The sequence below is a fragment of the Serratia liquefaciens genome (assembly GCF_027594825.1).
Taxonomy (GTDB): Bacteria; Pseudomonadota; Gammaproteobacteria; order Enterobacterales; family Enterobacteriaceae; genus Serratia; species Serratia liquefaciens_A.
On record NZ_CP088930.1, the window covers coordinates 1,383,622 to 1,498,111 of the forward strand.

General features: G+C 56.4%; 105 protein-coding genes and 7 tRNA genes (2 of these 112 running past the window's edge). 50 read left to right on the plus strand and 62 right to left on the minus strand.

Annotated features, from left to right (window positions below):
* From LQ945_RS06280 to ccmA, 6 genes are all read right to left on the minus strand, one after another.
* On the minus strand, window positions 1–1,554 hold the 5' portion of the coding sequence (locus tag LQ945_RS06280) for a heme lyase CcmF/NrfE family subunit (RefSeq protein ID WP_270102527.1). Its footprint begins 417 nt before the window's first position; only the first 1,554 of its 1,971 coding nucleotides appear in the window; the start codon lies at window positions 1,552–1,554; its stop codon lies beyond the left edge, outside the window.
* Complete coding sequence (gene ccmE / locus LQ945_RS06285; RefSeq protein ID WP_012146100.1) at window positions 1,551–2,045, minus strand: cytochrome c maturation protein CcmE; 495 nt, start codon at window positions 2,043–2,045, stop codon at window positions 1,551–1,553. The genes LQ945_RS06280 and ccmE overlap by 4 nt, the downstream gene beginning before the upstream one ends.
* Window positions 2,042–2,278: a heme exporter protein CcmD gene (gene ccmD, locus LQ945_RS06290; RefSeq protein ID WP_020827923.1), complete on the minus strand. Its 237-nt coding sequence runs from the start codon at window positions 2,276–2,278 to the stop codon at window positions 2,042–2,044. Before ccmD ends, ccmE begins: the two co-directional genes overlap by 4 nt.
* Complete coding sequence (locus LQ945_RS06295; RefSeq protein ID WP_044552717.1) at window positions 2,275–3,012, minus strand: heme ABC transporter permease; 738 nt, start codon at window positions 3,010–3,012, stop codon at window positions 2,275–2,277. Before LQ945_RS06295 ends, ccmD begins: the two co-directional genes overlap by 4 nt.
* Before the next feature lie 118 nt (window positions 3,013–3,130).
* Window positions 3,131–3,790: a heme exporter protein CcmB gene (gene ccmB, locus LQ945_RS06300; protein WP_044552718.1), complete on the minus strand. Its 660-nt coding sequence runs from the start codon at window positions 3,788–3,790 to the stop codon at window positions 3,131–3,133.
* A complete protein-coding gene (ccmA, locus tag LQ945_RS06305; RefSeq protein WP_044552719.1) occupies window positions 3,790–4,422 on the minus strand; it encodes a cytochrome c biogenesis heme-transporting ATPase CcmA in 633 nt (210 codons plus the stop codon). The genes ccmB and ccmA overlap by 1 nt, the downstream gene beginning before the upstream one ends.
* Before the next feature lie 251 nt (window positions 4,423–4,673).
* On the opposite strand from ccmA, the gene LQ945_RS06310 reads away from it, so the two are divergent.
* From LQ945_RS06310 to dsdC, 4 genes are all read left to right on the plus strand, one after another.
* Window positions 4,674–5,603 (plus strand): formate/nitrite transporter family protein, encoded by a 930-nt coding sequence (locus LQ945_RS06310; RefSeq protein WP_270102528.1) that lies wholly within the window; start codon window positions 4,674–4,676, stop codon window positions 5,601–5,603.
* A gap of 129 nt (window positions 5,604–5,732) precedes the next feature.
* A tRNA-Arg gene (locus tag LQ945_RS06315) sits at window positions 5,733–5,807 on the plus strand.
* Window positions 5,808–6,007: 200 nt separating this feature from the next.
* Window positions 6,008–6,547, plus strand: a complete 540-nt coding sequence (locus LQ945_RS06320) for a DUF2058 domain-containing protein (protein WP_270102529.1) — start codon at window positions 6,008–6,010, stop codon at window positions 6,545–6,547.
* Between the two features lie 246 nt (window positions 6,548–6,793).
* Window positions 6,794–7,723: a DNA-binding transcriptional regulator DsdC gene (dsdC, locus tag LQ945_RS06325; protein ID WP_270102530.1), complete on the plus strand. Its 930-nt coding sequence runs from the start codon at window positions 6,794–6,796 to the stop codon at window positions 7,721–7,723.
* Window positions 7,724–7,750: 27 nt separating this feature from the next.
* On the opposite strand, the gene LQ945_RS06330 is transcribed toward dsdC, so the two are convergent.
* The 3 genes from LQ945_RS06330 to LQ945_RS06340 form a co-directional block, all read right to left on the minus strand.
* Window positions 7,751–8,050, minus strand: a complete 300-nt coding sequence (locus LQ945_RS06330; RefSeq protein WP_044552723.1) for a hypothetical protein — start codon at window positions 8,048–8,050, stop codon at window positions 7,751–7,753.
* Between the two features lie 3 nt (window positions 8,051–8,053).
* Window positions 8,054–8,977: a DMT family transporter gene (locus LQ945_RS06335; protein WP_270102531.1), complete on the minus strand. Its 924-nt coding sequence runs from the start codon at window positions 8,975–8,977 to the stop codon at window positions 8,054–8,056.
* 93 nt (window positions 8,978–9,070) lie between these two features.
* Window positions 9,071–9,361 (minus strand): hypothetical protein, encoded by a 291-nt coding sequence (locus LQ945_RS06340; RefSeq protein ID WP_270102532.1) that lies wholly within the window; start codon window positions 9,359–9,361, stop codon window positions 9,071–9,073.
* Between the two features lie 421 nt (window positions 9,362–9,782).
* Between LQ945_RS06340 and LQ945_RS06345 the strand changes: the two genes are divergently transcribed.
* Complete coding sequence (locus LQ945_RS06345) at window positions 9,783–10,934, plus strand: porin (RefSeq protein WP_269935913.1); 1,152 nt, start codon at window positions 9,783–9,785, stop codon at window positions 10,932–10,934.
* A gap of 203 nt (window positions 10,935–11,137) precedes the next feature.
* On the opposite strand, the gene mltB is transcribed toward LQ945_RS06345, so the two are convergent.
* Entirely contained in the window at window positions 11,138–12,223 is a 1,086-nt protein-coding gene (gene mltB / locus LQ945_RS06350; protein WP_270102533.1) for a lytic murein transglycosylase B, read from the minus strand.
* Window positions 12,224–12,517: 294 nt separating this feature from the next.
* Between mltB and LQ945_RS06355 the strand changes: the two genes are divergently transcribed.
* The 3 genes from LQ945_RS06355 to ypdK all read left to right on the plus strand — a co-directional run bounded on the left by LQ945_RS06355 (window position 12,518) and on the right by ypdK (window position 14,107).
* Window positions 12,518–12,958, plus strand: a complete 441-nt coding sequence (locus tag LQ945_RS06355) for a hypothetical protein (protein ID WP_269935915.1) — start codon at window positions 12,518–12,520, stop codon at window positions 12,956–12,958.
* Window positions 12,959–13,032: 74 nt separating this feature from the next.
* Window positions 13,033–13,473 (plus strand): hypothetical protein, encoded by a 441-nt coding sequence (locus tag LQ945_RS06360; RefSeq protein ID WP_269935916.1) that lies wholly within the window; start codon window positions 13,033–13,035, stop codon window positions 13,471–13,473.
* A 559-nt stretch (window positions 13,474–14,032) separates the two neighbouring features.
* The gene (gene ypdK, locus LQ945_RS06365; RefSeq protein ID WP_104410986.1) at window positions 14,033–14,107 is read left to right on the plus strand and encodes a membrane protein YpdK; all 75 of its coding nucleotides are present in this window, start codon (window positions 14,033–14,035) and stop codon (window positions 14,105–14,107) included.
* 220 nt (window positions 14,108–14,327) lie between these two features.
* On the opposite strand, the gene LQ945_RS06370 is transcribed toward ypdK, so the two are convergent.
* The 3 genes from LQ945_RS06370 to LQ945_RS06380 all read right to left on the minus strand — a co-directional run bounded on the left by LQ945_RS06370 (window position 14,328) and on the right by LQ945_RS06380 (window position 16,863).
* A complete protein-coding gene (locus tag LQ945_RS06370; RefSeq protein WP_044552730.1) occupies window positions 14,328–14,852 on the minus strand; it encodes a cytochrome b in 525 nt (174 codons plus the stop codon).
* Between the two features lie 111 nt (window positions 14,853–14,963).
* Entirely contained in the window at window positions 14,964–16,202 is a 1,239-nt protein-coding gene (gene alaC / locus LQ945_RS06375; protein WP_182824326.1) for an alanine transaminase, read from the minus strand.
* A gap of 121 nt (window positions 16,203–16,323) precedes the next feature.
* Complete coding sequence (locus LQ945_RS06380; RefSeq protein ID WP_270102534.1) at window positions 16,324–16,863, minus strand: GNAT family N-acetyltransferase; 540 nt, start codon at window positions 16,861–16,863, stop codon at window positions 16,324–16,326.
* Window positions 16,864–17,032: 169 nt separating this feature from the next.
* Here LQ945_RS06380 and LQ945_RS06385 point away from each other — a divergent pair, with 169 nt between their 5' ends.
* The 3 genes from LQ945_RS06385 to LQ945_RS06395 all read left to right on the plus strand — a co-directional run bounded on the left by LQ945_RS06385 (window position 17,033) and on the right by LQ945_RS06395 (window position 20,808).
* Window positions 17,033–18,277: a DUF1479 domain-containing protein gene (locus LQ945_RS06385; protein ID WP_270102535.1), complete on the plus strand. Its 1,245-nt coding sequence runs from the start codon at window positions 17,033–17,035 to the stop codon at window positions 18,275–18,277.
* Between the two features lie 108 nt (window positions 18,278–18,385).
* Entirely contained in the window at window positions 18,386–20,077 is a 1,692-nt protein-coding gene (locus LQ945_RS06390) for a sensor histidine kinase (protein ID WP_220496896.1), read from the plus strand.
* Window positions 20,074–20,808 carry a LytR/AlgR family response regulator transcription factor gene (locus tag LQ945_RS06395; protein WP_044552734.1) on the plus strand — a complete coding sequence of 245 codons (735 nt, stop codon included), beginning with the start codon at window positions 20,074–20,076 and terminating at the stop codon, window positions 20,806–20,808. Before LQ945_RS06390 ends, LQ945_RS06395 begins: the two co-directional genes overlap by 4 nt.
* Before the next feature lie 10 nt (window positions 20,809–20,818).
* Here LQ945_RS06395 and LQ945_RS06400 read toward each other — a convergent pair whose 3' ends face one another.
* Window positions 20,819–21,151: a DUF2502 domain-containing protein gene (locus tag LQ945_RS06400; RefSeq protein ID WP_044552735.1), complete on the minus strand. Its 333-nt coding sequence runs from the start codon at window positions 21,149–21,151 to the stop codon at window positions 20,819–20,821.
* A 397-nt stretch (window positions 21,152–21,548) separates the two neighbouring features.
* Between LQ945_RS06400 and LQ945_RS06405 the strand changes: the two genes are divergently transcribed.
* A complete protein-coding gene (locus tag LQ945_RS06405) occupies window positions 21,549–22,775 on the plus strand; it encodes an OFA family MFS transporter (protein ID WP_269936196.1) in 1,227 nt (408 codons plus the stop codon).
* A gap of 67 nt (window positions 22,776–22,842) precedes the next feature.
* Here the strand turns inward: LQ945_RS06405 and glk are convergent, their stop codons facing one another.
* Window positions 22,843–23,808: a glucokinase gene (glk, locus tag LQ945_RS06410; protein WP_270102964.1), complete on the minus strand. Its 966-nt coding sequence runs from the start codon at window positions 23,806–23,808 to the stop codon at window positions 22,843–22,845.
* A 342-nt stretch (window positions 23,809–24,150) separates the two neighbouring features.
* Here glk and LQ945_RS06415 point away from each other — a divergent pair, with 342 nt between their 5' ends.
* Window positions 24,151–25,404: an ion channel protein gene (locus LQ945_RS06415; RefSeq protein WP_270102536.1), complete on the plus strand. Its 1,254-nt coding sequence runs from the start codon at window positions 24,151–24,153 to the stop codon at window positions 25,402–25,404.
* Here LQ945_RS06415 and LQ945_RS06420 read toward each other — a convergent pair.
* Entirely contained in the window at window positions 25,401–26,093 is a 693-nt protein-coding gene (locus LQ945_RS06420; protein ID WP_182824487.1) for an aspartate/glutamate racemase family protein, read from the minus strand. The genes LQ945_RS06415 and LQ945_RS06420 overlap by 4 nt on opposite strands.
* 67 nt (window positions 26,094–26,160) lie before the next feature.
* Window positions 26,161–26,613: a multidrug/biocide efflux PACE transporter gene (locus tag LQ945_RS06425; protein WP_044552740.1), complete on the minus strand. Its 453-nt coding sequence runs from the start codon at window positions 26,611–26,613 to the stop codon at window positions 26,161–26,163.
* A 157-nt stretch (window positions 26,614–26,770) separates the two neighbouring features.
* On the opposite strand from LQ945_RS06425, the gene LQ945_RS06430 reads away from it, so the two are divergent.
* Complete coding sequence (locus LQ945_RS06430) at window positions 26,771–27,631, plus strand: LysR family transcriptional regulator (protein WP_270102537.1); 861 nt, start codon at window positions 26,771–26,773, stop codon at window positions 27,629–27,631.
* Window positions 27,632–27,636: 5 nt separating this feature from the next.
* Here LQ945_RS06430 and LQ945_RS06435 read toward each other — a convergent pair whose 3' ends face one another.
* Window positions 27,637–29,298: an alpha-keto acid decarboxylase family protein gene (locus LQ945_RS06435; protein ID WP_270102538.1), complete on the minus strand. Its 1,662-nt coding sequence runs from the start codon at window positions 29,296–29,298 to the stop codon at window positions 27,637–27,639.
* Window positions 29,299–29,543: 245 nt separating this feature from the next.
* Between LQ945_RS06435 and mgrA the strand changes: the two genes are divergently transcribed.
* Together mgrA and LQ945_RS06445 are read left to right on the plus strand one after the other, a co-directional pair.
* Window positions 29,544–30,533, plus strand: coding sequence for an L-glyceraldehyde 3-phosphate reductase (mgrA, locus tag LQ945_RS06440; RefSeq protein ID WP_269936192.1), 990 nt, complete (start codon window positions 29,544–29,546; stop codon window positions 30,531–30,533).
* 230 nt (window positions 30,534–30,763) lie between these two features.
* Complete coding sequence (locus LQ945_RS06445; RefSeq protein ID WP_262241421.1) at window positions 30,764–31,165, plus strand: DUF2502 domain-containing protein; 402 nt, start codon at window positions 30,764–30,766, stop codon at window positions 31,163–31,165.
* 135 nt (window positions 31,166–31,300) lie between these two features.
* On the opposite strand, the gene LQ945_RS06450 is transcribed toward LQ945_RS06445, so the two are convergent.
* A complete protein-coding gene (locus LQ945_RS06450) occupies window positions 31,301–32,533 on the minus strand; it encodes an Nramp family divalent metal transporter (RefSeq protein ID WP_262241420.1) in 1,233 nt (410 codons plus the stop codon).
* A 378-nt stretch (window positions 32,534–32,911) separates the two neighbouring features.
* On the opposite strand from LQ945_RS06450, the gene LQ945_RS06455 reads away from it, so the two are divergent.
* Window positions 32,912–34,099 (plus strand): NupC/NupG family nucleoside CNT transporter, encoded by a 1,188-nt coding sequence (locus LQ945_RS06455; protein ID WP_020827959.1) that lies wholly within the window; start codon window positions 32,912–32,914, stop codon window positions 34,097–34,099.
* A 118-nt stretch (window positions 34,100–34,217) separates the two neighbouring features.
* Here the strand turns inward: LQ945_RS06455 and LQ945_RS06460 are convergent.
* Together LQ945_RS06460 and LQ945_RS06465 are read right to left on the minus strand one after the other, a co-directional pair.
* A tRNA-Ala gene (locus LQ945_RS06460) sits at window positions 34,218–34,293 on the minus strand.
* A gap of 60 nt (window positions 34,294–34,353) precedes the next feature.
* Window positions 34,354–34,429: transfer RNA gene (locus LQ945_RS06465), tRNA-Ala, on the minus strand.
* 307 nt (window positions 34,430–34,736) lie between these two features.
* Here LQ945_RS06465 and LQ945_RS06470 point away from each other — a divergent pair.
* Window positions 34,737–35,522, plus strand: a complete 786-nt coding sequence (locus LQ945_RS06470; protein ID WP_262240817.1) for a formate/nitrite transporter family protein — start codon at window positions 34,737–34,739, stop codon at window positions 35,520–35,522.
* 66 nt (window positions 35,523–35,588) lie between these two features.
* Here LQ945_RS06470 and gltX read toward each other — a convergent pair whose 3' ends face one another.
* The gene (gene gltX / locus LQ945_RS06475) at window positions 35,589–37,004 is read right to left on the minus strand and encodes a glutamate--tRNA ligase (RefSeq protein ID WP_020827961.1); all 1,416 of its coding nucleotides are present in this window, start codon (window positions 37,002–37,004) and stop codon (window positions 35,589–35,591) included.
* A 292-nt stretch (window positions 37,005–37,296) separates the two neighbouring features.
* Here gltX and LQ945_RS06480 point away from each other — a divergent pair.
* The 4 genes from LQ945_RS06480 (at window position 37,297) to LQ945_RS06495 (ending at window position 37,686) form a co-directional block, all read left to right on the plus strand.
* Window positions 37,297–37,372 (plus strand) — tRNA-Val (locus LQ945_RS06480).
* Between the two features lie 40 nt (window positions 37,373–37,412).
* Window positions 37,413–37,488 (plus strand) — tRNA-Val (locus LQ945_RS06485).
* Between the two features lie 39 nt (window positions 37,489–37,527).
* A tRNA-Val gene (locus LQ945_RS06490) sits at window positions 37,528–37,603 on the plus strand.
* A 7-nt stretch (window positions 37,604–37,610) separates the two neighbouring features.
* Window positions 37,611–37,686: transfer RNA gene (locus tag LQ945_RS06495), tRNA-Lys, on the plus strand.
* A 170-nt stretch (window positions 37,687–37,856) separates the two neighbouring features.
* Here the strand turns inward: LQ945_RS06495 and dhbA are convergent.
* Genes dhbA through LQ945_RS06515 form a run of 4 tightly spaced genes read right to left on the minus strand, consistent with a single transcriptional unit; the run spans window position 37,857 to window position 42,318 of the window.
* Entirely contained in the window at window positions 37,857–38,615 is a 759-nt protein-coding gene (gene dhbA / locus LQ945_RS06500; protein WP_020827962.1) for a 2,3-dihydro-2,3-dihydroxybenzoate dehydrogenase, read from the minus strand.
* On the minus strand, window positions 38,615–39,469 hold the full coding sequence (locus LQ945_RS06505; RefSeq protein WP_020827963.1) for an isochorismatase: 855 nt from the start codon (window positions 39,467–39,469) through the stop codon (window positions 38,615–38,617). The genes dhbA and LQ945_RS06505 overlap by 1 nt, the downstream gene beginning before the upstream one ends.
* Before the next feature lie 3 nt (window positions 39,470–39,472).
* On the minus strand, window positions 39,473–41,101 hold the full coding sequence (locus tag LQ945_RS06510; RefSeq protein WP_270102539.1) for a (2,3-dihydroxybenzoyl)adenylate synthase: 1,629 nt from the start codon (window positions 41,099–41,101) through the stop codon (window positions 39,473–39,475).
* A gap of 8 nt (window positions 41,102–41,109) precedes the next feature.
* On the minus strand, window positions 41,110–42,318 hold the full coding sequence (locus LQ945_RS06515; RefSeq protein WP_182824477.1) for an isochorismate synthase: 1,209 nt from the start codon (window positions 42,316–42,318) through the stop codon (window positions 41,110–41,112).
* A 198-nt stretch (window positions 42,319–42,516) separates the two neighbouring features.
* Here LQ945_RS06515 and fepB point away from each other — a divergent pair, with 198 nt between their 5' ends.
* On the plus strand, window positions 42,517–43,476 hold the full coding sequence (gene fepB, locus LQ945_RS06520; protein WP_262240820.1) for a Fe2+-enterobactin ABC transporter substrate-binding protein: 960 nt from the start codon (window positions 42,517–42,519) through the stop codon (window positions 43,474–43,476).
* Here the strand turns inward: fepB and entS are convergent.
* On the minus strand, window positions 43,463–44,731 hold the full coding sequence (gene entS, locus LQ945_RS06525) for an enterobactin transporter EntS (protein WP_270102540.1): 1,269 nt from the start codon (window positions 44,729–44,731) through the stop codon (window positions 43,463–43,465). The two genes, fepB and entS, sit on opposite strands and share 14 nt — an antisense overlap.
* Before the next feature lie 134 nt (window positions 44,732–44,865).
* Here entS and fepD point away from each other — a divergent pair, with 134 nt between their 5' ends.
* The 3 genes from fepD to LQ945_RS06540 are packed head-to-tail and all read left to right on the plus strand — an operon-like array spanning window position 44,866 to window position 47,761.
* Window positions 44,866–45,939 carry a Fe(3+)-siderophore ABC transporter permease gene (gene fepD / locus LQ945_RS06530; RefSeq protein ID WP_182824472.1) on the plus strand — a complete coding sequence of 358 codons (1,074 nt, stop codon included), beginning with the start codon at window positions 44,866–44,868 and terminating at the stop codon, window positions 45,937–45,939.
* Entirely contained in the window at window positions 45,939–46,964 is a 1,026-nt protein-coding gene (fepG, locus tag LQ945_RS06535) for an iron-enterobactin ABC transporter permease (protein ID WP_270102541.1), read from the plus strand. The genes fepD and fepG overlap by 1 nt, the downstream gene beginning before the upstream one ends.
* Window positions 46,961–47,761 (plus strand): ATP-binding cassette domain-containing protein, encoded by an 801-nt coding sequence (locus tag LQ945_RS06540; protein ID WP_044552754.1) that lies wholly within the window; start codon window positions 46,961–46,963, stop codon window positions 47,759–47,761. Before fepG ends, LQ945_RS06540 begins: the two co-directional genes overlap by 4 nt.
* A 160-nt stretch (window positions 47,762–47,921) precedes the next feature.
* Here the strand turns inward: LQ945_RS06540 and LQ945_RS06545 are convergent, their stop codons facing one another.
* From LQ945_RS06545 to fes, 3 genes are read right to left on the minus strand one after another with little or no spacing between them, the layout of a single operon-like run.
* Complete coding sequence (locus LQ945_RS06545) at window positions 47,922–51,866, minus strand: enterobactin synthase subunit F (protein WP_270102542.1); 3,945 nt, start codon at window positions 51,864–51,866, stop codon at window positions 47,922–47,924.
* Window positions 51,867–51,898: 32 nt separating this feature from the next.
* The gene (locus LQ945_RS06550) at window positions 51,899–52,105 is read right to left on the minus strand and encodes an MbtH family protein (protein WP_044552757.1); all 207 of its coding nucleotides are present in this window, start codon (window positions 52,103–52,105) and stop codon (window positions 51,899–51,901) included.
* Window positions 52,080–53,450: an enterochelin esterase gene (gene fes, locus LQ945_RS06555; protein WP_270102543.1), complete on the minus strand. Its 1,371-nt coding sequence runs from the start codon at window positions 53,448–53,450 to the stop codon at window positions 52,080–52,082. Before fes ends, LQ945_RS06550 begins: the two co-directional genes overlap by 26 nt.
* A 320-nt stretch (window positions 53,451–53,770) precedes the next feature.
* Here fes and LQ945_RS06560 point away from each other — a divergent pair, with 320 nt between their 5' ends.
* Window positions 53,771–56,050, plus strand: a complete 2,280-nt coding sequence (locus tag LQ945_RS06560; protein ID WP_270102544.1) for a TonB-dependent siderophore receptor — start codon at window positions 53,771–53,773, stop codon at window positions 56,048–56,050.
* A gap of 181 nt (window positions 56,051–56,231) precedes the next feature.
* Here the strand turns inward: LQ945_RS06560 and LQ945_RS06565 are convergent, their stop codons facing one another.
* From LQ945_RS06565 to budA, 3 genes are all read right to left on the minus strand, one after another.
* Entirely contained in the window at window positions 56,232–57,827 is a 1,596-nt protein-coding gene (locus LQ945_RS06565; RefSeq protein WP_044552759.1) for an ABC transporter substrate-binding protein, read from the minus strand.
* A gap of 139 nt (window positions 57,828–57,966) precedes the next feature.
* A complete protein-coding gene (gene alsS / locus LQ945_RS06570) occupies window positions 57,967–59,652 on the minus strand; it encodes an acetolactate synthase AlsS (protein ID WP_020827976.1) in 1,686 nt (561 codons plus the stop codon).
* Window positions 59,653–59,691: 39 nt separating this feature from the next.
* Complete coding sequence (gene budA, locus LQ945_RS06575; protein WP_270102545.1) at window positions 59,692–60,471, minus strand: acetolactate decarboxylase; 780 nt, start codon at window positions 60,469–60,471, stop codon at window positions 59,692–59,694.
* Window positions 60,472–60,908: 437 nt separating this feature from the next.
* Here budA and LQ945_RS06580 point away from each other — a divergent pair, with 437 nt between their 5' ends.
* Entirely contained in the window at window positions 60,909–61,811 is a 903-nt protein-coding gene (locus LQ945_RS06580) for a LysR family transcriptional regulator (protein ID WP_269936183.1), read from the plus strand.
* Here LQ945_RS06580 and eutC read toward each other — a convergent pair.
* On the minus strand, window positions 61,790–62,581 hold the full coding sequence (gene eutC / locus LQ945_RS06585) for an ethanolamine ammonia-lyase subunit EutC (RefSeq protein ID WP_270102546.1): 792 nt from the start codon (window positions 62,579–62,581) through the stop codon (window positions 61,790–61,792). The genes LQ945_RS06580 and eutC overlap by 22 nt on opposite strands.
* Window positions 62,578–63,963, minus strand: coding sequence for an ethanolamine ammonia-lyase subunit EutB (locus tag LQ945_RS06590; protein WP_270102547.1), 1,386 nt, complete (start codon window positions 63,961–63,963; stop codon window positions 62,578–62,580). Before LQ945_RS06590 ends, eutC begins: the two co-directional genes overlap by 4 nt.
* Before the next feature lie 211 nt (window positions 63,964–64,174).
* Between LQ945_RS06590 and LQ945_RS06595 the strand changes: the two genes are divergently transcribed.
* Both LQ945_RS06595 and LQ945_RS06600 read left to right on the plus strand, forming a co-directional pair.
* On the plus strand, window positions 64,175–64,723 hold the full coding sequence (locus LQ945_RS06595) for a nucleotidyltransferase family protein (RefSeq protein ID WP_270102965.1): 549 nt from the start codon (window positions 64,175–64,177) through the stop codon (window positions 64,721–64,723).
* A gap of 59 nt (window positions 64,724–64,782) precedes the next feature.
* Complete coding sequence (locus LQ945_RS06600; RefSeq protein ID WP_044552765.1) at window positions 64,783–65,259, plus strand: FlxA-like family protein; 477 nt, start codon at window positions 64,783–64,785, stop codon at window positions 65,257–65,259.
* Between the two features lies 1 nt (window position 65,260).
* On the opposite strand, the gene LQ945_RS06605 is transcribed toward LQ945_RS06600, so the two are convergent.
* Entirely contained in the window at window positions 65,261–66,181 is a 921-nt protein-coding gene (locus tag LQ945_RS06605; RefSeq protein WP_270102548.1) for a LysR family transcriptional regulator, read from the minus strand.
* A gap of 96 nt (window positions 66,182–66,277) precedes the next feature.
* Here LQ945_RS06605 and LQ945_RS06610 point away from each other — a divergent pair, with 96 nt between their 5' ends.
* The gene (locus LQ945_RS06610; protein ID WP_044552767.1) at window positions 66,278–67,270 is read left to right on the plus strand and encodes a bile acid:sodium symporter family protein; all 993 of its coding nucleotides are present in this window, start codon (window positions 66,278–66,280) and stop codon (window positions 67,268–67,270) included.
* A gap of 34 nt (window positions 67,271–67,304) precedes the next feature.
* On the opposite strand, the gene LQ945_RS06615 is transcribed toward LQ945_RS06610, so the two are convergent.
* From LQ945_RS06615 to zipA, 3 genes are all read right to left on the minus strand, one after another.
* Window positions 67,305–67,520 (minus strand): DUF3820 family protein, encoded by a 216-nt coding sequence (locus LQ945_RS06615; protein ID WP_020827985.1) that lies wholly within the window; start codon window positions 67,518–67,520, stop codon window positions 67,305–67,307.
* Complete coding sequence (gene ligA / locus LQ945_RS06620) at window positions 67,520–69,541, minus strand: NAD-dependent DNA ligase LigA (RefSeq protein WP_270102549.1); 2,022 nt, start codon at window positions 69,539–69,541, stop codon at window positions 67,520–67,522. The genes LQ945_RS06615 and ligA overlap by 1 nt, the downstream gene beginning before the upstream one ends.
* A 78-nt stretch (window positions 69,542–69,619) precedes the next feature.
* Window positions 69,620–70,618 carry a cell division protein ZipA gene (zipA, locus tag LQ945_RS06625; RefSeq protein ID WP_044552770.1) on the minus strand — a complete coding sequence of 333 codons (999 nt, stop codon included), beginning with the start codon at window positions 70,616–70,618 and terminating at the stop codon, window positions 69,620–69,622.
* 221 nt (window positions 70,619–70,839) lie between these two features.
* Here zipA and cysZ point away from each other — a divergent pair, with 221 nt between their 5' ends.
* Window positions 70,840–71,601, plus strand: a complete 762-nt coding sequence (gene cysZ, locus LQ945_RS06630) for a sulfate transporter CysZ (RefSeq protein WP_044552771.1) — start codon at window positions 70,840–70,842, stop codon at window positions 71,599–71,601.
* Between the two features lie 184 nt (window positions 71,602–71,785).
* Window positions 71,786–72,754 (plus strand): cysteine synthase A, encoded by a 969-nt coding sequence (gene cysK / locus LQ945_RS06635; protein WP_044552772.1) that lies wholly within the window; start codon window positions 71,786–71,788, stop codon window positions 72,752–72,754.
* Between the two features lie 138 nt (window positions 72,755–72,892).
* Here the strand turns inward: cysK and LQ945_RS06640 are convergent, their stop codons facing one another.
* Window positions 72,893–73,042: a hypothetical protein gene (locus LQ945_RS06640; RefSeq protein ID WP_020827990.1), complete on the minus strand. Its 150-nt coding sequence runs from the start codon at window positions 73,040–73,042 to the stop codon at window positions 72,893–72,895.
* Between the two features lie 107 nt (window positions 73,043–73,149).
* Between LQ945_RS06640 and ptsH the strand changes: the two genes are divergently transcribed.
* From ptsH to crr, 3 genes are read left to right on the plus strand one after another with little or no spacing between them, the layout of a single operon-like run.
* Window positions 73,150–73,407 (plus strand): phosphocarrier protein Hpr, encoded by a 258-nt coding sequence (gene ptsH, locus LQ945_RS06645; RefSeq protein ID WP_004936458.1) that lies wholly within the window; start codon window positions 73,150–73,152, stop codon window positions 73,405–73,407.
* Between the two features lie 46 nt (window positions 73,408–73,453).
* On the plus strand, window positions 73,454–75,181 hold the full coding sequence (gene ptsI, locus LQ945_RS06650) for a phosphoenolpyruvate-protein phosphotransferase PtsI (protein WP_020827991.1): 1,728 nt from the start codon (window positions 73,454–73,456) through the stop codon (window positions 75,179–75,181).
* A gap of 49 nt (window positions 75,182–75,230) precedes the next feature.
* Window positions 75,231–75,740: a PTS glucose transporter subunit IIA gene (gene crr, locus LQ945_RS06655; protein WP_037424016.1), complete on the plus strand. Its 510-nt coding sequence runs from the start codon at window positions 75,231–75,233 to the stop codon at window positions 75,738–75,740.
* 84 nt (window positions 75,741–75,824) lie between these two features.
* On the opposite strand, the gene LQ945_RS06660 is transcribed toward crr, so the two are convergent.
* Both LQ945_RS06660 and LQ945_RS06665 read right to left on the minus strand, forming a co-directional pair.
* Window positions 75,825–77,141, minus strand: coding sequence for an ATP-binding protein (locus LQ945_RS06660; RefSeq protein ID WP_270102550.1), 1,317 nt, complete (start codon window positions 77,139–77,141; stop codon window positions 75,825–75,827).
* 5 nt (window positions 77,142–77,146) lie between these two features.
* The gene (locus tag LQ945_RS06665; protein WP_020827993.1) at window positions 77,147–77,827 is read right to left on the minus strand and encodes a response regulator transcription factor; all 681 of its coding nucleotides are present in this window, start codon (window positions 77,825–77,827) and stop codon (window positions 77,147–77,149) included.
* Window positions 77,828–78,001: 174 nt separating this feature from the next.
* Between LQ945_RS06665 and LQ945_RS06670 the strand changes: the two genes are divergently transcribed.
* Window positions 78,002–79,195, plus strand: a complete 1,194-nt coding sequence (locus tag LQ945_RS06670; RefSeq protein ID WP_270102551.1) for an efflux RND transporter periplasmic adaptor subunit — start codon at window positions 78,002–78,004, stop codon at window positions 79,193–79,195.
* Between the two features lie 2 nt (window positions 79,196–79,197).
* Window positions 79,198–81,147, plus strand: a complete 1,950-nt coding sequence (locus tag LQ945_RS06675; protein ID WP_270102966.1) for a MacB family efflux pump subunit — start codon at window positions 79,198–79,200, stop codon at window positions 81,145–81,147.
* A 3-nt stretch (window positions 81,148–81,150) separates the two neighbouring features.
* Here the strand turns inward: LQ945_RS06675 and cysM are convergent, their stop codons facing one another.
* From cysM to LQ945_RS06715, 8 genes are all read right to left on the minus strand, one after another.
* Window positions 81,151–82,032: a cysteine synthase CysM gene (gene cysM / locus LQ945_RS06680; protein WP_182824438.1), complete on the minus strand. Its 882-nt coding sequence runs from the start codon at window positions 82,030–82,032 to the stop codon at window positions 81,151–81,153.
* Between the two features lie 84 nt (window positions 82,033–82,116).
* Window positions 82,117–83,205 carry a sulfate/thiosulfate ABC transporter ATP-binding protein CysA gene (gene cysA / locus LQ945_RS06685; RefSeq protein ID WP_044552777.1) on the minus strand — a complete coding sequence of 363 codons (1,089 nt, stop codon included), beginning with the start codon at window positions 83,203–83,205 and terminating at the stop codon, window positions 82,117–82,119.
* The gene (gene cysW, locus LQ945_RS06690; RefSeq protein WP_044552778.1) at window positions 83,195–84,070 is read right to left on the minus strand and encodes a sulfate/thiosulfate ABC transporter permease CysW; all 876 of its coding nucleotides are present in this window, start codon (window positions 84,068–84,070) and stop codon (window positions 83,195–83,197) included. Before cysW ends, cysA begins: the two co-directional genes overlap by 11 nt.
* Complete coding sequence (gene cysT, locus LQ945_RS06695) at window positions 84,070–84,900, minus strand: sulfate/thiosulfate ABC transporter permease CysT (RefSeq protein WP_020827999.1); 831 nt, start codon at window positions 84,898–84,900, stop codon at window positions 84,070–84,072. The genes cysW and cysT overlap by 1 nt, the downstream gene beginning before the upstream one ends.
* On the minus strand, window positions 84,900–85,922 hold the full coding sequence (locus LQ945_RS06700; protein WP_044552780.1) for a sulfate ABC transporter substrate-binding protein: 1,023 nt from the start codon (window positions 85,920–85,922) through the stop codon (window positions 84,900–84,902). The genes cysT and LQ945_RS06700 overlap by 1 nt, the downstream gene beginning before the upstream one ends.
* 200 nt (window positions 85,923–86,122) lie before the next feature.
* Window positions 86,123–87,022: a Dyp-type peroxidase gene (locus tag LQ945_RS06705; RefSeq protein WP_270102552.1), complete on the minus strand. Its 900-nt coding sequence runs from the start codon at window positions 87,020–87,022 to the stop codon at window positions 86,123–86,125.
* 237 nt (window positions 87,023–87,259) lie between these two features.
* Entirely contained in the window at window positions 87,260–87,844 is a 585-nt protein-coding gene (locus LQ945_RS06710) for an RpoE-regulated lipoprotein (protein ID WP_044552783.1), read from the minus strand.
* Window positions 87,845–88,000: 156 nt separating this feature from the next.
* On the minus strand, window positions 88,001–88,465 hold the full coding sequence (locus LQ945_RS06715) for a DUF2919 domain-containing protein (protein ID WP_262240886.1): 465 nt from the start codon (window positions 88,463–88,465) through the stop codon (window positions 88,001–88,003).
* A 171-nt stretch (window positions 88,466–88,636) separates the two neighbouring features.
* On the opposite strand from LQ945_RS06715, the gene LQ945_RS06720 reads away from it, so the two are divergent.
* Window positions 88,637–89,035 (plus strand): YgiW/YdeI family stress tolerance OB fold protein, encoded by a 399-nt coding sequence (locus tag LQ945_RS06720; protein ID WP_044552785.1) that lies wholly within the window; start codon window positions 88,637–88,639, stop codon window positions 89,033–89,035.
* Between the two features lie 42 nt (window positions 89,036–89,077).
* On the opposite strand, the gene LQ945_RS06725 is transcribed toward LQ945_RS06720, so the two are convergent.
* Window positions 89,078–89,503, minus strand: coding sequence for a GNAT family acetyltransferase (locus LQ945_RS06725; RefSeq protein WP_020828005.1), 426 nt, complete (start codon window positions 89,501–89,503; stop codon window positions 89,078–89,080).
* A 205-nt stretch (window positions 89,504–89,708) separates the two neighbouring features.
* Between LQ945_RS06725 and amiA the strand changes: the two genes are divergently transcribed.
* The 3 genes from amiA (at window position 89,709) to LQ945_RS06740 (ending at window position 92,041) form a co-directional block, all read left to right on the plus strand.
* Window positions 89,709–90,596 (plus strand): N-acetylmuramoyl-L-alanine amidase AmiA, encoded by an 888-nt coding sequence (amiA, locus tag LQ945_RS06730; RefSeq protein ID WP_044552786.1) that lies wholly within the window; start codon window positions 89,709–89,711, stop codon window positions 90,594–90,596.
* A gap of 69 nt (window positions 90,597–90,665) precedes the next feature.
* The gene (gene hemF, locus LQ945_RS06735) at window positions 90,666–91,586 is read left to right on the plus strand and encodes an oxygen-dependent coproporphyrinogen oxidase (protein ID WP_269936172.1); all 921 of its coding nucleotides are present in this window, start codon (window positions 90,666–90,668) and stop codon (window positions 91,584–91,586) included.
* Window positions 91,586–92,041: a YaiI/YqxD family protein gene (locus LQ945_RS06740; protein WP_270102553.1), complete on the plus strand. Its 456-nt coding sequence runs from the start codon at window positions 91,586–91,588 to the stop codon at window positions 92,039–92,041. The genes hemF and LQ945_RS06740 overlap by 1 nt, the downstream gene beginning before the upstream one ends.
* 170 nt (window positions 92,042–92,211) lie before the next feature.
* Here LQ945_RS06740 and LQ945_RS06745 read toward each other — a convergent pair whose 3' ends face one another.
* From LQ945_RS06745 to LQ945_RS06760, 4 genes are all read right to left on the minus strand, one after another.
* Window positions 92,212–94,452 (minus strand): TonB-dependent receptor domain-containing protein, encoded by a 2,241-nt coding sequence (locus LQ945_RS06745; RefSeq protein ID WP_270102554.1) that lies wholly within the window; start codon window positions 94,450–94,452, stop codon window positions 92,212–92,214.
* Between the two features lie 256 nt (window positions 94,453–94,708).
* On the minus strand, window positions 94,709–96,841 hold the full coding sequence (locus LQ945_RS06750) for a S9 family peptidase (protein ID WP_270102555.1): 2,133 nt from the start codon (window positions 96,839–96,841) through the stop codon (window positions 94,709–94,711).
* Window positions 96,842–96,918: 77 nt separating this feature from the next.
* Complete coding sequence (locus tag LQ945_RS06755) at window positions 96,919–97,719, minus strand: TonB family protein (RefSeq protein ID WP_270102556.1); 801 nt, start codon at window positions 97,717–97,719, stop codon at window positions 96,919–96,921.
* A 102-nt stretch (window positions 97,720–97,821) separates the two neighbouring features.
* Window positions 97,822–98,661 (minus strand): ChaN family lipoprotein, encoded by an 840-nt coding sequence (locus tag LQ945_RS06760; RefSeq protein WP_044552790.1) that lies wholly within the window; start codon window positions 98,659–98,661, stop codon window positions 97,822–97,824.
* Window positions 98,662–98,855: 194 nt separating this feature from the next.
* Between LQ945_RS06760 and mmuP the strand changes: the two genes are divergently transcribed.
* Together mmuP and mmuM are read left to right on the plus strand one after the other, a co-directional pair.
* Entirely contained in the window at window positions 98,856–100,265 is a 1,410-nt protein-coding gene (gene mmuP, locus LQ945_RS06765) for an S-methylmethionine permease (protein ID WP_270102557.1), read from the plus strand.
* Window positions 100,255–101,193, plus strand: a complete 939-nt coding sequence (gene mmuM / locus LQ945_RS06770; RefSeq protein ID WP_270102558.1) for a homocysteine S-methyltransferase — start codon at window positions 100,255–100,257, stop codon at window positions 101,191–101,193. Before mmuP ends, mmuM begins: the two co-directional genes overlap by 11 nt.
* Before the next feature lie 48 nt (window positions 101,194–101,241).
* Here the strand turns inward: mmuM and maeB are convergent, their stop codons facing one another.
* The 5 genes from maeB to LQ945_RS06795 all read right to left on the minus strand — a co-directional run bounded on the left by maeB (window position 101,242) and on the right by LQ945_RS06795 (window position 105,217).
* Window positions 101,242–103,521, minus strand: a complete 2,280-nt coding sequence (gene maeB, locus LQ945_RS06775) for an NADP-dependent oxaloacetate-decarboxylating malate dehydrogenase (RefSeq protein ID WP_262240847.1) — start codon at window positions 103,519–103,521, stop codon at window positions 101,242–101,244.
* 444 nt (window positions 103,522–103,965) lie between these two features.
* The gene (gene lysC / locus LQ945_RS06780; protein WP_182824496.1) at window positions 103,966–104,136 is read right to left on the minus strand and encodes a hypothetical protein; all 171 of its coding nucleotides are present in this window, start codon (window positions 104,134–104,136) and stop codon (window positions 103,966–103,968) included.
* Window positions 104,120–104,503 (minus strand): DUF2570 family protein, encoded by a 384-nt coding sequence (locus tag LQ945_RS06785; RefSeq protein ID WP_044552803.1) that lies wholly within the window; start codon window positions 104,501–104,503, stop codon window positions 104,120–104,122. The genes lysC and LQ945_RS06785 overlap by 17 nt, the downstream gene beginning before the upstream one ends.
* Window positions 104,500–104,901 (minus strand): M15 family metallopeptidase, encoded by a 402-nt coding sequence (locus LQ945_RS06790; RefSeq protein WP_269936165.1) that lies wholly within the window; start codon window positions 104,899–104,901, stop codon window positions 104,500–104,502. The genes LQ945_RS06785 and LQ945_RS06790 overlap by 4 nt, the downstream gene beginning before the upstream one ends.
* Window positions 104,891–105,217, minus strand: a complete 327-nt coding sequence (locus LQ945_RS06795) for a phage holin, lambda family (RefSeq protein ID WP_044552806.1) — start codon at window positions 105,215–105,217, stop codon at window positions 104,891–104,893. The genes LQ945_RS06790 and LQ945_RS06795 overlap by 11 nt, the downstream gene beginning before the upstream one ends.
* Before the next feature lie 296 nt (window positions 105,218–105,513).
* Here LQ945_RS06795 and LQ945_RS06800 point away from each other — a divergent pair, with 296 nt between their 5' ends.
* Entirely contained in the window at window positions 105,514–107,013 is a 1,500-nt protein-coding gene (locus tag LQ945_RS06800; protein ID WP_270102559.1) for a glycosyl hydrolase family 18 protein, read from the plus strand.
* A 96-nt stretch (window positions 107,014–107,109) separates the two neighbouring features.
* Here LQ945_RS06800 and LQ945_RS06805 read toward each other — a convergent pair whose 3' ends face one another.
* The gene (locus tag LQ945_RS06805) at window positions 107,110–108,051 is read right to left on the minus strand and encodes a LysR family transcriptional regulator (RefSeq protein ID WP_182824414.1); all 942 of its coding nucleotides are present in this window, start codon (window positions 108,049–108,051) and stop codon (window positions 107,110–107,112) included.
* Between the two features lie 405 nt (window positions 108,052–108,456).
* On the opposite strand from LQ945_RS06805, the gene LQ945_RS06810 reads away from it, so the two are divergent.
* From LQ945_RS06810 to LQ945_RS06830, 5 genes are all read left to right on the plus strand, one after another.
* Window positions 108,457–109,050, plus strand: a complete 594-nt coding sequence (locus LQ945_RS06810; protein WP_262240850.1) for a lytic polysaccharide monooxygenase — start codon at window positions 108,457–108,459, stop codon at window positions 109,048–109,050.
* Window positions 109,051–109,345: 295 nt separating this feature from the next.
* The gene (gene tal / locus LQ945_RS06815) at window positions 109,346–110,296 is read left to right on the plus strand and encodes a transaldolase (protein WP_044552812.1); all 951 of its coding nucleotides are present in this window, start codon (window positions 109,346–109,348) and stop codon (window positions 110,294–110,296) included.
* A gap of 17 nt (window positions 110,297–110,313) precedes the next feature.
* The gene (tkt, locus tag LQ945_RS06820) at window positions 110,314–112,308 is read left to right on the plus strand and encodes a transketolase (RefSeq protein WP_270102560.1); all 1,995 of its coding nucleotides are present in this window, start codon (window positions 110,314–110,316) and stop codon (window positions 112,306–112,308) included.
* Between the two features lie 623 nt (window positions 112,309–112,931).
* Window positions 112,932–113,480 (plus strand): urease accessory protein UreE, encoded by a 549-nt coding sequence (gene ureE / locus LQ945_RS06825; protein ID WP_269935480.1) that lies wholly within the window; start codon window positions 112,932–112,934, stop codon window positions 113,478–113,480.
* A 112-nt stretch (window positions 113,481–113,592) separates the two neighbouring features.
* The gene (locus LQ945_RS06830; protein ID WP_044554683.1) at window positions 113,593–114,015 is read left to right on the plus strand and encodes a helix-turn-helix domain-containing protein; all 423 of its coding nucleotides are present in this window, start codon (window positions 113,593–113,595) and stop codon (window positions 114,013–114,015) included.
* A 48-nt stretch (window positions 114,016–114,063) separates the two neighbouring features.
* On the opposite strand, the gene nudK is transcribed toward LQ945_RS06830, so the two are convergent.
* Window positions 114,064–114,490: the 3' portion of a GDP-mannose pyrophosphatase NudK gene (gene nudK, locus LQ945_RS06835; protein WP_044554682.1), read on the minus strand. 149 nt of this gene lie beyond the right edge of the window; 427 of the gene's 576 nt are visible here — the last part of the coding sequence; its start codon lies off the right edge, out of view; it ends in the stop codon at window positions 114,064–114,066.

Consider the following 114,490-nt stretch of genomic DNA (forward strand, 5'->3'; position numbering starts at 1 on the left):
ACGTTCCACACTGTAGTTTTGGCTGAAGGCAATGCCGATGACCGTTACCGCCACGCCAAGGTGACCCAGCACCATCCCCCAGTGGCTACGGGAAAGATGGCTCAGGCCGCGCCAGAAACCGTGGCGATGCGTTGCGCGTTCGTGCAGCTCCATCAGCGTCAGGATAATCACCCAAACCGCCATGATCAGCCCCACCACCGTCATGCCGGCGATGCTGTCTTGCAACAGCCACGGCAGCAGGATCGACAGCACCAGCGTAATCACCAGCGCCACGCTCAGGCGGCGCCACAGCTTGGTCGGTTCGTCGCGGCGCCAGCGCACCAGCGGGCCAATGCCCATCAGCAGCGCCATCGGCGCCATCAGCCAGGTGAACATGGTGTTGAAGAACGGTTCGCCGATAGAAATGCTGCCCAGGCCCAACTGCTTGTGCACCAACGGCAGCAGCGTCCCCAACAGCACCACCAGCATGGCGGCGATCAGCAGTACGTTATTGCCCAGCAAGAAGGTTTCACGCGAGAAGGTTTCGTGCTGCACCCGGCTACGCACCTGCCCGCCCTTGACCGCATACAGCAGCAAAGAACCGCCGATCACGATCACCAGATAGGCGAGGATAAACATGCCGCGCGCCGGATCGGAAGCAAAGGAGTGCACCGAAACCAGCACCCCGGAGCGCACCAGGAAGGTGCCCAGCAGGCATAATGAGAAGGCGGTAATCGCCAGTAATACCGTCCAGGCCTTGAAGGTGCCGCGTTTCTCGGTCACCGCCAACGAGTGCATCAGTGCGGTACCGGCCAGCCACGGCATAAATGAAGCGTTCTCGACCGGATCCCAGAACCACCAGCCGCCCCAGCCCAGTTCGTAATAGGCCCAGGCGGACCCCAGCACGATGCCCATGGTGAGGAACACCCAGGCAGCCGTGGTCCACGGACGCGACCAGCGTGCCCAGGCCGTATCCAGACGACCGGCCATCAGTGAAGCGATGGCGAAAGCAAAGGCCACCGAGAAACCGACATACCCCATGTACAGCAGCGGCGGATGGAAAATCAGGCCGATATCCTGCAACAGCGGGTTAAGGTCGCTGCCGTCGATCGGGAAATTCGGCAGCGTACGGGTGAAGGGGTTGGAGGTCATGATGATAAACAGCAGGAAACCTGCCGTGATCATGCCCATCACCGACAACACGCGTGCCACGGCATCTTGCGGCATCGAACGGCTGCACAGGGCCACCGCCAGCGACCAACAGCTCAGCAACAGCACCCACAGCAGCAGCGATCCCTCATGGGCGCCCCAGGTGGCGGCAATGCGGTAATACACCGGCAGTTGGGTGTTGGAGTTGGCGGCCACATAAGCCACGGTAAAGTCATTGACGACAAAGGCGTGCACCAGACAGATGAACGCCAGGGCGATAGCGGCAAACATGCCGTAGGTCAGTGGGCGCGCCACCGCCATCATACGACGGTCCTGGCGCGCCGCGCCCCATTGCGGGTAAATGCTCAGCAGCAGCGAAATCGCCAGCGCCAGACACAGCAGAAAACTTCCCGTTTCCGGCATCATGATTTAGCGCCCTCGTTCTGCGGGGTGGCGTAGGCCGAAGCCGGTCCCTTATGGTTTTCTTTCATCGCGTCGGCCACTTCCGGCGGCGTGTATTTCTCATCGTGTTTCGCCAGCACTTCACGCGCATTCACCACGTTGCCTTCGCCCAGCACGCCCTGCGCCACCACGCCCTGCCCCTCACGGAACAGATCCGGCAGAATACCGGTGTAAGTGACATCAATGGCACCACGTGCATCATAAACTTTGAAGCTGACCTGCAGCGTTTTCTGATCGCGTTTTACCGAACCGGGCATCACCATGCCGCCGATGCGCAGGCGTTGGCCTACCTCCGGTTTCTCATGATTCTCACCCTTGCCCTGCAGAATTTCGCTCGGGGTATAAAACAGATCGATGTTGGAGCGCAGCGCGTACAGCATCAGGGTCGCGGTCAGCGCAACGCCGATCAGCACTACAATTGCCAAATACAGGCGACTTTTACGACGTGGATTCACAATGATTTCTCCCGCGGGTTAGCGGTTTTTTGTTTCGACTGCTGCGAATGACGAATACGTCGTTCGCGTGCCTGACGGCGACCAATCTCATCCAGCAGTTGGCGGCGCTGCCAGAAAGTGTGGGCCACCAGGCCCAGCAACGAGAGCAGGGTTACGGCTACCGCCAACCAGACGTAGAAGGCGTAGCCTCCCATGGCGAAAAACGCCTGCCAGGAAGTGAATGCTGCGTTCATGGTTGGCGCTCCTTATTGACCAGCCCAGCCACCCAGGGACGCTGGCGTTCCTGAGACAAAATCAGATTGCGCAAGCGCAGCAAGGTGAGAGTGATAAAGAACAGCAGGTAGCCGAGGATCGCCCAACGCAGCGGGGTGCGCATGCTTGGCGCGATGCTCTGTTGCATATTGGTGGAACCCTGATGCAGCGTGTTCCACCATTCGACCGAGAAGTGAATGATCGGGATGTTCACCACCCCGACCAGCACCAGAATGCCGGCGGCGCGGCCCGCCAGGCGACGGTCCTCAAAGGCGTTGTACAACGCAATGATGCCAATATAAAGAAACAGCAACACCAGTTCAGACGTCAGGCGGGCGTCCCACACCCACCAGGTGCCCCACATCGGCTTACCCCAGGCGGAGCCGGTGACCAGCGCAATAAAGGTAAACACCGCGCCGACCGGTGCCATCGCCGCCACCAGGGTATCGGACATTTTCATCTGCCACACCAGGCCGATAAACGCCGCTACCGCCATTGAGCCATAGATCCCCATCGACCACATCGCCGCCGGCACATGGATATACATGATGCGGAAGCTATCGCCCTGCTGGTAATCCTTGGGTGCGAAACCGAATCCCCAGACCCAGCCCAGCAATAGGCAAGCCGCTCCGGCCAGTCCCAGCCAGGGGATAAAGCGGCCACAGACGTGATACAGCCGTTCAGGCTGGGCAAACTGATGTAACCATTTCCACATTGTCGTCATTGCTCACGGTAAATTTATACGGTGGCCGCCCCGTTGACCGAGGCGACGAAAATTGCTTGTGCGGTGGAACACGCTCTTGGTGGCGTTAACCCGCGTTTCAATAAGTTAGCTAGTGCACGCTCACTCGCAGCGCCGCTGCAGTGGCGAAAGGTGCCAGAGTTATACTTCCCGCCAGCATCGCGCCCAGTATCGCCAGGTAACCGTCTATCGGCATGCCCATAGAGGCGGCGTCGATGGCGGCGGTGGAAAATATCAGCACCGGGATATACAGCGGCAGCACCAGCAGGCTCAGCAGCACGCCCCCCTTGCGCAACCCGACGGTCAGCGCCACGCCGATAGCGCCAATCAGGCTCAGCGTCGGCGTACCCAGCAACAGCGTAAACGCCACCGCCAGCCAGGTATGGGTGTCCAACGACAGCAGTAGCGCCACCAGCGGCGACAGGATCAACAGGGGTAAGCCTGTTACCACCCAGTGAGCACACACTTTGCCTAACACCGTCATCGGCAGCGGCGTCGGCAATAACAACAGCTGTTCCAGCGAGCCATCGAGGAAATCATCACGGAACAGACGCTCCAGCGACAGCAGCGCCGCCAGCAGCGCCGCCACCCAGATAATCCCCGGCGAAATGCGCGCCAGCAGTTGCGGCTCTGGCCCAATCCCTAACGGAAACAGCGTGATAACGATCAGAAAGAACCACAGCGGATTAACGATTTCCGACCCTTTGCGAAAGGCAATCTTCAGCTCGCGCCGCAATACAGTCAAAAACATTAAAGAGTCTCCGCGCGGTTTTCCGTCAGGCTGATTTTGCCTACCGCCTGCGTTGCGCCGGCCAAATCCTGATGCGTGGTCAACAATACCATGCCGCCCTGCTGAGCATGTTGCTCAAAAAGGCTAATTAATTCAGCCACACCCTGCTTGTCTATTGCCGTCAGCGGCTCATCCAGGATCCACAGCGGGCTGTCGCTGAGCCACAACCGCGCCAACGCCACACGCCGCTGTTGACCGGCGGAAAGCTGCGCCACCGGTAAATCCTCATAACCCACCAGACCGACCTGCTCCAGCGCCTGCCAAATGGCCTGGCGATCGGGCGCACCGCGCACCGCCTGGTAAAACTGCAGGTTCTCAAAGGGCGTCAGCATGGTTTTAATCCCCGGCTGATGCCCGAGGAATAACAAGTCCTGATAATAACGTTCGCGGTGGCGCAACGTATTTTGACCGTGCCAGCAAACTTCTCCGCCTTCCGGTCGCGCCAAGCCCGCCAGAATGCGTAGCAGGCTGGTTTTTCCCGCGCCGTTCGGCCCTTCCACCTGAATAATATCGCCCGGTTTTACCGTAAAGCTCAACGCGCTAAACAGGGTGCGTTCATCACGGACGCAACTCAGATTTTTAGCTTCCAGCATCGGGAGAACTCATATTTTTCTTTGGGATAGCGATCATAGCATAAGCCATCTGTGGCTCGTAGCCCGCAGCCGGTCACTCAACTACTCCAATAGGGGTAATATTGCGCCCCAGATCAAAAATGCGTAGAAAAACCCGGCAACGTTAAACTCTTGTTACTTTTTTCTGCAATTTGCCACATCGCTTTCACAGCTTCCCTGAGCCAACTACGCTTAATCGTGACCCTGAAAGTCTTTGATGGAGATAACGGATAATGAGCGATCGGCAGCGACACCCGGATGCAGAGCAGGAAAATAGCCTGCAGGTAGAAAGCAAAGAGCATGAACAGGGCAAAAGCGAAATTGAAGTAAAGGAAGAGAATCTGCCCTCGCGCGCAGCAGCAGTGCATGAGCTGATCCGCATGGAGGGAGAAAAAGAGCTGGAGCGCGACTGGCTGGCACTGCTGTGGTCAGCGGTGGCCGCCGGGCTGTCGATGGGGGCCTCACTGATGGCAAAAGGCATTTTCCACGCCCGTTTGCCGGACGATCCCAGCCGCTTCTTTATCGAGAACATCGGCTACACCTTTGGCTTTATTATCGTGATCATGGCGCGCCAACAGCTGTTTACCGAAAATACCGTCACCGCCGTACTACCGATCATGCAAAAACCGACACCGAGCAACTTCTTGCTTCTGTTTCGCCTGTGGGGCGTGGTGCTGCTGGGGAACCTGGTGGGGACCGGGCTGGCGTCACTGGCGTTTATTCACATGCCGATTTTCGACGAGAACACCCGCAGCGCCTTCGTCAGCCTGTCGGAAGAGGTGATGAAAAACTCGCCGTCGGAGATGTTTGCCAACGGCATTCTGGCGGGCTGGATCATCGCCACCATGGTGTGGATGTTCCCTTCCGCCGGCGCCGCCAAGATTTGGGTGATTGTCTTGATGACCTACCTGGTGGCGATCTGCGATCTGACCCATATCGTCGTGGGATCGGTAGAGATCCTTTATCTGGTGTTTAACGGCGTCATTCCCTGGCAAGAGTTTATCTACCCGTTCGCCATTCCTACGCTGGCCGGCAACATTATTGGCGGCACCTTTATCTTTGCCTTGATCAGCCATGCGCAGATCCGCAACGACATGAGCGACAAAAACAAGGCAGAGCGGCTGGCGGCGGAAAAACAAACCGGCAAGGTGAAAAAACCGTGATCGCGATCAGCGCAGCAGGCGAAAATCAGCACATATTGGCGAGGGAATGAGCAAACGCACCGCTAAGCGCTTATTCTGCGGGTAAAAAAAGGTATACTGCCCCGGCAGCCTAGGTTGCCGGCCCGCAGCGTCCCCGTAGTTAAACGGATATAACAAGCCCCTCCTAAGGGCTAGTTACTGGTTCGATTCCAGTCGGGGACACCATAAATTTATATACCCGCCTCTGCCGCCCCCACTAACCCGCGCCGTACGAAGCCTCAAATCCTGAGTGATTTATCGAACTTCAAAATTGATCAAAAAAGTCCGTTTTATCAGAATGATACCCTCTAACGCCCAAATCTGGCACAACGTCGAATATTAAAGGTATAATCTCAGATACTATTTGATCGATTTTAGAAACGAACATGACAAAGCTGACATTACAAGAGCAGATGCTCAAAGCGGGATTGGTAAGCAGTAAAAAGCTGGAAAAAGTACAAAGAACCACGAAAAAGTCACGCGTTCAGGCTCGCGAGGCAAGAGAAGCCGTTGAAATCAACAAAAAGGCGCAAATAGAGCGCGATAAGCAGCTAAGTGAACAGCAAAAGCAGGCCGCTTTATCTAAAGAATATAAAGCTCAGGTAAAACAGCTGATTGAAATGAACAGGATCGTCATTTCAAATGGTGACATTAGCTATAATTTCACGGACAACAATTTAATTAAAAATGTACGTGTAGATAAACTGACTCAAACTCAGTTAATTAATGGGCGTCTCGCCATTGCGCGCCTGGTTAGTGATAATAACCCTGATGGCGAATATGCCATTATCCCTGCGGTCGTGGCCAATAAAATTGCACAACGAGATGCGAGCTATATTGTACTGAGCGCTGAACTCAGCCAGGAAGCCAAAGACGAGGAAGATCCCTACGCCGACTTTGTCGTCCCTGATGATTTGATGTGGTAATCAGAACTTTAGGGCAACGGACTCTCCCCCTTGCCCTAACCTCAGAAATCCGTATTCCTGTCACACCACGTAAAAATCGCTTACTGCAAATCAGTGATAAGTACCCAGAGGTTAAAATATATTTTTATAACGCTTAAATCTGACAAATTAAACGGTCACGCCGCAGCATTAAAAAACTTAAAATCGTATTTTAGTTCCCTTCGTTAAAATGCTAATATTGGCAAATGATACGGATGGAGTAATAGTATGTTCCCCAACAAAAAATATTCACGACGAGCAAACCCGCTGACCAGCTATCAATTCTCTCGTCTGCATACTTTTGAATGCGTCGCCCGTCATTTATCTTTTTCACTGGCGGCGGAAGAACTGTCCATTACTCCTAGCGCCGTAAGCCACAGAATTAACCTGCTGGAAAAAGAACTGGGGTTTCTTTTATTCCAACGATTCCACCGCAGAATTACGCTAACGCCGGATGGCGAGAGAATGCAATGGGCGTTAAATCATTCCTTCGATGCCCTGACGCAGGAAATCCTGGATATCAAAAACCGCGAGCTGACGGGCACCCTGACCCTTTATTCGCACCCCTCTCTGGTTCAGTGTTTGCTGATACCCCGCATCGGCGATTTTATTGCCCTGCATCCGACCATTCATCTAAACATTCTCACCGGGCAGGAAAATATCAACTTGGCCAATCGGGGCGTTGATTTAGCCATGTATTTTGGCCGTCCACCGTCGGATAAACAGCTGGACGAAATTTTTATGCGGGAGTCCATGGTCCCGATCTGCACGGAGAAATACGCCAAAACGCACAACCTCTACAACGCACCTGAAAACCTGATGCACTGTACCCTGCTGCACGATCGCTACAACTCCGGTGAAGACGAGTGGCAGATCTGGTCACAACATTTTGATTTGGGCCTGGATACCGACGCCAAAAGCATGGAGTTTGACCGCTCTGACCTGGCCGTGTTGGCGGCAACTCAGCATCTTGGCGTGGCAATGGGGCGTCTCAATCTGGTGCAGGACTGGATCAAAAGCGGTGAACTGATTATCCCGTTTACCGACATGGTCCTGCCCTGCGAACACAGCTATTTTATGTCGACGCTCTCTGGGCGTCAGTGGCCAAAGATTATCGCCTTCAAAGAATGGATGATGAAAATAACGCCTCTGGTCTGACGGGCCAGGGGCAAAAAACCGGGGTGATTACCATTTCTTCGGCGTGTACGAAAACTCCAGCGCGCAGCTGTACAATCGTCCGGATTTTGAATAATAAATATGCTTGCGGCTATTATCCCACACCACAGCATAGTTATTAGCAAAATTTATTATTTCGACCGGAGTTTGGTTAGCTAAGCGTCCCCGTTTGGTATTTTTCATCACAAAGAAATCACCATTATCGCTTAAGGTGATCAAAGGGTAACCCCAGGCATACTTTGACACTTGTACGGTAATAATGAATTGGCTTTCACAGTTTATCTGATAGGTATGAATATCAACGTCCATAGTTTATATTTTTGGTGCAATCCTTCTGGTAAAATAAAACAAATATGAGCAGCTCACGACAATAAGCCCCAAAACGATCAGCACTGAACCCAATACGAATTCGATCTGCAGGGGTTCTCCCAAAATCACCACGCCGGCCAGGATGCCAAAAATAGGCGTCATAAAAGTCAGGATACCCAGCGAAGACGCCTGGTAATGACGCAGCAGGGAGAACCAAATCAAGTAACTGATAAATGAGACGATAACCGTTTGGAATACCAAACTGCTCCAGGCCACGGAACTCAGCGTGAAATGCACGTTCGGCATCGTCATCGCCAACAGGGATAGCACAATGCAGGCGCCCGTCAGCTGGAACAGCAGGGTCTGCTTTGACGAGCAATTCGCCAGACCGGTAGTTCGAATGAGAATAGTAGAGCCGCCCCAGGATAACCCCGCCAGCAGGCCATAAATATCGCCGCGCAGCTGATTCCTCCCCCCTGAACTCTCGCCCATGCCGGAGATAGCAAGTACAACGCCGCCGAAAGCGATGGCAATACCTGCCCATTGCACAGCCGACAAGCGCTCATGCCTGATGAGAAAATGCAGCCCTATGGCAGAAAAAAGGGGGGCCGTGTACAGAAAGACCGCCATGTGCGAAGCGCTGGTATAGCGCAAGCCTTCAGAGACGAAAAAGAACTCCAGCGCGAACGACAACCCAACGCCGAAACCGGCTAACAGCGTGCGGGGATCTAATAAAAACTTCTCGCCTTTAAAACGCGCCAGGAGATAGACCGCCAAAGCGGCAATCCCTGATCTGATGGCGATCTGCAGTACGGCGGAAATATCCGGTTCGGCTGCCTTGATCGCCACCTGCTGCAGCCCCCATATAGCACATATCATCACCATGGCGGCGCCGGCTTTGCCGTCTATATTATTTCTGGCACTCATCGAGCCTCCCGCAAACCACTGAGTTATAAATACACCCCGCCCTCACCGAAAATAATGAGGTGATAAAAATAATATCGAGGGGAAGAGGAAAAACTATTCTTTATAAATCAATATTTCCTGGTACATTTTAATCACCTCACTGTCGCTGTCAGTATCCCCGGTATATTCAGTTTGTTGCGCCACATGAATGACTTTCCACCCTCGCTTAGCTAAATCCGGAATAGTCATACGGCCGATACCGCGACAGTTAAACAAGGTGTCATCACTCAGTCGCATCTCACCGATACTGGCATAATCATAAGATTTTGACTGACAAACATGCGATTCAGCCGCCATTACCGGCATTGAAAAAAGCCCGATTAACAGCATGAAATATCCTTTCATAATAACCTCCACAACCCTTATCAATTTCATCTGACTTGTAAATCATCCGTGTTAAATCACGAGACAGAAAATCCATTTAAATATATTTCGTTACCATGAAATTACACGGCATATGCCATTCTCTGACAAGTGATAAATATAGAGCTTTGTGTTAGATGAATTCATCTGAAGGTTGACGTCGCCCTCCCCCTCTCAAGTGGGCACTTTTCGCACGATCCGCCACTCCTGTCGCAACGAGTCGATTAAAAACAAACCAAATAATTAGCAAGAAAAGTAACTTTTTGTGACGCACATTGTGTTACATATGCGTTCCGCTTTACTCACGCCAAAAAACAATGAAAACGCTCAGAAATCATCCTGAGCAATTCACTGATGCCAAAGGGTTTCGGTGAGATTGGCAATCCACAAACAGGGATAAAAAATGACACACAAATTGCGCGCATTAACTCAGGCTGTTGCTCTGGGACTGGTCGTTGGCAGTGCTTCTTTCGCTGCCCAGGCTGAAATCACTTTGTTGAAGCAGGATCCGCAGGCCGGCGATCCGTTGAGCCGTCTTAACTTTACCGTTGGTGGCAGCATCCGCCCACAGTTCAACAACATGACCGGCGATGGCGATAAAGGATCTTACAAACGTAACGGTTTCGACGGCGGCACCCGCTTCCGCTTTGCCGCCGATTACTACCTGTTCGATGACATTAGCTGGATCAGCTATTACGAGCTGGGGGTCAATATTCCCGCGCTGTTCAACTGGGATAACCACTACGCCGACGGCGCCAACGACACCAGCCGCCGTATGCTGTACACCGGCCTGAAAAGCAAAACCTGGGGGCAACTGACCTTCGGCCAGCAAAACAGCATTTACTACGACGTGGTCGGTGCCAAAACCGATATCTGGGACTACGACATGTTGGCCCAGGCACCCGGCAACGGCATCAACGGCGACTACGACGGCTCTTACCGTTCGCGCAAGATGCTGAAGTACAAAAACAGCTTCGGCGATGCCGATGTGTATGCCTCTTACCTGTTCAGCGATGGCGAATATTTGCCGGGCAACGGTCTGCGCTACAAGCGTCAGGGTGGCGGCTCACTGGGCGTGGACTACCACCTGACACCGGACCTGACCTGGGGTACCGCGTGGAACTATACCCGCGCCGAGATGCGTAATCCTTCCACCAGCGGCTCGAAAAATTACGATCAGAACATCGTCGGTACGGCGATCAGCTGGAAGCCGGACAACTGGACCCTGACCTTTGGCGGTGGCTGGTACAACAACTTCCTGACCACCAAAAAAGCCAACGTTAACGACTACTTCGCCGGCGATGCCTGGGGGATTGAATATCTGGCGGGTTATACCGTACCGGTAGGCCAATATGCGGTGAAATCCGTGATGCCGTACTTTATGGGCGACCGTCTTGAGTACGTAACCGGCCGCAACTATCAGCGTATCGATAACGGTCTTGGCGTGACGGTACAGTTTGATTACGGTTTCCGTGTGGACGTGGAACACGTACTGACGTCCAGCACCGACAACCTCGGCGATATGACGCTGGTGCGTTTGCGCTACGATTTCTGATTGTCACCGACGTAAAAAAGGCCGCATACGCGGCCTCTGACTGCTGACAAAATCCTCTGCTCTTAAACGTTATGTTTTGTGCGCTCATAGAAACAAAGGATTCGGTCTTCAGGGTTTCCCCAAACACCCGAAAACCACGCTTTTCGGGTGTTTGTCATCTAACTAAGGCCGCATACGCGGCCTTTTTCATTGCTAATCCGGTATCAGAATCCACCGCGTGCCGACCGGCCCACCGCTTCACCCAACTGCCAAACCGCCATCGCATAATGGGTGCTGTGGTTGTAGCGAGTGATGGTGTAGAAGTTTGGCAGACCGTACCAATACTGGTAACCGGTGCCAACATCCAGACGCAGCAGGCTGGCTTCCTGATTGTCGCCCAGCGACCCTTGCGGGCTCAACCCGGCCTCCGCCAGACTGGCAACGGAATAACGGGTTTTAAATCCATTTTCCAGCCCTGGTGCCTGGCCATTTGCCTGTATCGCCACGGGTTCGCCCTTGGCCCAACCGTGTGCCTTAAAGTAGTTGGCAACGCTGCCGATGGCATCCACCGGATCCCACAGGTTGATGTGGCCGTCGCCGTTGAAGTCAACCGCATAGCTCTTGAATGAAGACGGCATAAACTGACCGTAGCCCATAGCCCCGGCGAAGGAACCGCGCAGCTCCAGCGGGTCATCCCCTTCGGTGCGCGACATCAGCAAGAAGGTTTCCAGCTCGCCGGCAAAGTAGTCGGCGCGACGCGGATAGTCGAAGGCCAGCGTCGCCAGCGCATCGATAATGCGGGTTTTACCCATCACGCGGCCCCAACGGGTTTCAACGCCGATAATGCCGACAATGATCTCCGGCGGCACGCCGTAGACCTGATAGGCGCGCTGCAACGCGTCCTGATATTGATTCCAGAACTGCACGCCGTTTTGCACGTTGTCCGGGGTGATGAATTTATTACGATAACGCAACCAGGAGCCGTTTGGCCCGGTCGGTCCCTGGGTGCTTGGCGTCGGCGCCTGGCGATCCATCAGCCGCAGCACGGAATCCAGCCGACGGGCCTGCGCCAGTACATCATGCAATTGCTGACGATCGAAACCGTGCTCCCGCACCATTTTATCGATAAAGCGGGCGGTGTTCGGGTTATTGGCAAAATCGCCGCCCAACGGCTGGCCGGAATGCGCCGGCGTCAACAGGAATCCCCCTTTCACGGCGTTGTCCTGAGGCGCAGCCGGGGTCGACTTCGGCCCGCTGCTACAGGCAGTCAGTAAGGTAAGCAGGGGGAGAAGAACAACTAAATGACGCATCGGATATCCATATAAGCCAGGCCAGTGATAAGTGTGGGTTATGTTAATCCATTGTCGGGTGCGAACAAACTGGATTATGTCGCTCATCAGCGGGCCGCGAGACAAAGCGTTTTAAAATGTGATGAACAGCACAGAAACAAAGCACCACTTAGGGTAGGCCAGCGGCACCGGCAAAAACCTAAACCTTGATTAAATGAGATAGACTCTCATCTTGACTCGACGCAAAGCCTCCCTACACTGCCCTTTTTTAGCGGCTCACCCCGTCGGCAATCACTGATACAACGGAATGCAATTTTGGACTCTCTCGGACAGATCGCTAAAAACACCTTTCAAAGACGCATTGCTCGCCGAACTTATGCATTCTCCGTGCTTATTTTCGCCGCCGGCCTGACCCTGTTGTCCTGTCTGTCCCCCTATCTGGATGAAAACCGGTTTCGTGTTTACGCACACAGCGATATCGGCGAGTTTTTTGCGGTATTTGTCTACCTGCTGTGCATTATGCTGTGGTCGCTGTGGTGGATAGGGTTAACCCTTTGGTTTGTCGCCCGTACCGCTTTTCGGTTCAACGACATCGGCACGCTCGGTTGGCCGCTGGCTCTGGTGCTGTATGGGCTCAGCGTGGTGAATAACTACCATCCCGGCCCTGTCGAACGCTGGCTTATCCTGATCAGCCTGTTAGGACTGCTGTGCGCACTGCTGCTGCCCTCAGGGTTCCGGACACCTAAGGCCGGTTAGGCGCGTCGCCGCTGGCTATCTGCGGGGCAAGCGGTCACAATGCCGCATCTCTCCCGGCCCAAACAGGAAATGCCATGTCTTGTCACTACCCCGCCCATTACGCCTTCGATAACGAAAGCGACGCCTGGCAGATTCACTTTCGCGATTTTCCTGAACAGCAGGCCGCCTGCTATAAACGTGAAGATATCGAGCTGGAAGCGCAGGAAAGCCTGCTGCTTGCCATCGCCATGGAAATGGAAGAAGGCCGCCCGGTGCCCGCCCCTTCCCCGGCTCTGCCGGATGAATTGGCTATCCACCTGCCGGTGCTGGTGAAGCTAAAACTCGAACTGCATAACATTATGCTGGCCGGTGCCACCTCCAAAGCCGATCTGGCACGCAAACTGGGCTTTAACGCCGGCCAAATGGATCGCCTGCTGGATGTGGCCTATGCCTCAAAGGTGGAAGCACTGGAACAGGCGCTTTACCTGTTGGGCTATGAAGTCCGGACCTCGGTAGCAGAAGTTCGTCAGAGTTAAGAAAAATATTTTTGTCGGGGGCTAAATATTCTCCACTTTTCGCCGATGTGTTCGTTACCGAATCACCAAAAGCAAAAAAGTGAAGGCTAAAAATGGAGTGGAGTCGCCGCAATATCTGGACCGTTATTCTGCTGTCGTGCCTTGTCTTCTGGGTCATCCTGCTGACCGGCGCCAACGCCGTCGCCTGATCCCTTTTCATAACATCACAGCAAGCATAATTATAAAGCCCGCTTCAGCGGGCTAATCCTTTTTTGCCGGATAAAAAAGGTAAATAAAAATCGTTTAAAAACAGTCAGCACTGGTTAAGAAATCGCCAAAAAATGTGATCAAAAACACAGTATTGTAATCAGGCTGGCAATGGGAGTACATTAGCGCCGATCCTGTCGTGGTTCATGTTTTACCTCAAGGACTATGAAGCGCGACAACCGGGTAATCCATGGCCAAGGACGTTGTTCTTCCTCTTGAAGGATCCGCCTGATAGCCTTGAGTTACCCACAAAACACTCAGCACAACAATCGGGATCATTGGCTTGCGAGGGACTCCAAACGGGAGTTGTTCAGTGAAATATTTTGTTATGGGCGTTTCATTCATGTTGGTTACATGGATTGGCACCTTTATGCTGATGGTTGCATAACCAAGGCATGACCGGGAATCTAGATAAAGGGGCGCACCAGCGCCCCTTAGTTTGATGACAAACACCCGAAAAATGGGATTTTCGGATGTTTGGGGTAAATCTGAAGACATCATCCTTTGTTTTTATTAGCACACTGAACATAACGTTTAAGTACAAAGGACTTTGTCAGCCATCTTAGGGGCGCACCAGCGCCCCTTTGTTGTTTCTGCTCCCCCGGCGGCTATTTCCCCGGCATCATGCGGCGCAGGGTATCGTCCTTGCGCAGATAGTGGTGGTACAGCGCCGCCAACGCGTGCGCACCAATAATAAAGTAACCGGTGTTGGCCAGAGTCTCATGCGTGCTTTTGATTATCCGACGCAGCAACGGATCCGGCGTGACGAACTGAGGAACTTGCCACCCCAGCAATACCCACTCTTTTCCCCCATACGCCAGCGTCAATACACCCAATATCGGCAAGATGAGAAACAGCAGATAGAGCAGCGCGTGAAAGATTCTGGCGCCCCATTCCTGCCACTCCTCCAGCGGCGGCGTGGTTGCCGGTGCAGCATAACGCCGACGCAACCCCAGCCGAATGAACATCAGCAGAAAGACCGTCAGGCCGAAGTTAAAATGCAGGTTTTTTACCAGCGACGCCAAATCATCCGGTACCGAATTTTTCAGCAGCATTGCCGCATAGGTGAGGATCACCATCAGCAGCGTCAGCCAGTGCAAAACAATTTGCGATCTTGCGTAGCGATTACCCATACCGGCTTCCAAATAAATAAAGAAAATCTTATTGGAGCATAGTGGGTAAATAATGAAGAAAACCTTAGCGGAGAGAAAAAAGGCCGGCGCGAATGCACCGGCCTGAAGGCATTACCTGGTCGCGGTCGGGGGGCTGCTCTTGGCCGGCTTGATCAGCCCGTCGGCGCGGAACATCGCTTTGATGCCGCGAACCGCCTGGCGGATACGATCCTGATTTTCAATCAGCGCAAAACGCACGTGGGTGTCGCCGTAATCACCAAAGCCGATGCCCGGCGATACGCAAACCTTGGCCTCCGCTAACAGGCGTTTGGCAAACTCCAGCGAACCGAGGTGCGCATAAGGCTCAGGGATCTTGGCCCAAACGTACATCGACGCTTTCGGATTCTCCACCATCCAGCCTGCCTCATGCAGCCCTTTGACCAGCACGTTACGGCGCTGGCGATACTGTTCTGCAATATCCAGCACGCACTGCTGATCGCCTTCCAGCGCCGCAATCGCGGCAACCTGCAGCGGGGTAAAGGTCCCGTAGTCGTGATAGCTCTTAATGCGTGACAGTGCGTTGACCAGCTCCGGGTTGCCGACCATAAAGCCGATACGCCACCCCGCCATGTTGTAGCTTTTCGACAGGGTGAAAAATTCTACCGCGATATCTTTGGCACCGGGCACCTGCATGATCGACGGTGCTTTCCAGCCGTCATAAACGATGTCGGCATAAGCCAGATCGTGGATCACCAGCACGTCGTATTGCTTGGCCAGCGCCACCACGCGTTCGAAGAAGTCCAATTCAACGCACTGGGCTGTCGGGTTTGACGGGAAACCAAGGATCATCATTTTCGGACGCGGAATGGTTTCTCGAATGGCGCGCTCCAGCTCACCAAAGAAATCCACGCCGTCCACCAGCGGCACAGAACGTACCTGCGCGCCGGCGATTACCGCACCGTATATGTGGATCGGGTAACTCGGGTTCGGCACCAGCACGGTATCGCCATGATCGAGCGTCGCCAGCATCAGGTGCGCCAGGCCTTCTTTCGAACCAATGGTGACAATGGCTTCGGTTTCGGGATCGATCTCCACCTGGTAGCGGTCGGCATACCAACGTGAAATCGCACGGCGCAAACGCGGGATACCACGCGAGGTGGAATAGCCGTGGGTGTCGTCACGCTGCGCAACGGTGCAGAGTTTTTCCACAATGTGCGGCGGCGTCGGCCCATCGGGGTTGCCCATGCTGAAATCGATAATATCCTCGCCGCGACGGCGTGCAGCCATCTTAAGTTCGGCGGTGATGTTGAATACGTAAGGGGGGAGACGTTCAATACGCGTGAAACGGCGTTGCGGACTATTATCAGCCATAGGGACCTCAAAGTGACGTTAGCGCCCGGACCATCCGAGCGACGCTGGTCAATCTGTCGATTGACCGGATATTGAACATATCGCAGCCCCGGCAGGCTTGTCGATACCCCGTGCAATATTTTTATTTCTCGGCCCTGAACTCCCTCGCCAGCAGCCCGAACTGCCAGTCATCGCGCCATTGCCCCGCCAGCCGGTAGTTATCGCGCAGCGTCCCCTCCAGCAAGAAACCGCATGACTCCAGCAGTCGGCGCGAGGCGATATTGCCTTCGGTCACGGTGGCCGTCAGCTTATGGAAATCGCAGGCGTTAAAAGCGAAATCCAGCACCGCCCGCAACGACTCCTTGCCGTAGCCCTTGCCCTGCCCGGACGGCAAGCTGCCATACCCCACTTCCGCCTGTTGGTAAGGTAACCACTGCGGACGAAAACCGGTCATCCCTACCACTTCTCCACTGGCCTTTTCGCGCATCACCAGGCACAACCACTGCTCCCCATATTTGTCCCAGGCGGGGAGTCTCGCCTCAAAACGCGTGCGGATTTCTGCTTCACTGAGCGGATCGGCAATATAGCGAATTACCTCGGGATCCTGATACAAGCGCAGAAACAGCGGCCAATCGTCGGCCGTTATCGACTGCAGGGTCAAACGTTCAGTGACCAGTTTCATTTAAAATCTCCGAAAAACGAAAATGAGGAAGTTACGAATGAAAGATATCCCTTTATTTTCCTCTATTAAATCCAGATAATCATTAACGTTAAAACAACAAAACCATAACGCCTTACCCGGTCCCCTACAACCGTCCGTCGTTGCCTGTCGGCAGCGCGAGGAGAACACCATGGCTTCCTTACTCATTGACGATATTCCAAGCGCCATTACCACCGTCAAACGGCAATTGCGACAGGCTTTGCCAAATTATCGCGAAACCTTCCGGGCGCTGGAAGACAACATCCGTCAGCAGGTCGAGCAGATTCGTCAGGAACTGGCCGCCGGTCAGAACCCGGTCCCGCAAATCGATGCCGAAGATATTCTGCAGCAACGCGTCAGCGAGCAGCAAAAAGCCTTGATCAAACAGCGTGGCGCCTGCGCCATCCGCGGCGTATTCCCGCGCGATAAAGCCGAAGCCTGGAACCGGGAAGTCGGCAATTACCTCGAGCGCAACAACTTCGTAGAACGCCTGAAAGGGGCTGCCGAAGATAACTACTTCGGTAAACTGGCCGCCAGCAAACCGCAAATCTACGGCATTTACTGGTCAAAACCGCAGGTGGAAGCACGCCAGGACGCGCGCATGCACGCGGTGCAAGTGTTCCTCAACAGCCTGTGGGAAACCGAGAGTAACGGCAAACAGCACTTTGACCCCACGCGCGTCACCACCTATGCCGATCGCACCCGCCGCCGACCACCAAACTCCTCTTCGCTCGGGCTGTCGCCGCACGTAGACAGCGGCACCATCGAACGCTGGCTGGATGAAAATTTCCGTTACGTCTATCGTCACGTGTTCTCCGGCAACTGGCAGGCTTACGATCCCTTTGCCGCCGACGGTCGCACTGATGTGCGTGAAATCGCGTCACCGGCGGTATGCTCGATGTTCCGTACCTTCCAGGGCTGGACGGCATTAACGCCACAGCGGACTCACGCCGGCACGCTGAATCTGGTGCCGATCGCCAACGCCATGGCCTACGTACTGTTGCGTGCGCTGCAGGATGACGTCGCTGACGACGATCTGTGCGATGCCGCCCCAGGCCGTGCGCTGTCGATCTCCGAAAAATGGCATCCCCTTTTATTAAGTGGGATTTCCCCTATTCCCGATTTGGAGCCGGGCGACACGGTATTCTGGCACTGCGACGTGATCCATGCGGTGGAAAACGAGCATAACGGCGAGTTCGACAGCAACGTGATGTACATCGCCGCCGCGCCCGGCTGCGAGAAAAACGACGCCTACCTGCAACGCCAGTTGCCCAGTTTTATGAGCGGTAAAACACCGCCGGACTTCGCCCCTGATGATTTCGAAGTGGATTTCGAAGGGCGCGCCACGGTCGACCTGTTGACCCCGCTCGGCAAAGAACAGTTAGGCATCAAATAACCCCGCCCCCGTGGTGCGCCGCCGGCCGCCACGGGGCCAATTCGCTGTGATATACTCCGCCCTATCTTTCCGCCGCAGCGAGAGCCCGTCGTGCACCCTTTTTTTGAAATGCTGTTAGCGGTATTCGATCGCGCAGCGCTGATGCTGATCTGCCTGTTTTTCCTCACCCGCACCCGGTTGTTCCGCCAGTTGCTGCAAAAAGAGGACCATACGCCGCTTGAACTGGGCATGGTCACCGCCATTTTCTCGCTGTTTGCGCTGTTCAGCACCTATTCAGGCGTCAACGTGGAAGGCTCGCTGGTCAACGTGCGGGTGATCGCCATCATGGCCGGCGGCATCCTGTTCGGCCCCTGGGTAGGGATAATCACGGGCATTATCGCCGGGGTGCACCGCTACCTGATTGACATCGACGGTATCACCTCGGTTCCCTGTCTGATCACCAGTATCATTGCCGGTATCAGCGCCGGCTATATCAACCTGAAGGTGAAGAAAGAGCAGCGCTGGCGCGCCGGGATCGTCGGCGGCATGCTGTGCGAATGCCTGACCATGCTGTTGATCGTGCTGTGGGCCAAGCCGACCGAGCTGGGGCTGGATATCGTCTCCAAAATTGCCCTGCCGATGATCCTCGGCACGGTGTGCATCGGCCTGATCGTGCTGCTGGTGCAGAGCGTAGAAGACGAAAAAGAAGTGATCGCCGCGCGACAAGCCAAGCTGGCGCTGGATATTGCCCGCAAAACGCTGCCCTATTTCCGTAATATCAACAGCGAAACGCTGGCCACCATTTGCGACATCATTCGTCATGACATTCAGGCCGATGCGGTGGCCATCACGGATACCCATCAGGTGCTGGCCTATGTCGGCGTGGGTGAAGAGGCCTACCCCATTGGGCGTGAAGGGCTGAGCCGTGTCACCCGCGAAAGCATCCGGCACGGCAAGATCATCATCAAAAATAACCTGGAAAACCCGGCCACGCCGCAGATCCACTCGCAGTTGGTGATCCCACTGTGGGAAAAGGGAGAAGTGACCGGCGCGCTGAAAATTTACTACTGCCACGCCCACCAGATCACCAATACGCTGAAGGTGATGGCGGTCGGTCTGTCGCAGATCATCTCCACCCAAATGGAGGTCTCGCGTATTGAGCATCTGCGTCAAATGGCGGACAAGGCGGAAATGCGCGCCCTGCAGAGCAAGATTAATCCCCATTTCCTGTTCAACGCCTTAAACGCCATTTCGTCCTCGATCCGCATCAATCCGGACACAGCCCGCCAGCTGATTATCAACCTGTCGCGCTACCTGCGTTATAATTTGGAGCTGAACGACGAGCTGATCGACATCCGCAAGGAGCTGCACCAGATTCAGGATTACATCGCCATCGAACAGGCGCGTTTCGGCGCCAAGCTGACGGTGATCTATGATATCGATGACGACATCTCGGTGCGTATTCCCAGCCTGCTGATCCAGCCGCTGGTCGAGAACGCCATTGTGCACGGCATTCAACCGTGCAAGGGCAAAGGGGTAGTGGTGATTGCGGTGAAAGATCAGGGCGATCGGGTCAGGATTTCGGTCAAGGATACCGGTCACGGTATCGACCCGCAGGTGATAGAACGCGTCGCCCGCAATGAGATGCCTGGGCACAATATCGGTCTGCTGAACGTGCATCATCGCGTCTCCCTGCTGTACGGCGAAGGGTTGCGAATTCGCCGTCTGGAACCCGGCACCGAGATTGCCTTTTACATCAGTAAAAACGGCGGCAAACTGCCGGTGGATAACAGCGCGCTGCCCGCCGGAGAGCCTTCATGAAAGCCATTATTGTCGAAGACGAGTTTCTCGCTCAGGAGGAGCTCAGCTATCTGATCAAGAAACACAGCAATATCGTCATCGAAGCCACTTTCGATGACGGGCTGGACGTGCTGAAATACCTGCAAAACCATCAGGTCGATGCCATTTTCCTCGACATCAATATTCCGTCGCTGGACGGCGTACTGCTGGCGCAAAACATCAGCAAATTTGCGCACCGGCCTTCGATAGTGTTTATCACCGCCTATAAAGAACATGCGGTGGAAGCGTTCGAAATCGAAGCGTTTGACTACATCCTCAAGCCTTATCACGAAGCGCGCATCGTCACCATGCTGCAAAAGCTGGAGGCGCTGCATAGCCGCCCGGCCCCCCTGCCGGAACAGGCCAGCGCGCCGAACCGCAGCAGCCACAGCATTAACCTGATCAAAGACGAACGGATTATCGTTACCGACATCAACGACATTTACTATGCCGCCGCCGATGAGAAAGTGACGCGGGTTTACACCCGACGCGAAGAGTTTGTGATGCCGATGAACATCACCGAATTTTACGGCCGCCTACCCGAGGAACATTTCTTCCGCTGCCACCGTTCCTACTGCGTCAACCTGTCAAAAATTCGCGAGATCGTCCCCTGGTTCAACAACACCTATATTCTGCGGCTGAGCGACCTCGATTTTGAAGTGCCGGTCAGCCGCAGCAAGGTTAAAGAGTTTCGCCAGCTGATGCGCCTTTAATCGTCAGAGGCTACCAGCGCGGGCCCGGCCCGTAGTAATAGCCTGGCGGCGGCGGAGGTGGCATGCGGTAATGCGGGCGATCGCGCCATTCACGCCGTGGCGGACCGTAATAGATCACCCGTGGTGGCGGGCCATAGTAATAACCGCGTGGACGCTCATAGCCCCGGTGTTCAGCCCACCAGCGCGGATCGCGCCAACGGCCGCCGTCCCAATAGTGACCGCGATTATCGCGATCGCCGATATGCAACGAAAGCCCCGGCACATTCACACCGATGGACACGTCCGCATGGCTCACTAACGGCAGCGATAGCAGTGCGGCCAGTAACAACAGTATTTTTTTCATCTTAACGACTCCTGCAGAGCGGAACCCGTCCGTTCACCGCTAACATAGGCCTGTGCCAGCCGCCGCTCTATAGGAACAGTGCCCATTTACGCCTTTCGCACATATCCTTCACAATTCACCCACAATCTTGCACCGATGATTTACAATAAATCGCTGATATTCTTGATGTAGATCACGTGGCATCAGCTGCATTTCATCCCCTTTTACCCCCTAAAACGGCAACTCATGCGCTTGCTGATGCATTTCATTCCTTCCCCTGTGCAACTCATTCCCGATCCGCCGCCGAGTGGTAGTACCAGCCTTATAATAAGCCCATACCGCGGGGCTACAGACGCTACCGCAAATTCTCGCCAACGGCTGACCGCCCGGCAATACACACACAGGAAGGAGACCGGCCATGAACACCAAACCGGTAAATCGCAGCTTAATCGTTCTGGGCACCATCATCTGCCAGATGGGTCTCGGCACTATCTATACCTGGAGCCTGTTCAACCAGCCGCTGGTCGACAAGTTCCACTGGGGCCTCGGTGACGTCGCCACCACCTTCTCCATCACCAGCTTCTTCCTGGCCTTCGCCACCCTGTTTGCCGGCAAACTGCAAGAGCGCTTCGGCATCCGTAATCTGACGCTGTTCTCCGGTATCCTGGTAGGTCTGGGACTGATTGCCAGCGCCTACGTCAGCTCGCTGGACATGATTTACCTGCTGGCCGGCGTAGTGGTCGGTTTCGCGGTAGGTATCGCCTATATCTCTACCCTGTCCAACCTGATCAAATGGTTCCCGGCCAACAAAGGCTTGATCTCTGGTATCTCGGTCGGGGCTTTCGGTAGCGGCAGCCTGTTGTTCAAATACGTCAACGCCGCGCTGATTGCCGACGTCGGCGTCTCCAGCGCCTTCTTCTACTGGGGTGCCATTGTCATGGCGCTGATTGTTCTGGGCTCCCTGCTGCTGAAAGAACCCGTGCTGGCAAGCCAATCTGCACAACATAGTGCCGGCAACCTGGGCAACGACTTCAGCGTGCGCCAGATGCTGGCCACCAAAGAAGCTTACCTGCTGTTCATGATTTTCTTCGCTGCCTGCATGAGCGGTCTGTACCTGATTGGTATCGTGAAAGACATGGGCGTACAGCTGGCCGGGATGGATTTGGCTACCGCCGCCAATACCGTGTCCGCCGTCGCTATCTTCAACACCGCAGGCCGTATCATCCTGGGGACGCTGTCTGACAAAGTGGGCCGTATGCGCGTCATCAGCTTCACCATGCTGGTTACCGTGCTGGCGATTGTGGCTCTGAGCTTCCTCACGCTGAACCACACCCTGTTCTTTATCTGCGTCGGCGCAGTCGCCTTCTGCTTCGGTGGCAACATCACCGTGTTCCCAGCGATTGTCGGTGACTTCTTCGGCCTGAAAAACCACAGCAAAAACTACGGCATCATCTATCAGGGCTTCGGTTTGGGCGCGCTGGCGGGGTCATTTGTCGCCAAATACTTCGGCGGCTTCCACGCGACCTTTATGGTGATTGGCGTGCTGTCCATCGCTTCCCTGATTATCACCTTGTTCATCAAGGCGCCGAAAGCGGTGGCGCAGGAAGAAGAAACATTCGAGCCGGCGCATCTGGCTAAAGCCTGATAGCCCAGGCGGCAAAAAGGGGCGCAACCCGCTGGGTTGCGCCCCTTTTTTTTATCGCTGCCTCAGGTTACAGATGCATCCCCAGCGTTTGGCGCAGGTGAGCACCGGCCCCCAGCAGGCCCGGCTGCCCATGGGTGATCATGAATACCGGGATCTCGCGTACGTAATCTTTGAAACGCCCTTTATCCTCGAACGCCGCACGGAAACCGGAAGCTTTAAAGAATTCCATAAAGCGCGGCACAATCCCCCCGGCGATGTAAACGCCGCCAAAGGTGCCCAGGTTCAACGCCAGATTGCCGCCGAAACGGCCCAGAATGACGCAGAACAACGACAGGGCACGGCGGCAATCGATGCAGATGTCGGCCAACGCGCGTTCGGTAATGTCCTTCGGCTCCAGCTTTTCCGGCAGGCGGTTATCCGACTTGACGATTGCGCGGTAAAGATTGACCAGGCCCGGACCGGACAGGACGCGTTCGGCGGAGACATGACCCACTTCGGCGCGCAACACCTCCAGAATGATGTCCTCTTCTTCGCTGTTCGGCGCGAAGTCCACATGGCCGCCCTCTCCCGGCAGGCTTACCCAGCGGCGGTTAACGTGCACCAGATGCGCCACCCCCAGACCGGTTCCGGCACCGTATACCGCAATAGGTTTGTCTTTTTGCGCGTTGCCGCCGCCGAACTGCAATACGTCGTCTTGCGACAGCATCGGGATCGCCATCGACACGGCGGTGAAATCGTTAATCACTTCCAGATGGCTCAGCCCCAGATTGGCCTTCATCTCTTTAATCGAAAACGCCCAGGTGTGATTGGTCATGGCAACCCAGTCTTCGGTGACCGGGCAGGCAATCGCGATACAGGCGTCCTGCACCTGAATATCATGCTCCTGCAAATATTGGCGGATCACCGCCTCCAGACTGTCAAACTCCAGGCCGGAATAGGTTTTAGCCTGGGTAATTTCACCCGTCGCCACAGTGCACAACGCCAGGCGGGCATTGGTGCCGCCTACATCACCTACGAGGGCATAGGTCATCAGTATCTTCTCCGCAAAATGAATAATAGAAAGCTGCTCACACTGTAAAATCCCGCCGCAAAAACAACAATCACCATCCTCCGCGCGGCCGTCCATTAGCGATCCAGATCACAAAAAACGTTTCAGCCCGATCCGTTCAGGGCGATTTGAAACAAATTGCGGCAAAAAACGTGGCGCAATGGCTGTTAACCGTCATAACTGAAAGGCACTATTACTCCGCACTGAACCTGGCCCGGCCGGAAATTTCTTTGCGTGCCCTCTTGCCGATTGTCTGGCAAGCTGGCGCGACAACCCAATCACCCATTCGCCCTGCCAGCCAGGGGGCAATTGACAAGGGATCCCCGCATGTTGCACCCGCGCGCCAATGCCATGTTGGCCTTCGCTCTGCCTGCTCTCGTTATCGGTTCTGCCTCAAGCCTGGTGCTCATTCTGGTGATGAAGTTCGCCGAGGCGCTGCAACGGCTGCTTTGGAACAAGGTTCCCGCGGCGTTGAATATCGATACGCATTCCCCCTGGTGGTTAATCGGCATGTTGACACTGACCGGCGTCGCCGTCGGGCTGATTATCCGCTACCTGCCTGGCCACGCAGGGCCGGATCCGGCGACCGAGTCGTTGATCGGCATGCCGCTGCCACTTTCTGCCGTCCCCGGACTGGGGCTGGCGTTGATTATTGGCCTGGCGGGCGGCGTCAGTCTGGGACCGGAAAATCCGATCACCGCCATCAATATTGCGCTGGTGGTGGCGGCGGGTTCGCGTTTGCTGCCGAAGGTGCCGCGCATGGACTGGATTATTCTCGCGGCGGCCGGCACCATCGGCGCGCTGTTTGGCACCCCAGTCGCCGCGGCGCTGATCTTTTCGCAAACCCTGGCGGGCAATAATGACGTTCCCTTGTGGGACAGGCTATTTGCCCCGTTGATGGCGGCAGCGGCGGGGGCGGTCACCACCCAGCTATTTTTCACCCCGAATTTCTCACTGCAAATTGATGCCTATGCCGCAACCCGGCTGGCAGATATTTTCAGCGGCTCGATCGTCGCCCTGATCGCCATCGCGCTGGGCATGGTAGCCGTGTGGAGCTTTCCGCACGTCCATCGCCTGTTCCACTCGATGAAAAATCCGGTGCTGATGCTGGGCTTAGGCGGCTTCGCGCTCGGCCTACTGGCGCTGATCGGCGGCGAAATCACGCTGTTTAAAGGGCTGGATGAAATGAAGCAGCTGGCAATCGGAGAAAATTTCTCTGTCACGGAGCTGATGCTGATTACGCTGACTAAACTGGCGGCGCTGGTGATCGCGGCCGCCAGCGGCTTTCGCGGCGGTCGCATCTTCCCGGCGGTGTTTGTCGGCGTAGCCTTGGGGCTGATGCTGCATCAGCACGTTCCGGCCGTGCCGGCGGCCATTACCGTTTCCTGCGCCATTATGGGGTTGGTGCTGGTGGTCACGCGTGACGGCTGGCTCAGCCTGTTTATGGCCGTTGCGGTGGTACCGGAGCTGCACCTGCTGCCGGTGCTGTGCATCGTGATGCTGCCCGCCTGGCTGGTGCTGGCGGGCAAACCGCTGATGCTGGTGGGCAAGGGCAAACAGCTCCCCCCGCGCGAAGATTAAGCCAGCGCGAATTCCGCTGCGGCGCGCGCATGGATTTCGGTGGTGTCGAATACCGGCACTGACGCATCTTGCGCGCTGACCAGCAGGCCAATTTCGGTACAGCCGAAAATAATGCCCTGAGCCCCCTGCTGCTCCAGATCACCGATAATGCGGCGATATTCGTCGCGCGACGCATCGCGGATTTTACCCAGGCACAGTTCTTCATAAATAATGCGGTGCACAATGTCACGATCGGCGGCTACCGGAGTGACCACCTCGATACCGTGCTTTTCCTGCAGTCGCCCACGGTAGAACTCTTGCTCCATGGTAAAGCGCGTACCGAGCAGCCCAACGCGACGAATATTCTGTTGGCGCACCTGCAGCGCGGTAGCGTCAGCGATGTGGATCAGCGGTAAACCGCTGGCCTGTTCGACCGCATCCGCCACCTTGTGCATGGTGTTGGTGCAAATGACGATGGCCTGCGCACCGGCGGCCCGTAACGAGGTCGCCGCGTCGGCCAACAAGCGCCCTGCGCCGTCCCAGTCGCCCTGATGCTGCAGGCGTTCCACCTCGTGAAAGTCGACGCTGTAGAGCACGATTTTAGCCGAATGCAGACCGCCCAGCCGTTGCTTAACCTGTTCATTGATCGTGCGGTAATAAGGAATGGTCGATTCCCAGCTCATGCCGCCCAGCAGCCCCAACACTTTCATCATTGCTCCTCGTTTTCATCGCCGTAATTCTTCGACATTACCTGAGAATCACGGCGAAGACGACGGCTTATTTAGCACCTGAACTCACCGGCTGGCGCGCTTCGAACCAGCGCTGGCGCAGCGTGTCGTACACCCAGTTATAGAGCATGGTGTACGGCAGGAAGAACAGGAAGAAACCAATCTCCAGCATAAAGGCCTGAACGAAAGAAATGCTCAGCATCCAGGCGGCAATCGGTACGCCGATCAGCACAAAACCTGCCTCAAAGCCCAGCGCGTGAAACACCCGCACTTTAAGGTTACGCGCCACACGGCTCACCGGCCACAGGCGGTCAAATACCGTGTTATAAATCATGTTCCAAACCATGGCGACGGTGGATAACATCACCGCCAACGCACCAATCTGCACCATCGAACGGTTGAGCAGCCAGGCGCCCAGCGGGGCGCAAATCATCACGGCGATAGCCTCAAAACCAACGGCGTGGACGATACGTTCAATGAAAGACTTGTTTTGCAGTTGCATACATCACCTGTTTTTTACCTTATAAATTTGTAGGGGCGCTGCAAGCCGCGCCCGCGTTACCAGGAGCAAATTTATTCGCCCCCTTCGAAAACCAGGTGATTATCATCGAGTTTTTGGGTAGATTAAAGATAGGTTCCATCTACAAAGTAGATACATCATGCGCTACTCCCCCGAAGCTTTGCTGGCCTTCGTTGAAGCCGCCGCCCTGGGTTCTTTTTCTGCCGCGGCGCGTAAGCTGCGCAAAAGCCAGTCAACCATCAGCACCGCCATCGCCAATCTGGAAGCCGACCTCGGCTTAACCCTGTTCGATCGCCAGGCCCGCCAGCCGGTGTTGACCGCTGCCGGCCACAAAGTGTTGGGCCATGTGCAGGCGATCCTTGCGGCCAGCGAACGGCTGGATGCCCTGAGCATTCGGCTGGCGGACAATATAGAGCCGCGCTTAAGCATAGTGTTCTCCGATACCTATCAGCCGAAACACCATGACCGGCTGATGCACCTGTTCGAACAGCGCTATCAGGATATCGAGCTGGAATGGATGATCGCCGAAGACGGCGACGTACTGGACCTGTTGCAAAGCGGCCGCGCGCATCTCGGTATGGTTGAGGTCCAGGCCAGCTATCCCCCGGACATCGGCGTTGCACGGCTACCGGAACAAACGGAAATGGGACTGTTCGTCGCACATACGCACCCGTTGGCGCAAGCCGCCTCGCCAACGCCGGAACAACTGTCCAGCACGCGGCAACTTATCCTGAACACTTACACCGGTGCCGAAACCGCCCGCTCTGGTGGCCTGGTGTGGTCAGCCCCCAGCTATCTGCTGTTGCTGGAAATGGCGGAACAAGGGTTTGGCTGGGCGGTACTGCCCCGCTGGCTGGTGCAGCAATACGGTCACAACAGGCTCACTGAACTGCGCCCGCGCGGCTGGCCCAAGCTGATATCGGTGGATGCGGTTTGGTCCAAGTTGACCCCGCCGGGACCGGCGGGGTACTGGATGCTGGAGCGGCTTTTGGAAAGCTGACAGGATCAGGCCGCCGCGTTACGTGACTGAAGGGCATTTGAGATAGTTTGCAGCAGTTCGGGAATGTCCATCTTCGGCAGCACCACTTCGACAAAGGCCAGCAGTGGGCTGTCGGCCACTTCGCTCAGCGCCTGGCGCAGCTGTTCCGGTTCGGTAACGCGTAACGCTTTCACTTGACGCTCGGCACCTAACGCCTGCGGCAGTTGAGTCCAGTTCCACTGGGCGATGTCGTTATAACGCTGGTTCGGGCCGTGGATCGCCCGTTCAATGGTGTATCCGTCATTATTCAGCAGGAAAATCACCGGCTTCAGCTCATCACGCAACATCGATCCCAATTCCTGCACCGTCAGCTGTGCTGACCCGTCGCCGATCAGCAGCACCACTCGCCGCTCCGGCTCCGCCGTCTGTGCACCGAACGCCGCGGGCAGTGTATAACCGATAGATCCCCACAGTGACTGAACGATGAAGTGACAGCCCTGCGGCAGGTTCAGCGCTGTCGCGCCAAAACAGGCGGATCCCTGCTCGGCGAGCAGGATATCGCCCGGCCGCAAAAAGCCCTGTATCTGCTGCCAAAAACCGTGCTGATCCAGCCCACTGCCGTTCGGATCCGGCAACGGCGAACGTTTAATCTCCGGCCGTTGCCATTGGTTTGCCAGCGACAAAGTTAACTGGTGTAACGCGATAACCGCGTCACGCATCGGGATTTGGCTGAATACCTGCTGCCCCACACGCGCTTCAAAGGGCTGCAGATCAATACACTTCTCTGCAGGAAGGTGATGGCTGAATCCGGCGCTAATGGTATCGGTAAAACGTACGCCAACATTGATGATCACGTCGGCGTTCTCAATCAGCTGTTTCACCTGTGGCTCGCTGGCCGCACCGACGTAGGTCCCGGTGAAGCAGGCATGAGTTTCGTCCAACACGCTCTTGCCAAGCAGCAAGGTGGAATGCGGCATATCCACCTCATTCATCCACTGCTCCAGCACCTTTTCGGCACCAAAGCGTTCGGCCAGAAAATCGGCCAGCAGAGAAACCCGCCGGGCCGGTAACAGCAATTCTCGCGCGGCGGCGATAAAGGCTTGCAGTGATGCCTGAGAAAGATTGGCCTGTCGTAGCATTAACGGGGCAGGTTTTGACACCAGCGGCGCTTCAGCCACGTCGCTCGGCAACAGCAGATAGACCGGTCGACGCTCGAACAGCGCGGTGGTCAACAGGCGATCTATTTCCCCCTCGGCGTTATCGGCGGTGAGGCTGGCCTGAGCCACGGTCACCTCTTTCGCCATGCGGGCAAAGTGACCAAAATCCCCGTCGCCCAGAGAGTGATGCAACAATTCTCCAGCCCGTTGCGCACGCAGAGCCGGGGCGCCCACCACGTGGATCACCGGCAGGTATTCGGCATAGCTGCCAGCAATACCGTTGACCGCGCTCAGTTCACCTACGCCAAAAGTCGTCAACAAGGCAGCGGCTGGTTTACAGCGTGCGTAACCATCTGCGGCGTAGGCGGCATTAAGTTCATTGGCGCATCCTACCCAGGTGATTTGCGGGTGATCGATCACGTGATCAAGAAACTGCAGGTTATAGTCCCCAGGCACGCCAAAGAAGTGCCGGATGCCGATCTGAGCTAAACGATCGAGTAGGTAATCAGCCACCGTATAGTTCTTATTCATGATCATCACCTGCCAAGGGTTAGGATTTTCAGTATTAAGTATCGAAGATATCGTATAAATTTCGAACTTTATGTCTGAAAGGTAACTGGAAACCCTGCGTTACATCCCTGCCCCATTGGCTGGCATTGGGCCGCTGTGATAAGCCATGTTGATATACAGGCTGTTTAGCGTGATCGCAGCCTCTGACAAATGCGGTGAAAGCGCATACACTAAAATTCATTTCACCTCCGCTGAAAAGGGTTCGTATGCTCTACCAGGCTGATTCTTCACGCTATCAAAGTATGGAATACCGTCGCTGCGGCCGCAGCGGGCTAAAGCTCCCGGCCATTTCACTTGGCTTATGGCATAACTTTGGTGACGTCACGCTGTATGACAACGCTCGCAAGCTGATCCACTGCGCGTTTGATCTCGGCATTACCCATTTCGATCTGGCCAACAATTATGGCCCGCCGCCCGGCTCCGCCGAGGAAAACTTTGGCCGTATTCTCGCGGCGGATTTGCAGCCCTGGCGCGATGAACTGATCATCTCGTCAAAGGCCGGTTACACCATGTGGCCCGGGCCTTATGGCGATTGGGGTTCGAAAAAGTACCTGGTCGCCAGTCTGAATCAAAGCCTGCAGCGTATGGGGTTGGAGTATGTAGACATCTTCTATCACCATCGTCCGGATCCGGATACGCCGCTGGAAGAAACCATGGCCGCGCTGGATTTGCTGGTGCGACAGGGCAAGGCGCTGTACGTCGGGCTGTCCAACTACCCTGCCGACCGTGCGCGTCAGGCGTTCAGCATTCTGCAGCAGCTCGGCACGCCCTGCGTGATCCATCAGCCGAAATACTCCATGTTCGAACGTTGGGTGGAGCCAGAATTGCTGGATACGCTGGAAGAAAACGGCGTGGGTTCTATCGCCTTCTCACCGCTGGCCGGCGGCCTGTTGACCGATCGTTATCTGCAGGGCATCCCCCAGGACTCACGCGCTGCCAGCGGCAGCCAGTTCCTGCAACCCGATCAGCTCACCGAGGATAAACTGGGAAAAATTCGCCGGCTGAATGCACTGGCGCAACAGCGCGGACAGAAGCTGTCGCAAATGGCGCTAGCCTGGGTATTGCGTGGCGATCGCGTCACTTCGGCCCTGATTGGTGCCAGCAAGACCAGCCAAATTGAAGACGCCGTCGGCATGTTGGCTAACCGCACCTTTAGCGATGATGAAATTAAGCAGATCGAGCAGATATTAATGTAATCGCTTACAACTATCGCCGGTTTACCGCCGGCGATAACGCCTGCCGCGCCAGACAAATCTTAAATCACTCTTCCCGCCCCATTTTTAAGAATGCCGCTAAGATTCAACCCTATCCACAAAGGCTAATATGCCGATATTGCAGGTAAAACTATAAGGCTGTTTTATAAACTGATGAACGCGCTTCATTAATTGTAAAACCGGCCAAGCCGCTACGGCGGAAAGGAGCATTCATGTTTAAACCTCTGTTATTGGCCGCCTTATTGGTGGTGTCAACGTTGCCTGCCATGCAGCCTGCGCAGGCGGAAGGGCTGAGCATCGATCTGATGCCGGGCGTCTCATTACGTATCGGCGAGCAAGACAATCGCGGCCGTTACTGGGACGGTTATGACTGGCGCGACCGCGACTGGTGGCAGGGCCATCAGGGTCGGTACCTGGGTGAACGCAATCGTCGGGGCTACAATTGGGATGGTTATCGCTGGCGCGACAACAATTACTGGCGCAAGAATTATTACTATCATGAAGGGCGCTATCGTAAATACGATAAGCACTATTATAAACACCATGAGAAGCATCACGGGAAAGGCCGACGTCATGACGATCGCGATCATCGCCACCATGACCACGATGATTGACGGCCAAAGGCCGTCAGCCCGCCTGATCCCCATCATTTAAGAGATCGAGATACCCGGGGCGACCCGGGTTTCCGCTGATATCGAGCTTTAGTGAACCGCATTAAACTTAATGTCGGCCTTTCGTTGGGTGCCCGATCAGAAAAGGCTGCTGACCAGCAGGTAGCCGTTCAACCCAACCACCACCAGCACGATAACTTTCCCTATCGCCTGTATGCTGCGGCTATTGACCATCTCCCCCATCAGTTCCCGGTTACCGGTGAACGACAGCAGCGGCACCAGCGCCAACGCTATACCAAAACTCAACAGCACCTGGCTCAGCACCAGAATGCGCGTAGCGTCCATTCCCATCATGATGACGATAAACGACGGCAGCATAGTGACCACCCGGCGCACCCACAGCGGGATATAAAAGTGCACAAATCCCTGCATCACGACCTGCCCTGCCAGCGTCCCCACCACGGTGGAAGATAATCCGGCAGCGACCAGGCTCAGTCCGAAGATGGTCGCTGCCGCCTGACCCAATAGCGGCTGCAGCGTCAGATAAGCCTGATCGAGATCGGCAATGCCGCTATGGCCGTTAAAATGGAAGGCCGCAGCGGCGGTAGCCATCATCGCCAGGTTAACAAAGCCGGCAATGGTCATGGCAATGGCGACGTCAAACTTGGTGGCCGCGTAGCGATCGGCTTTGGAATGCTCACCGCCGGTCTGGGTTAATGACGAATGCAGATAAATCACGTGCGGCATGATGGTCGCGCCCAGCACCCCGGCAGCCAAAAATACCGCGTCGCCGTTCGGCAGATCCGGTATTGCCATGCCTTTCAACAAAGGCTCCAACTGCGGTTGCGAAAATACCAGTTCCACCATATAAGCCGCGGCAACAAACAGCAGTAAACCGCCGATCACCATTTCCAGCGGTTTCTGCCCACGTTTTTGCAGCATCAGGATCAAGAAGGTCGCAATACCGGTCAGGATAGCCCCTTCCAGCAGCGTGACGCCCAGCAGCAGTTTAAAACCTATCGCAGCGCCGATAAATTCGGCCAAATCTGTGGCCATGGCGATAATTTCAGCCTGAACCCAATAGGCCCAAACTGCCGGGCGCGGGAAACGATCGCGAATGTGCTCTGCCAGGTTTTTACCGGTGGCAATACCGAGTTTTGCGGACAACAGCTGGATCAACATCGCCATGACGTTGGCCCACACCACGACCCACAACAGGGTGTAACCAAAAGAAGCGCCGGCCTGGATGTTGGTAGCAAAATTACCGGGATCGATATAGCCGATAGCCGCTATGAATGCGGGGCCCATCAAGGAAAGTTTGATCTTCCTCGCGGGGCGACGGGTGGTCTCAACCACATCACTGTTCAGCATGTTCTGAACCCTTACTTCTATTAAGCCTGTGGTTATCTTATGTAAATGATAATAATTATCAAGCGCATTTAGAGCGATAATGCTTATCTCTGCGATAGGAAATTACGACGGGTTTAACGAAAGGTTTGACGGGTAAGTGAACATTTACCGTACTGAACGGCGTTCTCTCCAGGAAAAAATCCTTTGGGTAATCCATTTAGCGCAAGAATATGAATTTCATATGGATTGATTAACCTCTTGATTTTTTATGCTTTAGCGTACAAGTTTAAGATGTTTCCCCCTATGATTTTCCATATTTGCAATAGAGCTCTCGTTTTTAAACGTGGCGTTACATAAAATGACATCCGAAATTCAGCCTGCCTCAAGTTTGGAGCAAACATGTCCCATATTGCGCACTTTGCGTTGGCGTTAGTGGTCGTCGCGATCCTGGCACTTTTAGTGTGTCGCGATCGTAAAAGCATCCGCATTCGCTATGTTATTCAACTGTTGGTTATTGAAGTACTGCTGGCCTATTTTTTCCTGCATTCGGAAGCGGGTTTAGGCTTTGTAAAAGGATTTGCCGCGCTGTTTGACAAGCTGCTCGGGTTTGCTGGGCAAGGGACTGATTTTGTATTCGGCGGTATGGGCGACAAAGGTCTGGCCTTCTTCTTCCTGAAGGTACTGTGCCCAATCGTCTTTATCTCTGCGCTGATCGGTATTCTGCAATACATTAAAGTACTGCCGTTTATCATCCGCATTATTGGTACCGTGCTGTCAAAAGTAAACGGTATGGGCAAGCTGGAGTCCTTCAACGCCGTCAGCTCGCTGATCCTGGGCCAGTCTGAAAACTTCATCGCCTATAAAGATATTCTGGGCAAGATGTCAGAAAAGCGCATGTACACCATGGCGGCAACCGCGATGTCCACGGTTTCCATGTCCATCGTCGGCGCTTACATGACCATGCTGGACGCCAAGTTTGTGGTGGCGGCGCTGGTACTGAACATGTTCAGCACCTTTATCGTGCTGTCATTGGTCAACCCTTACGACACCAGTAAAGAAGAAGAACTGCATCTGGGCAACCTGCACGAAGGCCAGAGCTTCTTCGAAATGCTGGGCGAATATATCCTGGCGGGTTTCAAAGTCGCGATTATCGTTGCTGCGATGCTGATCGGCTTTATTGCGCTGATCGCCGCGCTTAACGGCCTGTTCAGCGCCATCTTCGGCCTGAGCTTCCAGGAAATCCTGGGCTACTTCTTCTATCCATTCGCCTGGATTATGGGTATTCCTAAGCACGAAGCGTTGCAGGTTGGCAGCATCATGGCGACCAAGCTGGTTTCCAACGAATTCGTGGCGATGATGGAGCTGCAGAAGGTTTCTGCTGAACTCTCTCCACGCAGCCTGGGTATCCTGTCGGTGTTCCTGGTTTCCTTCGCCAACTTCTCTTCCATCGGCATCGTAGCCGGTGCGATTAAAGGGCTGAACGAGCACCAGGGCAACGTGGTTTCCCGCTTTGGTCTGAAGCTGGTTTACGGTTCTACGCTGGTCAGCATCCTGTCTGCGTCGATCGCAGGCCTGGTTCTGGGCTAAGCTTAAAAACCAGTCATGCAAAGGTCGCTTCGGCGACCTTTTTTATTGCCTGCAATTCAGAAACGGAAAGGAATGACAGAAAGCAAAAAGCCGACCCTGAGGTCGGCTTTTTAAATGGTGGTGGAGCTAGACGGGATCGAACCGTCGACCTCTTGCATGCCATGCAAGCGCTCTCCCAGCTGAGCTATAGCCCCACAAAAGTGGTACGCTTTAACCTGCGTTACGGTGTTCCCCAACCCTTCTGAGATAAAGGTTGGTGGAGCTAGACGGGATCGAACCGTCGACCTCTTGCATGCCATGCAAGCGCTCTCCCAGCTGAGCTATAGCCCCAATCCACAATCACTAAATCCTGTGAACGGGGCGCATGATATGAAACCCCTGAAAAACTGTCAACGGCTAAATTGAATTAGTCGATCAAGCGCTGAAAAAGCCGCCAAATCAGCGCGTTTCACGCTAAAAAATCGCCATGGCGAACAAAAATCAGCCATTGACGCCTCGCTTCACAAAAAACAAAAAACCTTATCCATTGTGTTGATTTTTAATTAACAGAATGTTAGCGAAATACCCTTGAGTCATCTCGCCCACAGGCATAGACTTCCCCGCGTCGTAAATCCCACAACAATAAACCGAGTCAGTTATGTCGTTGCATTCACCAAAAGAAATCGCTGCGTTAGCCATTCAGGCCGGCGTAAACAAAAGCCGGGCATCGCTCGCCAACCTGCTCATTCTGGGCTTTCTCGCCGGCGCCTTCATCGCGACCGGCTTCCTGCTGGATATCCACGTGATCGGCACCCTGCCGCCCGAATGGGGCTCCTTCGGCGCATTGCTGGGGGCTGCCGTCTTCCCTATAGGGCTTATCCTGACGATTCTGGCCGGCGGCGAGCTGCTGACCGGCAATATGATGACCTTGCCGATAGCCTGGTTTGCTCGCCAAATCTCGCTGTTTGCCATCGTGCGCAACTGGTTCTGGGTCACCCTGGCCAACTTCGCCGGCAGCCTGGCGGTCGCCTATTTCTTTGGCCACCTGCTTGGCCTGACCGAAGGCGCATTCCTGCACAAAACCCTGTCTATTGCGCAAGCCAAGGTAGATGCCGACTTCCTGCACGCCTTTATATCCGGCGTCGGTTGCAATTGGTTGGTGTGCCTGGCGGTGTGGCTGGCCTTTGCCAGCAAGGACGTGCCGGGCAAAGTGATTGGCATGTGGTTCCCGGTAATGGCGTTTGTCGCCATCGGCTTCCAGCACGTGGTGGCGAACATGTTTATTATCCCGGCCGCCATTTTTGCCGGCGGCTTAAGCTGGGGTCAGTTCCTGCCCAACTTCACGGCGGTGTTTCTCGGTAACGCGCTGGGCGGCGCCGGCTTCGTCGGCCTGATGTACTTCCTCGCCTATCGCCCCACCGTGCCGGCCGCTGAACAGGCCTGATCGACAGCGACAAAAAAAGCCCCGGGATTGCTCCACGGGGCTTTTTCATTATGGGCTCAGAAACTATCAGGCCTGAGCTTCACGCCCGGCGATATAAGCCAATGCCAGATCGATACGCTGTAAAGAACGAGCCTGACCGATGGCATGCACGGTCACGTCCATACCCGGTGACTGGCCGGCACCGGTAACCGCTACGCGCAGCGGCATGCCTACCTTACCCATACCGACGCCCAGCTCATCTGCCGTGCCTTGAATGGCATCATGCACGTTTTCCGGCGTCCAGGCAGTGATGGCGGCCAATTTGGCCCGTACCGCTTCCAGCGGCTGACGAGCAACCGGGCGCAGGTGTTTTTTCGCAGCGTCAGCGTCGAACTCGCTGAAGTCTTCATAGAAGTAACGGCAAGACTCCGCCATTTCCTTCAACGTTTTGCAGCGCTCGCCCAACAGCTTGACGATATCTTTCAGCTCTGGACCATTGCGGGTTTCAATTCCCAGTTGCTCCACGTGCCACGCCAGATACACGGCAACTTCTTCGGCCGGCATATGGTTAATGTAATGATGGTTCAACCACTGCAATTTTTCGGTATTGAAGGCGCTGGCGGATTTGTTGATCGCTTCCAGCGTGAAGAACTCTTTCATCTCATCAATAGAGAAGATTTCCTGATCGCCGTGAGACCAACCCAGACGCACCAAATAGTTCAGCAGCGCCTGCGGCAGGTAGCCGTCGTCGCGGTACTGCATCACGCCTACGGCACCGTGGCGTTTAGACAGCTTTTTACCGTCGTCACCGAGGATCATCGAAACGTGGGCGTATTCCGGTACCGGTGCGCCCAGCGCTTTGAGGATGTTGATCTGGCGCGGAGTGTTGTTGATGTGGTCTTCACCGCGGATCACGTGGGTGATTTCCATATCCCAGTCGTCGATCACCACGCAGAAGTTATAGGTCGGCGCACCGTCGGTACGACGAATGATCAGATCGTCCAGTTCCTGGTTGCTGAATTCGATCGGGCCACGGATCTTGTCATCGAAGATTACCGAGCCTTCCTGCGGATTACGGAAACGCACCACGTGCGGCTCGTCATCGGTGTGGCTGCATTGGCTGTCGCGGCAGTGGCCGTCGTAACGCGGTTTTTCACCGTTTTCCATCTGCTTTTCACGCAGCGCTTCCAGACGTTCCTTCGAGCAATAGCATTTATAAGCAGTTCCCTGCACCAGCATGTCGTCAATCACCGCGTTATAACGGTCAAAACGCTTGGTCTGGAAGTACGGGCCTTCGTCCCAATCCAGGTTTAACCAGTTCATGCCATCCATAATTGCGTCGATAGCATCCTGGGTTGAGCGTTCCAAATCGGTATCTTCGATACGCAGAACGAACTCACCGCCCGCATGGCGAGTGAATAGCCAGGAGTAAAGCGCAGTACGGGCGCCACCGACGTGAAGATAGCCGGTTGGGCTCGGTGCAAAACGGGTTTTGATTTTCATTGGGTTCACTGCCTTATTACGCAACGCATGTCAGCGGTTGCCGACGATTGCTCGGAATTTAAAAAAGTGGCCGACATTGTATCACCACGCGCTAATTCCTCAACGCTGACACGATATTGCTGCATCAGCTTTCATCATCTCTGCGGCGCTTTTCGCATAACAATGTGCAAAGAATCAGCATTGCTGGCGATAAATATCGCATCCTGTTTAAATTTGCGGCGAACGATTGAAATCATTTTAAAAACCGTTGACTCACTTTCAACTATCCCTATAATGCGACTCCAACAAGACGGGGCGATTAGCTCAGTTGGTAGAGCATCTCCTTTACACGGAGGGGGTCGGCGGTTCGAGCCCGTCATCGCCCACCATCTTGTTGAGCAGTAAAGCAGTAAGAAATGAGAAAAATGAGGGTGATTAGCTCAGTTGGTAGAGCATCTCCTTTACACGGAGGGGGTCGGCGGTTCGAGCCCGTCATCACCCACCACTCATTCTCTTGTTTAGCAGTACCTGGAAGTCCTGAAGTGGGTGATTAGCTCAGTTGGTAGAGCATCTCCTTTACACGGAGGGGGTCGGCGGTTCGAGCCCGTCATCACCCACCACTTCTGCGGGTCGTTAGCTCAGTTGGTAGAGCAGTTGACTTTTAATCAATTGGTCGCAGGTTCGAATCCTGCACGACCCACCAATACAGAAAAAAGCGCCTTTTGGCGCTTTTTTCGCATCTGCGTCCTGATAATCTCTATAAGCCTCACCACTTCCGCCCTCCCCCTGAAAATAATCACTTCCCTGCGCCGCCAATAGAAAAGGCGCTGCAAGCAGCGCCCTTTGGCTATCCTGAAATTGTCGACCGGATGATCAGGCCGCCAGCGTCGCTCCGCCGTCAATCACGATATCCTGCATGGTAATATGGCTGGCGCGATCGGAAGCCAGGAACAAAATGGCATCGGCGATTTCCTGCGGCTGGGCAATTTTACCCAGCGGGATGCCCAGCTTGAACTGTTCCGGGAAACCATTGATGGTGTTCTGTTCCCCCGTTTCGTCCTGCCACATGCCGCGCTGCATCGGAGTATTGGTCGATCCGGGCGAGACCAGGTTGCAACGAACGCCATAAGGCGCCATTTCCAACCCCACGGTTTGGCACAGGCTACGCAACGCCGCTTTGGAAGCGCAATAGGCCGCCATACCGACACGTGGCACATGCGCCGCATTGGACGCCACGCTGACAATAGCGCCGCGTCGCTGACGCCTAAACACCGGCAGGGCATGGCGGAACATATTGAATGCGCCACCGGCATTCACCGCCAGGCAGGCCAGCCAGTCTGCGGTGCTGGTTTCGTCCGCAAGCCCCATGCGCAGAATACCGGCGCCGTTGACCAGCACGTCCAACTCACCCTGCTCCGCCAGCAAACGCCCACACAGGGCGTCTACCGCATCACTGTCGGCAATATCCAGCACTTCGGTGCGAAACGCGTATTCCGGCTCGCCAAAGTGCTTATCGAAGCCAATGACCTCAGCACCGGCCCGCACAAATGCCAACGCGGTCTCCAGGCCAATCCCGGCGCCCGCGCCGGTGACCCAGACCCGTTTGCCGGCAAAATCGCCCTGTTGACTCATCAGGCTTTCCCCTCTGACAACAGCGCCCACCAACCATCAATGGTCGGGTTCTTGGCCAGGGCGATAAAATCGATATCGCCGCGGATCTTACGCCAGCGCGCCGCCAGCTCCATGATGCGGACCGAATCCAGACCGTAGTCGATCAGGTTCTCATCGTCACCCATGTCTTCACTGTCTTCGTCGAGGAAAGGCATGATTTGCTGGCGCAACGCCGCTTTGCTGGTGATCCCAGGCAACAGTTCGGCGGTGGTGACCACGCGGCCACAGCGGCCGGCGGTGTAACGCAGCGCCATCAGGTGCTCTTCACGGGAGAAGTCGGCCAGGCCATCAGCAACCATAAACGGCTGAATATTGCGCATAAAGGCATCGATCGCCGTGGTCATGCAGCCGATATGGGCGTAGACGCCACAGATGATCAGCTGATCGCGACCGGACTCCTGCAGAATTTCCTGCAGCGGTGAACGGTGGAAGGCGCTGTAACGCCATTTCACCAGCACAGTGTCGTCCTCTTCCGGCGCCAGCGCGGCGACCACCGCCTGCTGCTCCGGGTGCTTGTTTAATCCAGGCCCCCACATATCATTGAGCAACGCGCGATCTTCATCGCTCTGCTGGTTAGGTTGCGCGGTATAGAACACCGGGATCCCCTGGGATTTGCAGTAGCGACGCAGGTTGGCGATGTTTTCCACTACCTGTTTGATCAACGGGCTGTCTTCACCCCAGAAATTCAGAAAATACTGCTGCATATCGTGGATCAGCAGTGCAGCGCGCTGCGGTTCCACCGTCCAGCTTACTTTGTTGGTCGGCAGTTCAGCCTGAGTCGGCAACGCGTAATCATTAAGTTTTGGAATGGCCATGACTTATTCTCCCTGGACCTGAGTCAGTTGTTGCGCCTCCAGGCGTTGGCGCAACAGTTTTTTATCCACTTTGCCAACCGGGGTGAGCGGCAGCGTTTCAACCTGTATAAAGCGGTCGGGTAATTTGAATTCGGCCACGCCCTCGGCGCGTAAATGGCGACGCAGCACCACCGGCTTCAATGGGCTGGTGCCGATAATGTAGGCACAGCTTTTCTCGCCCATCAGCTCGTCCGGCATCGAAACCAACGCCGCATTGATCACTTCCGGGTGACGCAGCAGCAGGTTTTCGATCTCCTCGGCGGCGATCTTCTCCCCACCGCGGTTGATTTGGTCTTTCTGCCGCCCTTCGACCTTCACATAGCCGTCTTCAGTCAGGCTAATCAAGTCACCGGAGCAGTAGAAACCGTCTTTATCAAAGGCGGCAGCGTTATGCTCCGGGCTTTGGTAATAACCGCGGAAGGTATAGGGGCCACGGGTCATCAGACGACCGGTCTCTCCGACCGGCAGCGGATTGCCCTCGTCATCGGCGACCCATAGCTCATCATCCGGTGACATCGGACACCCTTGGGTAGTCAAAATATGCTGGTCGTCATCGTCCAGCCGGGTGTAGTTCACCAGGCCTTCCGCCATGCCGAACACTTGCTGCAGCTGACAGCCGATTTCGGCCGGAATGCGCGCGGCCAAAGTTTCCCCCAGCTTGGCGCCGCCCACCTGCAACAGCTTCAGGCTGGCCAACTGCTGGCAACCGCCCCATTCTTCAATGGCCTGCAGCCACAGCGTCACCGCCGGCGGCACCAGCGCCGTCACGTTAATCTGATGCTGGTCGATCAAACGGAAGCATTGCCCGGCATCCGGATCGCTGGCGAACACCACCAGCCCGGCGCCATAAAAGACCCCCAACACGCCCGGTGAGCTCATCGGATAGTTGTGCGCTACCGGCAATGCACACAGGTAGCGGGTTTCGTCATCGAAATGGCAAATCTCTACGCTGCGGCGAATGCTGTAGTAGTAGTCGTTATGGGTACGCGGGATCAGCTTCGGCGTGCCGGTGCTGCCCCCGGAAAGCTGGAAGAAAGCCACCTGATCGGCCGGAGTGGGTGCGGCAACAAAATCGCCGCAATCTTCTTCCAGCCAGCTCGCCAGCGACTGCTCGCCAGCGTCCTCACTGCGCAAGCCAACCAGGCGCAGAGAAGGATGCTCGGCGCGGAACGCCGTCAGGAATTCGTCGTTGTCAAACAGGCCATGCTGGCGGTCTGCAATCAGCAATGCCGGTTTGATCTGCGCCGCGTAGGCGTTCAGCTCATTGCGTTGGTGGCTGAACAGCGCATTTACCGGCACCACGCCAATTTTCAACAGCGCAAAGAAAGTCACATAGAACTCAACCACGTTGCCCAACTGCACCAGCGCGGTATCGCCGCTGTGAATGCCCCGACGCAGCAAGGCCGCGGCCAGCCGATCGGAGAGTTGATTAAGCTGGCGGTAGCTCAGGCTGCGTTGCGGGTCGATCAGCGCTATGGCGTCATTTTTAGCCTGGCGGGTGATGATGTCGGTCAATGGCCGATCGGTCCAATATCCGCGTTCGCGATAGCGACGGGCTAATGCCTCAGGCCAGGGAGTAAAAGCAATGCTCATGAAAATATCTATCCTTGGTTCAGGCCAAACGCCCGCGAAATGGTACTGAGTTTGGTGCCGGTTTCATGCCATTCTGATTCCGGCGAAGAATCTTGCACAATGCCGGCCCCGGCAAAGAGACGCACCTGGTTGCCCTGCACCGTGCCACAGCGGATGGTCACCACCCACTCCCCGTTGCCTTCGGCATCACACCAGCCGACGATGCCGCCAAACAGGCCGCGATCGAAAGGCTCCAACTGCTTGATCACCTGGTGCGCCAGGGCGGTTGGCGTACCGCACAGCGCCGGTGTCGGGTGCAGCAGGCAGGCCAGCGACAACGCATTCTCCGCGCGGCTGGCGGCCTCGCCGTCGATTGGCGTAGACAAGTGCCACAGCGTGGTGGTGCTCAATAATTCGGGAGAGGTGGGGATATTCAGATAACTGCAGCGATCGGCCAGCACCTGCCGCATGCCTTCGGTAACAAACTGGTGCTCATAGAGATCTTTTTCGGAAACCAACAGCTGTTGGCTGACTTCACGATCCCGCTGCGGGTCGGCGTCACGGCGAGCGGAGCCTGCCAGCGGGTTGGAATAAAATTGTGCGCCGGATTTACGCAGCAGCAGCTCAGGGCTGGCGCCCAGCAATGCCCCCTGCTCCAACGGCACATGGAAATGGAAACCGTGTGGGTTCTGGGCGATGATACGCGCCATCAACGCGTGGCTGTCTACCGGTTCACGCGTTTCAATCTCCAGCAGGCGTGACAGCACCACTTTATCCAGTTGGTCGCCACGGGTTGCTTCCACCGCATCTGCCACCATCTGCATGAAAGGCTGTTGTGCAGGCACTTCCTTTTGGCTGATAATTTCCGGCAGGGCTTCCTGCGGTGAGGTTACGCCGGCCAAAAAGGCATCGCGCTCAAACCACTGGGTGTGCTGAGGAATAAAGAGTGCAGAGGGCTGATGAGTATCAAACGGGATCGCGCCACACAGAACCGGGTTTTTCACCCCCGCCAGTTTGGCTTCGGCAAAAGCATGCTGTACCGCCTGCTGGAACTCGCCGTTAAGTTGGTCCCCGTTCTGGGCCGGCAGCGTGATTTTGGCGAAGCAGCCCTGGGTGCTCAGGCTACGGAAAGGAGAGGTAAAGAAAAAGCCGGAGGTCGGCGACACGCCTGCTACGGACGATTCGCTATCCTTGCTGTGCGGCTTCTTCTGCCCGGTACCCTTTACTGTCACGCTCATCGGTTCTCCCTTTCGTATCATGAACAATAACCTGTATAATAATGATTATCATTTGTATTGAATCGCGTTAAATTACCCTCGTGAATATTCTATGTCAATAAATGTAAACAGTTCTTCTATTCATTATCGTGCTATAAAACCAGCAGTTTTAATTATATAAATGATAAGTATTACTATTTAACTTCTAAGGAATGCTTTATGAAGAAGAACCTGTTCTTCGGCTTCGCGCTGTTTGGCCTGCTGGCCATGGGTGCAGCCCAGGCAGCAGATGCCGGTTGGCCGCGCAAAATCGAAACTTCACACGGCGTGATCACCTTGCAGCAGCCCCCTGCCCGCATCGTTTCCACCAGCGTTACCGTCACCGGCACCCTGCTGGCGATTGATGCGCCAGTGATCGCCAGCGGTGCCACCACGCCCGGCAGCCGTCTGGCGGACTCACAAGGTTTCTTCCACCAATGGAGCGCTATCGCGGCACAGCGCGGCGTAAAGCGCCTGTACATTGGTGAACCCAACGCAGAAGCCATTGCCGGTGAAGCGCCCGACCTGATCATCATCTCCGCTACCGGCGCCGACTCCGCCGTGCGCCTGTACGATCAGCTGTCCGCCATTGCCCCGGTGCTGGTGGTCAATTACGACGACAAAAGCTGGCAGGCGCTGGCGATCGAGCTGGGCCAGGCCACCGGACACGAAGCCAGGGCGCAAAAAATCGTTGATGATTTCGATAGCCGCGAAAAGTCGCTTAAGCAGCGCATGACGCTGCCGGAACAACCGACCTCCGCCCTGGTCTTCAGCGCCGACGGCAAATCAGCCAACCTGTGGACCGCCGAATCTTCCCAGGGGCAAATGCTCAAGCAGTTGGGCTTCACCCTGGCGGTTCCGTCAGACAAGCTGAACAACAGCCGCAGCATGGGAATGCGCAAAGATATCATTCAGCTCGCCGGGGAAAACCTGGCAGAAGGTCTGAACGGCCAGACGCTGATGCTGTTTGCCAACAACGACAGCGACGCACAGCGACTGATGGCCAATCCTTTCCTCGCGCACCTGCCGGCGGTACAACACAAGCGGGTTTATGCGCTGGGCAATGACACCTTCCGACTGGACTATTACAGCGCCAGCAACCTGCTGACGCTGTTGGAAAAACAGTTTATTTCTCAGTAGTTCCCGCGGCGGGCTGGAGATCGCTTTCCTGCCCGCCAAGGCTCACCTGACGCAGCCCTTTCATCGCGAACGCCAGCACCACACCCAGTATCGCCACGCCAAAACCGAAGCTGGTAGAAGTCATGGCCGGCAGCATAAACGCCCCCATCGCCCCCAGCAGCAGGGCACCCAATGCGTCCCCCACCACGTTTTGCGCCGTCCACAGGCCATTAATGCGCCCCAGGAAAGCATCCGGCGTCAGGTTCTGAATCAGCCCGTACTGCAGCAAGGAGTTCAATGCGCTCAGGTAGCCAAACACCACCAGGAAGAACAGTGCCAGTCCGTACCAGGGCATCAGACCGAACAGGCCGATAGCGACAAACGCGCCGATCGCCGTCATCAGCATCATCCAACCCGGTCGCGCCACGTGCGCCACACGGCCACTGGTGAAGGCGCCAATTGCCGCGCCCAGCGGCACGGCGGAATACATAAAGCCCAGCTGCGCCGCACTGACCTGCCACATGCCGGACATCGCCGGGTACAGCACTCGCACCGCGCTGGCCATGGTCAGCAACGCGCCGATCAGCGCCACCATGCCAATCACCCGGTTACGAAACAGGAAGCCAAAACCCCCGGCCAGTGCGCGCAACGGATGCTCGCGTGGCTGAGGTGGCGGCAACAGCTGCGGCAGCTGCAGCAAAGGGATCAACGTCAGCAAGGTGCCGAACGCCGCCAAAGCGTAGTTCCACGTTACGCCGGCGTTGGCAATCACCAACCCGCCGATCGCCGGGGAAAGAATGGAGCCAAAACGTACCGTCAGCATGCTGATGGCACCGGCCTGAACGATATTTTCACGCCCGACCAGCGCAGGCGTCGCCGCCAGTAACGCCGTCACGCCCACCGCCCCGAAGAACCCGTCCCAAACCGCCAGCAGATAAATCAGCGTCAAGGAGGGCGCAGGCAAGGCGGCATTAAGGCACAGGCCGATAAAGCCAATGCCACAGGTGGAACGAGCGAAGAGGATCAGACGGCGACGCTCATAGCGGTCGGCCAGTACGCCCCCCATCAGCAAGCCGGCAAACATGCCGCTGCCAGCCAGCGTCACGGACAACCCGACCAGCAGCGTCGACCCGGTCAGGGTCTGGATCTGTACCGGGATTGCAATGGCCATCAGCCCGAGCGCTAAAATGGAAATAAAACGCGCGCAGAACACAGCGCGAAAGGCGCTATTGGTCTTAAGCAGGCCAAAATCAAGCAAAATAGAGGGCTTACTCATTAGCTTTCTCACCACAACTAAAGAAAAGGGGCAGCGTCTGTGCTGCAATAGCGAAGGGACTCATGGTACCATAGATGAAAACAATCAATAATGATAATAAAACTCATTCATATTCAATAAAATAATGGATTGTTATGTTACGGATTACACGCAATTGCACACCGTCCATTCCGCTGCCCAGCGACCGTCTTGCGGGTGGCACTCCCCGCTCATTTCGTCGCAAGCTGCTTGGCTTGCTGATAGCGGTTTGCGCCCTGCTGGTCGTCATGCTGCTCAGCCTGTCGCTCGGTGCCAAATCTATCCCCTTCGATACGGTTATCCAGGCGCTCAACGGCCAATGTAGCGGTGCCGACTGCACCATCATTACCAACGCCAGACTGCCGCGCACATTGGTTGGCGTGTTGGCGGGCATCGCCCTGGGCTTGTCCGGCGTCCTGATGCAAACCCTCACCCGCAATCCGCTGGCCGACCCCGGCATTCTCGGCGTTAACGCCGGCGCGGGTTTTGCCGTGGTGCTGGGCATCACTTTCTTTGGTGCCGCTCACGTCGGCGACTATCTGTGGTTCGCCTTTGCCGGCGCTATGTTTGCCGCCCTGCTGGTCGCGCTGATTGGCGCATTGGGCGGCAGCAGCCTGAACCCGGTCCGCCTGACGCTGGCCGGCGTCGCGCTGGCGGCGGTGCTGGAAGGCATGACCTCCGGTATTTCCCTGTTGAACCCGCTGGTCTTCGATCAGCTTCGTTTTTGGCAGGCCGGTTCGCTGGATATTCAAAATATGCAGGTGGTACGCACCGTCGCCCTGCCGATCCTGTTGGGCACTGCAATCACGCTGTGGATGAGCAAATCGCTGAACAGCCTGAGTATGGGCAACGAGCTAGCCACCGCGCTGGGCACCGGCATCGTCCGCACCCAGCTATTGGGACTGCTGGCGATCACCCTGCTGTGCGGTGGCGCCACCGCCGCCGTCGGCCCGATAGCCTTTGTCGGCCTGATGATGCCGCACATTGCCCGGCGGCTGGCCGGTTCCGAGCTGCACTGGATGCTGCCATGGACGTTGGTATTGACCCCGATCCTGCTATTGAGCGCCGACCTGATCGGCCGCTTCCTGGTCGCCGGCGAACTGCGCGTTTCCATCGTCACCGCGCTTATTGGCGCACCGCTGCTGATCATGCTGGTTCGTCAACGCCATATGTTCAGGAGGCAGCGCTAATGTCGATGTCCGCAGCCCGCCAAATGGCCAACCACAAAATGCGCGCCCTGTCGCGACCGGCGCTAACCGCGTTACTGCTATTGCTTGCCGCCCTGGCGCTGGCTATTTATGCCCTGGGTTCAGGCGCTCTTTCGCTCAGCGCCCTGCAGGTGATCGACGCCTTGCGCGGTGAAGGCCCGGCCAACCTGGCGGTGATCGTCACCCAGTGGCGCTTGCCACGCGTGGTAATGGCACTGTTGTTGGGCGCAGCGCTCGGCATCAGCGGTGCCATCTTCCAATCGCTGCTGCGCAACCCGCTGGGCAGCCCCGACGTCATCGGTTTTAATACCGGCGCTTACAGCGGCGTGCTGGTGGCAATAGTGCTGTTTAACGGCGGCGTTTTCGGCATTACCTCCGGGGCGCTGGCCGGAGGCCTATTGACCGCCTCGCTGATTTATCTGCTGGCATGGCGCAACGGCGTTGAGTCATTCCGCTTGATTATCGTCGGTATCGCCGTGCGCGCTCTGCTGGTGGCCGGTAATACCTGGCTGATCATCAGCGCCTCACTGGAGTCCGCCATGACCGCCGGGTTGTGGAGCGCCGGGTCGCTCAACGGCGTGACCTGGGCAAAAAGTTTGCCGGTGCTGGCGGTGATTGCGCTGTGCTGCCTGTTGCTGCTGATGCTGGCCCGCCGCATGCGGCTGCTGGAAATGGGTGATGACACCGCCTGCGCGCTCGGCGTACCGGTGGAGCGCTCACGGGTGCTGCTGTTATTGGTCGGCGTCACGCTGACTGCCGCCGCCACCGCCGTAGCCGGACCCATCTCCTTTATTGCGCTGGTGGCCCCCCAGATTGCACGACGCCTGTGCGCCAACCGCAGCGTCCTGTTGCTGACATCCCTGACGGGGGCCCTGTTACTGCTGCTCGCCGATGTCGCAGCGCAACGCCTGTTTATGCCTTATCAGTTGCCGGTCGGGGTATTGACCGTCAGCCTGGGCGGCATTTATCTGATTTGGCTATTAATCCGTGAGTCACGAAAAAAATGAATGCTGAACCTTTGCAGCCCGCGCCGTTACGCGCCGAAAACCTGACGCTCGGCTATGACAAAAAAATCGTCGCGCGCGACCTGTCCGTTTCTATTCCGCACGGCGAACTGACGGTCATTATCGGGCCGAATGCCTGCGGTAAATCGACCTTGCTGCGCACCCTCAGCCGCCTGATGCAACCGCAGGCCGGGGCTATCTGGCTCAACGGCAAACACATTAGCGACTATGCCACCAAAGAGGTGGCGCGCCAGTTGGGGCTGCTGCCGCAAAGCTCGACCGCGCCGGGTGACATTACCGTGTTTGATCTGGTGGCACGCGGCCGCTATCCGCATCAGCGTCTGTTCAGCCGCTGGCGCGAGGAAGACCAACAGGCGGTCGAACAGGCCATGCGCTCCACCGGCGTGTTTGAACTGGCTGAACAGCCGGTTGATACGCTCTCCGGCGGACAGCGTCAACGGGTCTGGATTGCCATGGTATTGGCGCAGCAAACGCCGCTGCTGCTGTTGGATGAGCCGACCACCTGGCTGGATATCAGCCATCAGATCGACTTGCTGGAGCTGATGCGTCAGCTAAACCGTGAAAACGGCCATACGCTGGTGGTGGTGCTGCACGACCTTAATCACGCCTGCCGTTACGCCACCCATCTGATTGCCATGCGCGACGGCAAGGTGGTGGCCGAGGGGGCACCGAAGGATATTGTGACGCCGGAATTGATCGAAAAGGTCTACGGCCTGCGCTGCATGATCATTGACGATCCCGTCTCGCACACGCCGTTGGTAGTGCCGCTGGGTAAGTAAGACAACACATCAGAGTCCTAAGTATATTATCAAGTTATACCCTATGGATTTCACGTTGCAGCTAGGCGCCCAGCTCACTCATCCCCAGGCGCTTACTTCAGTAAGTAACTGGGGTGAGTGAGTGCAGGTAACAACGCTGCAGCTTGAAATACGACGGGTATTACAACGCTCGAAGTATGCGGTTCAACAACGGTCCTAATACCTTGAACGACGTTGGTGAAACGATATCCACGTGCGCGCAGTCCAGTTCATGAACCTGTAGCGCATCTACATACTGCGACCAGGTCTGCTGAACATCCATCCCTTCCTGCAACGTCTGACGCGCGACAAACAGCGTCGCCTGCCCTTTGAAATTTGCCGTGTGGGTGGCGGAAAGCAGACGAACCGAATCGGCATAGTTGGCTTCGATATTATCGAACATCGCCACGCGGGTTTCGCCCAACGCCGGATCCAGCGCATCCTCAGACACCGCCAGGAACTGCTGACGTTCGCGCTGAACCTCTTTCAACACGTTGTCATCCAGCATGACGTCCCAGTTTTGCGTTTCCGGCGGATAGGTATCCAGCAACCCAAGGAAAGCCACTTCTTCGCCCCGCGCCTGTAGTCGCGCGGCGATGCCCTGCGCCAGCGTGCCTCCCAGCGAGTAGCCGATAAAGTGGTATGGGCCCTTAGGCTGCACCTGCAAGACCGTCTCCAGATGCGCGTCGCACACCTGATCCATATTCTCGCTGAGCGCCAGCGGGCCATCCGGCCGTGGCGACTGAATACCTACCAGCGACCAATGCTGATCGATGTAACGCGGCAGCACGCTGAACTGCCAGGAGAAACCGGAAGCCGGATGCAGGCAGAACAGCGTTGGCCCTTCGGTGGTGCGCAGCGGCAGAACGCTGTCAAAACCGGTTTTGTCAGCTTCTTCCTGAGTGCGTTCCTCAGCCAACAGCTGCGCCAGCTGTTCCACGCGGGAAGCCACCATCACCTGCCCTACCGACACCGCCTTGCCCAGCTCACGCCGCAGCTCCGCCGCCAAGCGCATCGCCAGCAACGAGTGCCCGCCGAGGGCAAAGAAGTCATCGTCGGCAAACACGGTTTCGCGTTGCAGCAGACGAGCGAACACGGCCGCGATCGCCGTTTCCAGCCCCGCTTGCGGTTCACGTCCTGCGGCGCGGGTTGCGCCTTGCGGCTGCGGCAACGCTTTACGATCCAGCTTGCCATTGGCGCTCAGCGGCAACGCCTCCATCTCGACCAGTGCCACCGGCACCATATGCGGCGGCAGGCGATCGGCCAATGCAGCACGCAGGACGTCCAGATCAAGGCGGACACCGGGCTGGGCCACCAGATAACCCACCAGTTGACGGGCATCGCCACCGCCAGGATCGGTTGGCGTATTTTCCAGCACCAGCGCATGAGTCACCGCCTGTTTGATGCCTGGCAGCGACAGCAAGGCATGATCGATTTCACTCAATTCAATGCGTTGCCCACGAATTTTTAACTGATCGTCGCTGCGGCCAAGGTATTCCACCTCGCCTCCCGGCAACCAACGGGCGACGTCACCCGTGCGGTACATCCGCCCGCCATCGCCCTCAGGATCGGCGACAAAGCGGCTGGCGGTCAGTTCAGGTCGCCCCAGATAACCCTGCGCCAGTTGGACGCCGGTAAGATACAAATCACCGGCCACGCCTGGCGGTACTGGCCGCAGCCGCGCATCGAGGATGCGCAAACCGGTATTCCAAACCGGCAAACCGATAGGCACGTTGGCGCCAGTAACGGCAGCCAAGGCTTCGCCCCAGGCTGGATGCCAGCTGACGTCCACCGCCGCTTCGGTCGGCCCGTAGAGGTTATGCAGCGGTACCGCAGTGCGGCTTTGCCACAGTCGGCACAACTCCGCCGGTAAGGCTTCGCCGCTGCAAAATACCTGGCGTAACGGCGCGCAGCACGCTACCGCCTGAGGGCTGTCCAGCGCGCTGACAAAGGCCGCCAGCATCGAAGGAACAAAGTGCATGGTGGTGACGCGGTGTTGATCAACCAGCTGCAGCAGCTGTTCCGGATCGCGGTGCGCTTCAGGCGGGGCCATCACCAACCGGGCACCCACCATCAGCGGCCAGAAAAATTCCCATACCGAAACGTCAAAGCTGCAAGGCGTTTTCTGCAACACCACATCGCCCGCCGCCATCGGATACTGATGCTGCATCCACAGTAAACGGTTGACGATCGCCTGATGCCCCACCAACACGCCTTTCGGTCGCCCGGTCGAACCGGAGGTAAAGATAATGTAGGCCGGGTGATGCGGCGTAGGCCCGTTGAGCGTGACGTTGGCTGCGCTGTCTTTCGGCAACGGCGCGTCATACAGCAAGATCTCGCCCTTGCCGGCAAAGCGTGCCTGCTGGGTCGGTTCGGTGATAATCAGGCGCGGCGCAGCGTCTTCCAGCATCATGCCAAGGCGCTCGTCAGGGTAACCGGTGTCCAGCGGCAAATAGGCCGCCCCGGCTTCGACAATGGCCATTAACGCCAGCGACAAAAAGACCGAGCGCGGCAAGGCGACGGCGACGATATCACCGGGCTGTACGCCCTGTTCCGTCAACTGACGCGCCAGCGCGGCAACCTGTTCACGAGTTTCGCGATAGGTAAATTGGTATTGCGCATCGGCCAGCGCCGGGGCATCAGGCGTTTTTTGCGCCTGTTCAGCCAGCAGGCCGGAAAGGGTTTGCGCCGGCACCGGATGTGCCGTGTCGTTAACACGGGCCAACAGTTGGCAGTCTTGCTCGGTGAGTAAATCGGCGTCACCGATCGGCATTTGTGGCTGTGCGGCAAACTGGCGCAGCAGCAGGGGCAGACGTTGCAGATGCGCCGCCAGCTCATCACGCTGATAACGCTCGGCATTGGCCAGCAGATCGACCTTCAGCGTACCGGCTTCATCGAGGTACAGTGCGATCTCCAGATCGCGCACCGGGCCGGAGGCCAGCTCATGGGTGATGCCTTCGATACCGCCGAAGTCCAACTGGAAATCGAACATCTTGAAGTTGAATACGGTGCCGTACAGCGGCTGGGCATCGCCAATCCGCCCCAAATCGCGCTGCACCTGCTCCGCCTCGTAGCGCTGATGGCGACGAACGATTTTCAACTCGCGACCGATATTGCCGGCGACCTCGCTCAGCGTCGCCTGAGGGGCGAGGTGCATTTCGATCGGCAAGACGTTAATCACCGGTCCGTTGGCGCACAGGGCGGCCGAACCGGTACGGCGCATAAAGATAAAACCGGCGCTGAAGCTGGCATGCCCGCTCAGGCGAGAAACCCAAAGCGCCACCAGCGCCAGCGCCATATCCGCGACGCTGAACTGCTGCTGACCGGCGTTCACCAGCTGAGTGAAGTCTTGGCGATCGCACAGCTGCGATAAACGGTGAATTCGGGTGGTTGGCGTCTGGCCGGCCAGCGGCTGCGGGCAAAGGGTGGCCGGCGTCGGCAACTGCTGCGCCTTATTCAACCAGAAGGCGGCATCGCGCTGACAAGTGGGCGACTGCGCGTAGCGTTGATATTCCTCGACCACGTCGCTGAATGCGCTAAAAGGCGTCGGGCCCGGCCGCTCATTGTGCAACGTCCGGGTGTAAATATGGGCAATTCTGCGAGCAATGGCGGTGAAACTGAAGCCATCCACCAGGATATGGTGATAACGCTGATACCAAAACCAGCGCTGCTCCGACAGGCGGATCAGCATATGACGATACAACGCATTGCCGCTGCCAATGCGCAGATCGCCGGACATATCCAGTTCCATGAGGGCACGCGCCGCCGCAGCGGCATCCGGAGACTCGCTGAGATCGATCAGTTCCACCGGCAGGACTGCCAGCGCGGGATCATGCCACTGCATCGGCACGCCATCACGCTCTTCAAAGCGGAATTGCAGGGTGTCCACTTCGGACAGCCCCTGCTCAATCGCCCGCAGCAGGCACGCCTGATCCAACGGGCCGTTCAACTCAATATAGTGGGAAACCGCATAAGCGTTGGCATGCGGTGAAATCTGATCGGCAACCCAGATCCCGGGTTGCGCGGCGACCAACGGCAGTTCAGTGGCGAACGGCTGTTCGGTCGGTAATACGGTGCTGTCTGACAAAGTACTGACTCCTGTTATCGGTATTGGCGTCATCACGCCTTACGCAGCGAAGCGGGCCGCATATCCTGCCAATGCTGTTCCAGCCAAATCACGCACAGCGCCCGTGCCGCCGGGCCAAACACCGGCGTCCACCCCGCCGGCACTGCGCTGAAGTCCGGCCACAGGCTGTATTGCAGTTCATCATTCTGCACAATCAGGCAGCTTTGTTGCTCGTCATCGAACGGGTTCAGAGTTTCCATCGCGGACTCCTTGGGCAGTGAAGGTTAGCTTGATCGAGGGAGAAAAAGATTGATCCGCCCACAGTGCCTGCAGACCGTCTATCAGGCCGCCACGCCAGCACAAATGATCGTGCCCCCCGGCTACCACCCGGTATTGCACCCGGTGACCGGCATCACGCAGCAAGTCTGCCATCCGATCGTTGACCCGACGCGCCACTTTTTCATGCACGCCGGCTTCCATAAACACCTTCAGCTTGCCTTTGCCAACGCCCTGCTCAACCTGATGCAGTAACCAACCGGCGTCGGTCGGGATTTCCGCCAGCTGATACATGTCGCGACGTGGCCACCAGAAAGAGCTGGACTGGCAGATAACCCCGCCAAAACACTGTGGCCAGTGCAGCCCGGCATACAACGATGACAAGCCGCCAAAACTTTGGCCGCATACCAGAGTACGGGCAGGATCGCGTTGGTACGGCGCCCATTCGGCGACCTGCGGCAGCAATTCTTCCTGCACCGCCAGCCAGAAATCTTCATTGCAGGCCAGCTCCCGGGAACGGTGTTTGAGATCGATAATGTCAATCAGCAGATAAACCGCTTCCGGCAGCTTGCCCTCGCGGGTCAACTGCATCAGCGGATCCCAGACCGGCATGTTGCTCGCCCAGAACTGACCATCCAGCAATATCGCCAGCGGACGTTGTGTTGGATCACCTTCGCCGGTGGTATAAACCCAGACGTCACGGGTATTGCCCAGCCGCTCGCTGTGCCAACGGTGGCGCTGTAAACGCGCGGGTGGCGCTGGGGTACAGCGACCGCTGGCGACCGCATAGCGATCGAAATCCTGCCAGGCCGGTTGCGGCAGCGCTTCCGGCATATGCAGCCCCGACAACACGTGGCCGCCGACACCTGCCCAGGAACGATGGGGATTCAGCAGGTCCTGGGTCGCACCGGCAAACACCTGATGCCACCAATGACGGACCGAATGCATATTGGCGTGCGTATCCTCATCGTTTTGGATCAGTGGACGGTCGTCCATACAAGGAATAAAGCAGTAGCTGCCGCGCCAATCGGCGCTCAGTTCGGTTTGCCAGTACCAGACGTCGGTCCCTTCCAGGCGTTGCAGGCTCTGCGGCGGCGACGACTGATGGTGGTCGGTCAGGCAATTGATGTGGATCCAGACCCGCTGATAGGCTGAAGTGAGTTCACATCCCTGAGGGTCACGCCATAAAAAGGTGACCTTCCCGCGTCCATCCCCTTGCAGCTCCACCAGCGGCGTGCCGCGTTTGGCGATATTCAGCCACCATCCATGGCGCCCGGCGTGCTTGCTCGATAATAATCTGCTGCTTTCTGACTCGGATTTTGTTTTCAAAACGCCTATTCACTATTTAGCTGGCAGCTTCAGGAAAGCCGGTAGATTCACGGCGCGAGGCGCTGCCCAAGAAAACGGTAAGTCGAATACTATTGATAATTATTTGCGTTTGCAATAGTGTGTGTAGGCTCGTAAACAGGGCAGGTATTCTTCAACAGGGACGGATACCGAATTTTAGCGCTGAATCCAATGTCGTGGCCACTGCGTCTTGGCCGATTGGGTTTCTCTTTCCGAAAACAAAAAACTACAACCGCCCTTCTCACACCTGGAGAGCTACCGCTTCGGTGCCCCGAGAAAGGCAGCAAGGTAGGAACTCTCAGATGAACAGCAAACTATCACGTTATTCCTTAGCCACACTCATCGGGTTAGGGTTAGGCGCGTCCGCTTTTGCCCACGCCGCACAGCAAACTGACAGCACCACAGAAACAGACAACGTCGCCACAAGCAAGAAAGAAGCCACCGAGGACACCATTGTCGTCACCGCCGCCAAGCAGAACCTGCAGGCGCCGGGGGTTTCTACCATTACCGCCGACGAAATCAAAAAACGCCCACCTGCCCGTGATATCAGCGAGCTGATCCGCACCATGCCCGGCGTTAACCTGACCGGCAACTCCACCAGCGGCCAACGCGGCAACAATCGCCAGATCGATATCCGCGGCATGGGCCCGGAAAACACCCTGATCCTGATCGACGGCAAACCGGCCAGCAGCCGCAACTCGGTGCGTCAGGGCTGGCGCGGTGAGCGTGATACCCGTGGCGATACCGCCTGGGTACCGCCGGAAATGATTGAACGTATCGAAGTGCTGCGCGGCCCTGCGGCGGCACGTTACGGTAACGGCGCCGCCGGCGGCGTGGTCAACATCATCACCAAGAAGAACACCAAAGAGCTGCACGGCTCGCTGAATACCTATTTCGACGTGCCGGAGCACAAGCAGGAAGGCTCGACCAAGCGTACCGACTTCAGCCTGTCCGGCCCGCTGACCGACCAGTTGAGCTTCCGGCTGTTCGGGGGTTACAGCAAAACTCAGGCCGATGCCTGGGACATTAACGAATCGCATAAGTCCGAGCGTGTAGGGGCCTATGCCAGCAGCATTCCTTCCGGCCGTGAAGGGGTGGTAGATAAAAATATCGACGCCTTGCTGCACTGGGACTTCGCTCACCTGCAGTCGCTGGAGTTTGAATACTCCTATGGCCGCCAGGGCAACCTGTACGCCGGTGACACTCAGAACACCAACACCAATGCGCTGGTCCAGAGCAACTATGGCAAAGAAACCAACCGTATCTATCGCGAGACCTTCGGCCTTAACCACCGTGGTGCCTGGGATAACGGGGTCAGCACCAACAACTACGTTCAGTTCGAGCGCACCCGCAATACGCGCCTGAACGAAGGGTTGGCCGGCGGTACCGAAGGTATCTTCGACGCCAAAAACGAAGGCTTCGGCACCACCAAGCTGGACGATTTCCTGGCGCACAGCGAAGTCAGCGTGCCCTTCGAGCTGGGCGTGACGCAAACTGCCACCCTGGGTACCGAATGGAACCAGCAACGCATGAAGGACGGTTCATCCACCAGCCAGACGATGATGGGCGGCACCATACCCGGTCAAGGTAGCGGTACTCGTAGCCCTTACGCATCCGCCCATATCTTCTCGCTGTTCGCCGAAGACAACATGGAGCTGACCGACAGCACCATGCTGACGCCGGGCTTGCGTTACGATCTGCACTCCGAAGCCGGCAACAACTGGAGCCCGTCGCTGAACCTGTCACAGGAACTCGGCGACAACTTCACCCTGAAAATGGGTATCGCGCGTGCCTACAAAGCGCCTAACCTGTACCAGACTAACCAGAACTATTTGCTGTACAGCAAAGGTCAGGGTTGTTCGTCCAGCGATGTCAAAAATGGCTGCTACCTGTTGGGTAACGACGATCTGAAAGCGGAAACCAGCGTCAACAAAGAAGTCGGGCTGGAATTCCATAATGAAGGCTGGCTGGCCGGCGTGACTTATTTCCGCAACGATTACCACAATAAAATCGAAGCGGGCAATAGCCGTATCGGTACCAGCAGCACCGGCACAGCGGTTTACCAGTGGGAAAACGTGCCGAAAGCGGTAGTTCAGGGTCTGGAAGGTACGTTGAACGTGCCGGTCAGCGAGACCGTATCCTGGAGCAACAACGCCACTTACATGATTGAGAACAAGAACAAGAGCACCGGCGACTACCTGTCGGTGATCCCTAAGTTCACCATCAACTCGACGCTGAGCTGGCAAGCGACCCAGGACCTGTCGATGCAATCGACACTGACCTGGTATGGCCGTCAAAAACCGAAGAAGTACAACTACCAGGGTAAACCGGTCAGCGGTACGGAAACCAAGGAAGTCAGCCCTTACGCCGTGGTAGGTGCCAGCGCGACTTATGATGTGACTAAAAACATCAGCCTGACGGCGGGTATCGACAACCTGTTCGACAAACGTCAGTTCCGCGAAGGTAACTCGCAGAACGTGGGTGACCCAACCACCGGTGCCATTAACATTGCCGGCGCAGGCGCCGCCACCTACAACGAACCGGGCCGTACTTACTATATGAGCATCAACACGCATTTCTAAACAACCAGCTTAATCAAGACTGCTAACCCCCACCAGGGGGCTAAACCGGTAGGGGTCGAACATGTTCGACCCGATTTAACCCAGTGTTTATGCAACTGGGCGCAGCATGCAGCGCCCCTACCATTAAAAAGCAGAGCCGATTGCCAACCACCTAAGGGGCTGCCATGCAGCCCCTTTTTTATTATTTCTCCAGCGAAACCTGTTTGAAGATGTGTTTGCCGAAGGGATCGATCTCGTAGCCTTTCACCTCTTTGCGCACCGGTTCAAAAATGGTCGAATGGGCAATCATCAACGCCGGCATCTGGTCATGCATCATCACCTGCGCCTGTTCATACATTGCCACCCGCTTGGCGTGATCGTTTTCCTCACGCGCTTGCGAAATCAACTTGTCGAACGGCGGATAGCACCACTTGGCCGAGTTCGAACCGCCGTTGGCCGAAACGCAGGTAAACAACGGGCCAAAGAAGTTATCCGGATCGCCATTGGCCGTAGTCCAGCCCATCAATGCCGTTTGATGCTCGCCATTTTTTATCCGCTGCAGATATTCGCCCCACTCGAAGGTGACAATTTTGGCCTTCACGCCAATCTTCGCCCAGTCGGACTGGATCATCTCCGCCATGCGTTTGGCATTCGGGTTGTAGGGCCGCTGTACCGGCATCGCCCACAGATCTATCGCAAAACCCTGCCCCAGCCCTGCCTCTTGCAGTAACTTTTTGGCCTTCTCCGGGGAATACGGGTAATCCTCAATCTTGTCATTGCTGCCCCACTGGGTCGGCGGCAACAGGTTTTTCGCCGGCTGGCCCGCGCCGTGGAACACCGCTTCGAGGATCGCCGGTTTGTTCACCGCCAGCGCCAGCGCCTGCCTCACCTTGACGTTATCCAGCGGCTTTTTCTGGGTATTGAACGCCAGAAAACCGATATTCAGACCGGATTTCTCCATCACCTGGATATTGGGATCCTGACGCATCCGTGTCAGATCCGCCGGGTTAGGGAACGGCATGACCTGGCACTCATTTTTTTGCAGCTTGGCATAACGCACCGCCGCATCCGGGGTAATTGAGAACACCAGGCGGTCAACCTTGGGTTTGCCTTCCCAATAGTGGTCGAACGCCTTGTAGAGGATTTTCGCATCCTTCTGGTACTGCACCAACTGGAAGGGACCGGTGCCGATCGGGTCGTTGTCCACCCGCTGCGGGGTACCGGCCTTTAGCATCGCGTCGGCATATTCGGCGGAGAGAATGGTGGCGAAATACATGCCGAGATCGGCCACAAACGGGGCTTCAGCGCGTGAAAGCTCAAAGCGCACGGTGTTATCGTCCACTTTGACAATGTTGTTGATCAACGTGCCAAACTCCATCGACTCAAAGTTGGTGTAAGCGCCGTTGGAAACCTTGTGATAAGGGTTATTGGCATCTTTTTGCCGCATGAAGGAGAAGATAACGTCGTCGGCGTTGAAATCACGGGTGGGGGTAAAGTATTTATTGCTCTGGAATTTCACCCCCTTGCGCAGGTGAAAAGTGTAATTTTTTCCGTCTTCACTTACCTGCCAGCTTTCGGCCAGGCTGGGCTGCAGCTCAACGGTGCCGGTTTTGAAGTCCACCAATCGGTTGTAGATCGTCGCCGAGCTGGCGTCCACCGTCGGTCCAGAGGTAAACAACTGCGGGTTAAACCCTTCCGGTGAGCTTTCGGAACAATAAACCAGCGTACTGGCGCGCGCACCGCCCATCACCGTCAAAGCCAATAATCCCAGCGTCATTGTTATTGCTTTTGTTTTCATTCTGCCATCCCCGGTATAGAAAATAGACTCGATGGATACCAATAAATCATGAAGTTAGGGATGTAAAGAACAAATTTTAGGCATAAAAAACGGGGAGCGCCGCGTACGGCATTCCCCGTGGTTTTTACGCCTGTTGAAATTAAATCATCTGGCTGAAGTTCATCTGCGCCATCAGCTTGTAGTTGTCGGCATAATCGACCGGAATGGCCACCACGACCGGCCCCTGAATTTCCATCGCCTTGCGCAGCATGGGCCGCAGGTCATCCACCGACTGCACCGCAAACCCGACCGCCCCGCACGCTTCGGCATAGGCTTTAAAATCGATAGGGCCGAATTCCACCCCGGATTTGCGCCGGTATTTGTTCACCTCCTGCATTTCCACCATGTTGTAGGCGTTATCCACCCAAATCACGTGCACGATGTTATTTTTCAGCCGCACGGCGGTTTCCAGTTCCATGCTCGACTGCATAAAACCGCCGTCGCCGGAAATTGACACCACTTTGTCGCCCGGCCGCACCAGCGCCGCGCCGATGGCCCACGGCAGCGCCACCCCCATGGTCTGCTGGCCGTTGGAAATCAGCAGTTGGCGCGCCCGGAAGCTGTAAAGGTAACGCGCAATCCAGATGTGGAAACTGCCCATGTCCACGCACAGCGTCACGTCGTCGCTGACGATATCCTGCAGCTCTTTGACGATGCGCAGCGGGTGGATTGGCATACCGCCGCGCCGTGCGGCACGTTCCGCCAGTTCGGTACGCTGACGACCAAGATCGCTGAGGATCGACTCCACTTCGGCCGGCACGCTCACCACGCTGTTAAAGGCTTCGGTCATCATGTCGAGTGTGGCGCTGATATTGCCCACCAGCTCAACGTCCGGGCGATAGCAGGTATCGATGTCCGCCGGCAGCACGTCGATATGCACCAGTTTCAATCGCCCCTGGCTGTTCCACATGCAGGGATCGTACTCGATCGGGCCATAGCCGACGCTGACCACCAAATCGGCCTTCTGTAACAACTGGTCGGCGGGTTGGTTATTGAACAACCCGACGCGGCCGGCAAAGCGCGCAAAATGATTAACGTCGATCACCCCTGCCGCCTGGTAGGTCCCCACCACCGGCATATGGGTACGATGCAGCAGTTGGCGCACCGCCTCGCTGTTTTCCGGGCGGCTGGCCTGCAGACCCAGCAACAGCACCGGGCATTTCGCCTGTTGGATCAGCTTAACCGCAGCGCGAATATCCTCGGCAGCGGCGGCCCCCATTCGCGGCAGCCGGCACCCCGCCAGCACCGGCGCACTGACCGGCTCATTGACGATATCCATCGGCAAACTGACGAAAGACGCCCCCGGACGGCCGAACTCGGCATGGCGGAAAGCGTTGGCGATCACTTCGGAAATCGCCGAACCGGCATGCACTTCGGCACAATACTTGGTCACCGGTCGAAACATACTCACGGTGTCCATACTCTGGTGAGTCTGTTTGAGGTTGTCGGCACGCTTCACCGCCCCGCCGAACGCCACGACCGCATCCCCTTCCGAAGTGGCGGTCGCCAGCCCGGTGATCAGGTTGGAGCTGCCCGGCCCGGAGGTCACTAACGCCACCCCGGCCTTGCCGGTCAAACGCCCCACCGCCGCCGCCATAAACGCCGCGTTGGCCTCGTGGCGCACCACCACCGTTTCTATCGACGGCGCGTCTTCCAGCGAATCGAATACCCGGTCAATCTTGGCGCCCGGAATACCGAATACGTGTTTTACCCCCTGCGCCTCCAGATTTTTCACCACCAAATCTGCGCCACATGCCCAGTTATTGTCTGTTTTTGCCTTGTTCATGGAATACCTCCTGAAAATACACCCAGGACTGTCGCGGAATTAACCCTCGGCAGAACGAATTGCGCTATCCAAATCCTCGGGACAGAGGTTGGCGCGCAGAAAATCCGCATCATGCGGCAGTTGAAGATTGAGGCGGGTGATCACGCCAAATTGCAGGCGACCATGATCAAGTTGGTAATCCAGCACGTGACCGCCACCGTTGCGATCGTCGGTGACAAAGTGCTCGTGATAACCGGCCACGCCAACGCCCTGCATATAATCAGGCGAACGGAAGCCCACCAGGGTGCCCTGACGTCGCTGGAAGGCGAAGGTCGGCTGCTCTTCTATCGCCTCCAGCATCGGACGATAAGGCCGCTCTTGGCGCGGCACGGTGCGGGTTTCCACATGGCTGAACTCGCCGTCGACCCGCAGCGCGCAGAACAGGTTCGGCGAAGCCACCTGCTCATCGATGCACTGGTGCAACTGCGCCTTGGTGATCGGACGGTCGAAGTGTTGGGTGACGCTAGGTTGGAAAAAGGTGACAACGGCAAACGGGGTTTTCTGCTGCAAGCTGGCCGGTCGTGCGCTACCGTCGGCGCGCAACTGGTGAATTTCCTGGTCGAAGGCGATCAGCTCACCGTCGAGGTGATTGAACGTTCCCAGGCCAAAGTTGCCGTGTTTGAGCAATTCGGCAATGGTGACCTCCCCTTCGTAAACGCCGCTGATTAATGCGCTCATCAGCGAGATTTGATAGATCTCGCCCTCCCCAACGCTCAGCGACTGCCTGGCAAACCCTTGCGCCAAATGCTGCGCGCAGGAACACCCTTGGTCTTCGTTCATAACTTCTCCTCCACCAGCGCGGAGTGAAATGCCCCGCGCGTTCAAAAATGCCCACCCGAAGGTGAACAAAGATGTCGCCGGCAACGCGTTCAGGTGGAACGATTCAGCCAACGGCGACAAAAAAACCGGCACGGCAGGCCGGCGATGCCCAATGTCAACAACGGTTTAGATTCACTAATCATTGTTGGTAAACAGGGCATCAATTTGAACGGTTAATCTGGTGTTGAAGTCATCATCAATACCGCAGGCGCACAGCGGTGCCTGAGGGAAATACTGTATTTAAAGTTCTAAAAACCGCGAGTTTTATACGTTTTTTCTCTGTGCGGCAGGGGGAACGGCACGCCATCGCTTTCCGTAAGCCCGAAAAAAGAGTAGCCGCATTGCGACGGACGGAGAACCTGGTATTCATAAGAAACGCTTTTGCATATAATGCAAAGATGAATGACGCCCGCTATGTTGAACATCTGCCGATATTTCTCGAGGTGGCCCTGTTGGGCAGCTTCTCCGCCGCCGCTCGCAAGCTGGGAAGGGTGCCTTCTTCGCTGGTGCGCCACATTGATGCGCTGGAAAACGCCCTGGACACTACGCTGTTTATCCGTTCCACGCGGGGTCTGATGCTGACGGATGCGGGTGAAAGGCTGCAGGCGCGAGCAAGCACGCTGCTGACGGATATCACCGACATCCGCGCCGAACTGGCTTCGTGGAATGACATGCCGCAAGGCACGCTGCGTATCAGCTGCCTGCCCACCTTCGGCAAAACCTATATCCTGCCGCTGTTGCCGACGCTGGCTGAACGCTACCCGCAATTGTTTGTCGACCTGGATTTGACCGAACGCCAAACCGATCCGACCCAGGAACTGTTGGATGCCGCCATCCGCATCGGCGAACAGAAAGACAGCGGGCTGTATGCCAGCCGCATAGCGACCCAGCGCTGGGTGATGTGCGCCAGCCCTGATTATATTGCCCGTTACGGACAGCCGGCCGACCTCAATGCGTTGCCGCAACATCGGCTGATTGCCCGCTACCATAAGCAACAACCGGCCTGTTGGGCGCAAATCCTCAGCGTTCCGCTGATGAGCCGCTGCAGCATGGTGCTGCGCTGTGACGACTTTACGGCTCAGCGCCAGGCGGCGCTGCTGGGGCTGGGGCTCACCTTTTTGCCCAACTGGGTGGTTGGGCCGGATATTCAGGCCGGCCGCTTGCTGCAGGTGTTGGAAGACCCTCGCCAGGAGCAACAGGGCATTTACCTGTTACGCCCGGTGGCGAAGGTGTCCGCTCGGCTGAACCTGTTTATTACTCTGTTAAAACAAAGCATCGGTCAGCCGCCGAGCTGGGAGTAGCGCGGGGAAACCCGCCCCTGCAGCGCCGGGTTGTCACTTTCGTCTTTCAGTTCCACCCCGGTCAGTCGACGCTGGAAAGCCTGCTCCAGCAGCCAGGCCAGTTTAAACGCCGCCTGTGGGTGATCGAGGCCTTCCGGACGCACGTTGGAGATACAGTTGCGCTCCGACTCGCGCCGCCGGGTGTTCGGCCCCCAGGTGAGGTAAATACCGAGGCTGTCCGGCGACGATAAGCCCGGCCGCTCGCCGATCAACATCGCCACCGCTCTGGCCTGCAAACACTCGCCGATATCATCCCCCAGCGCGACCCGCGATTGGTGTGCCAATACCACTGGGGCAACCGAAAGCCCCAGCTCATCGAGATAAGGTCGCAGCGCCTGCAACAAAGGTAGCGCCTGACGGTGCACTGCCTTGGAGGACAAGCCGTCCGCCACCACCAGCAGCAGATCGGCCGGTTTTTCCGGCAGGCCCAGCAGCAGGCTGCGGCTGTCGGGAGCCAAACGCCGCCCGAGATCCGGCCGCCGGAGATAGGCGGTGCGATCGGCGGCCTGACTGTGCACCGTCAAGGTTTGCCAACCTTGCTCCTGCAAGGTCCCGGCCAGCGTATCGCTATCAAACGGCTGATGTACCGCATCACGCGCTTGCGCATGCGCCAAGCCGAATTTAAGCAACTCCTCCGTAGGCAGGCTGGAGCCGGTACGCCCCAATGCAATGCGCGCATCGGTAAAGGCGCGCAATGCGTCCCAACGGTTAACGTGCACCGGTTTGCTCATCGATTCTCTCCCTGCAACGCCAGTAACAAGGGGTGATTGGCGGCGGTATCACGCAGTTGGCCTCGTTCGTCGGTAATCTGCATTTTGGTCAGCCAGTCGGCAAACTCCGGCGCGTGTTTCAGCCCCAACAATTCGCGGATATACAACGCGTCGTGGAATGAAGTGCTTTGATAATTGAGCATGATGTCGTCCGCGCCCGGCACGCCAATCAGGAAGGTCAGCCCGGCGGTGGCCAACAGCGTCAGCAGCGTGTCCATGTCGTCCTGATCCGCCTCCGCGTGATTGGTGTAACACACGTCGCACCCCAGCGGCAGCCCGAGTAGCTTGCCGCAAAAATGATCCTCCAATCCGGCACGGATAATCTGTTTACCATCGTACAGATATTCCGGGCCGATAAACCCGACCACGGTGTTGATCAACAGCGGGGAGAAATGACGTGCCACCGCATAGGCCCGCGCTTCGCAGGTTTGCTGATCGACACCGTGGTGCGCATTGGACGACAAACAGCTGCCCTGCCCGGTTTCGAAATACATGACGTTATTGCCTAACGTGCCGCGATTGAGGCTCAGTGCCGCCTGCTGCGCTTCCGCCAGCAGCGCCAGATTGATGCCGAACCCCTGATTGGCCGCTTCGGTACCCGCGATCGACTGGAACACCAAATCCACCGGCGCACCACGCTCCATCAGCCGCAGCGTATTGGTCACATGGGTCAGCACGCAGGATTGCGTCGGAATGGCGAAGCGCTGGATCACATCGTCCAGCATGTAATTGAGCTTTTCCAACAGCGGCAAGCTGTCGCTGGCCGGATTGATCCCCACCACCGCGTCGCCGCTGCCATACAGCAGGCCGTCAAGCATACTGGCGGCAATGCCCTGCAGGCTGTCGGTAGGATGATTCGGTTGCAACCGCACGCTAAGCCGCCCCGGCAGGCCGAGGGTATTGCGAAAACGCGTGATGACCCGGCACTTCTTCGCCACCAGGATAAGATCCTGATTGCGCATCAATTTACTCACTGCCGCCGCCATTTCCGGTGTAATACCGGCAGCCACCCGTGCCAGCATCGCGCTGTCCGCCTGCTCGCTCAGGAGCCAATCGCGGAAATCCCCCACCGTCAGGTGCGATATCGGCGCAAAGGCCAGCGCATCGTGGCTATCGACAATCAGCCGTGTGACCTCATCTTGTTCATAGGGCACCAGCAGCTGCTGGAGGAAGGTTTTCAGCGGTACATCCGCCAATGCGATGCGCGCCGCCATGCGTTCTTCTGCGCTATCCGCCGCCAGCTCCGCCAGATAATCGCCGGAACGTGCCGGTGACGCCTTGGCCAACAACTGGCGTAAATCTCTGAAACGGTAGCTGCGCCGGCTAAGCGTGGCCTGATACATAGCGCCCCCTGTTCTGCCCTGAATGGTCGGTGGAAGTTGCAAACCCTGTACCAAGTGTAGCCAGTCGGGGCGCGAAATTATTTTTTGTCGAAAATCAGCCGATTAACGCTCCCGCCGGGCGGTCCGCACCTGAGCAAGGCGCACTAAAATCATGCACGGCATTTCGCCTGCGGGCGCTTCGGGTTACAGTAGCCGCAACAAAGGAGAGGTAATGACCCGGCAGCAGAAAATTATCCAATGGTTACAGCAAGATGATGAAAGAATGATGGCTTTGCGCACTGCGCGACGCCTCGGGCTGAATGACTGGTGCCTGGGGGCCGGTTTTGTGCGCAATCTGGTCTGGGACCAACGCCACGGTTACGCTACGTCTACGCCGCTCAACGACATCGACGTGATCCATTTCGACCCACAGCGCCCGGAGGCGGAACGTGACCACATGCTGGAAACGCGGCTGCAAGAGTGGCTGCCACAGCCCTGGTCTGTGAAAAACCAGGCGCGTATGCATTTGCGTAGCGGTCGAGCCCCTTATCGCAATAGCGAAGACGCCATCAGTTTTTGGACCGAGGTGGAAACGGCAGTAGGTGCCCGCCTGAATGCGGACGACAGCATCACGCTGGTAGCGCCGTTAGGTCTCGAAGGGCTGTTTGCTGACACCATCACCTACAATGCCAAAAACGGTGACATCGACGCCTATGAACAGCGGGTCGCCAGTAAAGGATGGCTGCAGCGCTGGCCGCGCTTGCGGCAAATCCGTCAGTAAAGTTTTCCCGCAGAATGCCGATACCCTGAGCAGCCGCATTCAGACTCAGGGAGAGTATTATGTCGACCAGCATTACCATGATTGTTCCGGTGAAAAACACCGTACCCGGCGTCAGCAACGTTTTTAGTGCCCCCGGGAATAAGGGCCAGGTGCTGATGGCCAAGCCGGTGCATCAGCAGCCTGAAGGCGACAAATCCAAAGAAACCCAACAGGCTGGCGCTGGCGATCGGGTTAATCTTTCCGACAGCAGCGCTTCGGCACGGATCAAGGTGCTGAACAAACAAATTCAGGCTCTGCAACAAAAGCTGGTGGATCTGAAGGATTCGGACAGCGATCCCAAAGAGATAGAAAAGCAGAAACAGCTGATTCAGGCGCAGATCAAAATGCTGCAGGCCGAGATCGCGCGCATTCAAAAAGAAGAGATGGAAAAACAGCAGGCCGAGCAGATGGCTAAAGCCAACGAGAACATTGCCTCCGCCAAGGGCGACGGCATCAACCGCCCGACGGCCGCCAATGCCGTGGATGTGTATATCTGACTCAGTAGTCCGCTTGCTGTCGGCGCTGTTGCTGCAGTAACGCCGCCTGCTGCGCCACCACCTGCCAGATAACTTCTGCCGCCGGGGTCAGCGAGCGATTTTTACGCCGCACCAACATCAGCGCGCGGTTTATTTCCGGCACCAGCCGACGCACCTTCAATTGCCCCCCTTCCGGCAGCGGTAACGCCAGCGCCGGAAAAATACTGATGCCGATACCTGCCGCCACCATCGGGAACAGCGTCGCCGGGTGGCCAATCTCCTGCACCACCTTCGCCTCCACCCCTTGCTGACGCAGCGCGCTGTCAATCAGCGGCCGACTGCCGGAGGCATAATCCTGCAGCACCAGACGACTGCCGTTCAGCGCCGACCAGTGCACCTCGGCCAGCCCGGCGAAGGGATGATCGTTACGACACAGCAGCAGGAAGGGTTCATGCAGGATAGGCTCGCAGTCCAGATCCACGACCTGTACCGGATCCACCACGATGCCAAAATCCACCTCGGCGTTGCGAATGCTGTGCAGAACCTGCTGTTGTGCCTGGTCGCGAAGCATAATGCGAATATCCGGGTACTGTTTTTCCCCTGCCGCAATACACTGCGGCATCAGGTGAGCGGAGATGGTTTGGCTGGAGGCCACCCGCACCGTACCGCTCCGCTGCACGCCGAAGCTGCGTGCATCCAGCAATGACGACTGCAGCTCATCCAGCAAGCGCTCGACGCGGTTGGCCAGCCGCTGCCCGGCGTCGGTCAGCACCACTTCTCGGGTCGTGCGATCGAGCAGGCGAACGCCGACCTCCGCCTCCAGCTCTTTCACGCTGTGGCTGACCGCCGACTGAGTCAGGCCAATGGCCTCACCGGCGCGGCTGAAACTGCGATGGCGGGCGATGGCGACAAAAACCCTGAGCTGCTTAATCGAGTAATTCATGTTTTTTATTCATAAATGAATTAAATAAATCAATTTAATTATTATATCCCGCCGCGCGACAATGGGCGCATTGATTTTTCATCCGAGTATGCCGCCATGAGATTCTTGCCCGATCGCTTTACCCTGACGTTGATCGCCACCGTGCTGCTGGCTTCGTTCCTGCCGGCGCGCGGCGAGTTCGTCGGCTGGCTGAATGCGTTGACCATCGCCGCCATCGCCCTGCTGTTCTTTATGCACGGCGCCAAGCTGTCGCGCGAAGCCATTCTGGCCGGCAGCAACAACTGGCGGCTGCACCTGTGGGTGATGTTCAGCACCTTCATTATTTTCCCGGCGCTGGGCGTACTGTTTAAATGGTGGTCGCCGGTCAACGTCAGTCCGGAGCTGTATTCCGGTTTTATTTATCTGTGCATTCTGCCCGCCACCGTGCAATCGGCCATCGCCTTTACTTCATTGGCGGGCGGCAACGTGGCGGCGGCGGTGTGCAGCGCTTCGGCCTCAAGCCTGCTGGGGATTTTCGTTTCGCCCCTGCTGGTCGGGCTGCTGATGAACGTTCACGGAGAGACCGGCAGCCTGCAGCAGGTGGGTTCCATCGTCCTGCAGCTGTTAGTGCCCTTTGTGGCCGGTCACCTGTCGCGCCCGCTGATTGGCAAATGGATTGAACGCAACCGCAAGCTGATCGGCAAGACCGATCAGACCTCGATCCTGTTGGTGGTTTACGCGGCCTTCAGCGAAGCCGTTACGCACGGTATCTGGCATCAGGTCGGTCTGGGATCGCTGGTGTTTATCGTGGTGGGTAGCCTGGTGCTGCTGACGATCGTGCTGGTGGTGAACACTTACATGGCGCGCTGGCTGGGCTTTAGTAAAGCCGATGAGATAACCATCGTGTTCTGCGGTTCGAAGAAAAGCCTGGCGAACGGTATCCCAATGGCCAATATCCTGTTCCCGGCCGCTACCGTGGGGATTATGGTGTTGCCGCTGATGGTGTTCCACCAGGTCCAGCTGATGACCTGCGCCGTGCTGGCACGCCGCTATCAAAAGAAACAGCAGGAAAAACAGGCGGTGCCAAACGCCGAAACGGCGCGGGGATAATCAAACGGGCGCGACGATTGCCGCGCCCGGCCACTCAGCTTTTCTTCAGCGGCTTGACCAGGTGGTCGAGCCCTTCGATTTTAATCGCCAGCGTCATTTCCATCAGCATGCCGAGCTTGCCGTTCGGGAACTCCCCCTTGCGGGCAAACCACAGCAGGTATTCCTCGGGCAGGTCAATCAGCACCCGCCCTTGGTATTTGCCGAATGGCATCACGGTATTGGCGATTTCCAGCAGGTTCTCTTTTTCCATCAGGCACCCAACAGGCGGATCATTTCCGCTTCGTCGATCACCGCAATGCCCAGTTCCTGCGCCTTCACCAGCTTGGAACCGGCCGCTTCCCCGGCAATCACCAGGTCGGTTTTCTTCGAGACGCTGCCGCTGACCTTGGCACCCAACGCCGTCAGGCGATCTTTGGCTTCATCACGTGAAAGCTGGCTCAGCGAGCCCGTCAGCACCACGGTTTTGCCGGCAAACGGGCTGTCGATCTCGTCCGCCACTATCACCACCGGTGCCGGCCAGGTGATGCCGATTTCGTCGCTGACCAGTTCATTGATGACCTTCTGGTTAAGCTCTTCGTCAAGGAAATGACGCGTGTGCTTCGCCACGATTTCCCCCACGTCCGGCACTTCTTTCAGCGCTTCGATATCCGCCGCGAACAGCTTCTCCAGCGTGCCGAAGTGCGCCGCCAGATTGGCGGCCGTTGCTTCGCCGACCTCACGAATGCCCAACGCATACAGGAAACGGGCGAAGGTGGTTTGCTTGGACTTCTCCAGCGCGTTGACCAGATTCTGTGCCGATTTCGGCCCCATGCGATCCAACCCGGTCAGAATACCGGCGGACAGGCGGAACAGATCCGCCGGATCCTTGACGTACTCTTTTTCCACCAGCTGTTCGATGATTTTGTCGCCCATGCCGTCAACGTCCAACGCTCTGCGGGAAACGAAATGCTTCAGTGCCTCTTTGCGCTGCGCTGCACAAATCAGCCCGCCGGTGCAGCGAGCCACCGCTTCGCCTTCCACCCGTTCGACGTCGGAACCGCATACCGGACAGTGTTGCGGGAATACGATTTCACGCGCATCCGCCGGGCGACGATCGGCCATTACCCCCACCACCTGTGGGATCACGTCACCGGCGCGGCGCACGATCACCGTGTCGCCAATACGCAGGCCCAGACGTTCAATTTCGTCGGCGTTATGCAGCGTGGCGTTGCTGACAATCACCCCGGCAACCAGCACCGGCTCCAGACGCGCCACCGGGGTAATCGCCCCGGTACGGCCCACCTGGAACTCCACCTCGCGCACCTGGGTTATCTGTTCCTGTGCCGGGAATTTGAACGCCGTCGCCCAGCGTGGCGCACGCGCCACAAAGCCAAGCGTTTCCTGCAGGTCAATATCGTCGATCTTCACTACCACACCGTCGATATCAAAACCGAGCTGCGCGCGGTCCTGCTCGACCTGACGATAAAACGCCAGGACTTCGTCGCTGCCGGTACAACATTTGGCGCGATCGCTGACCGGCAGGCCCCACTCTTTGAACTGCATCAGACGCTGCCAGTGGCTGCGCGGCAAGTCGCCCCCTTCCAATAGGCCAACGCCATAGCAGAAGAAGGTCAGAGGCCGCTTGGCGGTGATACGCGGATCAAGCTGACGGATCGAACCGGCGGCGGCGTTACGCGGGTTGGCGAAGATCTTGCCTTCTTTGCGACGCGCCTCTTCATTCATCTGTTCAAAACCGGCCTGCGGCATAAAGACTTCGCCGCGCACTTCCAGGCGACGCGGGATGTTGTCACCGGTCAACCGCAGCGGAATGGCGCGGATGGTACGCACGTTGGAAGTAATGTTTTCACCGGTGGTACCGTCACCGCGCGTGGCCGCGCGCACCAGCTCGCCCTCTTCGTACAGCAGGCTGACCGCCAGACCGTCCAGCTTCAGTTCACAGCAGAAGGTCAGCGGATCGCTGCTCTTCAGGCGATCCTGCACCCGCTTGTAGAACGCCAGGAAGCTCTCTTCGTCAAAAACGTTGTCCAGCGACAGCATCGGCACTTCATGGCGTACCTGATCGAACGCCGCCAAAGGGGCCGCACCCACGCGCTGGGTGGGAGAGTCGGCGGTGATCAACTCAGGATGTGCGCTTTCCAGCTCGCGCAGTTCACGCATCAGGCGATCGTATTCCGCATCCGGCACTTCCGGCGCGTCCAGTACATGATATTGATATTCATGATGGCGCAGTGAGGTTCGTAGTTGATTGATTTGTTGGATTATCGATTCCATGGCTCACCATCAAAGATAAAAAACCCCCGGCAGGCGGGGGCTTTGTTGTTACGGATGTTCAGTGCGCGTAGCAGCCGTTTAGTCGTTGTTATCCAACACTTCACGAATGCGCGCTTTGTAGGTTTCCAGCTTCTGCGGGGTCATCATGCGGCGCTCGTCATCCAGCACCACACCACCCACGTCGTCGGCGATCCGCTGTGCCGATTGCAGCATCAGCTTGAAGTTCTGATTAGCGTCGCCATACGACGGCACCATCATGAACATCGAGACGCCCGGCGTTGAGAAATCGGACATCATCTCAGGATCAAAGGACCCTGGTTTGACCATATTCGCCAGGCTAAACAGCACAGGACCGCTGCCCGCAGGACTGATATGGCGATGGAAAATGCCCATTTCGCCAAACTGGAAGCCCGCTTGCAGCACGCTCTGCAGCAGAACTTCGCCGCCGATCACGCCACCCTGATGTGCGGTAACATGCAGCACCAGTACGGTTTCTTTCAGTTTTGCCGGTTTAACGGCAGCAGGTGCAGGCTGAGGCTCGTGCACCACCGCTGGCTTCTCTTCCGGCTGTGGCTGATGAGCAGGTTCGGCGTGGAACGCCGGCTCCGCTGCATGCGCCACTGGCGGCAGATCGTCAACGCGCGGTTCACGGCGCGGCGCAGGCTGCTGCGGCTCGTCGTCTTCATCCTGCGCGTAGTTGTCCAGCAGGATGTCATCATAATCCGGTCGCTGAGACAGCGGTGGCGGAGACTGATGAGCAGCCGGTTGAACGGCACGCGGTGCTGGCTCAGCCGCCGGAGCGGGCTTGTGCGCAACCACGGGTTCTTCGCGAGCGGCATCAAAATGACCAAAGGACGGCTCATCTTGCGGGTGAGCGGAGCGTACACGCACCTCTCCCACGCCTTCATCGAGATCGTCGATCGGGGATTGTTCACGTTCCTTTTTGGAACGTTTGGCTGGGCGATCGCGAAAAAGCGATGAGCGTTCCTTACGACTGGTCCAAAGACCGTGCAATAACAACGCTATTATGGCGATCGCGCCAACAACGATTAATATCAGACGCAAATCCTGCATCATTGCTATCTCTGTTGTTCCAATACATTGCCACCGCGGCAAACATTCACTCTTTAACTCTATTTGCCCAAGCACACAAGTGCAAGTCCGTGCTGAACTTTATGCCAATAAAGATGATTATTCTGCCTTTTTTTGCTGTTTTTTCAGCCAATGTCACCCTAGCCAGTAGAAAATCATCCCGATATGATAGCGATGCCTGTTCAGACAAAGAGATAACTTAAGATATGTCCTATTCGCAGTCACCTTCTCACTCCACCAGCGGCTTTCATTATTTCGCCGAAGGCTGGCGCCTGATTTCGCGCCCGGGGATTAAACGCTATGTCGTCTTGCCGTTACTGGTCAACGTGCTGTTGATGGGATCCGCCTTCTGGTGGCTGTTCAGTCAGCTTGGCGACTGGATCCCCAGCATGATGAGCCATGTGCCGACCTGGCTGCAGTGGCTCAGCTATGTCCTGTGGCCGCTGGCAGTGATTTCCGTGCTGTTGGTGTTCAGCTATCTGTTCAGCACCATTACCAACCTGATTGCCGCCCCGTTCTGTGGCTTGCTGGCCGAACAGCTGGAAGGCAGCCTGACCGGCAAACCGCTGCCGGATACCGGCATTTTTGGCATTGTGAAAGATCTGCCGCGCATTATGGCGCGCGAATGGCGCAAGCTGGCCTACTACCTCCCGCGCGCGCTGGTGCTGTTGATACTCTATTTCATCCCGGGCATCGGCCAAACGGTGGCGCCGGTGCTGTGGTTCCTGTTCAGCGCCTGGATGCTGGCCATCCAGTATTGTGACTACCCGTTCGATAACCATAAGGTCAGCTTCGCCGATATGCGCCGCGCGCTGCGCCAGCATAAAACCGACAACCTGCAGTTTGGCGCCATGGTCAGCCTGTTCACCATGATCCCCATCCTTAACCTGGTGATCCTGCCGGTCGCGGTTTGCGGTGCCACCGCCATGTGGGTCGATCGTTATCGCCCACAATTCGTCCGTTCCTGAGCCGTTTTATTGGCCGCATTACGATTAATTCTTCGACAGGGCGCGCAATTTGCGCCCTTATCCTTGTGCTTAAAACTTATTTCCTAATAACATATAGATATACCAATTCTTTACTTCCCTGCCGGTACTGTTAGCGTATGCTTTCGACGTTCCCCACATTTTTCATAGAGTTAAAGGACGGGCTATGAGCAAGATATATGAAGACAACTCATTAACAATCGGCCATACGCCGCTGGTTCGTCTGAACCGTATCGGCAACGGACGCATTCTGGCCAAGGTTGAATCACGCAACCCCAGCTTTAGCGTTAAATGCCGCATCGGTGCCAATATGATTTGGGACGCAGAAAAGCGTGGCATTTTGGTCGCCGGTAAAGAATTGGTGGAGCCGACCAGCGGCAACACCGGCATCGCTCTGGCGTTCGTCGCCGCGGCGCGTGGCTACAAGCTGACGCTGACCATGCCGGAAACCATGAGCATCGAACGCCGCAAGCTGCTTAAGGCGCTGGGTGCCAACCTGGTGCTGACCGAAGGCGCAAAAGGCATGAAGGGCGCGATCGCCAAGGCGGAAGAAATCGTCGCCACCGATCCGAACCGTTACATCATCCTACAGCAGTTCAGCAACCCGGCTAACCCGGCGATCCACGAACAAACTACCGGCCCGGAAATCTGGGACGACACCGATGGCGAAGTTGACGTCTTCATTTCCGGCGTCGGTACCGGCGGCACGCTGACCGGTGTCAGCCGCTACATCAAAAACACCAAAGGCAAGGCGATCACCACCGTGGCGGTGGAGCCTACCGACTCGCCGGTTATCACCCAGGCGCTGGCCGGTGAAGAAATCAAACCGGGCCCGCACAAAATTCAGGGCATCGGCGCAGGCTTTATTCCCGGCAACCTGGATCTCGATCTGGTGGACCGCGTGGAACAAATCACCAACGACGAGGCCATCAGCATGGCGCGCCGTCTGATGGACGAAGAAGGCATTCTGGCAGGTATTTCCTCCGGTGCAGCAGTGGCCGCAGCGGTGAAATTGGCCGAAGAACCGGCATTCGCCGACAAAACCATCGTGGTGATTTTGCCGTCTTCCGGCGAACGTTATTTGAGCACCGCCCTGTTCGCCGATTTGTTCACCGAGCAAGAACTGCAACAGTAGTGCCAGCCGTGCATAAATCGCTAAAAAAGCACCTTTCGGGGTGCTTTTTTGTGGGCTGGATCAAAGTTTATAGCAGTCAAAGATTGATTTTACCCGTCAGCTTTAGTATTTAACGGTGCATTATTTCGATGCGCAAAATTAATCGCCCTTCATTTCTTGTTTAGGCTGAATCGATTTACTCATTTGTCGCTGATGCGTTAAACACGGCATAATGAAGCGCGGATTGAAACGACGGCGGAAGCCAAATTTTTTGATCTGAAGTGCCAAACTCGTCGTTTTCTGTTGCATCAATGCTCGCCCCTGTACCATAGTCAGGCGCTAACCAGACAAGCTAAAGTCATACCCTTGGGCTAAACTTTAGCTCCACGACACACCAATAAGTTGGGGAAACATCAATGTTCCAGCAAGAAGTTACTATTACCGCTCCGAATGGTCTGCACACTCGCCCTGCCGCTCAGTTCGTTAAAGAAGCCAAAGGCTTCACTTCTGACATCACCGTGACCTCTAACGGGAAAAGCGCCAGCGCCAAAAGCCTGTTCAAACTGCAAACTCTGGGGCTGACTCAAGGGACCGTAGTGACCATCTCCGCTGAAGGTGAAGACGAGCAGAAAGCCGTTGAGCACTTGGTAAAACTGATGGCAGAGCTTGAGTAATCGGCCCGTCTTCTTAGTTAACACCAGTCAAGAGTAAGGTAGGGTTATGATTTCAGGCATTTTAGTATCACCGGGTATCGCTTTTGGTAAGGCTCTCCTACTGAAAGAAGATGAAATTGTCATCAACCGGAAGAAAATCTCTGCAGATGATGTAGAGCAGGAAGTCTCACGTTTCCTTGCTGGCCGCGCCAAAGCGTCCGAGCAGTTGGAAGCGATCAAGACCAAAGCTGGCGAAACCTTCGGCGAAGAGAAAGAAGCTATCTTCGAAGGCCACATCATGCTGTTGGAAGACGAAGAGCTTGAGCAGGAAATCATAGCCCTAATCAAAGATGAGTTGGCTTCTGCAGACGCTGCGGCCTACACCATCATCGAAGGCCAGGCGAAAGCACTGGAAGAACTCGACGATGAATACCTGAAAGAGCGTGCGGCCGACGTACGCGACATCGGTAAACGCCTGCTGCAGAACATTCTGGGCCTGGCTATCGTCGATCTGAGCGCCATCCAGGACGAAGTTATCCTGGTCGCTACCGATTTGACCCCGTCTGAGACCGCACAGTTGAACCTGGACAAAGTGCTGGGCTTCATCACCGATCTCGGCGGCCGGACTTCCCACACCTCCATCATGGCTCGCTCCCTGGAATTGCCGGCAATCGTAGGCACCAGCGACGTGACCAAGCAGGTGAAGAACGACGACTATCTGATTCTGGATGCGGTTAACAATAAAATTTACGTTAACCCGACCGCTGACGTTATCGATCAGCTGAAAGCCGAACAGAACCAGTACGTCACCGAGAAAAACGATCTGGCCAAGCTGAAAGATCTGCCGGCGATTACGCTGGACGGTCATCAGGTTGAAGTCTGTGCCAACATCGGTACCGTGCGCGACGTCGCCGGTGCAGAGCGCAACGGCGCTGAAGGTGTCGGCCTGTATCGTACCGAATTCCTGTTCATGGACCGCGATTCACTGCCGACCGAAGACGAGCAGTTCCAGGCTTATAAAGCCGTTGCGGAAGCCATGGGCTCACAGGCCGTGATCGTCCGCACCATGGACATCGGCGGCGACAAAGACCTGCCGTACATGAACCTGCCGAAAGAAGAGAACCCATTCCTCGGCTGGCGCGCGATTCGTATCGCCATGGACCGCAGAGAAATCCTGCACGCGCAACTGCGCGCCATCCTGCGCGCTTCCGCGTTCGGCAAACTGCGCATCATGTTCCCGATGATCATTTCCGTGGAAGAAGTCCGCGATCTGAAAGGTGAAATCGAGACGCTGAAGGCGCAGCTGCGTGAAGAATCCAAGGCCTTTGACGAGACCATTGAAGTGGGCGTAATGGTGGAAACACCGGCCGCGGCAGTGATTGCTCATCACCTGGCGAAAGAAGTCGACTTCTTTAGTATTGGGACAAACGATCTAACCCAGTATACTCTGGCGGTAGATCGCGGCAATGAGCTGATTTCTCATCTCTATAACCCGATGTCCCCATCAGTGCTTGGCCTGATCAAACAGGTTATTGATGCATCTCATGCAGAAGGCAAGTGGACCGGTATGTGCGGTGAACTGGCTGGCGATGAGCGTGCTACACTGTTGTTATTGGGCATGGGGCTGGATGAGTTCAGCATGAGTGCGATTTCAATCCCGCGCATCAAGAAAATTATTCGTAATACTAATTTCGAAGATGTGAAGGCGTTGGCAGCGCAAGCCTTGGCACAGCCAACGGCGCAAGATCTGATGAATTGCGTGAATAAATTCATCGAAGAAAAGACGCTCTGCTAAACTTCCACGACACTGGAACGCCGCCCAATTTAATGCTTAGGAGAAGATCATGGGTTTGTTCGATAAACTGAAATCTCTGGTTTCTGATGACAAGAAAGACACGGGCACTATCGAGATCGTAGCTCCACTTTCTGGCGAAATCGTTAATATCGAAGATGTGCCTGACGTAGTATTTGCTGAAAAAATCGTTGGCGACGGTATTGCCATCAAACCTACCGGCAACAAAATGGTTGCCCCGGTTGACGGTACTATCGGTAAAATTTTCGAAACCAACCATGCTTTCTCTATCGAATCAGACAGCGGCATCGAGCTGTTTGTCCACTTCGGTATCGACACCGTTGAACTGAAAGGCGAAGGCTTCAAACGCATCGCTGAAGAAGGCCAGCGCGTCAAGAAAGGTGACGTCGTTATCGAGTTCAACCTGGCCCTGCTGGAAGAGAAAGCCAAGTCTATCCTGACGCCGGTGGTTATCTCCAACATGGACGAGATCAAAGAGCTGATCAAACTGTCCGGTAACGTGACCGTTGGTGAGACCCCAATCATCCGCATCAAGAAGTAATTGCGAATGAGATAAGAACGGCGCCCCTGGCGCCGTTTTTTTATGTCTGTCGTGCAAGCATGCAGCGCCCCTGGGAGCCGTTACTCAATTCCAACGTGGAATGCGCAGGGTAATCACCAGACCTTCCTGTTCGCCGTTGCGTGCCTCAACCTGCCCGCCGTGTGCCAGCACCACCTTGCGGGTGATCGCCAGTCCCAGCCCGTAACCCTTGCCCGACATCGACGATTTTACCCTGACGAACGGATCAAAGATGCTGGAGAGCTTCGACTCTTCCACCCCAGGCCCCTGATCGCTGACCTCTATTTGGAACAGTTGGTCGATTCGCGTCAACACCACCGTCACCCGCTGACCATGGCTGGAGAAACGTAACGCGTTACGCACGATATTATCCACCGCGCGCCGCATCAGCTCGGCATTGCCCTTGACGGTATACTCCACGTCCGAACTGGCCTGCAGCACGATCTCGACGCCAGGGATCTGCGCTTCGTAACGCGCGTCGCTCACCACCGCATCCACCAGCCCGTACAGATCGAAGTACTCTTCATCCGGCAGACTGTTGTTCTCGGCACGTGACAGCGCCAGCAGTTCGCCAATCATTTTGTCCAGCCGCCCCGCTTCATGCTCAATGCGTTGCAGCGAGTTCTCGACGTTGCCTTCATTTTGCCGTGCCAGGCCAATGGCCAACTGCAACCGGGCCAGCGGCGAACGAAGTTCGTGCGAGACATCGTGCAGCAGTTGCTCGCGGGCGCTGACCAACAGCTCCAGCCGCTCGGCCATGCTGTCAAAATCACGCGCCACTTCAGACAGTTCATCATGCCGCCGGCGCATCGCCGGGAACAAACGTACCGATAAGTCGCCCTGGGCTACGCGGTCAAAACCGTCGCGCAGCTTGCGCATCGGCCGGGTCAGGTTCCAGGCCAGCACCGTGCTGAACAGCAACCCCGCCAGCCCGCCGACCCAAAGCATCGGCATAGGGATATTGAATAGGTGCGGACGCCGGTTCGGGCTGTATTCTTCCCGCAGCGCGCGCATGTCGTAACTCAGCAGGTAGCCAGCCCCCCCTTCTCCCGCCACCCATGCAGTGACTTCTTTAAGCCTGCGACGGCCTTCAAATACCGGCTCCTCCGGTGCAGGCGGCTGAGCCATTGGCGTGACGGACAGCAAGCGCCGATCGCCATCCGGCCAGTCTTTCAGCATGGCGTTCAATGCCGGCATCCCGCCATTACGCAACTGCGTGGCGGCCGATGTCAGTTGAAGCGTGACCGCCCGGCGGGCCATCGCATTTTCCGGCGGCTCATAGCGATCGCCATACAAAGAAAAAGCGACCCACAGCGCCTGGGTCATGATGATAAACGTCAGCCAGAAGCCGAGCAGGATTTTCCAGAACAGTCTTCCGCGCATGGCCATTATCGGATGCGGTAGCCGATGCTGCGCACCGTTTCAATGCTGAGCGCGTTATCCGTCAACGCCCCCAACTTCTGGCGAATGTTGCTGATATGAACGTCAACACTGCGGTCATAGGCTTCGCGCGGGCGCCCTAACCCTTTTTCCGACAGCTCGTCTTTCGATACCACCCGCTCGGGCGCGCGCAGCAACAGCTCCAGCAAGTTGAATTCGGAAGCGGTCAGATCGAAAGGTTTACCGCGCCATTCGCTGCTGCGGGTCGATGGATTGAGGGTCAGCTCACCGAAGTTAATGGCAATTTCGTCGTCCACTTCTTCCGGACGCTCGTCGAAACGACGCAGCACCGCACGCAGGCGCGCCACCAGCTCACGGGGGTAGCATGGCTTGGGCATATAGTCATCGGCGCCCATTTCCAACCCGATAACCCGATCGATATTGTCGCCTTTTGCCGTCAGCATAATGATTGGCATTCGACTCTTTTTACGCACGTCGCGCAATACGTCGATGCCGCTCATGTCCGGCAGCATGATGTCGAGGATCATCGCGGTGTAGTCACCTGATAACGCACCTTCCACGCCCGCCTTGCCGGTCAGCACCAGCGTGGCGTTGAACCCTTCGCCAGTCAGGTATTCACTCAGCATGGTGCCGAGTTCGAGGTCATCATCGACCAATAAAATTTTCATGCCTTACTCCTTCGCGGATTTTCGCCATTTTCACGCCTATTTGCCTGCTTCGCAGCCGGTTTTACTCAATCCTTACATATTCCTGAAGGCCACTTAACCGCAGCCCGGTCGACGGCGCGCTAAATTAGTGCAACAGAATTTCGTCACGCTTTTATGTCAGGGAAGCTTATCGTCATGCCATCGTTTCAACGCGTTAAACGCTATCGGGTGCCCACTGTTATTGTGGCTGCTATCGCCCTATTTCTCTACTTCCGATCCCACGACGCTACAGAAACGCCGCGGTATATCACTGCGGTAGCGCAAACCCGTGACCTGGAACAAACGGTGCTGGCGGACGGTACGATAGAAGCGCAAAAGCAGGTTAGCGTGGGCGCTCAGGTGTCGGGCCAGATAAAGGCCCTGTACGTGACGCTGGGCGACAAAGTGCATAAAGGCCAGCGAGTGGCTGAGATTGATGACTTAACCCAGCAGAACGCCCTGAGGGATGCAGAAGCGGCCTTAAAAAACGTTCAGGCGCAGCGCGCGTCCAAAATGGCGGCGCTGCGCAACAATCAGCTGGTTTATCAGCGCCAGCAGGCCATAGTGGCGCGCGGCGTCGGTGTGCAAGCTGATTTGGACAGCGCCCAGGCCGCGCTGGTAGCCACCCGCGCCGACATCAACGCGCTGGATGCGCAGATTATTCAGGCGCAAATCGCGGTCAACACCGCGCAGGTAAACCTCGGTTACACCAAAATCACCTCACCGATCGACGGCACCATCGTCGCGTTACCGGTAGAGGAAGGCCAAACGGTGAACGCAGTACAGAGTGCGCCGACCATCGTTAAAGTCGCCCAGTTGGCTACCATGACTGTCGAAGCGCAAATATCCGAAGCCGACGTGGTCAAGGTGAAAGCCGGCATGCCGGTCTATTTCACCATCCTCGGCGAACCGGGCAAGCGATACAGCACCCAGCTGCGGGCCATAGAGCCGGCACCGGACTCGATCAACGACGAAACCACCTCGACCAGCACCAGCAGTTCCAGCAGCACTTCCAGTTCCAGCACCGCGATTTACTACAACGGCCTGTTCGATGTGGCAAACCCAGATGGGGCACTCCGCATCTCAATGACCGCGCAGGTGTATATCGTGCTGGCCAAGGCGGAAAATGCCGTGGTGATCCCCGCTACCGCCTTGCAGGGGGAGTGGGTACAGGTGGTCGATAGCCAGGGCAATATCGCCCGCCGTCCGGTCAAGGTCGGCATCAATAACAACGTCGACGCACAGATCATCAGCGGCGTATTGGCCGGCGAGAAAGTGATTGTCAGCCAGGTCAATGCCGCGACCCAAAGCACCCCACGGCGCATGGGTCCACCGCCGATGGGGATGTGATGATGAACCTACCGCCTCTGCTGCAGCTGCGCGGCATCAGCCGCCGTTTTCAGGCCGGTGAACAAAACGTCACCGTGCTGAACAATATCAATCTCACCATTGCCCAAGGTGAAATGGTGGCGATCGTGGGCTCCTCCGGCTCCGGCAAATCAACCTTGATGAACCTTCTCGGCTGTCTCGATCGCCCAAGCGAGGGGGATTATCAGGTGGCCGGCCGCAGTACCTCTCAGCTGGATCGCGACAGCCTGGCCGAACTGCGCCGCGAACATTTCGGTTTTATCTTTCAGCGCTATCATCTGCTGGGAGATCTTAGCGCCCAAGGCAACGTGGAAGTCCCGGCGGTGTATGCCGGCCATGCGCGCGGCGCACGTCGACAACGCGCCGCCGATCTGCTGCAAAGGCTCGGCCTGGCGCAACGGTTGAATTATCGTCCCAGTCAGCTCTCCGGTGGCCAACAGCAACGCGTCAGTATCGCTCGCGCCTTGATGAACGGCGGCGAGGTGATTCTGGCGGACGAACCCACTGGCGCACTGGACAGCCACAGCGGGCAAGAAGTGATGAGCATCCTGAAAGACCTGCACACTCGCGGCCACACGGTGGTGATTGTCACTCACGATATGCAGATTGCCGAACATGCTCAGCGCATCATTGAACTTAGCGACGGCGAGATTATCGCCGACCGGCAGAAAACCACCCAAACCGTCGCACGTCTGCCGAAAACGCCGGATAGCGCCGTCAACCGCTGGCGATCCCAACGAGATCGCCTGTACGAAGCATTCAAAATGGCACTGCTGGCGATGGCCTCCCAACGCCTGCGCACCCTGCTGACCATGCTCGGCATCATCATCGGCATCGCCTCGGTGGTGTCGGTGGTGGCGCTGGGCAAGGGCTCTCAACAGCAGGTGCTGGCCAACATCAACGCCATGGGCACCAGCACGCTGGAGGTCTATCCGGGCAAAGATTTCGGCGATATGCGTTCTGCTGCAGTGCAGACGCTGCGGGCCACCGACGCCGATGCGCTGGCGCAGCAGGGCTACGTGCACAGCGTCACGCCGACCGTTTCAAGCAGCACCACCTTCCGCTATGGCAATCAGTCGGTCAGCGGCACGGTCAATGGCGTCGGTGAGCAGTATTTCCTGGTGCGCGGTTACAGCATCGACAGCGGCATGGCGTTTAACCGCCAAAGCGTCGACCAGTTGATGCAGGAAGCGGTGATTGACGAAAACACCCGCAACAAACTGTTTCCTCAGGGGGGCAACCCGCTTGGCGAAGTGATCCTGCTCGGCTCGCTGCCGTGCCGCATTATCGGCGTCGCCGCCAAAAAACAGAGCGGCTTCGGCAGCGACGAAACCCTTAACGTCTGGATCCCCTACACCACCGCAATGAAACGCATGCTGGGCCAGAGCTACCTGAAAAGCATCACCGTGCGGGTTAACGACGATATCGATCTCACCAGCGCCGAAGACGGCGTGACCCGTCTGCTGAGCCAGCGCCATGGTGGCAAGGACTTCTTTGTGATGAATACCGACAGCATTCGCCAGACCATTGAGAAAACCACCGCCACCCTGACGCTGCTGGTGTCGATGATCGCATTGATTTCCCTGGTGGTTGGCGGGATTGGGGTGATGAATATCATGTTGGTGTCGGTCACCGAACGCACCCGCGAAATCGGCGTGCGTATGGCGGTCGGTGCCCGCGCCAGCGACATCATGCAACAATTTTTGATTGAGGCAGTGCTGGTGTGCCTGCTGGGCGGCACTTTGGGGGTTCTGCTGTCGCTGGGGATCGGCGTGGTGTTCGGCCAATTCAGCGACAATTTCACGATGGTGTATTCCACCGAGTCCATCGTCGCCGCGTTTATCTGTTCGACGCTGATCGGGGTGATTTTTGGCTTCTTCCCGGCAAGACGAGCTGCCGGGATGGATCCGATACATGCGTTGGAAAGGGAGTAACCCTCAGCCGAAAACGCCGGTGGAGAGGTAACGATCGCCGCGATCGCAGATGATCGCCACAATAACGCTGCCCGGATTCGACGCCGCGATCCGCAGCGCACCGGCCACGGCACCGCCGGAGCTGACGCCGCAGAAAATGCCTTCGCGCTGCGCCAGCTGACGCATGGTCTGCTCGGCGTCGGTTTGCTCGATGTCCAGCACCTGATCCACCAGCTCCGGGCGGAAGATACCCGGCAGATAGGCCGGTGCCCAGCGACGAATACCGGGAATATTGCTGCCTTCCGCCGGTTGCAGGCCAATGATCTGCACCTGCGGATTTTGGCTCTTCAGGTAACCACCCACGCCGGTAATGGTGCCGGTGGTGCCCATGCTGGAGACAAAATGGGTGACCCGCTGCTGGCTCTGCTGCCAGATTTCCGGGCCGGTGGTGGTGAAGTGGGCGTAAGGATTGTCCAGATTGTTAAACTGATCCAGCACCTTGCCTTGCCCCTGATTCTGCATGTCCAACGCCAGATCACGCGCGCCTTCCATACCCACTTCCCGGCTGACCAGGATCAGCTCGGCCCCGTAGGCGCGCATCGCCGCCTGACGTTCCAGGCTCATGTTTTCCGGCATCAGCAGCGTCAAAGCGTAACCTTTCAACGCCGCGATCATCGCCAATGCAATGCCGGTATTGCCGCTGGTGGCCTCAATCAGCCGGTCACCGGGTTTTATCTCGCCGCGCAATTCCGCCTGCTGGATCATCGCCAGCGCGGCGCGATCCTTCACCGAGCCCGCCGGATTATTGCCTTCCAGTTTGACCCAAACCTCGCCGCCCAGCCCTGTGGCCAGACGTTGTAATTTTACCAGCGGGGTATTGCCGATGCATTGTTCGAGCGTTGTCACGTTCTTTGCCTGTGTGTTGAAGTGCGTAATGTAAAAAGGCAACCCCGGGGTTGCCTTTAAAATGATGTTGGGAGGTAAAAACTATCAGGCGCTTTTAGCTAACGCAACAGGTTGTAGCAACCGATCGCCGGCGTACAGGCGCGCATTCAGGCTGCCGACGTAATAACGGCCACCGCGAACCGGCGGCTCGTTGCCGTCGGGCAACACTACGCTGATAGGTTCCTGGTGCCAACCGATCGGCTGAACGGTCATCTGCCAGAAGTGGCCACGCGGACTGATCTCCAGCACCTGCACCGGCAACGGGCAGCGTTCGCTGCTCTCGGTGCCCACTTCCATTTCCCAAGGCCGCAGGAACAGATCCACCTTGCCCTGATGCATCGGCTGGAACGACAGCGGCCACTGGTGCGCGCCGACGAACAGCTGCGAGCCACGGATTTCTCCGCTCAGGCGGTTCACTTCGCCCATAAATTCCAGCACAAAGCGGCTGGCCGGTTCGCGGACAATTTCTTCCGGCGACCCTACCTGTTCAATATTGCCCTGGCTCATCACCACGATACGGTCGGCCACTTCCATCGCCTCTTCCTGATCGTGGGTGACGAACACGCTGGTAAACTTCAGTTCTTCATGCAGCTGTCGCAGCCACCGGCGCAGTTCTTTACGCACCTGCGCATCCAACGCGCCGAAAGGTTCGTCCAGCAGCAAAATCTGCGGCTCTACCGCCAGTGCACGAGCCAAAGCCACGCGTTGCTTCTGGCCGCCGGAAAGCTGTGACGGATAGCGGTTAGCCAAATGGCCAAGCTGCACCATCTCCAGCAGTTGGGTCACTTTTTGTTTGATTGCCGCGGCATTCGGACGTTCACGACGCGGCAGCACGCTCAGGCCAAAGGCAATGTTGTCGAACACGGTCATATGGCGGAACAGCGCATAATGCTGGAACACGAAACCCACCCGGCGATCGCGGGCATGCACATGGCTGACGTCGGTACCGTGGAAGCCCAGCTTGCCGCCGCTCTGGCTTTCCAGCCCGGCGATAATACGCAGCAGCGTGGTTTTGCCGGAGCCCGACGGCCCCAACAACGCCACCATCTCACCGGAGGCAATATCGAGCGAGATATCGTTCAATACCTTGGTACGACCGAAAAACTTGTTGATACCGTTAATCTCAATGCTCATGATTTTCCTCCCGCTCGAGACGTGCATTCTGACGTTCCAGACGCCATTGCAGGCCACTCTTCAAAAATAGGGTCACTATCGCCATCAGGGTCAGTAACCCGGCGGCGGTAAAGGAGCCAACAGTGTTGTAATCCTGTTGCAATAACTCGACCTGCAGCGGCAGGCTAAAGGTCTCGCCGCGAATAGAACCGGACACCACCGAGACCGCGCCGAATTCGCCAATGGCGCGCGCATTGGTCAGCACCACGCCGTACAACAGCGCCCAGCGAATGTTCGGCAACGTGACCCGGCGGAACATCTGCCAACCGGAAGCGCCCAGTAAAATGGCGGCCTCGTCTTCCTGGCTACCCTGGCTGAGCATCATCGGCACCAGCTCACGCACCACGAACGGACAGGTCACGAAAATGGTTACCAACACCATGCCCGGCCAGGAGAACATGATCTGGATATTGTGCGCGTCCAGCCAACCGCCCAGCAGGCCATTGCTGCCGTAAAACAGCAGGTAAATCAGCCCCGCCACCACCGGTGACACGGCAAACGGAATGTCGATCAGCGTCAGCAGCAGCTGGCGGCCCGGGAAAGTGAACCGCGTCACCAACCAGGCCAGCAAGGTGCCGAACACCAGGTTGAACGGCACGGTAATCAGGGCAATCAGTACCGTCAGCCAGATAGCGTGCAACATGTCGCGATCGACCAGATTGCTCCACATCGCGCCGGCGCCTTTGGAAAAGGCTTCGGCGAAAATCGAAATGATCGGCACCACCAGCAGCAATACCGAAAACAGCACGCCGATACCGATCAGCGTCCACTTGCCCCAATTGACGCGCGGGCGTTCGACGCCGTTGAACTCAGAGATATCCGCCATCAGTGCCCCCCGATGCGTCGGCCAAAGCGGCTTTGCAGAACGTTAATGCTGAACAGCAACAGCAGCGAAGCCGCCAGGATCACCGAGGCAATCGCACTGGCCGCCGGATAATCGAACTCCTGCAGGCGAACAAAAATCATCAGCGAGGTCACTTCCGTCTTCCAGGCGATGTTGCCGGCGATGAAAATCACCGCGCCAAATTCACCCAGGCTGCGGGTAAAGGAAATGGCCGTGCCGGCCAGCAGCGCCGGGGCCAGCTCCGGCATCACCACGCGGCGAAAGCTCTGCCAGCGGGTCGCGCCCAGGGTCTCTGCGGCCTCTTCATATTCGGGCCCCAGCTCTTCCAGCACCGGCTGAACGGTACGCACCACGAAGGGCAAACTGGTGAATGCCATCGCCACCGCGATGCCGAGCCAGGTGAACGTCACCTTGATGTCAAAATGCGCCAACCATTGGCCATACCACCCGGTGGTGGAAAACAGCCCCGCCAGCGTCAAACCGGCCACCGCCGTCGGCAGCGCAAACGGCAGGTCGATCAGGCCATCCAGCAGCGTACGTCCCGGAAAACGATAGCGAGTCAGGATCCAGGCCATCAGCATGCCGAACACTGCGTTAAACAGGCTGGCGACGCCCGCCGCCAGCAGCGTGACCTTATAGGCCGCAACCACCTGCGGGTTGGAAACCACTTCCCAATATTGCGCCAGGCTCATCTGCGCCAGTTGCATCACCAGTGCGCTGAGCGGCAGCAGCAGGATCAGGCAAGTGTAAAACAGGCTGCTTCCCAGACTGAGACCAAACCCAGGCAGAACCCGTTTGCTGGACAACAACATTACTTATGCCCTGCCGCTAACAGTTGATCCAACTCGCCACCGGTAGAGAAATGCGTCTTCATCACCTGCGGCCAGCCACCAAACTGATCTTCTACACGGAACAGTTTGGTCTGTGGGAATTGGCCCTTCGCGGCCGCCATCGCCTGCTTGTCATACACGCGATAGTAGAAGCTGGTGATCACCTGCTGCGCAGCCGGGCTGTAGAGGTAATTCAAATAATCTTTGGCGGCCTGTTCAGTGCCGTTTCTTTCCACGTTTTTGTCGACCCAGGCGACCGGGAACTCCGCCAGAATATCGACCGGCGGTACGATCACCTGATACTTGTCCTCGCCATACTGCTTGCGGATATTGTTCACTTCCGACTCAAAACTGATCAGCACGTCACCCAAGCCACGTTCCACAAAAGTGGTGGTCGCCCCGCGACCGCCGGTGTCAAACACCAGCACGTTTTTCAGGAAACGGGTCATAAAGGCGCGGGTTTTGGCCTGATCGTTGCCGTCAGCCTGGTTGGCGGCTCCCCAGGCAGCCAGATAGGTATAACGGCCGTTGCCGGAGGTTTTCGGGTTCGGGAACACCAGCTTCACATCGTCGCGCACCAAATCGTTCCAGCTATGGATGCCTTTTGGGTTGTCCTTGCGCACCAGGAAAGCCATGGTGGAATAGAAAGGTGAGCTGTTGTTCGGTAAACGAGCCTGCCAGTCCGCCGGGATCAGTTGGCCGCGATCGTGCAGGATCTGCACGTCGGTCACCTGGTTGTAGGTCACTACGTCGGCACGTAACCCCTGTAATATCGCCAGCGCCTGCTTGGAAGAGCCGGCGTGAGATTGTTTGATGGTCAGCTTGTCGCCCGGATGCTGCTGGTTCCACTGCTGTTCAAAACCCGGGTTCAACGCGGTAAACAATTCACGGGAAACGTCATAGGAGCTGTTCAGCAGTTCAGCGGCCGAAACGGTACCGCTGGCTAACAGCGCCGCCGCCAACCATCCTTTCAGCATGAAATTTTTAACCCGTGTTTGTTTCATTGTGCACCTTATAGCTGAATCAATCTGCCGGGCTTTCGCCCTGATGTTGACCAGTGTATTTATAACTAGGTGCGGAGCTGTAACGCTTTTATATACCGTTTAGTGATTTTCAAGCATCAAACGCTATAAGGCAGGGGCGGAGCGGCATGGCAGAGGAGGAAGTTAATCCGGAGTCGGCATGGCCGACCCCGGTGAAGAGGTTAAAGCGACAGCAGGCGCGTCAGCGAAGGCGCAAAGTAATAGCTGCCGGTCACCGCACGGCTGAAACGCAGCATCGCATCACGTTTGCCGTCCAGATCGCCAAACATGCTCAGCAGCTGTTTTTCGATGTTGTGCAGGCGGGCGCAATAAGCGATGAAGAACAGCCCGTGTTTACCGCTGGCGGTACCGTAAGGCAGGCTCTGACGCAGGATCTTCAGGCCTTTGCCGTCTTCTTTCAGATCGACACGGCTGACATGCGAGGTTTCCGGACGCTGCTCCGGCGGCAACTCTTCGCTGTCGTGCTTGGTACGGCCGATAATCTGCTCCTGCTGCTCGGTGGTGAAACGCTGCCACTGGCGCAGGTTGTGTTCGTAACGCTGCACCAGCACATAGCTGCCGCCTGCGTCTTCTTCACCTTCGGCGATGACCGCCACTTCAGGACGTTTGTCGCCCTGCGGATTTTCAGTGCCGTCGATAAAGCCGCTCAGATCGCGCTCTTCCACCCAGCGGAAGCCGTGGGTCTCTTCTTCAATTTTGATGGCGTTGCCGAACGCTGCCAGCGCCGCCTGAGCCAGCGTAAAGTTAACGTCATGACGCAGGGATTGGATGTGGATCAGCAGATCGCGCTGGGTGGCCGGGGCCAGCCCTTTGCCCAGCGGGGTGAATGGCTTCAGCTCTTTAGCGCCCTGCCCGCTGGACAGGTCGTGCCAGACGTCATAGCCAAAGGCGATCACCGCGCCCAAATGCGCATCGGGAAACTGCTGTTGCAGCTCGGTCAACGTCTGGCAGAACTGCTTGCAGCCCTGACGTAAATCGGCGAATTCGCCCTGCACGGTGGCTTCCATAAAAATGGCGAAGCGGCAGTGTTCCAGTAAAATACCGCTCTGAACCTGGGTCATTATCGTTATCCTCAAATCGAAATCGAGTAACAGGCAGCTGTTTGTCCATGGGTTTCCTGTTACGAATGCGCAGTATCATACCCGATGAAAACGGGATTGCCTTGCATCAGCGCAAAGAAAATAGGGTTACCCGTAACCGGGCAATCTCGCCCAAAGGTAGCGGTGATTTAACGTTCGGCGGGGATGGAAACCAGATAAACCAGGGGCGCCGCGGATCGGGCGCCCAGGGGGGAAGTTTTATTGCGGCTTGGCGTGCCAGATGATCTTGCTGACCGTCCAGCTTTTCAGCGTGTCATCCGGTGGGATGATGTCTTGTGGTCCGGCCCACTTGCCGTCGAAGATATAGGTGACGTACTTGCTCTGCTGCGCGACGCACTCGACCTTGCCGGCATCGTCGCCGTCGGCCGGTTTACAGGCACCGAACGCCTTGCTGTACAGATCACTGAACGGCGTGCCGAGTTTGCTGCCCCACTCGGTCGCGACTTTGCTGTCCATCACGTCCACGCGCTGCACGTGACCTTTAGGTTCCCCGGTGATCACCAGCTTCACGTCGTTGCCGTCCATCGCCTGATAGTAGGAAACTATCTTGCCCTGGCTGGTGGCCATGCCACCGCGCAGGCGGTAATCGCCGTTCAGCCCGTCGTTAATGGCGCTTTCCGACATCGGGGTACCGGCGTTGAGATCGCCAACGCCCTTGGCGCTGACTTCGAGGCTGCTGCCAAACCAGTTAAGTGGCGACAGGCTGGACCAAGAGAAATTGGACATCGTCGAACAGCCGGTCAGTAACAGCGGAAGCCCTAACAACAGTGGGCGAACATTCATTTTTAGCTCCTTAACATCAATGACGGGGCACAGCCTGCTCTGCCCTGCCGCACTTGGCGTTTTGTTGCGTGCCAGCCTCTCACAACTGTCCACGCATCGCCATCGGTTGCGAGCTTGGAGTGCGGAAAATGAGAAAAGTGCCGCACTGCGCGGCAATTAACCCACCTCATCCTGTACAACGAAACAAGCCTTAAGGCGCGCACTCAACGACAGGTAAGCCAGCGCCAACGCATCAAGCAACGCCAGCACGATGTCCAACGCCGAAGGATTGTCGTCTTGCTGCCACAGGCTAAACAGCGAGCCGCCCAACGCCGCCAGCAGTGAAGCCATCAATACCCAGCGCCAGGCACGCCATAGCCTTGGCCACTGGTGACGACGCGGAGCAATCAAAAATGCCAACGCCGCCGGCAACCCCAGCACGATGCCATACCAGAACCATTGGGTGTCCGGGTAAAACAGCGACAGCAGGCCTTCCCCCTGCTGGCGCGAAACCCCGGCCATCACAAACAGGATCCAGGTACGGGCCTGTAAAATCAGTACGCCCCAAAACCACAGCGGCAAACGCAACGCACCGTGCTGATCGTAATCGTCGGGGGAAAAACGGGATGGAAGTGGCTTCAACATCGATTCCTTGCCAATATCATGATGACTTTTCAAATGGGTGCCGTGTTTATTGTTTTCAATGCGCGCGCTTAAGAACCCCTTAAGATTTTCATGCTTTACTTAACCCCATCAAACCAGCAGTCCTGATTGGCAGGGCTTTAATTTTAGATTGAGATAAGGAAGCTTAAGATGAAAAAATATACCCTGGCGGCATTAATTGCTCTGTGCAGCGCACCGGTTCTGGCTCAGCAAGGCGGGTTCCTCGATCCTGCGGCACCGCAAACGCACACCCAAAACGCTCAGCAAGGTGGATTCTCCGGCCCTAGCGCCGCGTTGACCACCGTAGACAAGGTCAAATCAATGAGTGATGACACCTGGGTGATGCTGCAAGGCAACATTGAACAACGCGTCGGTGACGACACCTATACCTTCCGCGACGCCAGCGGCACCCTGACGGTGGAGATCGACAGAAAACGCTGGAACGGTCAGACCATCACCCCGAAAGATAAAGTTCAGTTGGAAGGGAAAGTGGATAAGGACTGGAGCAGTGTGGAAGTCGATGTGAAAACCATCAAAAAACTGCCTTAACGCGCAGTTTGGGCGGTGAAGTCTCACCGCCCAAAACAACATTCAATATTCCTGATCTTCGATCAGTCGCTTGCCCAGGCTGGTGATGCTCTGGATCTCGTAACCGAGTTTCTCGTACATCTCGATCACCGTGTCGTTATCTTCCCGCACCATCAGTTGGATCTTCGGGCAACCGCGTGCGATCAATTTTTTCTCTAACCGGCTGATCAACGCGTTGGCGATACCGCGTCCGCGATAATCCGGATGCACGCCGAGATAATACGCCGAGCCACGATGGCCGTCGTATCCCCCCATCACCGATCCCACGACTTCCCCGCCCACTTCCGCGACCAGAAACAGATCCGGATCGTGATTCAGTTTGCGCTCAATATCCATCTCGGGATCGTTCCACGGCCGCAGCAGATCGCAGCGCTCCCACAGGGTAATGACTTCTTCAAAGTCGTCTTGTCGAAATACGCGAATTTCCATCGATGTTCGCCGCTGTTAATTAAGATGTTTATCTGATTATCGCGGGATTATTCACTTACGCAATATCAAACTGCGATTTCCCCGGCCAATAATGCAGAAATCCCCGGTAACCCGCGTAATAAATGGACATAGTTATCCGGTCGATTAATGATTATCAATACGATATAACGTCGCAAAATAGAATTTGTCGATGGAGCGTAGCGTTATGAAAAAGCAGGTTAATCCCTTCCTCAATTTTAAACCGCTCTCCGTTTCCCCCACGCGGCGCCAATTACTGCTCTCAGGCCTGGCGCTGGTGCTGCTCGGCAGCAAAAGCCAAACGGCCCAGGCCGAAACCGGCGGCATGCTGCGCAAACAACACGCTAAAACCGCCCCCAAACCCAGCGGCAGCAAAAGGCTGGTGATGATCGATCCCGGTCACGGCGGTATCGATTCGGGCGCCGTCGGCAGAGAAGGTTCTCAGGAAAAACACGTGGTGCTGGAGATTGCCAACCACGTGCGTCGCATTCTGCACGAGCAGGAACACGTTGAAGTGCGCCTGACGCGGGAAGAAGACGAATTTATCCCCCTGTTTCAGCGGGTAGAGATTGCCCACCAGCATCAGGCCGACCTGTTTATCTCTATCCATGCCGACGGCTTTACCAGCCCGGAAGCCTCCGGCGCCTCAGTGTTTGCCCTGTCCAATCGCGGTGCCAGCAGCGCCATGGCGCGTTATCTGTCCAATCGCGAAAATGCCGCCGATGACGTGGCCGGCGGCAAATACAAAAACCAGGACAACTATCTGCAGCAGGTGCTGTTCGACCTGGTGCAAACCGATACCATCAACAACAGCCTGACGCTCGGCCGCCACGTGCTCGGCCAGATCCGTCCGGTGCATCACCTGCACAGCAACAGCACCGAACAAGCGGCATTCGCGGTGCTGAAATCCCCGTCGATTCCATCGGTACTGGTCGAAACCTCATTCATCACCAATCCGGCGGAAGAACGCCTGCTTGGCACCACCGCATTCCGCGAGAAAATCGCCCGCGCCATCGCCGACGGCGTGATCAGTTTCTTCAGCTATTACGATTCACACCAACGAAAACCCGGCTGATACTGCCAGCCACGGTGAATAAAGGTATACTCTGCGGCTTGTTCAGTCAGACGCTGTGAATTAATCCGTATGAGTTTATCGACCATCGCAGAAGTAAAATCCTTCCTGCTGGCACTGCAGGACCGCATCTGCACGCAGCTGGCTCAGGCCGACGGCGGCGCCGTTTTCAACGAGGACCGCTGGACGCGGGAAGAAGGCGGCGGTGGCCGCAGCCGGGTATTGACCGACGGCGCGGTGTTCGAACAAGCGGGCGTCAACTTCTCACACGTCTCCGGTGCCACCCTGCCCGCCTCCGCTACCGCGCACCGTCCCGAGTTGGCCGGCCGCAGCTTCCAGGCGATGGGCGTGTCGTTGGTGATCCATCCGCGCAGCCCTTATATCCCGACCAGCCACGCCAACGTGCGTTTCTTCATTGCGGAAAAGCCGGGCGAAGAGCCGGTGTGGTGGTTTGGCGGCGGCTTTGATCTGACCCCCTTCTACGGCTTTAAAGAAGATGCCATTCACTGGCACCGCACCGCCGAGCAGCTGTGCGCCCCCTTCGGCGAGCAGGTGTATCCCAAATACAAAAAGTGGTGCGATGACTATTTCTTTATCAAGCACCGCAATGAAGCACGCGGCATCGGCGGCCTGTTCTTTGACGATCTCAACACCCCCGACTTCGCCAGCTGTTTCGCGTTTACCCAGGCGGTGGGCAAAGGCTTCCTCGAAGCTTATTTGCCGATCGTGGAAAAACGCAAGGCGCTGAGTTGGGGCGATAACGAACGTCAGTTCCAGCTGTATCGTCGTGGTCGTTACGTCGAGTTCAATTTAGTCTGGGACCGCGGCACGCTGTTCGGTCTGCAAACCGGCGGGCGCACCGAATCCATCCTGATGTCGATGCCGCCGCTGGTACGCTGGGAATACAATTATCAACCGGCGGAAGACAGCCCGGAAGCGGCGTTGTACCGTGACTTCCTGCCGGTGCGCGATTGGTTGAAGGAGCCGGAATAATGCAGATTTGGGTCGATGCGGACGCCTGTCCCAACGTGATCAAAGAAGTGCTGTTTCGCGCGGCGGATCGTACCGCCATGTCGGTAACGCTGGTCGCCAACCAACCGCTGAGGACGCCGCCCTCCAGCCATATTCACACCCTGCAGGTGGCGGCCGGTTTTGACGTGGCGGATAACGAAATCGTGCGCCGCTGCGAGAAAGGCGATCTGGTGATCACCGCCGATATTCCGCTGGCCGCCGAAGTGATCGAAAAAGGCGCGGTGGCGCTGAACCCTCGCGGTGAACGCTATACGCCGGACACCATTCGTGAACGCCTGAACATGCGCGACTTTATGGACACCCTGCGCTCCAGCGGTATCCAGACCGGCGGCCCGAATACGCTGAACCAGCGCGACCGTCAGCAGTTCGCCAACGAGCTGGACAAGTGGTTGCAGCAGGCAAAACGGGCGCAGTGATTGCGCCCGTCAGGCTGCTGATAAAGTCCTTTGCGGTCAAAAGTTCTGCTTTCAGTGCTAATAAAAACAAAGAATTATGTCTTCAGGTTTCCCCCAAACATCCGAAAACCCCGTTTTTCGGGTGTTTGCCATCAATCTAAACGGGCGCAGTGATTGCGCCCGTACTCCACTTAGAATCGCACCTCCCCGCCGAAGATATAGGTTCGGCCGCGGGCGGTGTTGGTCGGTGAGAAGTCTCTAGACTGCGATGGCAGGGAATTCATCTTGTTCAACGCATCGGAATAGTCTTTGTCCATCAGGTTCTGCACGCTGAATTTCAACAGCAGATTACGGTTGAACTGATAGGTGCTGTACAGATCGATAATCGTCGGGATATGCGGCGCAGGCTCTTTCAACAATTGCTCATTTTCGTCGACGTTCGAATCAGGTGAAAGACGTACCGCTTTGCCGGTGTACTTTATCAGCCCGCCCAACGTCAGCTTTTCATCCAACAGACGCACCCCGCTGTCCAGCGTGAAATACATCTCCGGGAGTTCGGTGACATCCCCCGCGCCAAACACATTGCTGGCCTGATTGGTGGGTTGGCTGGTGTGCTCTTTGCTCAGAGAGAGTTTGGTGTAGGCAAAACCGGCGTCATACATTGCCTCCACTTCCACCCCGCGTGTTCTGACCGGCTCATAAGCATTGCTGTACATGGTCATACTGACATTCACATCGGCGTTATCCCACTCTTCCTGCGTCGCCTGGGATCGGTTGCACTTCTGGCGATTGCTGCACACCATGTAACTCTGGCTGGAAATGTAATTTTTGATCTTTGATTCAAAATACACCGCCTTCAGTTGGAAGCTGTCCTGCTTGAACAGCAGGTCATGAGCATTGGCGTTGAAGCCGGCCTGGTAGGTTTCGGCGGTTTCGCCCTTCAGGAACGGGTTCATCGACTGCCCGCCGCTGTTGGCGAAGAACACCTCCTGAATATTCGGCCCGCGCATCGACTTGCTGTAGCTGACAAACGGCTGCAACCATGGCGTCACCTGCGCCGACAACAGCACCGACGGATTAAAACCGTGCTCTTTCAAATTGATATTGCTGGCCCCCTGCGGGAAGCAGGCCACGCGATCATCACAGGCCGGTTTATAGCCGGAAATGTCATAGGAGCTGTAGTTCAGATCAAAGTTGCTCTGCCAGATGCCGTAGTTAAGCTGCAGCCCACTGTAAAGGCTGGCGATATTTTGTTTACCCGCGATCCCCACCGGAGAACTTTCGGCCTGGTTATCATCGGTCACCAGCCCGGAAGCGTGCTTCTTATATTCGTTACGAATCAGCTTGCCACCATAGCTGAAGGCAAAATCGACCTCCTGCAGGCTGAAACGGCTGGTGTTATTGACGTCCAGCGCGTCCGAGATATTTTTCGCCTTGCTGTCGCTAAACCCTGCCATATTATCAGACATAAAATTCTGCTCACCCCGGCTGGTACTGGCTGTCAGGTTAAAATCAATCAGCTCGGAGAAAGGCGCATAGTGATATTTAATATAGAAGTCATTACTGTCGATATGACGGCGGGTTATTTTATTCTGGTAGGTCCTGGCCGACAGTTCGATACTATTAAAAGCGTCTGGCTTAATATCGACTTTGAATAACTGGGATTTAGGGTTCTGTCGGTAGGTTTTATCAACGTTGAATTCTTCGCTGTCAAAACCCGAACCGTTCTTGTAATTAGACGTGATGGAACTGCCGCTGATGGCCGCCATTGCCCCCAGGCTGCCGCCTTCGCCAAAGGCGCTGGTTTTCCCGCCCACGGCAATCATGCCGCTGCGGCCGATGCCGTTATTGCCGACGGAAAATTTGGTGCGCACGCCAAAGGGATTATCCGAAAACACCACGTCATCCACACCCAGGGTGCGGAAGTTGGCGCTGCCTGCCAAAGCATTCACTCCGGCGGAGCCTGTTGCATTCCCACGCGCTACATCAACACCGACGATAAAATTGGGATCGATCAGTGCACCAAACTGGCTGGTGGGTAAACCGCCGTGTGCTGCATCGCTCGGCGAACTGCCGTAGTAGTTCTGGGTAATGCCATCCACCATGGTATTAACCCGGCCAAAACCGCTCATGCCGCGAATATTGACGCTAACCGATCCCTGGCCCGGATCGATTTGGGTATAGGTGCCCGGCATGCTGCGCAAAATGCTGTCTACCGATTCGAGGTTCTTATTTTCCCCTCGTGAGCTGAAGGCACCGGGTTTTTCCAACGCCTCCTTTTCGCTACGGTCGCTTTCCGTCGCGGCAGAAACGTTCAACGGGCTAAACACCACTTTGCCGTTGCCATTGTCCGCCCCATCCTGCGCAGCCGTCGCCGTCCCGATCAGCGCTATTCCCGCCCCGATCAGGCTTACCAGTAATTTAATTTTCATAGGTCCCCAGAAATAACCAAAAAGATTTTATGGCCGACAATGCCCAGCATAAAGCCCACCGAAATCGACGGTAAATATACCCGTCATCTTTCAAGTTGCAGCGTTGTTACCTGCACTCGCTCACCCCAGTTACTTACTAAAGTAAGCGCCTGGGGATGAGCGAGCTGGCCGCCTAGCTGCAATTTAAAAGCTATAGGGTATTTATTTTTTATTATTTTAATAAGCTGCCGGGTTTATTGCCCGGCGGCCAGAAGGGTTATTTGCGCGTTTTCTGATCCACCGCCAAAATAAAGCTGTATTCCAGGGCGCTATTTTCCAGCCGCGTCAGACGGCCCGATTTGCCGCCGTGCCCGGCCGTCATATCGGTGGCCAGCAGCAGCAGTGAATCCCCCTGTTTAAAGCGACGCAGTTTGGCCACCCATTTTGCCGGTTCCCAATATTGCACCTGCGAATCATACAGGCCGCTGGTCACCAACAGGTTCGGGTACGCCTGCTTGCGCACGTTGTCATAGGGGCTATAAGACTTCATCAGCGCATAGGCTTCTGGTTGATTAGGGTTGCCCCACTCTTCATATTCCCCGACGGTCAGTGGAATGCTGTCGTCAAGCATGGTGGTCAAAACATCCACAAAAGGCACCTGCGCCACCACCGCGTTATACAGCTGCGGCGCCTGATTGATCACCGCGCCCATCAACAACCCCCCGGCGCTGCCGCCCATGGCGTAGATACGCCCCGGTTGGCCGTACCCCTGTTTTATCAGTGCCTGGGTGGCATCGATAAAGTCACTGAAGGTGTTGGGTTTATGGCTCAGTTTTCCCTGTTGATACCAGTTCTGCCCCAGCTCACCGCCGCCACGCACGTGGATCAGCGCATAAACAAAACCGCGATCCAGTAAACTGATGCGGTTGGCGCTGAAGGCCGGATCCATACTCATGCCGTAAGCACCATAGCCGTACACCAGCAGCGGACTGTGTCCCGGTTTGAACATCGCACGGTTGTAGACCAGCGAGACTGGCACCTTCACACCGTCACGCGCGCTGATCCATACCCGTTCACTGTGGTACTGGCTGGGATCAACCCCTTTAACTTCCTGCTGTTTCAACAGGGTACGAGTGCCTTTATCAAGATCCCATTCGTAGGTGCTGGTCGGCGTGGTCATCGCCGAATAGCCGTAGCGCAGGTGTTGATTGTCCGGATCGGGGTTATAGCCCAGCCAGGCCATGTAGCTGGCGTCATCGAACGGAATGCTGCGCTGGGTTTTGCCGTCCCAACTGATTTGCCGTAGCTGCACCAGGCCGTCGCCGCGCTCTTTGACCACCAGCCAGTCGCGGAACAGGGTGAAGCCTTCGACCTCGCGTTTTTCCTGCGGCGCAATCAACGTCTGCCACGGTTTATCCAGCGCTGCGGTGTGATACAGACCAAAATGCGGGCTTTGGTGATTGGAGCGCAAATAGAACTCGCCGCGATAATGGTCGAGGTAATATTCATGGCCGTTCTTGCGAGCGGCAAACAGCACCGGCGCTTTCAGCGGTTGGTTGGCATCGATCAGCCGCGCCTCAGAGGTAGTGTTGCCGCTGACGGTAATAATGACGTAGTCGCGGGAGGAGGAATGGGCCAGGCTCAGATAAAACGCCGCGTCATTTTCCTGATACACCAGTTTATCGTCCGCGACCGGCGTGCCGAACTGATGGCGATAAACCTGATACGGCAACAGGGTTTGCGGATGGTTGCGAATATAAAACAGCGTCTTGCCATCGTTGGCCCACACCATGTCGCCAGAGGTATTTTCAATCACTTCCGGTGCCCATTGCTCGCTGTCGACATTACGCAACGAAATACGGTACTGCCTGCGCCCCTGGAAATCCTCGGCGATCGCCATACGCTGATTGTCCTGGCTGATCTCCAGGCCGCCGACGCGGTAGTAAGCCTGCCCTGCCGCGCGCTGGTTGGCATCCAGCAAGGTTTGCCATGGTGCATCGGCGGTAAGAGCCTGACGCTGGTACAAAGCAAAATCCTTGCCCACCGCATAGCTTTCCTGATAGCGGTAGCCGTTCAGTTGATAAGGCACCGAGCGATCTTCCGGGCTCATGCGGCCCAGCATTTCCTGGTACAGCGTATCGCGCAGTTTTTTGTACGGCTGCATCATCTGTTCGGTGTAATGGTTTTCCGCCGTCAAATAATCCAGCATCTTTTTATTCTGGCGGCTGTCGTCGCGTAGCCAATAGTAATCATCCATCCGGGTTTCACCCTGGGCGGTCAATTTTTTCGGGATGATTTCCGCACTGGGAGCCTGCGGTGCCGCCTGAACGGCCTGGCCCATTAAGCTTAATGAAATCACGACAGAGGTTGCCGCACGCCAACAACGGCCCGGCAAAAGTGGATATTTCATAGTCCCTCACGATGGTTTTACATCGGCAACGCCTTCTTTTGTTTCAGCAAACAAAAGGCCGCTGCCGTCGGCATAAACTATTGGACGGCGTTGAACGCCGCCAGATTAAAATCAATCGGCATCGTCACCCGAACCTTGTCCTGCTGAAGCATCTCAACCGGTGGCTGCGGCAAGGGCTGCGCCCGAGTCACCACCGACAGCGCCTCCCGATCCAGCGAGGCGGTGCCTGATGACGCCTGCAATCTCAAATCAGACACCCGCCCCAGCGCATCCACCGTGAAGGTCACCTGCGGCATGCCGCTACGGCGACGGCGCTGCGCATCTGGCGGATAACGCTTGATGCGATTCAACTGCCCCTTTACCTGGCTTTCCCACGACAGCTTGGCCTGCAGCTGACTGGCAGAATCGCTGCTCAGCGGCGCCGCCGCCTGCTGGGCAATATTCAACGCTTTCGGTGCGGCGGCGCTGGAAGCGGCGGCACGTTTAGTCTCTTTCGCCTGCTCCTCCGGCTTTGGCTGGGCTTTCTGCGGCGGTCGCCGCTCAGTTCGCTTTTTTTCAGCCACGGCAATCTTGGTGTTTTCAGCCCGCGCCAACTTCGGCAAATCGGGTTGTTCCTGCTGTTCGGCCGGCTGTGCCGCGGAGGATTGCGCCTGCTGTATACCTAAGGGTAAGGGTTTGGGGCTTTCCGGCGCTTCAATCTGCGCGGCCCAGCTCATCATCACCGCCGGAGGCGGCAATGACATCGGCGGCAGCGACCGTGGCGGCCAGTAAAACAACAGCACCAGCGCCACATGTGCCGCGATAGCGCACAAAAAACCGCGCGCCCAGCTCGGTTGCGGCATCGCAGGGGCCGAAAAAGAGAAAGACTGACTTAGCATAGGGACATTAGATTACTTAATTGCGAATGATTGCAGATCACATTTGCTAATGATAATCATTTGTAATTATTATTAACAGCCCTTTTCACTGCCTTAACACATTCATTTTACTGCCGGGGTGATCCACAGGTAATCGGCCACCTGTTTATCGACCTGCACACCGGGTTCCGCCAGCATCAGTACCGTTGGCAACGCAGCCGGTTGCAAATCCTGCACGTGCAGTGGCACTCCTACGGATTTGGCTGCATGGTAGCCACCGGCAATCAACAGCGCGGGAGTGGGCGCGGCCAGCAAGCGTTCAGCCATGCGTCGGTCGCGCTGCTGTTGGATCGCCAGCATCGCATGCAATTGCTGAGGTTCAATCTTGCCGCCGTGCGAAGTGCGGATGGTTTCTTCCAGCGCTTTCTGCACCACCGGACGCACCGACAGCTGGCCCTGCGGGAAACTTGGCTGCTGATAAAAAGCCATGATTTCATCGCGATCCAGGTTAGCCGACCACAGCGGATAGGGTGCACGCATCGCCGCCATGACCACATCGCCGTACAGTGACCATTTCCACCCCGACTGCCAGCCGATCAACTCCGCTACGCGTCCGTCACGAACGCTGGGCTCCCCCTGCAGCCACTGTTTCACCTGATTAACTTTGTCTTGCTGATTCGGGTTAATCATTTCCATCAGCACGCTGCCCTGGGGACGCTGCTGTGGCAGGTTTTGCACCAGCCACAGTTCAATCTGATGGTGATAGGGGTTATCGTGTTTTTCGCCGACGATGACCCGGGGTTGAGCGGCCAAACGGGCCAGAAGCTGGTCAGGTGACAGGCTTTCTCCACTGCGTAAATCCGTAATTTTGCCCAAACTATCAAGGGTATTTTTTGGCGAGGAAACCGGGGTTTGGCTACAGGCGCCGAGCGCCAGCGCGGCCAATAAAATCAAAAGTCTCATGATGCTGCCCTGTCATAAAAAGTGGCGACATTATAGATAATAATTATCATTTGCATATAGAGAACCCCCTTTCCTGCGATATCGATAACTATTTTTTTACTTTAGGATCCCTGAACGCGCATTGATTTCATGAGGTATTGCGGGTATAACCAATAGCCATTTAGCAGCTTAGACGTCTATACGGGTAAAATACCATGCACTCACCTGTTCCCGCCGAAGGGCAATTCAAACGCACCATGAAGGCCCGGCACCTGGTGATGCTGTCGCTGGGTGGCGTGATCGGCACCGGGCTGTTTTTCAACACCGGCTATATCATTTCCACTACCGGCGCCCTGGGTACCCTGCTGGCCTATCTGATTGGCGCACTGGTGGTCTATCTGGTCATGCTGTGCCTGGGCGAGCTTTCGGTGGCGATGCCGGAAACCGGCGCCTTCCACGTTTACGCCTCCCGCTACCTTGGTCCGGCGACCGGTTATACCGTGGCCTGGCTCTATTGGCTCACCTGGACAGTCGCACTCGGTTCCAGCCTGACCGCCGCCGGTTTCTGCATGCAGTATTGGTTCCCGCAGTCGCCGGTTTGGCTGTGGTGTTTGATCTTCTGCGCGGCCATTTTCCTGCTCAACGTAGTCACCACTCGCTTCTTTGCGGAGAGCGAATTCTGGTTCTCGTTGATCAAGGTGATCACTATTCTGGCGTTTATTATCCTCGGCGGCGCAGCCATGTTTGGCCTGCTGCCGATGAAAGACGGCACCCCGGCCCCCTTCCTGCATAACCTGACCGCCTCAGGCTGGCTGCCCAACGGCACCTTGCCAATCCTGATGACGATGGTGGCGGTCAACTTCGCTTTCTCCGGCACGGAGCTTATCGGCATTGCCGCAGGCGAAACCGAAAACCCGGAAAAGGTGGTGCCCTGGGCGATACGCACCACGGTGATCCGCCTGATGCTGTTCTTTATCGGTACGGTGTTTATTTTGGCTGCACTGATCCCGATGGATCAGGCCGGGATAGTCAAAAGCCCGTTTGTGCTGGTGTTTGAACGTATCGGCGTGCCCTATGCCGCCGATATCTTCAACTTCGTCATCCTGACTGCCATCCTGTCGGCCGCCAACTCAGGCCTGTACGCTTCGGGCCGCATGCTGTGGTCGCTGGCTAATCAGCGCACCCTGCCGGCCTATTTTTCTCGCGTCAATAAACGCGGCATTCCGATCAATGCGCTGACCTTCAGCATGCTTGGCGGCGTACTGGCGCTGTTAACCAGCGTGATTGCGCCGGACACGGTGTTTGTCGCCCTGTCGGCCATTTCCGGCTTTGCGGTGGTGGCGGTTTGGTTGAGCATCTGCGCCTCACACTACGCTTTCCGCCGCCACTATCTGCGCAGCGGCCAGCCGATCGCCGGCCTGAAATACCGCGCGCCGGGTTATCCGTTAACGCCGATCGTCGGCTTTTCCCTGTGCCTGCTGGCCTGTATCGGACTGGCGTTCGATCCGGAGCAGCGCATCGCGCTTTACTGCGGGCTGCCGTTCGTCGCGCTGTGCTACGCCGCCTATTATCTGACCCGCCGCAGCGGGCAAAAAACATCTTTGGGAGAAAATCATGTCGGTTAACAACCCCATCGCCACGCTGTTGGCCACCCACGGCACGCTGATTCTTGACGGCGCGCTGGCGACCGAACTGGAGGCTCGCGGCTGTGACCTCAGCGATCCCCTATGGTCGGCCAAGGTGCTGATCGAAAACCCCGAGCTGATTTATCAGGTTCATCTCGACTATTTCAACGCGGGGGCGCAGTGCGCCATCACCGCCAGCTATCAGGCCACGCCGCAGGGCTTTTTGCGCCGCGGTCTGGATCAAGCTCAATCACTGGCGCTGATCGCCAAAAGCGTGCACCTGGCGCAGCAGGCGCGCCGCGACTATCTGGCTCAGCACCCACAGGCAACGCCCTTGCTGGTCGCCGGCTCAATCGGCCCCTATGGCGCTTATCTCGCCGACGGGTCTGAATATCGCGGCGATTACGCATTGCCGCAGGAAGAAATGATCGCCTTCCACCGCCCACGGATCCGTGCGTTGGCCGAGGCCGGCGTAGACCTGCTGGCCTGTGAAACCCTGCCCTCGTTCAGCGAGCTGCAGGCGCTGCTTGCTGTGTTGCAAGAATTCCCGACGCTCGGCGCCTGGTTCGCCTTCACCCTGCGAGACAGCCAACACCTCAGCGACGGCACGCCGCTGACGCAGGTGCTGGCAGCGCTGCACGGCAATCCGCAGGCGTTGGCGATTGGCATCAACTGCATTGCGCTGGAAAATGTGGCCCCGGCGCTGCGCCAGTTTGCCGCGCTGACTGACAAACCGCTGTTGGTCTACCCAAACTCAGGCGAGCATTACGACGCGGTGAGCAAAACCTGGCACGCCTGCGGCGGTGAGCACGGCAGCCTGATTGATCAGGTAGGAGAATGGCAACGCATCGGCGCACGGCTGATTGGCGGCTGCTGCCGGACTACGCCAAAGGATATTCGCCAGATCGCGGCACTCTGCAAGGCATAAAAAAGCCCCCTGCGCCAAGGCGTCAGGGGGCGGTTTAATGCCAAAGGCTTATAACGGTTCGGTCTGTGCTTCCACAACCGCCAGCGCCACCATGTTGACGATGCGGCGCACCGAGGCGATTGGCGTCAGGATGTGTACCGGTTTCGCTACTCCCATCAGCACCGGCCCTACGGTAACCCCTTCGGAAGAGGACACGCGCAGCAGGTTGTAGCTGATACGCGCCGCTTCCATGTTCGGCATGATCAGCACGTTGGCCGAGCCTTTCAGCGGACTGTCCGGCATCAGATCATTACGAATACTTTCAACCAACGCGGCATCACCGTGCATCTCGCCGTCAATTTCCAGCTCCGGTGCCATCTGGTTCACCAGCTCAAGCGTTTTACGCATCTTGCAGGCCGCCGGGTTATCGGAAGAACCAAAGCTGGAATGGGACAGCAACGCGACCTTCGGCTCAATGCCGAAGCGACGCACGGTTTCCGCCGCCATCAGGGTGATTTCCGCCAGTTGCTCAGGCGTCGGATCGTCATTGACATAGGTATCGGCGATAAAGGTGTTGCCGCTTGGCAGCAGCAGCGCGTTCATCGCCCCGGCGACATGGGCGCCCTCACGGAAGCCAAACACTTTTTCGACCACGTCGTAGTGCTCGTGATAGCTGCCGATGGTGCCGCAGATCATCGCATCCGCCTCGCCACGATGCAGCATGATGGCGGCAATCAGCGTCGGGTTGCCGATCACCGCTCGGCGCGCCTGCTCCTGCGAAACGCCTCGGCGTTTCATGATCTGGTAGTACTCGCCCCAGTATTCATTGAAACGCGGGTCGGACTCGTTGTTCACCACTTCAAAATCTTTACCCGGCGTCAGCTGCAGACCGAGTTTTTTCAGGCGCATTTCGATCACGCTCGGGCGCCCTACCAGAATCGGATAGGCCAAGCCTTGCGACACCAATTCCTGAGTGGCGTGCAGTACCCTTTCCTCTTCGCCTTCCGCCATCACCACCCGCTTCATTTCCTTCTTCGCCTGGGCAAAGATCGGCTTCATGAACAGGTTGGTTTTGTAGACGAATTCAGACAGTTTCTCGATATAGGCATCGAAGTCTTCGATCGGACGCGTCGCCACGCCAGACTCCATCGCGGCCTTGGCCACTGCCGGAGCAATTTTAACAATCAGGCGCGGGTCGAAAGGTTTGGGAATGATGTATTCAGGGCCAAATGACAGATCCTGATCCCCATAGGCCGATGCCACCACGTCGCTTTGCTCGGCCAGCGCCAGATCGGCAATCGCATGCACGCAGGCCAGCTTCATCTCTTCGTTAATGGTGGTCGCCCCTACGTCCAGCGCACCGCGGAAGATGAACGGGAAGCACAGCACGTTGTTTACCTGGTTCGGGTAGTCGGAACGGCCGGTACAGATAATGGCGTCCGGGCGCACGGCTTTCGCCAGCGGCGGCAGGATTTCCGGTTCCGGGTTGGCCAGCGCCATGATCAACGGATCCTTGGCCATGGTTTTCACCATATCCTGAGTCAAGACACCCGGGCCGGAACAACCGAGGAAAATATCGGCGTTAGGGATAGCGTCACCCAGCGTGCGCTGGCCGTTATCTTCAATCGCATAAGCCGCCTTGGTCTGCTCCATATTGGCGTCACGGCCTTTGTAGATCACCCCTTTGGAGTCGCAGACGGTAATGTTCTGCTGGCGTAGCCCCAGGGCCACCAGCAGGTTCAGACAGGCGATCGACGCAGCACCGGCACCGGAAACCACCAGCCGCACGTCGGAAATATTCTTTTTCACTACCCGCAGGCCATTCAACACTGCGGCAGTGGTGATGATCGCAGTACCGTGCTGATCGTCGTGGAAGACGGGGATCTTCATGCGCTCGCGCAGTTTCTGCTCGATGTAGAAACACTCCGGCGCCTTGATGTCTTCCAGGTTAATCCCGCCAAATGTCGGCTCCAGCGCGGCGATGATGTCGATCAGCTTGTCAGGGTTTAGCTCATCGACTTCGATATCAAACACGTCGATACCGGAAAACTTCTTGAACAGGACGCCTTTCCCTTCCATCACCGGCTTACCGGCCAGCGCACCGATATTGCCCAGGCCCAGCACGGCCGTACCGTTGGAAATCACCGCCACCAGGTTACCGCGCGCGGTATATTTGTAGGCCGCCAGCGGATCGGCAGCAATTTCCAGACAAGGTGCCGCGACGCCCGGCGAATAGGCCAGCGCCAGATCGCGTTGCGTTGCCAGTGGTTTGGTGGGGGATACCTGGATCTTCCCTGGGACCGGATATTGGTGGAAATCAAGCGCACTCTGTTTGAGCTGTTCGTCCATTGTAGGTTCCTATGCTTTTTGCTTTTATGTTGAGGTAAGGCTTGTAAAGCTATGGGGCTATGAGGCTGCGTCCTGTCATTGTCCGTGGCGCCGTCGCAGACCCAAAAGCCCGTAATCAAGGCGGAGGGAGCAGAGCATAGCGGGCCTATGTTCAAACCCGACAACGCGGAGTACGGGCTTTTGGGGCGCGACCCGAAGGGCTGGGGCCATTTGAACGCGCATCTGTGTTACGAGTCGCTTATTTGGCCCACCAAACCTCACGACCCGCGCCTTGCTGCGCGTCCAAATGACCGCCAGCGGCGCTCACGTACAATGGCAGGGCACAGCCTTTAAGTATAGTGAGAGAAACGTCACAAACTTTGAAGCGGGCCATAACCTTGATCGAAATAGTTTTATAAAAGTAAAAAAAGAAGTACCACAGGACGAAGAAGAAAAACACTGCCGTCAGTGCGGCGGCAGTTTGGCGCGCCAGGCATTCAGCGTGGCCACACGGCCTGCGCAAATTTGTAACGAGGTTTGTAGCGCCAGGGTATAACTCAGCGCATCCCCCCAGGTATTGCCCGGCAGCTGCGGTTGTTCACAAGGGATAAACACCGTTTCAGGGGGTAACAGCACCACCGGTACTGCCGGCTGCGGCGGTTGGGCGCAGGAGCTCAATAACAGCGCCAGGCATAGGCTGCCCAGCGCAGGCGTCATTTTTAATCGCTTCACGGTATTTCCTCTGATAAACATCGCTTTGCTGCCGCAGCTGCTGCTCCTGCTGCTGTTGGGCTGCCATCAGCGCGCGATTCTGTGCATCCTGGGTTTGCAGCGTGGCAATCAACCCCGCTTGCTGCGCCAGGGTCTTTTGCTGCTCTCCCGCCTGCTGCCGCGCCAGCTCCAGCCGGTGCGACAACAGCGAGCTATAGCCGCCAAGGCAGATGGCTACCAACAACAGCAGCAGCAATCCGCCCTGCGCCAATCTGTTCAGCCAGCCGCTCATGCGGGGTAATCCCTGAAGGAAAGCTGGAAGTGCGGCCCGTCCTTCAGCGTCTTCCATTCCCCGCCCCACTCAACGGTAACCGCACACTCTCGCGCTGCGCGACGGACCGCCACCGCGATTTGCGCGTAGTAATCCCACTCCCAGGACACCACGCCCGCCGGCATGGCCACCACGTCCACCGCGTGGCCGGTCAAATGGCGGCTTTTCAGCGTCTGGCTTTGCCCACCGCGCACCAGGTCACGCTGACGCGCCATGCTGCGCCGCCCTTCGGTGATGGAAAAAGGCACCAGCGAATAATGCAGCGCCAGCCGCATCACCCGCACCAGATCCGGGTGGACGCCCAGTAAATTCGTCTCGCTGCGTGCGGTAAAACGAATGTCTTCAATTTCATTTATCATTTTTAAGCCCCGTTTTTTTGCCAATGAATCTTTTAATTAATGCGCTGATATAATCAGCCCCAAGGAAACCAATCAGTACGCTGGCAAGGTTCGCCCATTTTAATTCCAGTCCGGTCAGCGCCAGCGCATCGCGTACCGTCCAAGCCAATAATGCGCACATAGCTGCATTTAATAACCGCCGCCGCATACCGACATTGCGATACGCTCCGTGTAATAACGCCATGAGGCCTGCCAAAATGGCATTCATCACCGGCTGAAGATATTCACATGCTCGCTGGATAATTAAGCCAACAGCGTCTGGCTCTAAGCTGGACATAGCTACACTCCTATTTTATTTTAATTAAACGCCAATCACGGCCGGTGAAATATCGGTACCTTCAGAATCTAGTGAAGGATGCTATAACAAAGCAAATGAATAAATACAGCCTCTAAAGTCAAATTCATTCACGCTCAACCCTGACACAACAGCCGCCAATCAAATAACGGCATGGGTCGATAAAAAATTCATCTTTACTGTGATTTTTTTCGACTTCTCTTTCCTCGGGAAATAAACATTAATAGCGGCGGGAGATTCACTCTCAATGACAAAAACCTTAACTCTGGAGAAATACCATGTCAGAACGTAAAGCCGTTATTGGTTATTATTTCATTCCTACCAACCAAATTAATCACTATACCGAGTCCGATACTTCAATCGTACCTTTCCCGGTGTCCAATATTACACCGGCCAAGGCCAGGCAACTGACCCACATTAATTTCTCGTTCCTCGACATCAACAGCAATCTAGAGTGCGCCTGGGATCCGGAAACCAACGATGCCAAGGCGCGCGATGTGGTTAGCCGGTTGACTGCGCTGAAGGCGCATAACCCGAATCTGCGCATCATGTTCTCCATCGGCGGCTGGTATTACTCCAACGATCTGGGGGTGTCCCACGCCAACTATGTCAACGCGGTCAAAACCCCGGCGGCACGAACCAAATTTGCCCAATCCTGCGTCCGCATCATGAAAGACTATGGCTTTGACGGTGTAGACATTGACTGGGAATACCCGCAGAGCAGCGAGGTCGACGGTTTTGTCGCCGCGCTACAGGAAATCCGCACCCTGCTCAATCAGCAGACCCAGACCGACGGCCGCCAGGCGCTGCCTTATCAACTGACCATTGCCGGTGCCGGCGGCGCGTTCTTCCTGTCGCGTTACTACAGCAAGCTGCCGCAGATCGTCGCCTCACTCGATTACATTAACCTGATGACTTACGATCTGGCCGGTCCATGGGAGAAAATCACCAACCATCAGGCGGGGTTGTTTGGCGACAGCGCCGGACCAACCTTCTATAACGCGCTGCGTGAAGCCAATCTCGGCTGGAGTTGGGAAGAATTGACCCGCGCCTTCCCCAGCCCGTTCAGCCTGACGGTAGACGCCGCCGTACAGCAACATCTGATGCTGGAAGGCGTGCCGAGCAGCAAAATCGTCATGGGCGTGCCGTTCTATGGCCGGGCGTTCAAAGGCGTCAGCGCCACTAACGGCGGCCAGTACAGCAACCACAGCACGCCGGGGGAAGATCCCTTCCCTGGTACCGATTACTGGCTGGTCGGCTGCGAAGAGTGCGTCCGCGACAAGGATCCGCGCATCGCCTCTTACCGCCAACTGGAGCAAATGCTGTTGGGCAACTATGGCTATCAGCGCCTGTGGAACGATAAAACCAAAACGCCATACCTGTACCACGCGGCCAAGGGCCTGTTCGTCACCTATGACGACGCCGAAAGTTTCAAGTACAAGGCGAAGTACATCAAACAACAGCAGTTGGGCGGCGTGATGTTCTGGCACCTGGGTCAGGACAACCGCAATGGCGATCTGTTGGCCTCGCTGGACCGTTACTTCAACGCACCGGACTATGACGACAGCCAGTTGGATATGGGCACCGGCTTGCGCTATACCGGCGTCGGTCCAGGTAATCTGCCCGTCATGAGCGCCCCGGCCTACGTTGCCGGCACCACCTATAATCAGGGAGCACTGGTGTCCTATCAGGGCTATGTCTGGCAGGCCAAGTGGGGCTATATCACGTCCGTGCCAGGCTCCGATACCGCTTGGCTGAAAGTGGGTCGCGTGGCGTAACGGTAAGCGACGACATAAAAAAACCCCGTGGCTGATGGCGACGGGGTTTTTACTGTTTTAAAAGTTTAATTTTCGCATCCCTTCGTGGTCACTCCCTCAGTTGTTACACCAAGGATAACCCCCATCACGTATCACTTCCCGCCCCATCAGGCTGAAGACATCGCTCTTGCGCGTCAGCCGCTCATGCCACCAGCTAAAACCGGCCCCTTTGCTGGCCGGATGCCAGGCCAGCCAAATCATTTCATCGCCTTTTTGCATATCGACGGGCACCGTCACCAACTCGCCGCTGGCCAACTCTTTTTCTATCAGCGCCGGCGGCAAAAAGCCGTGCCCGATACCCCGCTTCAACAGCGCCAATTTGCTCTCGACGTCGCATACCATCAGTTGGCGCTGCAACGGCATGGCGCCGTGGTTACGCTTGGGCAGCTCGTGGCTACTGTCGGCAATGCCCACCACGATATCGTTCAAGCGCTGGTTTTTATCCACCGGCTTTTTCTGCGCCGCAAAGGGATGAGAAGGTGAAACGCACAGAACAAAATTCAGCTTGCCGAGCATCAGCGTCTTGGCCTGCACGCTGTCCGGGATCTGGCCGATGGCGATAATCAAATCCGCCCGGTTGTTCTTCAACGCATCCCAGGTGCCATTGAGCGCTTCACGCTGCACGGAAATGTTGGCGTTCGGGCTGTGCTGGATATAGTCGCGGATATCCTGGGTGAGCGTTTCCAGCGGAAAGAAATTATCAACCACGATGCGGATATTATTATCGAACTTTGGGATGTTTCTTACCCTACTCTCCAGATCCTGTACCGCATTTAAAATCCAGCTCCCTTCCTGCAGCAGGAATTCCCCTTCATCCGTCAGGGTAATCATCGGGCCATTACGATGAAAAAGTTTCACGCAGAGTTTACTTTCAATATTGGAAACCCGGTAAGATATCGCCGAAGGGGTTTTATGCAACGCCTCCGCCGCCATTGAGAATGAGCCGGTACTTTTGATGGTGCTGATTATTTTAATCGCATCCAGGGATAATCTAGTCATACAAATTCCTCTTTGACATAAAATAAGAAAAAAATGACACTAAATTCCCAAGTGGTTGGCGCGTAAAAGTCGTTCAAGTCACACAAGAGTAAGCAAAACCACAAGCAATATACTCTATATTGCAGCGCATCATCTGAAAGACTATTCATCAATACTTTAAATAAAATTCATCATGACGCCGTTTTTTTAGACAGTAGCGTTTAAATAAATTCAATCAAGAAATAAAAGACAATCATCATAATAATTTTAGTTAATAGCCTATAAAACATTCCACCCTGACAGCCGAGACTAAGGGTAAAAATAAAACAAGCCGCCGGGAATGATGTTTTTAATTTTTTAATAACCTCTCGTTTCGTCGGTGAAAATAATCCCAACTTACAATACAACTTCAGTCAGGAGTGACTTATGAACAATACTTCCCGTACCCTTATGTCTCTTGGCCTGCTGAGCGCCGCGCTGTTTGGCGTATCGCAACAGGCAGCCGCCCACGGCTACGTCGAAACACCGGCCAGCCGCTCTTATCAGTGCAAACTGCAGCTCAATACCCAATGCGGCAGCGTGCAATATGAGCCGCAGAGCGTTGAAGGGCTGAAAGGCTTCCCGCTGGCGGGCCCGGCTGATGGGCATATCGCCAGCGCCGACAAATCCACCTTCTTCGAACTGGATCAGCAAACGCCAACCCGTTGGAACAAGATCAATCTGCACACCGGCGCCAACTCCTTCACCTGGAGACTGACCGCCCGCCACAGCACCACCAGCTGGCGTTATTTCATTACCAAGCCGAACTGGGACGCGTCGCAGCCGCTGACCCGTGCGTCCTTTGACCTGACGCCGTTCTGTCAACAGAACGACGGTGGCGCCATTCCCGCCGCGCAGGTCACCCACCAGTGCAACATACCGGCAGACCGTAGCGGTTCGCACGTGATCCTCGCCGTGTGGGATGTAGCAGACACGACCAATGCCTTCTATCAGGCGATTGACGTTAACTTGACCAAATAATAAGGAAGGGAAATACCACAGGGTTCAGCCAGGTGCTGAACCCTTTTTTATTGCAAGTGCGCTATGCCACATCTTTTTCCCCTCGCTCAGCCCATACTGACAGCGCCTTCCCAGGTGCGGTAAGCGGCTGCAAAACCGCGCCCTGCCTGGCTCGTTTCGGGATCCATTGTTCTTATCCATCGCAACAATCAGAAAAAGCGCATTTTAATCATCGGACATCTGATGCAGTGTGTTCAGCCTACGATGAAAAACGTTCTCATTTCCCTACATTGACGTTTGGTCAAGGAGCTTATTAATGAACCAATTAGACGCACTCAAGCAGCTAACCACGGTGGTAGCCGACAGCGGCGATATCGAATCCATCCGCCAGTTCGAACCGCAAGACGCCACCACCAACCCTTCCCTGATCCTGAAAGCTGCTGCGCTGCCTCAATATAAGCCACTGATCCTCGAAGCCCTGAACTATGCCCGCCAGCAAGGCGGCAATAAAGAAACCCAGCTGATCAACGCCAGCGACAAACTGGCGGTCAACATCGGCGTCGAAATTCTCAAAAGCGTGCCGGGGCGCATTTCCACCGAAGTGGACGCCCGCCTGTCCTTCGACCGTGGCATGTGCGTAGCCAAGGCGCGCAAGCTGATCGGCCTGTATCAGGAACAAGGTATTGATAAATCGCGTATTCTGATCAAGCTGGCCTCCACCTGGGAAGGCATCAAAGCCGCCGAGGAACTGGAAAAAGAAGGCATCAACACCAACCTGACGCTGCTGTTCTCCTTCGCCCAGGCCCGCGCCTGTGCCGAAGCCGGCGTGTTCCTGATTTCCCCGTTCGTCGGCCGTATCTATGACTGGTATCAGGCCAAACAGCCTGCCGCAGACTATGACGCAGAGCAGGATCCGGGCGTGAAATCGGTGCGCAACATTTATGAATACTACAAGCAGCACCGCTATCAGACCGTGATCATGGGTGCCAGCTTCCGTAAGGTAGAGCAGATCCTGGCCCTGGCCGGTTGCGATCGTCTGACTATCGCGCCGAACCTGCTGGAACAGCTCAAACAAAGCGAGCAACCGGTAGAACGCAAACTGACGCCATCCACCGAAGCCTTCCACCAGCCTGCCCCGCTGGCCGAAGCCGAATTCCGTTGGCTGCATAATCAGGACGCCATGGCCGTTGAAAAACTGGCCGAAGGTATCCGCCTGTTCGCCGTTGACCAGCAAAAGCTGGAAGACATGCTGGTCGCTGAACTGTAATCACTCTGGAGTAAAACATGTCCTCTCGTAAAGAGCTTGCCAACGCCATCCGCGCACTCAGCATGGACGCCGTACAAAAAGCAAATTCCGGCCACCCGGGTGCACCTATGGGCATGGCGGACATCGCCGAAGTCCTGTGGCGTGACTACCTGAACCACAACCCGACCAACCCGCACTGGGCTGACCGTGACCGCTTCGTCCTCTCCAACGGCCATGGCTCCATGCTGATTTACAGCCTGTTGCACCTCACCGGCTACGACCTGCCGATGAGCGAGCTGGAAAACTTCCGCCAGCTGCACTCCAAAACTCCGGGTCACCCGGAATACGGCTACACCCCAGGCGTGGAAACCACCACCGGCCCGCTGGGTCAGGGCATCGCCAACGCCGTCGGCTTCGCCATTGCCGAACGTACCCTGGCCGCGCAGTTCAACCGCCCGGGCCATGACGTCGTTGACCACCACACCTATGCCTTTATGGGCGACGGCTGCATGATGGAAGGCATCTCTCACGAAGTCTGTTCCCTGGCCGGTACCCTCAAGCTTGGCAAACTGACCGCGTTCTACGATGACAACGGCATCTCCATCGACGGTCACGTGGAAGGCTGGTTCACCGACAACACCGCCGAGCGCTTTGAAGCTTACGGCTGGCACGTGGTGCGTCACGTGGACGGTCACAACCCTGACGCCATCAAGGCCGCGATTGAAGAAGCCCGCAAGGTCACCGACAAGCCGTCCCTGCTGATGTGCAAAACCGTGATTGGCTTCGGCTCCCCGAACAAGGCCGGTACCCACGATGTGCACGGTGCTGCGCTGGGCGCCGCCGAAGTGGCTGCCACCCGCGAAGCTCTGGGCTGGAAATACGCCGCCTTCGAAATCCCGCAGGACATCTATGCCCAGTGGGATGCCAAAGAAGCCGGCAAGGCGAAAGAAGCGGCCTGGAACGACAAGTTCGCTGCCTACGCCAAGGCCTTCCCGGAACTGGCTGCCGAGTTCAAACGCCGCATGAACGGCGAACTGCCGGCCAGCTGGAAAGCCGACGCCAAAGCCTTCGTCGAGCAGCTGCAGGCCAACCCGGCCAACATCGCCAGCCGCAAGGCCTCACAGAACGCGCTGGAAGCCTTCGGCAAGGTGCTGCCTGAGTTCCTCGGCGGCTCCGCTGACCTGGCGCCAAGCAACCTGACCATGTGGTCCGGCTCGAAAGCGCTGAACGTAGACCCGGCGGGTAACTACATCCACTACGGCGTGCGCGAGTTCGGCATGACCGCCATCACCAACGGCATCGCGCTGCACGGCGGCTTCCTGCCGTACTCCGCGACCTTCCTGATGTTCGTGGAATACGCCCGTAACGCGGTGCGCATGGCGGCGCTGATGAAAATCCGCAACGTGTTCGTCTACACCCATGACTCCATCGGTCTGGGCGAAGATGGCCCGACGCACCAGCCGGTTGAGCAGATTGCCAGCCTGCGCGTGACCCCGAACATGAGCACCTGGCGTCCGTGTGACCAGGTGGAATCGGCGATTGCCTGGCAGTACGGCATCGAGCGCAACGACGGCCCGACCACGCTGATTTTCTCGCGTCAGAACCTGACCCAGCAGCCGCGTACCGCGGAGCAGCTGGCCAACGTCTACCGCGGCGGCTACGTGCTGAAGGACTGTGCCGGTACGCCGGACGTCATCCTGATTGCCACCGGTTCGGAAGTGGGCATCACCGTGGAAGCGGCAGACAAGCTGAGCGCGGCGGGCACCCAGGTGCGCGTGGTGTCGATGCCGTCTACCGACGCCTTCGACAAGCAGGACGCGGCTTACCGTGAATCCGTGCTGCCGGCGGCGGTGACGGCCCGTGTGGCGGTGGAAGCGGGTATCGCGGACTACTGGTACAAGTACGTGGGCCTGAACGGGGCTATCGTGGGCATGACCACCTTTGGTGAGTCGGCACCGGCGGAGCAGCTGTTCAAAGAGTTCGGCTTCACCGTGGATAACGTGGTGGCCAAGGCGCAAGCACTGCTGAAATAAGGCATCTCGCGTCGCGTTACCCCAGCCCGGCACCTTGCCGGGCTTTTTCATTTGGGCAGCTGTTCGCTTTAAATTCTATATTCCACCACCCTCGATTGAGTTAACTACAATCGGGTAGCTTATACCTTTGTTTTATTTTAAACGGCGTCACCCCATCACAATGGCATAATTAAAACAAAATAACCTCCGCGATAGTTTATTAGGAAATTAGTTTCAGGGAGATTTATTGATTTTTAATGCTATTATTTTTATTGCAAAACGGAATATAGGTAAACATCTCATATAACCAATGAGTCTGTGCTTCTTAAGATAATTCGCATACATTTAAGCAACAAAATAAAAACACCGAATATAATCAATAATTTAAAAATAAATTCAGAATAATTCAATAGACAGTAACTATTGATAATTATTTTTCGATCGATAGCGCCGATAGATTTGACCGATCAAAAGATAAAAATTAATAGATTGAACGATACGATTATAGCGTGTAATTTTCATTCCTATTTTAAAACCGCAAAGGAATAAAATAAAAAAGCATAAGACAAAAATGTTTCCTTCCGCATTTAGAATCACCCGAGAAATGACATAGGGATATTTACATCCAACATGAGGGAGGCGTCATGATTATTATCAGTGAAACACTTGGAAACATAAATCAGAACAAAGAGTGGCAAGACAAGATCCGCGGAACCACGCCAGACTACCTTATTCTGGACGCGGCGCAGTTGGAAAAGGAATGTCATCAACAATCCACCCATGATGGGCTGAGGCTGGCCGTGTTTATGCCCCCCAACAGCGCGCTGGCGGACGGAGACATTTTAATCTGGGATGAAGAGACGAAAAACTCCGTTATCGTGAAGGTCATCTCGCACGACATTATGGTGATTAACCTGCAGCGCCTGCTTTGCGCCCATTCGGATGCCATCATTCACTATGCATTCAAACTGGGTTTGATTTTAGGGCAACATAAGCTGCACGCCATGATAAAGAACAACCTGGTTTACGTCCCGATCACCATCGCTACCAGCACGTTGGACACCCTGTTCAAAGAAAACAGTTTTCACTCCCTGTCCTACTGGTATGTCAGCGGCGCCGATATTTCATCCCTGTTAACCCCTAATGAAATCGATCTCCTGTTCGACGGCATCTTTCCCTGTCAGCCGGAATGATATCAGGAGCCCATCCCACACGCTGCCAGCGTTCTTTTTATAAATCAGAGGCCTTTCACCCACGTAACAAAGCATGCCCCCCAAAAAGCCGATGCAATAAAAGGAGTTTTCCATGGCAATTAATATGCAGATTTTTATTAATGACATGCTTAAATGGATAGAAAGCAATTTGGGCGCAGAGCTGGATATAGAGACGATTGCCAAGAAATCCGGCTACAGTCGATTTCACATTCAGCGGCTTTTCAAATTGCATGCCGGACTGACCATTGCCCAATATATCAGAATGCGACGAGTCACCGAGGCGGCGATCGCACTAAGATTCACCGACAGAAAAATCATGGATATCGCACTAGACTATGGCTTTGACTCTCAGCAGGTTTTTACCCGAATATTCAAGAAACAGCTAAAGACCACGCCAGGTGAGTTGAGGAGAAGCAAGCAATTAAACAATAAGCGGCTCTGTCATTCCTTGTACATGCCGACGATGCCACAAAAAATCCCGACGGGCCCGCCTAACGCCCACAAGCATGGCTAGCGAACCTGGGATCACCTCGCCGTTCGCCGGCGAGATGATCCATCGGCATCAGCCCATAATCCGATGAATTTGCAGGTACTGCAGCAGCATGATGGTCTTGCCGTCTTTAATACGGCCGTCGGCAATCATCGCCACCGCTTCGGTAAAGGGCAGTTCTACCACCTCAATATCTTCGTCTTCGATACCGCCGCCGGCCGCATTGCGCTCGTCGTCATGGTACTCGGCAATAAAGAAATGGACGATCTCGGTCACGCCGCCCGGCGACATATAGGCTTCGAAAATCTTCTTCACGTCACCGACCTGAAAACCGGTTTCTTCCACCGCTTCGCGACGCGCGCATTGCTCTGGAGAATCGGCATCCAACAAGCCGGCACAAGCCTCTAACAGCATGCCACTGTCGTTGCCATTCACGTAGGTCGGCATGCGGAACTGATTGGTCAGCACCACGGTCCCTTTGGCACGGTTGTACAGCAAA

Excerpts from the sequence above, each read along its gene's own strand:
- ccmD (WP_020827923.1), bottom strand. The coding sequence starts at position 2,278 with ATGAACGCAGCATTCACTTCCTGGCAGGCGTTTTTCGCCATGGGAGGC.
- LQ945_RS06295 (WP_044552717.1), bottom strand. The coding sequence starts at position 3,012 with ATGTGGAAATGGTTACATCAGTTTGCCCAGCCTGAACGGCTGTATCAC.
- ccmB (WP_044552718.1), bottom strand. The coding sequence starts at position 3,790 with ATGTTTTTGACTGTATTGCGGCGCGAGCTGAAGATTGCCTTTCGCAAA.
- ccmA (WP_044552719.1), bottom strand. The coding sequence starts at position 4,422 with ATGCTGGAAGCTAAAAATCTGAGTTGCGTCCGTGATGAACGCACCCTG.
- LQ945_RS06310 (WP_270102528.1), top strand. The coding sequence starts at position 4,674 with ATGAGCGATCGGCAGCGACACCCGGATGCAGAGCAGGAAAATAGCCTG.
- LQ945_RS06320 (WP_270102529.1), top strand. The coding sequence starts at position 6,008 with ATGACAAAGCTGACATTACAAGAGCAGATGCTCAAAGCGGGATTGGTA.
- dsdC (WP_270102530.1), top strand. The coding sequence starts at position 6,794 with ATGTTCCCCAACAAAAAATATTCACGACGAGCAAACCCGCTGACCAGC.
- LQ945_RS06330 (WP_044552723.1), bottom strand. The coding sequence starts at position 8,050 with ATGGACGTTGATATTCATACCTATCAGATAAACTGTGAAAGCCAATTC.
- LQ945_RS06335 (WP_270102531.1), bottom strand. The coding sequence starts at position 8,977 with ATGAGTGCCAGAAATAATATAGACGGCAAAGCCGGCGCCGCCATGGTG.
- LQ945_RS06340 (WP_270102532.1), bottom strand. The coding sequence starts at position 9,361 with ATGAAAGGATATTTCATGCTGTTAATCGGGCTTTTTTCAATGCCGGTA.
- LQ945_RS06345 (WP_269935913.1), top strand. The coding sequence starts at position 9,783 with ATGACACACAAATTGCGCGCATTAACTCAGGCTGTTGCTCTGGGACTG.
- mltB (WP_270102533.1), bottom strand. The coding sequence starts at position 12,223 with ATGCGTCATTTAGTTGTTCTTCTCCCCCTGCTTACCTTACTGACTGCC.
- LQ945_RS06360 (WP_269935916.1), top strand. The coding sequence starts at position 13,033 with ATGTCTTGTCACTACCCCGCCCATTACGCCTTCGATAACGAAAGCGAC.
- LQ945_RS06370 (WP_044552730.1), bottom strand. The coding sequence starts at position 14,852 with ATGGGTAATCGCTACGCAAGATCGCAAATTGTTTTGCACTGGCTGACG.
- alaC (WP_182824326.1), bottom strand. The coding sequence starts at position 16,202 with ATGGCTGATAATAGTCCGCAACGCCGTTTCACGCGTATTGAACGTCTC.
- LQ945_RS06380 (WP_270102534.1), bottom strand. The coding sequence starts at position 16,863 with ATGAAACTGGTCACTGAACGTTTGACCCTGCAGTCGATAACGGCCGAC.
- LQ945_RS06385 (WP_270102535.1), top strand. The coding sequence starts at position 17,033 with ATGGCTTCCTTACTCATTGACGATATTCCAAGCGCCATTACCACCGTC.
- LQ945_RS06390 (WP_220496896.1), top strand. The coding sequence starts at position 18,386 with ATGCTGTTAGCGGTATTCGATCGCGCAGCGCTGATGCTGATCTGCCTG.
- LQ945_RS06395 (WP_044552734.1), top strand. The coding sequence starts at position 20,074 with ATGAAAGCCATTATTGTCGAAGACGAGTTTCTCGCTCAGGAGGAGCTC.
- LQ945_RS06400 (WP_044552735.1), bottom strand. The coding sequence starts at position 21,151 with ATGAAAAAAATACTGTTGTTACTGGCCGCACTGCTATCGCTGCCGTTA.
- LQ945_RS06405 (WP_269936196.1), top strand. The coding sequence starts at position 21,549 with ATGAACACCAAACCGGTAAATCGCAGCTTAATCGTTCTGGGCACCATC.
- LQ945_RS06415 (WP_270102536.1), top strand. The coding sequence starts at position 24,151 with ATGTTGCACCCGCGCGCCAATGCCATGTTGGCCTTCGCTCTGCCTGCT.
- LQ945_RS06420 (WP_182824487.1), bottom strand. The coding sequence starts at position 26,093 with ATGAAAGTGTTGGGGCTGCTGGGCGGCATGAGCTGGGAATCGACCATT.
- LQ945_RS06425 (WP_044552740.1), bottom strand. The coding sequence starts at position 26,613 with ATGCAACTGCAAAACAAGTCTTTCATTGAACGTATCGTCCACGCCGTT.
- LQ945_RS06430 (WP_270102537.1), top strand. The coding sequence starts at position 26,771 with ATGCGCTACTCCCCCGAAGCTTTGCTGGCCTTCGTTGAAGCCGCCGCC.
- LQ945_RS06435 (WP_270102538.1), bottom strand. The coding sequence starts at position 29,298 with ATGAATAAGAACTATACGGTGGCTGATTACCTACTCGATCGTTTAGCT.
- mgrA (WP_269936192.1), top strand. The coding sequence starts at position 29,544 with ATGCTCTACCAGGCTGATTCTTCACGCTATCAAAGTATGGAATACCGT.
- LQ945_RS06445 (WP_262241421.1), top strand. The coding sequence starts at position 30,764 with ATGTTTAAACCTCTGTTATTGGCCGCCTTATTGGTGGTGTCAACGTTG.
- LQ945_RS06450 (WP_262241420.1), bottom strand. The coding sequence starts at position 32,533 with ATGCTGAACAGTGATGTGGTTGAGACCACCCGTCGCCCCGCGAGGAAG.
- LQ945_RS06455 (WP_020827959.1), top strand. The coding sequence starts at position 32,912 with ATGTCCCATATTGCGCACTTTGCGTTGGCGTTAGTGGTCGTCGCGATC.
- LQ945_RS06470 (WP_262240817.1), top strand. The coding sequence starts at position 34,737 with ATGTCGTTGCATTCACCAAAAGAAATCGCTGCGTTAGCCATTCAGGCC.
- gltX (WP_020827961.1), bottom strand. The coding sequence starts at position 37,004 with ATGAAAATCAAAACCCGTTTTGCACCGAGCCCAACCGGCTATCTTCAC.
- dhbA (WP_020827962.1), bottom strand. The coding sequence starts at position 38,615 with ATGAGTCAACAGGGCGATTTTGCCGGCAAACGGGTCTGGGTCACCGGC.
- LQ945_RS06505 (WP_020827963.1), bottom strand. The coding sequence starts at position 39,469 with ATGGCCATTCCAAAACTTAATGATTACGCGTTGCCGACTCAGGCTGAA.
- LQ945_RS06510 (WP_270102539.1), bottom strand. The coding sequence starts at position 41,101 with ATGAGCATTGCTTTTACTCCCTGGCCTGAGGCATTAGCCCGTCGCTAT.
- LQ945_RS06515 (WP_182824477.1), bottom strand. The coding sequence starts at position 42,318 with ATGAGCGTGACAGTAAAGGGTACCGGGCAGAAGAAGCCGCACAGCAAG.
- fepB (WP_262240820.1), top strand. The coding sequence starts at position 42,517 with ATGAAGAAGAACCTGTTCTTCGGCTTCGCGCTGTTTGGCCTGCTGGCC.
- entS (WP_270102540.1), bottom strand. The coding sequence starts at position 44,731 with ATGAGTAAGCCCTCTATTTTGCTTGATTTTGGCCTGCTTAAGACCAAT.
- fepD (WP_182824472.1), top strand. The coding sequence starts at position 44,866 with ATGTTACGGATTACACGCAATTGCACACCGTCCATTCCGCTGCCCAGC.
- fepG (WP_270102541.1), top strand. The coding sequence starts at position 45,939 with ATGTCGATGTCCGCAGCCCGCCAAATGGCCAACCACAAAATGCGCGCC.
- LQ945_RS06540 (WP_044552754.1), top strand. The coding sequence starts at position 46,961 with ATGAATGCTGAACCTTTGCAGCCCGCGCCGTTACGCGCCGAAAACCTG.
- LQ945_RS06550 (WP_044552757.1), bottom strand. The coding sequence starts at position 52,105 with ATGGAAACTCTGAACCCGTTCGATGACGAGCAACAAAGCTGCCTGATT.
- LQ945_RS06560 (WP_270102544.1), top strand. The coding sequence starts at position 53,771 with ATGAACAGCAAACTATCACGTTATTCCTTAGCCACACTCATCGGGTTA.
- LQ945_RS06565 (WP_044552759.1), bottom strand. The coding sequence starts at position 57,827 with ATGAAAACAAAAGCAATAACAATGACGCTGGGATTATTGGCTTTGACG.
- alsS (WP_020827976.1), bottom strand. The coding sequence starts at position 59,652 with ATGAACAAGGCAAAAACAGACAATAACTGGGCATGTGGCGCAGATTTG.
- budA (WP_270102545.1), bottom strand. The coding sequence starts at position 60,471 with ATGAACGAAGACCAAGGGTGTTCCTGCGCGCAGCATTTGGCGCAAGGG.
- LQ945_RS06580 (WP_269936183.1), top strand. The coding sequence starts at position 60,909 with ATGAATGACGCCCGCTATGTTGAACATCTGCCGATATTTCTCGAGGTG.
- eutC (WP_270102546.1), bottom strand. The coding sequence starts at position 62,581 with ATGAGCAAACCGGTGCACGTTAACCGTTGGGACGCATTGCGCGCCTTT.
- LQ945_RS06590 (WP_270102547.1), bottom strand. The coding sequence starts at position 63,963 with ATGTATCAGGCCACGCTTAGCCGGCGCAGCTACCGTTTCAGAGATTTA.
- LQ945_RS06595 (WP_270102965.1), top strand. The coding sequence starts at position 64,175 with ATGACCCGGCAGCAGAAAATTATCCAATGGTTACAGCAAGATGATGAA.
- LQ945_RS06600 (WP_044552765.1), top strand. The coding sequence starts at position 64,783 with ATGTCGACCAGCATTACCATGATTGTTCCGGTGAAAAACACCGTACCC.
- LQ945_RS06605 (WP_270102548.1), bottom strand. The coding sequence starts at position 66,181 with ATGAATTACTCGATTAAGCAGCTCAGGGTTTTTGTCGCCATCGCCCGC.
- LQ945_RS06610 (WP_044552767.1), top strand. The coding sequence starts at position 66,278 with ATGAGATTCTTGCCCGATCGCTTTACCCTGACGTTGATCGCCACCGTG.
- LQ945_RS06615 (WP_020827985.1), bottom strand. The coding sequence starts at position 67,520 with ATGGAAAAAGAGAACCTGCTGGAAATCGCCAATACCGTGATGCCATTC.
- ligA (WP_270102549.1), bottom strand. The coding sequence starts at position 69,541 with ATGGAATCGATAATCCAACAAATCAATCAACTACGAACCTCACTGCGC.
- zipA (WP_044552770.1), bottom strand. The coding sequence starts at position 70,618 with ATGATGCAGGATTTGCGTCTGATATTAATCGTTGTTGGCGCGATCGCC.
- cysZ (WP_044552771.1), top strand. The coding sequence starts at position 70,840 with ATGTCCTATTCGCAGTCACCTTCTCACTCCACCAGCGGCTTTCATTAT.
- cysK (WP_044552772.1), top strand. The coding sequence starts at position 71,786 with ATGAGCAAGATATATGAAGACAACTCATTAACAATCGGCCATACGCCG.
- LQ945_RS06640 (WP_020827990.1), bottom strand. The coding sequence starts at position 73,042 with ATGCAACAGAAAACGACGAGTTTGGCACTTCAGATCAAAAAATTTGGC.
- ptsH (WP_004936458.1), top strand. The coding sequence starts at position 73,150 with ATGTTCCAGCAAGAAGTTACTATTACCGCTCCGAATGGTCTGCACACT.
- ptsI (WP_020827991.1), top strand. The coding sequence starts at position 73,454 with ATGATTTCAGGCATTTTAGTATCACCGGGTATCGCTTTTGGTAAGGCT.
- crr (WP_037424016.1), top strand. The coding sequence starts at position 75,231 with ATGGGTTTGTTCGATAAACTGAAATCTCTGGTTTCTGATGACAAGAAA.
- LQ945_RS06660 (WP_270102550.1), bottom strand. The coding sequence starts at position 77,141 with ATGCGCGGAAGACTGTTCTGGAAAATCCTGCTCGGCTTCTGGCTGACG.
- LQ945_RS06665 (WP_020827993.1), bottom strand. The coding sequence starts at position 77,827 with ATGAAAATTTTATTGGTCGATGATGACCTCGAACTCGGCACCATGCTG.
- LQ945_RS06670 (WP_270102551.1), top strand. The coding sequence starts at position 78,002 with ATGCCATCGTTTCAACGCGTTAAACGCTATCGGGTGCCCACTGTTATT.
- LQ945_RS06675 (WP_270102966.1), top strand. The coding sequence starts at position 79,198 with ATGAACCTACCGCCTCTGCTGCAGCTGCGCGGCATCAGCCGCCGTTTT.
- cysA (WP_044552777.1), bottom strand. The coding sequence starts at position 83,205 with ATGAGCATTGAGATTAACGGTATCAACAAGTTTTTCGGTCGTACCAAG.
- cysW (WP_044552778.1), bottom strand. The coding sequence starts at position 84,070 with ATGGCGGATATCTCTGAGTTCAACGGCGTCGAACGCCCGCGCGTCAAT.
- cysT (WP_020827999.1), bottom strand. The coding sequence starts at position 84,900 with ATGTTGTTGTCCAGCAAACGGGTTCTGCCTGGGTTTGGTCTCAGTCTG.
- LQ945_RS06700 (WP_044552780.1), bottom strand. The coding sequence starts at position 85,922 with ATGAAACAAACACGGGTTAAAAATTTCATGCTGAAAGGATGGTTGGCG.
- LQ945_RS06705 (WP_270102552.1), bottom strand. The coding sequence starts at position 87,022 with ATGACCCAGGTTCAGAGCGGTATTTTACTGGAACACTGCCGCTTCGCC.
- LQ945_RS06710 (WP_044552783.1), bottom strand. The coding sequence starts at position 87,844 with ATGAATGTTCGCCCACTGTTGTTAGGGCTTCCGCTGTTACTGACCGGC.
- LQ945_RS06720 (WP_044552785.1), top strand. The coding sequence starts at position 88,637 with ATGAAAAAATATACCCTGGCGGCATTAATTGCTCTGTGCAGCGCACCG.
- LQ945_RS06725 (WP_020828005.1), bottom strand. The coding sequence starts at position 89,503 with ATGGAAATTCGCGTATTTCGACAAGACGACTTTGAAGAAGTCATTACC.
- amiA (WP_044552786.1), top strand. The coding sequence starts at position 89,709 with ATGAAAAAGCAGGTTAATCCCTTCCTCAATTTTAAACCGCTCTCCGTT.
- hemF (WP_269936172.1), top strand. The coding sequence starts at position 90,666 with ATGAGTTTATCGACCATCGCAGAAGTAAAATCCTTCCTGCTGGCACTG.
- LQ945_RS06740 (WP_270102553.1), top strand. The coding sequence starts at position 91,586 with ATGCAGATTTGGGTCGATGCGGACGCCTGTCCCAACGTGATCAAAGAA.
- LQ945_RS06745 (WP_270102554.1), bottom strand. The coding sequence starts at position 94,452 with ATGAAAATTAAATTACTGGTAAGCCTGATCGGGGCGGGAATAGCGCTG.
- LQ945_RS06750 (WP_270102555.1), bottom strand. The coding sequence starts at position 96,841 with ATGAAATATCCACTTTTGCCGGGCCGTTGTTGGCGTGCGGCAACCTCT.
- LQ945_RS06755 (WP_270102556.1), bottom strand. The coding sequence starts at position 97,719 with ATGCTAAGTCAGTCTTTCTCTTTTTCGGCCCCTGCGATGCCGCAACCG.
- LQ945_RS06760 (WP_044552790.1), bottom strand. The coding sequence starts at position 98,661 with ATGAGACTTTTGATTTTATTGGCCGCGCTGGCGCTCGGCGCCTGTAGC.
- mmuP (WP_270102557.1), top strand. The coding sequence starts at position 98,856 with ATGCACTCACCTGTTCCCGCCGAAGGGCAATTCAAACGCACCATGAAG.
- mmuM (WP_270102558.1), top strand. The coding sequence starts at position 100,255 with ATGTCGGTTAACAACCCCATCGCCACGCTGTTGGCCACCCACGGCACG.
- maeB (WP_262240847.1), bottom strand. The coding sequence starts at position 103,521 with ATGGACGAACAGCTCAAACAGAGTGCGCTTGATTTCCACCAATATCCG.
- LQ945_RS06785 (WP_044552803.1), bottom strand. The coding sequence starts at position 104,503 with ATGAGCGGCTGGCTGAACAGATTGGCGCAGGGCGGATTGCTGCTGCTG.
- LQ945_RS06790 (WP_269936165.1), bottom strand. The coding sequence starts at position 104,901 with ATGATAAATGAAATTGAAGACATTCGTTTTACCGCACGCAGCGAGACG.
- LQ945_RS06795 (WP_044552806.1), bottom strand. The coding sequence starts at position 105,217 with ATGTCCAGCTTAGAGCCAGACGCTGTTGGCTTAATTATCCAGCGAGCA.
- LQ945_RS06800 (WP_270102559.1), top strand. The coding sequence starts at position 105,514 with ATGTCAGAACGTAAAGCCGTTATTGGTTATTATTTCATTCCTACCAAC.
- LQ945_RS06805 (WP_182824414.1), bottom strand. The coding sequence starts at position 108,051 with ATGACTAGATTATCCCTGGATGCGATTAAAATAATCAGCACCATCAAA.
- LQ945_RS06810 (WP_262240850.1), top strand. The coding sequence starts at position 108,457 with ATGAACAATACTTCCCGTACCCTTATGTCTCTTGGCCTGCTGAGCGCC.
- tal (WP_044552812.1), top strand. The coding sequence starts at position 109,346 with ATGAACCAATTAGACGCACTCAAGCAGCTAACCACGGTGGTAGCCGAC.
- tkt (WP_270102560.1), top strand. The coding sequence starts at position 110,314 with ATGTCCTCTCGTAAAGAGCTTGCCAACGCCATCCGCGCACTCAGCATG.
- ureE (WP_269935480.1), top strand. The coding sequence starts at position 112,932 with ATGATTATTATCAGTGAAACACTTGGAAACATAAATCAGAACAAAGAG.
- LQ945_RS06830 (WP_044554683.1), top strand. The coding sequence starts at position 113,593 with ATGGCAATTAATATGCAGATTTTTATTAATGACATGCTTAAATGGATA.